Genomic DNA, 115343 nt, shown 5'->3' on the forward strand with positions numbered 1-115343 from the left:
AGGTGTTCGCCTCCCCGGTCACCCCCCCCCCCCCCCAACAACCCCAACCCCCCCCCCCCCCCCCCCCCCCCCCCCGGGCCCGTCCGTGCGTACCGGGTCCACGCGCACGCGTCCGTGCGCGTTGAAAGTCCACAAGCTCGCGGACATATCGCCCAGATCGGCCGAGTTCCTGGACACTCGACGCCTGCGGCCGGGCGCGAGCGGGCGCGTGGACGCAGGCGCGTGCGGGCTCCAAGCGAGCGGGCGGGAGCGGCCCGCGCGGCCGGGCTCAGCCCCAGCGGCCGAGCCGCTGCGCGAGCAGCGCCAGCGCGACCGGTCCCGCGGTCGACGTGCGGAGCACGTGCGGCCCGAGCCGCACGGTGACCGCGCCCGCCTCGACCAGCAGGTCCACCTCGCGCGCGGAGATGCCGCCCTCGGGCCCGACCACGACGAGCACGTCGGCCTCGACGCCGGCGGCGGGCAGCGCGGCCTCGGCCAGGGGCACGGTCGCCTCCTCGTGCAGCACCAGCACCGACCCGCCGGCGGCGACCACCTCGCGCGCCCGCCGGGCGAGCGCGCCGGAGTCGAGCGCGACGTCGACCGACGGCACGTGCGCGCGCCGGGCCTGCTTGGCCGCGGTGCGCACGGTGCCGAGCCAGCGCGCGCGGCTCTTGGCCGCCCGGTCGCCGCGCCACACCACGATGGACCGCTCGGCCTGCCACGGGACGACCGCGTCGGCGCCGACCTCGGTCGCGGCCTCGATGGCCATCTCGTCCCGGTCGCCCTTGGCCAGGGCCTGCACCAGCACCAGCCGCGGGGCCGGCACCGGCTCGACGACGACCTCGCGGACCCGCAGGTGCACGCCCTCGGGCCCGACGGACGCGATCTCCCCGACCAGCCGGGTGCCCGCGCAGTCGACCACGTCGACCCGCTCCCCCGGCGCGCGCCGCTGCACGACGCCGGCGTGCCGGCCCTCGGTGCCGTCCAGCACGTAGGACCCGCCGGCCGCGAGCGCGCCGAGGGAACCCGGCTCGGCCAGGAAGACCGGTGCGGTCACGTCAGCGCCCGGAGAGCTTGTCGCGCAGCTTGGCGAACACGCCGCCGCCCGACGCCGACAGCCGCGCGTCGGGACGCTCCTCGCCGCGCAGCACGGCGAGCCGGCGCAGCAGGTCCGTCTGCTCGTCGTCCAGCGAGGTGGGGACCTGGACGTCGACGTGCACGTGCAGGTCGCCGCGGCCGCCGGCGTGCAGGTGGCCGACGCCGAGCCCGCGCAGCGTGACGACCTGGGCCGGCTGCGTGCCGGGGCGCAGGTCGACCTCCTGCGGGCCGTCCAGGGTGTCGAGGGTCAGCACGGTGCCCAGCGCGGCGGCGGTCATCGGGACCGGCAGCGTGCAGTGCAGGTCGTCGCCCTCGCGGATGAACGTGTCGTGCCGGCGCTCGCGCACCTCGAGGTAGATGTCGCCCGCCGGGCCGCCGGCGGGGCCGACCTCGCCCTGCGCGGTGAGCTTGATCCGGGTGCCGGTGTCGACGCCCGCGGGGACGTCGACCTCGAGCGTGCGGCGCGAGCGGACGCGACCCTCGCCGGCGCACTCGGTGCAGGGCTCGGGGATGACGGTGCCGAAGCCGTGGCACGCGGCGCACGGCTGCGAGGTCATGACCTGGCCGAGGAACGACCGGGCCACGCGCTGGACCGTGCCGCGGCCGCCGCAGACGTCGCAGGTGCGCGGCGACGTGCCGGGGCGGCAGCAGGAGCCGTCGCAGGTCGGGCAGACGACGGCGGTCTCGACGGGCACCTCGCGGTGCGTGCCGAAGGTCGCCTCGGCCAGGTCGATGTCCAGGCGGACCAGGGCGTCCTGGCCGCGGCGTGCGCGCGGGATGGGGCCGCGCTGCGCGCCCGCGCCCCCGGCGGCGCCGAAGAACGTCTCGAAGATGTCCTGGAAGCCGAACGCGCCGGCGCCGCCGCCCATGCCGCCCCCGGGGGACGACGGGTCGGCGCCCATGTCGTACATGCGGCGCTTCTCGGGGTTGGACAGCACCTCGTACGCGCGGGAGACGTCCTTGAACCGGTCCTCCGACCCCGCCTCCGCCCCGGCGACGTCCGGGTGCAGCTCGCGCGCGAGCCGGCGGTACGCCTTCTTGATCTGCTCGGGCGTGGCGTCACGGTCGACGCCGAGGACCTCGTAGTAGTCGCTCACTCGTCACTTCCTGTGCGGGTCGGTCGCGCGCGCGTGCGCGGGTCGGTGGTGCCTGCTGAACGTGCACGGGCGCCGTTCGGTGCCCACGGGCCGTTCACCCGGCGAGGATGCGGGACAGGTAGCGGGCGACGGCGCGCACCGTCGCGATGGTCCCGGGGTAGTCCATGCGCAGGGGTCCGACGGAGCCGATCCGGGCGACCGCGGTGCCACCGCCGTCGTCGGGCCCGCCGTACCCGGTGGTCACGAAGCTGGTCTCGAGCAGCCCCTCGTGCTGGGTCTCGCGGCCGATCCGGACGGAGACCGCGGCCTCGTCCTCGGCCATCTCGCCGAGCAGGCGCAGCAGGACGACCTGCTCCTCGAGCGCCTCGAGCACCGGGCTGATGGTGTGCGCGAAGTCGGTCCCGCCGCCGCGCACGAGGTTCGCGGTGCCGGCCAGCACGACGCGCTCCTCGCTCTCGCGGGCCAGCGTGTCCTCCACGACCCCGACCACGGCCCGCACCAGCGGCGCGTCGGCGGGCAGGAAGTCGTCGGCGAGGTCGGCGAGCACGGTCTCGAGCTCGGCGAGGCGGCGGCCCGCGGCGGCGACGTTCAGCCGGGCGCGCAGGCGGTGCACGACGGTCACGTCGAGGGTGTCCGCGAGCTCGAGGGTGCGCTGCTCGACGCGGCCGTGGTCGGTGATGATGACGACCAGCAGGTGCCGCTCGCCGACCGGGACCAGCTCGACGTGCCGCAGCGCGGTGCGGCGCAGCGACGGGTACTGCACGACGGCGACCTGGTGCGTCAGCTGCGCGAGCAGCCGCACCGAGCGGTCGACGACGTCGTCCAGGTCGGCCGCGTCCTCCATGAAGGCCTCGATGGCGCGCCGCTCGGGCGCGGACAGCGGCTTGACGGTCGCGAGCCGGTCGACGAACAGCCGGTAGCCCTTGTCGGTCGGCACCCGGCCGGCGGAGGTGTGCGGCTGCACGATGTAGCCGGACTCCTCCAGCGCCGCCATGTCGTTGCGGATCGTCGCGGGCGACACCCCGAGGGAGTGCCGCTCCACCAGCGCGCGGGAGCCGACCGGCTCACGGGTCGCGACGTAGTCCTCCACGATCGCTCGCAGCACGTCCAGCCTGCGGTCCTCGCTCATCGCCACCTCCCCGACGCCAGCCGCTGCTGGCACTCGCTCCGACCGAGTGCCAATTCTACGCGTCCGCGGGAGCGTTCGCGGCGTCGCGGCGCCGGCCGACCAGGTCCACGACGCCGATCACCAGCGCGACGGACACCAGGACGACCGTGATGAGCAGGGCGCGGCCGGCCGCGGCACCGCCCTCCAGGCCGGACGTCAGCGCCGCGTAGTAGGTGGACAGCGCCACCGCGACGCCCAGCGCGGAGCCGACGCGCTGGCCGACCTGCAGCATGCTGCCGGCGACGCCCGCGCGGTCCAGGGGCACCTTGGCGAGGGTCAGCGTCTGGTTCGGCGCGATCACCAGGCCGCTGCCGGCGCCCGCGACCATCTGCGTCGCCGCCACCACGAACCCGACCGCCGGCGGGTCCACCAGGCGGATGGCGAGATCCGTGCCGATCAGGCCGACGACCACGAACGCCAGGCCCACCACGACGACGGCGCGGCCGTGGCTGCCGACCAGGCGCCCCGACTGCTGCGCGGCCACGGCCGACGCGATGGCGAACGGCATGCCGACCAGCCCGGCCTGCAGCGGGGTGAAGCCGGCGATCTGCTGCAGGTACAGCGTGGTGACCAGGAACACGGCGGTGAACCCCGCGAAGTACGCCATGCCGAGCAGCGCGCCGTTGCGGAAGGACGGCTCGCCGAGCACCCGCGGGTCCAGCACGGCGGCGCCCGTACGGCGCTGGTACCGGCGCTCCCACAGCACGGTCGCGACCGCGAGCACCGCGGCGACGGCCAGCCACCACCAGCGGGCCGGGTCGTCGCCGCCCTCCCCCGTCGTCGTGACGAACGGCACCATCACGGCGGCGGTCGCGAGCGCGATCAGCACCAGGCCCGGCACGTCGAGCCGCGGCCGGCCGCCCGGCCCGGCGATCCCGCGGGGCGCCCCGACCGCCCCGCGCGGCAGGAACCGCACGGCCAGCGGCAGCACCACGGCGATCACCGGGACGTTGACGAAGAACACCCACCGCCAGCCGTGCTCGGCACCGGCCAGCTGGATGATGATCCCGCCGAGCAGCGGGCCGATCGCCGTGGAGACCCCGATGGTCGCGCCGAAGTAGCCGAACGCCTTGCCGCGCTCGTACCCGGTGAACAGCTGCTGGATGGTGCCGACCACCTGCGGGTTCAGCAGCCCCGCGCTCACGCCCTGCAGCAGCCGCATCGCGGCCAGCACCTCGTCGGAGGGGGCCAGCCCGGCGCCCAGGCTGGTCAGCGCGAACCCGGACAGGCCGACCAGGAACAGGCCGCGCCGGCCGCGCGCGTCGCCGAGTCGGCCGGCGGGGACCAGCACCAGGCCGAACGCCAGCGTGTAGCCGGCGACGATCAGCTGCAGCTGGCTCGCTCCGGCGTCCAGGCTCCGCTCGATGGACGGCAGCGCGACGTTCACGATCGACACGTCGAGCATCGTGATGAACCCGATGGCGAGGCAGACGCCGAGCGCCCGCCAGCGGTGCGGGTCGGGCTCGGGGGCGGTGGACCGGTCGGTCGCCGGACGGGGTGCGGGGCTGGACGTCACCGTCGTGTCGTACCACGGCGGCGCGGGGTCGGCACCTAGGCTGCCGCGCGTGACCGACCGTTACGGACCCGACGTCCTCGCCGCCGCCTCCCCCCGCACGCACCGCCGCCCGACCTCGCAGCCGGTCGCGGCCGAGCGCGGCCTGGTGGTCGAGGAGGTCACCACCGGCTGGGTCGGCGCCGTGGTCCGCGTCGAGAAGTCCGGCGGCGAGCACGTCGTCGTCCTCGAGGACCGGCACGGCAAGACGCGCACGTTCCGGCTCGGCCCCGGGTTCTGGGTGGACGGCAAGCCGGTCGAGCTGACCGCCCCGAAGGCCGCCCCGGCGGCGACCGGCCCGAAGCGCACCGCGTCCGGCTCGCTCGCCGCGGCCGACCAGCGCGCCCGGGTCGCCATCGGCAGCCGGATCTGGGTCGAGGGCAAGCACGACGCCGAGCTGGTGGAGAAGGTCTGGGGCGACGACCTGCGCGCCGAGGGCGTCGTGGTGGAGCTGCTGGACGGCGTCGACAACCTGGTCGACGCGCTGCGCGACTTCCGGCCGGGCCCGGGCAAGCGGGTCGGCGTGCTGGTCGACCACCTGGTGCCCGGGTCCAAGGAGCAGCGCATCGCCGACGAGGCGGTGCGCGCCGTGCCCGCCGGCACGCTGCTGGTGCTCGGCCACCCCTACGTCGACGTATGGCAGGCCGTGCGGCCGGCGCGCGTGGGGCTGACCGCGTGGCCGACGATCGAGCGCGGCACCGAGTGGAAGCGCGGCATCCTGCGCGAGCTCGGCTGGCCCGCCGACGACCAGGCGGACGTCGCCCGCGCCTGGCAGCGGATCCTGCGCAGCGTGCGCAGCTACGCCGACCTGGAGCCGTCGCTGCTCGGCCGGGTCGAGGAGCTCATCGACTTCGTCACCGCGCCCTGAGGGGATGACGCCCGGCCTACGCCCGGCCGGGCGCCCGCCGTGACCCGACCGCCCGCCCCCGCCGCTGCCCGGCGGGCGTCGGGACCATCGGCCTATGGCGTTGTGGCCCCGGCAGCCGCCAGCCTGTTGCCCCGGGGGGCCAGATCACCGGCCTAGGGAGCCACATCCATGCGGGCACAGACTCGTCTTCTGGTCAGCGTCTCGGCGACGGTCGCCCTGTTCTTTCCTGCACAAGTGACAGCCGGCGCAGAAGAACCACCGCCCGTCGAGGCCGCAGCCGCCACCGTGACCTCCGAGACCGGCGAGGAAGGCGTACGCGTCGACACCCACGTCACCAGCGCGAACGTTTCGGTACTCCGCTCTGGGTCAGGCACCCAGTGCTCCGAAGCGGATGGCATCGGAACGCAGGTGTGCATGACGGTGGGCGCGGACGCACCCCCGGTGGGGCCGATCCCGTCCGGTCGTGCCATCCAGCAGTTCCCAGCGTGGTGCCTGGCCTCCGAGCGGAACGTCATGCACCAGACCCGAACCGAGGCATGCGGCATCTACGACGCCTACCTCAGCATCACCCGGACCTCCGGCAACGTCACCACCGAAGTCGGTGCTATGGCGCTCAGCGTCTACCGCTACACATACACCTCGACGAACATGACGGACTGGGCCACGCAGATCCAGCTCTCACCCAACACGATCCGGGGAGAGGCAGCGGGCACGAGATTCTCCGGTGTGGCGACGTGCACGGGAGGCTGCACCACGGAGACGTCCTCCTTCCCGATCCAGATCCCGCGACTGCACGAGAACGCCAACGGCGAGGCTCATTTCTCGTCGCCCGTGCTGCCTGGGGGTATCAGCCAAGCCGTTCCCTCGTGGAGCGTGGTCATCGACAGTCCGACCGCGCAGAACGTCGTGAACGGCTACTGGGGCGGTGCTCCGACGGTGCGGTGCGACCAAGCGCTGCGGGGCTCTATGACGTCCGGGTGCGTGATCCCAGAAACCGCAGTCGAGCTCGTCTACTCGTACGGCCAGTGGCCGACCTTCGGATACCACCTGCTCAACGCCGAGTTCAGCGGGCTGCCGGGGTCCTGGTACTCCGGTCGGCCGTTGCACCGTCTGACGGACGACGCGTTGATCCAGCGCAACCGCGACACCGCTTGTCCCCACAACGCCGCCTTCGAGCGGCCTGACGGTCTGACCTGCGACGAGTACCCGTTCGCCTCGTCCTGGGAGGGGGCATTCACCGGCATCCCACTACGTCGCGCGTGCCGACCTCCGAGGGATCGAGATCCGCCACGCACGGGCCCACCGGCACCGATCAGATGCCGTCGGCGGCCTCGTCAGCGGACTTCGCGTGGCTCCGGTGCGCGTGCTAACGGGCGTGGCGATGGGGCCGGTCCACGTCACCGTGGAACCGCTCCAGGTGCCCCGCGGCATCGAGCCGGGATGGCAGGACGTCGTCGAGGTGAGCCTCGAGGCCGGGCGCGAACCTGTCGTGGTGGCGGGGCCGTTCGAGGGCGACCCGCCGCCGGAACTGCGTCTCGACAGCGTCGGCCCCGGTTGGTACCGCTTCCGTGTCCACGCGTGTGACCGGGACGCGGAGTTCGACGGTGTCGCCACTCGGCCACGGGAGCGCTATCTGCTGCAGTCCTGGCCAGCCGGGCCTACGGAGCCCGTGGCTCTCGCCACCGGGTCGCGGTTCGCGACATCGTGGGCCCGCACCCAGCAGTGGGAGCCTCCCACGCCTCCCGCCGTCGTCCTCCAGCCGGTGGACGACGCGCATCGCCGGTGGCTTCTGGAGGAGAGCTCTCGCCGTCACCGCGAGCGTCACGGCCCGCCGGTCGGGCAGACGTGACAGCGGCGCACGCGCCTGCAGAGGGCCATCCGAGCAACAGCGAGGCAGGCTGCGCGAGGTGAGCGAGCGGACGCGGACGGCGCCGCACCCGAAGGATGCGGCGCCGTCGGTCTGCCCGTGCCGGTGCGTCACGGCGCGACGGGCTCGTCCTGCAGCCGGCGGTACAGGTACGTCGTCGCGAGCAGGCCGAGGGGGAACGACACCAGCTGGCCGACGCCGCACAACGCGCTGCCGATCAGGTTGGCGGCGTACACGGCGAGGAACAGCACCACGACCGTGCCGAGGTTCCGGTTCACCAGCGTGAAGCTGGCCTTGAGGGCGTCGACCGGCGACATCCGCTTGTCGATGACGTAGAAGAGCGTGAACTGGGCGTAGAACGCGAACACGATGCCCGGGATCACGAACAGCAGGTAGCCGACCGCCGTGCCGGCGCCGACCAGCAGCGCCGCGACGACGATCTTTCCGAAGTCGTCGAACTTGAAGAACGTGCTCACCTGCGCCAGCCGGCCGTTCGCGACCTCGAGCGTGGCGCGGATGACCCCCGCCTGCATGAACGCCGCCATCAGCATGATCACCGCGAGCACCAGCAGGTACCCGAAGAACAGGCCGACGCCGGCTCCGGTGCGCAGCTCGCCGGTGTCCGGGTCGACCCCGACGGCGACGCTCCCGACGGTGATCGAGAACAGCACGATCGACACGACCACGATCACGGCGCCGTACGCGAGCACCCCGAGCAGGAACGGGCCGACGTTCTGGGTGAACTTGGCCCAGCCCCAGGTGAACGCCTCGCCGACGCCGGCTGCGGGGGCACCGGCGTACCCGGCGGGCGGCTGACCGTAGGGCTGCTGGCCGTACGGCTGCTGGCTGTAGGGCTGCTGCGGCGCCCCGTACGGCTGCTGGGCGCCGTAGGGCGGCTGCGCGCCGTACGGCGGCTGCGCCCCGTAGGGCGGCTGCTGCGCGTACGGCTCCTGCTGACCGGAGAGCGGCTGGGGCCCGCCGGGGCCGTACCCGGGCGTCGTGGGCGGCGGGTACCCGCCCCCCGGCTGGTCGGGAGCCGCCGGCTGCGGGTCCGCGGGCCCGGGCGCACCGGGCTGGGACGGGGGCGGCGTCGACGGGTCGTCGTCGCGTGCCGGGTCGGGGCCGGGGTTCTCGGTCATGGCGTCCTCCTGGTGCGGACGACCGTCGCCCGTCGGGTCAGCGAACCCAAGGCGACGGCAGCGTGTCAAGAAGCGTTCGCCCTGGAAGACGGGACAAAACGGTCGACACGCCCGCTACGCTTCGCTCGCCGTAGCCGATCAGCATCCGACGAGGAGTCCCATGTCCTACGCCCCCCAGCCGCCCGCAGCCACCCAGCCGCCGCTGCGTCCCGACGAGGAGCGCACCTGGTCCCTGCTGAGCCACCTCGGCGGCATCATCTTCGGCTTCCTGCCGTCGCTGGTCGTCTGGCTGGTCTTCAAGGGCCGCGGCCCGTTCCTGGAGGACCAGGCCAAGGAGGCGCTGAACTTCCAGATCACCGTCACCATCGCGTACATCGCGTCGGCGATCCTGTTCTTCCTCGAATTCCTGCCGTTCCTGGTGTGGGGCGTCAACGCGGTGTTCTGCATCCTCGCCGCCGTGGCCGTCAGCAAGGGCCAGTGGCACCGCTACCCCGTCACCCTGCGCCTGGTGAAGTGACCGCGCAGCGCTGACCAGCACTGACCAGCACTGACCAGCACTGACGACGCGAGGGCGCCGATCCCCCACGGGGTCGGGGCCCTCCGTCGTCCCGCGCGGCGCCCTCCAGGTCGTCACACGTCGGCGAGGTCGTCATCCGTCCATGACGACCTCGCCCGTTCCTGACGACCTCGCGCCCGGGACGAGCCCGGCGTGACCCGGCGCGGCCGCGGTCAGTCCGCGAGCGTGCGGACCACGGCGTCGGCCAGCAGCCGGCCACGGCGCGTCAGGCGCACCCGCTGCCCCGGCACGTCCCCGCGGCCGAGCGCCGCGCGGCCGTCGACCAGCCCGTCCGCCACCAGTCCGGCGACCCGGGTGCGCGCGGGCAGGCTGAGCGCGTCGACCGGCAGCCCCTCGTCCAGGCGGACACCGAGCATCACGCGCTCGAGCCGGGCCGCCTCGTCCTCGACGGTCTCGCGGCCGGCCGCCGGGCTCTCCCCCGCCGCGAGCCTCGCCGCGTAGGTGCGCGGGTGCTTGACGTTCCACCACCGCACGCCGCCGACGTGGCTGTGCGCGCCGGGTCCGACGCCCCACCAGTCGTCGTTGCGCCAGTAGGCCAGGTTGTGCCGGCACGCGTCGGCGGGCGTGCGGGCCCAGTTGCTCACCTCGTACCAGTGCAGGCCGGCCGCGGTCAGCAGGTCGTCGGCGAGCTCGTACTTGGCGGCCTGGTCGTCCTCGTCGGGCAGCGCGAGCAGCCCGCGCTTCACCTGGACCGCCATCTTGGTGCCCTGCTCGACGACCAGCGCGTACGCGGACACGTGGTCGACCCCGGTCGCCAGCGCCGTCTCCAGCGAGAGCCGCCAGTCGTCCAGGGTCTCGCCCGGGGTGCCGTAGATCAGGTCGAGCGACACCGCGAGCCCGGCGTCCCGCGCCCACCGGACGACGTCGGGGATCCGGCGCGGGTCGTGGGTGCGCTCCAGCGTCGCGAGCACGTGCGGGACGGCGGACTGCATGCCGAACGACACCCGGGTGAACCCGCCGCGACGCAGCTCGGCCAGCGACTCGGGCGTGACGGAGTCCGGGTTGGCCTCGGTGGTCACCTCGGCGTCGTCCGCGAGGCCCCAGGCCGCGCGCACGCCGTCGAGCATCCGGACGAGGTCGGACGCCGGCAGCACCGTGGGCGTGCCGCCGCCGACGAAGACCGTCGACGCGGGTCGCGCCGGCAGCCCGGCCGCGCGCGTCACGCGCGCGCCGAGGGCGATCTCCGCCAGCGCCGTGTCCGCGTACGACGCCTGCGAGGCGCCGCCGCCGAGCTCGGTCGCGGTGTACGTGTTGAAGTCGCAGTACCCGCAGCGCACCGTGCAGAACGGCACGTGCAGGTACACGCCGAACCCGCGACCGTCGGCGCCGTCGAGCACCGAGGCCGGGAGGGCGCCGTCCGCCGGGGCGGCGTCGCCGTCCGGGAGGGCGGGGCTCACTTCTTCTTCGCGTCCTTGGCGTCCTTGGGCGCCGCGGCGTCGGAGGACAGCGCGGCGATGAAGGCCTCCTGCGGCACGTCGACCCGGCCGATGGTCTTCATGCGCTTCTTGCCCTCCTTCTGCTTCTCCAGCAGCTTCCGCTTGCGGGTGATGTCACCGCCGTAGCACTTGGCGAGGACGTCCTTGCGGATGGCGCGGATGGTCTCGCGGGCGATGACGCGCGAGCCGACGGCGGCCTGGATCGGCACCTCGAACTGCTGGCGCGGGATCAGGTCCTTGAGCTTGGACGCCATCATGACGCCGTACGCGTAGGCCTTGTCCTTGTGCACGATCGAGCTGAACGCGTCGACCTGCTCGCCCTGCAGCAGGATGTCGACCTTGACCAGGTCCGCGACCTGGTCGCCGACGGGCTCGTAGTCCAGGCTCGCGTAGCCGCGGGTGCGGGACTTCAGCTGGTCGAAGAAGTCGAACACGATCTCCGCGAGCGGCAGCGTGTAGCGCATCTCGACGCGGTCCTCGGACAGGTAGTCCATGCCGAGCAGGTCGCCGCGCTTGCCCTGGCAGAGCTCCATGATCGCGCCGATGAACTCGCTCGGCGCCAGGATCGTCGACTTCACGACCGGCTCGCGGACCTCGCGGATCTTGCCGCCCGGGAACTCGCTCGGGTTGGTGACGGTGACGACCTGGCGGTCCTCCAGCGTCACCTCGTACACCACGTTGGGCGCGGTCGAGATGAGGTCCAGGTTGAACTCGCGCTCCAGCCGCTCCCGGATGATCTCCAGGTGCAGCAGGCCGAGGAACCCGACGCGGAACCCGAAGCCCAGCGCGACCGAGGTCTCGGGCTCGTAGTTCAGCGCGGCGTCGTTGAGCTTGAGCTTGTCGAGCGCGTCGCGCAGCACCGGGTAGTCCGAGCCGTCGATCGGGTACAGACCCGAGAACACCATCGGCTTGGGGTCGGAGTACCCGCCGATCGCCTGGCTCGCCGGCTTGCTCGCGTTGGTGACGGTGTCGCCGACCTTGGACTGGCGCACGTCCTTCACGCCGGTGATCAGGTAGCCGACCTCGCCGACGCCGAGCCCCTTGGTGACGACGGGCTCCGGCGAGATGACGCCGATCTCCAGCAGCTCGTGCGTGGCCTTGGTCGACATCATCGCGATCCGCTCGCGCGGGTTGAGGTTGCCGTCCTTGACCCGGACGTACGTGACGACACCGCGGTAGGTGTCGTAGACCGAGTCGAAGATCATCGCGCGGGCGGGTGCGTCCGGGTCGCCGACCGGGGCCGGGACCAGCTGCACGATCCGGTCCAGCAGCGCCTCGACGCCCTCGCCGGTCTTGCCCGACACGCGCAGGCAGTCCTCGGGGTCGCCGCCGATCAGCCCGGCGAGCTCCTCGGCGTACTTCTCCGGCTGCGCCGCCGGCAGGTCGATCTTGTTCAGCACCGGGATGATCTGGAGGTCGTTCTCCATCGCCAGGTACAGGTTGGCCAGCGTCTGCGCCTCGATGCCCTGCGCCGCGTCGACCAGCAGCACCGCGCCCTCGCACGCCGCCAGCGACCGCGAGACCTCGTACGTGAAGTCGACGTGCCCCGGGGTGTCGATCATGTTGAGCGCGTAGGGCGTGTCACCCAGCGCCCACGGCATGCGCACGGCCTGCGACTTGATGGTGATCCCGCGCTCGCGCTCGATGTCCATCCGGTCGAGGTACTGCGCGCGCATGGCCCGCGAGTCGACCACGCCGGTGAGCTGGAGCATCCGGTCGGCGAGCGTCGACTTGCCGTGGTCGATGTGCGCGATGATGCAGAAGTTGCGGAGCAGCTCCGGCGCCGTCGCCGCGGGGGCGATGCGCTGGGACTGGGCGGCACTGGGGATCGGGGACACGAGCTCCCTCGGTTTCGCAGGGTCGGGACTGCCCCTATGGTCCCATGCCCGCGCGACGCCCGTCCCCCGCCGCTCCCGCGTGCGGGCGGCGCAGCCCGAGGTCGAGGGTTCGTCGCGCGACAGACCTCGGAAACCCTCGACCTCGTCGCAACCCCTCGACCTCGCGGCTGCGGGCAGGGACGCGACGAGGCCCGCCCCCGGGTGGGGACGGGCCTCGTGGCACTCGTGGTGGAGGTGGCGGGAATCGAACCCGCGTCCGATGACGTGGGACCAGGACTTCTCCGGGCGCAGTCTGCTGCGATTTTCTCGGCCCCCACCATCACGCAGACAAGTGGTGGACAGGCTCAGTCATCTCAAAGTCCCCGCAGCCCCGATGACGAAGGCTACGAGCAGTGGCTCCCTAGATGACGCCAGGAACTGAGTCGGAAGCTAGCTCAGGCTGACGGACTTCGAGGCTCGCTCAGGCGGCGAGGGCGAAGTCGGTGCGCTTGTTATCGGCACCTATGGGTTTACACGGATCGTTAGCGAGATAACCGTGTGTCCTCGGCCCGCTTCTCCTGGTTCGACAATCACCGTCGAAACCGATCACCCCCATGTGGAGTTGTCAATCGTCCCGCCCGCCGCCCGGTCTCCCGGCCGCCGCACGCGACGCGTCCAGCATACGGGTCCAACGCACCCCCGCGCACGATCATTCCCCTGGCCCGCCGCGGACCCGGGGGCCCAGACTGCCGGGATGCTCCTGCGCCCCGTGACCTCGGACGACGTCGCCCTGCTCACCGGCCTGGTCGCGGCGGCGGTGAACTGGACCGGTGAGCAGCGCGTGCGCCCGGAGGACGTCGCCGCCGACCCGCACCTGGCCCGCTACGTGCTCGACTGGGGCCGCCCCGGCGACCTCGGGGTGGTGGCGACGGACGACGACGGCGGCCCGCTCGGCGCGGCGTGGGTCCGGCTGCTGCCCGCCGACGCGCCGGGCTGGGGCTTCGTCGCCCCCGACGTCCCCGAGCTGTCGGTCGCGGTGCTGGAGCCGGCGCGCGGCCGGGGCGTCGGGTCCGCGGTGCTCGACGCGTGCCTCGCCGCCGTGCGCGCGGCCGGGCACCGCGCGGTCAGCCTGTCCGTCGAGGACGGCAACGACCGGGCGCGCGGCTCCTACGAGCGCCGCGGGTTCCGCGCGGTCGGGCGGGTCGGCGGGTCGGACACGCTGCTGCTCGACCTGCGGGCACGAGGAGGTCGCGGCACGATACCGGCCTGAGCCACCGCGGCGGGCCGGCACCGGCGCCCGCCGCGGCAGGGAGGACGGGGCACACCGATGGACGCGCACACGAGCAGCGACCTGGCGCGGGACCGGCACGAGACGGTCACCGAGCGGATGGACCGGAACTGGAACGAGCTGCTGCAGGAGCTGCGCGTCGCCCAGACGGGCGTGCAGATCCTGACCGGGTTCCTGCTGACCGTGCCGTTCCAGCAGCGGTTCGCCGACCTCGACGCCTACCAGCGGGGCGTCTACCTGGTGCTGGTGGTGCTGGCGGTGGCGGCCACCGGCTTCATCGTGGCGCCGGTGTCGCTGCACCGGATCCTGTTCCGCCGGGGGCTCAAGCGGGAGCTGGTCGACTCCGCCGACCGGCTCGCGCAGACGGGGCTCGCGATGCTGGCCCTGGTCCTCGCGGGCTCGGCGCTGCTGCTGTTCGACGTCGTCGTCGACCGGGCCGCCGGCGTCATCGCGGGCGTCAGCGTGCTGGTCGGGCTGACGGTGGTCTGGGTGCTCGTCCCGGTCCGCCTGTCCCGGCGGGCGGGCCGCGACACCGGCAGCGACTCCGACTGACCGCTCAGGGCGCGAGCAGCCGGGCGAGCACCCGCGCTGCGGCCTCGGGCGAGGTGTCGGGCGAGCCGGTGAGCATCCCCTCGAGGGTCGCGATGTTGAGCACGCTGATCACGACCAGCGCGTCGTCCCGGTCGTCCTGGGTCGGTCGCCCGTCGGGCCGGGGCCGGCCCTGGCCCGTGCGGATCCGGGCCACCTGCGCGGCCACGGCCTCGAACATGGCGCGGTGCAGCGCCGCCAGCTCGTCGCCGGCCTCGGGGTTGCGCAACCCGTAGGTCAGGAACTCCAGGGACAGCAGCACCCGGGGGTCCTCCAGGGTGCCGGCGAGCCACGCGGTGACCTCGTCGACGTCGACGCCGTCGTCCGAGATCCCGGGCAGCGCGATCTCGGGGTCCGCCAGCGCGATCCCGAGCCGCTCGCGGGCCAGCGCGAGCATGACCTCGCTCTTGGACCGGAAGTGCGCGTACAGCGCGCCCTTGGTGTAGCCGGCCTCGGCGGCGATGTCCCCCACCGACGCGCCCTCGTAGCCCTGCGCGGCGATGACCCGCGCGGCGGCGTCGAGCAGGTCGGACCGCGTGCGGTCCACGCGCTCCCGGCGGCGCTCCTCGGCGCGCGCGGAACCGGCCCGCCGGGCGACGTTCTCCGAGGCGTCGGTCAGGCCCCGGGCGGCCTCGCGGAGGCTGGTCGCGATCGCCTCGCCGACCTCCGGGACGACCTGGTTCCCGAGCATGCGGGTGAGCGCGGCCGTCGCGTCGGCGAGGGCGCGGGTGGCGGCGCCGATCGACTCGTGGTCCTGGGGCTCGGAACGCGACATGCCCCGATCGTAGCGGACGGCATACCGGTCGGTATCTGCGCGGCCGGGGGAGAGGGGGGGTGGGTACGGCGAGGGAGACGAGGGGGGTCGAGGGGGAGGGGGGGGGGGGGGGGGTGTGTTTTGCGCCCCCCCCCCCCCCCCCCCCCCCCCCCCCCCCCGGCAGCGCCAATGGAGGCGTCACCGCCCGACATACCCTCTGGTATCCGCTGACGTGCACTGCTACGTTCCAGCATGTACCGATCGGTATCTGAACGAGGAGGAACGCGATGGGCTCGGACGACGTGCTCACCGTCCGCGGGCTGCGCAAGCGCTACCGCGGGCGCACGGGCGTGCAGGCGAACGACGGCATCGACCTGGACGTGGCCGCCGGCCAGGTGGTCGGGCTGCTCGGCCACAACGGCGCCGGCAAGACCACGCTGGTCAACCAGGTGGTCGGCCTCGTGCTCCCCGACGCGGGCAGCATCCGGCTGGACGGGATCGACGCGATCGCCCAGCCGCACCTGGCTCGCGAGCGCACGTCGATCCAGGCGCAGGCGAACGTGCCGATCACGGGGCTCACCCCCCGCCGGGCGATCGAGCTGGTCGGCCGGATCCGCGGCGGCGACCGCCCGGCGGTGCAGGCGCGCACGGCCGAGCTGATCGCGGCGCTGGACCTGTCCCCCTGGGCGGACATCCCGGCGGAGAAGGTGTCCGGCGGGATCGCCCGGCTGACCGCGTTCGCGATGACCGTGGTCCGGCCGGGGCGGCTGGTCGTGCTGGACGAGCCGACCAACGACGTGGACCCGGTCCGGCGCCGGCTGCTCTGGGAGCAGATCCGCGCGCTCGCCGACCGGGGGCACGCGGTCCTGCTCGTCACGCACAACGTGCGCGAGGCGGAGCGGGTCGTCGACCGGCTCGCCATCCTGGACGGCGGCGTCGTGCTCGCGCACGGCACGCCCGCCGAGCTGACCGCGTCCCGGCGCGGCACCCTCACCGTGGAGGTCGACGTCGCACCGGGCGCGCCGGTCGACTGGCACCCGGCGGTGACGCCGACCACCGACGCGCGCGGGCGCCGCACCGGGAGCGTCCCGTCGGCCGACGCGGCCGAGGTCGTCCGGTGGGCGGAGGCCGAGGTGCGCGCGGGGGCGCTCGAGCGGTACGCGCTGACCCCCGCGTCCCTGGAGGACGCCTACGTGGAGCTGGTCGGCCACCCCCGCGCGGCCGACGACGACGCCGTCGGGGCGGGGGTGGCCGCGTGACCGCCGTCCAGCAGACCCTGCTGCTCACCCAGTGGCAGTTCCGCCGCCAGTCGACGATGCTCCCGCTGCTGGTCCTGGTGCAGGTGTTCATGTCGGTGGCCACGGTGATCGGCTACGGGCTCCTGGTCGGCGACACCGACCCGGCCACCGGCCTGTTCCTCGCCACCGGGGCGCCGACCATCACGCTGATCATCGTCGGCCTCGTGATGGCGCCGCAGATGGTGGCGCAGTCCCGCACGGAGGGCAGCATGGACTGGATGCGGACGCTGCCCGTGCCGCGGCCGCTGTTCCTGGTCAGCGACCTCCTGGTCTGGACGCTGATCGCCCTGCCGGGCATGGTGCTCGGCCTGGTCGCGGGCGCGCTGCGGTTCGACGTGCAGCTGTCGGTCACCCCGTGGTTCGTCCCGGCCGCGCTCCTGGTCTCGCTGACCTCGGCGGCCGTCGGGTACGGCATGGCCTCCGTGCTCAAGCCCACGCTCGCCATGCTGATGACCCAGGTGCTCGTCTTCGTCACCATGCTGTTCTCCCCCGTCAGCTACCCCGCTGACCGGATGCCGCAGTGGCTGCAGACCGCGCACGAGTGGCTGCCCATCGCCCCGATGGCCCAGCTGATCCGGTCCGGGCTCGCGAGCGACACGTTCACGATGCCGGGCCGGTCGCTCGTGGTGCTGCTGGTGTGGTGCGCCGTGGCGGTCGCCGGCGCCACGTGGGCGCTGCGCCGCCGGGTCTGAGCCGGCGACGCAGGCCGCGCCCCGGTGCCGGGGCCGTGCCTAGGATCGCGGGCATGCCCTTCCTCGCGACCACCGCCCGGCAGGCGGAGCACGGCCCCGGCGGCACGCTCGACGACGAGCCCGCCCCGGACGGCACCACCACGCTGTACCTGGTCCGGCACGGGCGCACCGAGTACAACACCGCGCACTTGCTGCAGGGCTGGTGCGACTCCCCGCTGACCGAGGAGGGCCTGGCCGGGGTCCGGGCCACCGCGCGGGTCCTCGCGGACCGCAGGTTCGACGCGGCGTACGCCAGCCCGTCGGGCCGCACCGTCGCCACCGCCCAGGAGCTGCTCGCGCCGCACGACGGGGTCGGGCTGACCACGGACGACGGGCTGCGCGAGATGCACTTCGGCGACCTGGAGGCCCGGCCCGAGGCGGAGCTGCTCGCGCTCGGCGACCCGGCGGACCTGTTCGGCGGCATCCTCACGGGTGAGTACGAGGGCTTCCCCGGTGCGGAGCGCACGCCCGACTACCTGGCGCGCGTCGCGGACGCCTTCGGCCGGATCGAGGCCGCGCACGCCGGCGGCGGGGACGTGCTGGTCGTCAGCCACGGCGTGACGCTGCTGGCGTACCTCTCGATGGCCGGCACCGTGCCGATGGAGCCGCTCGCGAACGCGAGCATCTCGACCGTGCGGATCGGGCCGGACGGCGACCGGACCGTGCGGACGTTCGGGTTCGACCCCGCCGCGCAGGGCGCGCCCGGGCTGCCGGTGCCGGACACGGCCGCGCCGGTGCGGTCGCCGCAGGAGCCGGACGCGGGCTGAGCCCGGCACTCCCCCTGGCCGCGCGCGCCCCCGACCAGCAGGATGGGCGGATGGACCTGCCCGTGATGCCGCCCGTGTCGCCCATGCTGGCCAAGGCCGTCCCCGAGATCCCCGACCTCGGGCACACCGAGCCGAAGTGGGACGGGTTCCGCACCATCGTGTTCCGCGACGGCGACGAGGTGGTGCTGGGCAGCCGGAACGAGAAGCCGATGACCCGGTACTTCCCCGAGCTGGTCGAGTCGATCAAGGCGCACACCCCGGAGCGGTGCGTGCTGGACGGCGAGATCGTCGTGGTCGCCGGCGACCGCCTGGACTTCGACGCGCTGCAGCAGCGGATCCACCCGGCCGAGAGCCGCGTCCGGCTGCTCGCCGGGCAGACGCCGGCGTCGTTCGTGGCGTTCGACGCGCTGGCGCTCGGGGACGACGACCTCATGCGCACGCCGCTGCGCGACCGGCGCGCGCGCCTGCTGGACGCGCTGGGCGACGCCGCGGGGCCGATCCACGTCACCCCGGCCACCGGCGACCTGGAGCTGGCGCGGCAGTGGTTCACGCAGTTCGAGGGCGCGGGGCTCGACGGGGTCGTCGCCAAGCCGCTGGACGGCGTCTACCAGCCGGACAAGCGCGCGATGTTCAAGGTCAAGCACACCCGCACCGCCGACTGCGTGGTCGCCGGGTTCCGCTGGCACAAGACCGGTGGCGTCGTCGGCTCCCTGCTGCTCGGCCTGTGGACCGACGACGGGCGGCTGCAGCACGTCGGCGTCGCGGCCTCGTTCCCGATGGCGCGCCGCAAGACCCTCGTCGACGAGCTGGCGCCGCTGCGGGCCGAGGACCTGTCGCAGCACCCGTGGGGCGACTGGGCGGACCAGTCGGCGCACGGCGACAAGCGGATGCCCGGCGCGGTCAGCCGGTGGAACGCGTCCAAGGACCTGTCGTTCGTCCCCCTGCGGCCGGAGCTGGTCGTCGAGGTCGGGTACGACCACATGGAGGGCGACCGGTTCCGGCACACCGCCCAGTTCAAGCGGTGGCGTCCGGACCGCGACCCGGCGACGTGCACCTACGCCCAGCTGGAGGAGCCGGTGGGCTTCCGGCTCTCGGAGATCCTGGCACCGCGGACCTGACCGCCCGCCCGCCGCGGGCGCCCCGCCCGCCGCGGGCGCCCCGCTCGCCGCGCGCTCGGCGGGACCCGCTCGTAGTGTCGATCGGGTACCTCGACCGTCCCGCGGAAGGACCCCCATGAGCGCCTCCGTCCCCTCGCGCACGCCCGGCAAGCCGCACGACGTGGTGGTGATCGGCTCCGGCTTCGGCGGGCTGTTCGCCACGAAGGCCCTCGCCGACGCGCCCGTCCGGGTCACCGTCATCGACGGCACCGCGACGCACCTGTTCCAGCCGCTGCTCTACCAGGTGGCGACGGGCGTGCTGTCCGTGGGCGAGATCTCCCCCGCCACGCGCGACGTGCTGCGGAGCCAGCGCAACGCCCGGGTGCTGCTGGGCGTCGTCACGTCGATCGACCTGGAGCGGCGCGAGGTCGTGTCGTCGTCTCCGATCGGCGAGACCCGCACGCCCTACGACAGCCTGATCGTCGCGGCCGGCTCCGGGCAGTCGTACTTCGGCAACGACCAGTTCGCCGACTTCGCCCCGGGCCTGAAGAGCATCGACGACGCCCTGGAGATCCGGGGCCGTGTGTTCGGGTCGTTCGAGGTCGCCGAGCTGACCACGGACCCCGAGGAGCGCGCGCGGCTCACGACGTTCGTCGTCGTCGGCGCCGGACCCACCGGGGTCGAGATGGCGGGCCAGCTCGCCGAGCTGGCGCACCGGTCGCTGCGCGGGTCGTTCCGCAGCCTCGACACGACGAAGGCCCGCATCCTGCTGGTCGACCCCGTCCCGACGGTGCTGCCGGGCAACCCCGAGAAGCTGCAGGCCGCGGCCGCCCGGACGCTCGAGGGCCTCGGCGTCGAGCTGCTGATGGGGCACAAGGTGGTCGACGTCGACGCGGAGTCCGTCACGGTGGAGGACGGGGACGGCCGCCGCACCACGATCCCGGCGCAGACCAAGGTCTGGGCCGCCGGCGTGCAGGCGTCGCCGCTCGGCCGGCAGCTCGGGGAGCAGACCGGCGCCGAGGTGGACCGCGCGGGCCGCGTCACGGTGGAGCCGAACGGCTCGCTGCCCGGGCACCCCGAGGTGTTCGTCGTCGGCGACATGGCGTCCCGCAAGGGCGTCCCCGGCGTCGCGCCCGCCGCGATGCAGACCGGGCGGTACGCCGCGCAGGAGATCGTCCGCCAGGTGCAGGGCGAGCCGAGCGCCGGACCGTTCCGGTACAAGGACAAGGGCAGCCTGGCGACCGTGTCCCGGTTCCAGGCGGTCGCCAAGATCGGCCCGGTGCAGACCGCGGGGTTCTTCGCCTGGCTGCTCTGGCTCGGGGTGCACCTGGTGTACCTGGTCGGGTTCAAGAACCGGATCACGACGCTGCTGCACTGGGCGGTGAGCTTCATCGGCCGCGGCCGCTCGGAGCGCACGGCGACCTGGCAGCAGGTGGTCGGCCGCGGCGCGCTGCGCAGCCGCGGTGTGGACAAGCCCACGGTGCCTACGCGCTCGGTGCTCGGCGACTGAGCCGCGCGCCCCGGACGGGTGCGCGCCCGCCGCCGGGTCAGCCGGCGGGCGGGGGCGCGGTCACCCGGAACCGGTCCAGCTCCGCCAGCAGCAGCGGCAGCAGCGCGGGGTCGGTGAGCGAGCGGAAGTGCCCGGGCGTCGCCAGGCGGACGAACCGCGCCCCGGGCAGCTCGCTGCCGTCCGGGATGTGCGGGTCGAAGCAGGTGGCCACGGACACGATCCGCCCGTGCTCGGCGCGCTGGGCCGCGAGCGCCGTGAGCACCTCGTCGTCGGGCAGGAACGCCCGCACCGAGCGCACCGGGAGCCACCGCGCGTACGGCGAGCCCGAGAAGGGCGTGTTCACCGCGACCATGCCCAGCACCCGGTCGCCCACGTCGGCCCGGCCCATGACGGACTTGCCGATCAGCCCGCCCTTGGAGTGCGCGACGATCACCGCGTCCCGCAGGCCAGCCTCGCGCAGGTAGGTGGCGGCGAGCTCGGCCATGTCCGGGACGCTGCCGCGGTTCAGGCCGAACGGCGCCACCACGTGCACCGGGTGCCCGTGGGCGTGCAGCGCGCGCGCCAGCGGCTCGAGGAACCGCCAGGTCTCCCAGACCCCGGGCAGCAGCAGGACCGGCGGGCGCCGTGCCGGGTCGGGTCGGGTGTAGCTGTCCGGCGTGGTCCGGGACAGCAGGCCCCGCACCTGGCGCTCCGCGGCGTAGAGGTAGTCGGCGGCCCACCAGACCGCGCGGCGCAGCCGCGTCCCGGCCGTCACGCGTGCTCCCCCACGCCGTCCCGCACCCAGCGGGCCACCAGCGGCGCGTGCGTGGCCATCGCCACGTGCCCGGCGCGCGGGACCTCGCGGACGGCACCGCGCGGGGCCAGCGCGGCCAGCCGACGGTTCCACGGGCGGGACGACACCGGGTCGCGCTCGCCGCGGACCAGGAGCGCCGGCCCGGGCAGGCGCGCCACGGCCGCCTCGGTGTCGTAGGCGAACATGTGCGGCAGGACCGCGGAGTACCAGACGGGGCCGGTGCGGACGTAGTCGCTGGCGACCACCGCGTTGACGCCGAGCGGCTCGTGCAGGCCGTCCTTCGCGAGCCGCAGGCCCTGGTGCAGCACGCCCGGCGCGTCGCGGTCGACGACGGTGCCGATCAGCAGCACCCGCTCCACGACGTCGGGCGCCCGCAGCATCGCCTCCGCCACGACCTGCGCGCCCATCGAGTGCCCCACCAGCACGGCACGGTCCAGGCCGCGGTGCCGCAGCACGGCGAGCACCACGTCGGCCAGGTCCTCGACGGCCGGCACCCGGCGCGGGCGGGCGCTGCGACCGAAGCCCGGCAGGTCCGGGACGAGCACCCGGTGGTCCCGGGCGAGCTCGCCGGTCAGCGCGCGGAAGTACCGCTCCGAGGTCCCGATGCCGTGCACCAGCACCACGACCGGGGCGTCGGCGGGCCCCACGTCCGTGACCACGACACCGGCGTCCGGGTCGAGCCCCCGCGGCCGGCCGCCGCCGATCGTGCGGGCGAGCCACCGCCCGGGCGCGGCGCGCCCGCCGCCGGACGCCGGACCGCCGCGGGCGGGGACCTGCTCGGGCGGCGTCACGGGCGTCAGGGTCATCGGCTCTCCTGGGGAGCGGGCGGGAGGTCGGGTGAAACCGGGACGAACCGGAAGCACGGTTCAAGATGCGAACCGTGCTCCACCCGAGCACAGTGGCGGTGGAGCAGCACGCGGGTCCGGACACGGGCTCGGCCCGTCCCTCGTCCGTCGAGCACCTCGACTCTGGACGACTCGGGGAAGGTCGGCCACTCATGCGCGTCCTCGGCGTGAACGCGATCTACCACGACCCCGCCGCCGCCCTCGTCGTCGACGGCCAGGTCGTCGCCGCCGCGGAGGAGGAGCGGTTCAGCCGCCGCAAGCACGGCAAGCGCCCCGTCCCGTTCGCGGCGTGGGAGCTGCCGGAGGCGGCGATGCGCTGGTGCCTCGACGCCGGCGGTCTGCGCCCGGCCGACCTGGACGCGGTGGCCTACTCGTTCGACCCGGCGCTGTCGAAGCCGGCCGAGGAGCTCGGCCTGGACGACCCGTGGGACCACCTGCGGCTGATGTACGCGGAGAAGGCGCCGGGCTTCCTGGCCACCGCCCTGCCGGGGCTCGACCGGTCCCGGGTCCGGTACGTGCCGCACCACGTCGCGCACGCCGCGTCCGCCGCGCTGGCCTCGCCGCACCGCGCCAGCAGCGTGCTGGTCCTGGACGGCCGCGGCGAGCGCGCCTCGCACCTGGCCGGCCGGTACACCGACGGGCGGCTGGAGGTGCTGGCCAGCCAGGAGCTGCCGCACTCGCTGGGCCTGGTCTACGAGTCGCTGACCGAGCACCTCGGGTTCCTGCGGTCGAGCGACGAGTTCAAGGTGATGGCGCTCGCGTCCTACGGCGAGCCGCGGTTCCTGGCGGACCTCCGCGAGGTCGTGCGCACCACGGGCGACGGCGGGTTCGTCGCGGAGGCCCCCGACTGGACCCGCTGGGCACCGCCGCGGGTGGACGACGGCACCTGGGGCGGCGACCACGCCGACCTCGCGTGCTCGCTGCAGGCCCGGCTGGAGGAGGTGCTCGTCGAGCTCGCGCGCTGGCTGCACGAGCGCACCGGCGACCGGGTGCTGACGATGGCCGGCGGCACCGCGCTGAACTGCGTCGCCAACTCCCGCGTCTGGCGCGAGGCGGGCTTCGAGGAGGTGTGGGTGCAGCCCGCGGCCGGCGACGCCGGCACGGCGCTCGGCGCGGCGCTGCAGGTCGCGGCCGACGAGGGCGACGCCGTCGTGCCGATGCCGTCCGCGGCGCTCGGCCGCTCGTGGACCGACGACGAGATCGCCGGCCGGCTGCGGCTCGCGCGGGTGCCGTTCCGCACGCCGCCGACCGCGGCGGCGTTCGCGGACGAGGTGGGCCGGGTGCTCGCGGACGACGGCGTGGTGGCGTGGTTCGACGGCCGCAGCGAGTACGGGCCGCGGGCGCTCGGTCAGCGCTCCCTGCTGGCGCACCCCGGGCACGCGGAGAACCTGGAGCGGCTGAACGACGTGAAGGGCCGCGAGCAGTTCCGGCCGGTCGCGCCGATGGTGCTGCTGGACCAGGCGGCGGAGATCTTCTCGGACGGGCCGGTCCCCAGCCCGTACATGCTGTTCACGCACACGGTCGCCGAGACCTGGCGCGACCGGATCCCGGCCGCCGTGCACGTCGACGGCACCGCGCGGATCCAGACGGTCGACCCGGCGACCCAGCCGCGGCTGGCGGCCGCGATCGCGGCGTTCCGGGACCGCACCGGGCTGCCGGTGGTGATCAACACGAGCCTCAACACCGCCGGCCGCCCGATGGTGGACGACCCGCGCGACGCCCTCGAGCTCTTCGGCTCCGCGCCGGTGGACCTGCTGGTGCTCGGCCCGCACCTGGTGCGGCGCGGGGACCTGTTCGCGGCCGGGGTGCCCGGGTGACGACGGCGCCGGCGCCGGGGTGGTCCGTCGTCGTCCCGACGATCGGCCGGCCGCAGCTGCGCGCCCTGCTCGTCTCCCTCGCGGCGCAGCGGTTCGACGCGCTGCCGGCGCCCGACGCCCTGGTGGTCGCGGACGACCGGCCGCTGACGACGACGGTCCCGCTGGACCTGGACGGGCTGCGTCTGCCCGCGCCCGTGACCGTGGTCCGCACCGGCGGGCGCGGCCCGGCGGCGGCGCGGAACGCCGGCTGGCGGAGCACCCCCGCGCGCTCCACGTGGGTCGCGTTCCTCGACGACGACGTCGTGCTGCCCGACGGCTGGGCCGACGCGCTGGCCGCCGATCTGGCCGCGTGCGCGCCCGACGTGGCGGCGACCCAGGCGCGGCTGCACGTGCCGCTGCCGTCGCACCGGCCGCCGCTCGACCGGGAGCGCAGCACCGCGGGCCTCGAGCACGCGCGCTGGGCCACGGCCGACATGGCGTTCCGCCGGGAGGCCCTGGAACAGCTGGCCGGCTTCGACGAGCGGTTCCCGCGGGCCTACCGGGAGGACGCCGACCTCGCGCTGCGGCTGCGGCTGGCGGGCTGGCGGCTGACCCGGGGCTCCCGCGGCACCACGCACCCCGTGCGGCCCGCCGACGACCGGGTGAGCGTCCGCGTGCAGGCCGGCGCGGCGGACGACGCGCTCATGCGGGCGCTGCACGGCCCGTCCTGGCGCGCGCTCGCCGAGACCGGGCGCGGGCGGTTCCGCTGGCACGTGGCCACCGTGGCCGCCGCCGCGGTCGCCGCCGGCGCGCTCGTGGCCCGGCGCCCGGGCGCGGCAGCGGTCGCCGGTGCCGCGTGGCTCGTGCTCACCGCCGACTTCGCGTGGCGGCGCCTCGCCCCGGGCCCGCGGCCGTGGCAGCCGGACGGGGCCGCCGAGTGGCGCCGGATGGCCTGGACCAGCGCCGTCATCCCGTTCGCGGCGGTGCGGCACCGGGTCCGCGGCGCCGTGGCGCACCGGCGGCCACCGGACCCGTGGCCGCTGCCCGTGCGGGCCGTGCTGTTCGACCGGGACGGCACGCTCGTGCACGACGTGCCGTACAACGGCGACGCCGACCGGGTGCGCCCCGTCGCCGGTGCCCGCGAGGTGCTCGACGCGCTCCGCGCGGCGGGGGTCGCCGTCGGGGTGGTGTCCAACCAGTCCGGGGTCGCGCGCGGGCTGCTGGACCGCACCCAGGTCGACGCGGTGGACGCGCGCGTCGCGGAGCTGCTCGGCCCGTTCGACTCCGTGCAGGTCTGCCCGCACGGTCCCGGCGACGGCTGCGGCTGCCGCAAGCCCGCGCCCGGCATGGTGCTGGCCGCCGCCCGGGCGATCGGCGTGCCACCGGCCGCCTGCGCGGTGGTGGGCGACATCGGCGCCGACGTCGGGGCCGCCGTGGCCGCGGGTGCGCGTGCCGTCCTGGTCCCCACCCCGGCGACCCGGCCCGAGGAGGTCGCCGCCGCGGCGGACGTCGCCCCGGACCTGCGGTCGGCCGTGGCGCGGCTGGTGCCGGGCGTCCTGGTGCCGCCATCGGCTCGGCGCGCGCCCGCCGCCCTCGGCACGGGGGCCGCCGGGCCGGCCCGGGCCGCCGGCACCACCGGGGCCGCCGCGTGAGCCGGGTCCTGGCCGTCCGGCTGGACAGCGACGGCGACGTCCTCCTGACGGGGCCGGCGATCCGGGCGCTCGGGGTGCTCGGCCCGGTCGACGTGCTCGCCTCCCCGCAGGGCGCGCACGCCGCGACGCTGCTGCCGGGCGTCGAGGAGGTGCGCACGTTCGCCGCCCCGTGGACGGGGTACCGCCCCGCCCCGTTCGACCCGGGCGAGGTCGCGCGGGTCGTGGGTGCGCTGTCCGGCCGGTACGCCCGCGCGGTCGTGTTCACCTCGGACCACCAGAGCCCGCTGCCCATGGCGGTGCTGCTGCGCCTGGGTGGCGTGGGGTTCGTCGCCGCGACCAGCGAGGACTACCCCGGGTCGCTGCTCGACGTCCGGCACCGCCGCGCGGACGGGCTGCACGAGGTGCGGGCGGCGCTGGACCTCGCGCACGCGGCGGGCGGCCACCTGGTGCCCGGGGACGACGGCGGGCTCGCGGTCCGCGAGCCGCTGCCCGACGTCGCGCACCTGGTCCCCGACCGGCCCTACGTCGTGCTGCACCCCGGCGCGTCCGTCCCGGCGCGCGCCCCGCGGCCCGACGACGCGGGCGCGTACGCCGCCGCGCTGGCCGCCGCGGGCTGGGCGGTGCTGGTCACCGGCGGCCCGTCCGAGCGCGCGCTCACCGCCCGGGTCGCCGCCGGACGGCGGGGCGTCACGGACCTCGGCGGCCGCACGGACCTGCCGGCGCTGGCGGCGGTGCTCGCCGGGGCCGCCGCGGTCGTGGTCGGCAACACCGGGCCCGCGCACCTCGCCGCGGCCGTCCGCACGCCCGTGGTCTCGCTGTTCGCGCCGGTGGTGCCGGCCGACCGGTGGGCACCGTACGGCGTGCCGGCCGTGCTGCTCGGCGACCAGCGGGTCGCGTGCGCCGGCACCCGGGCACGCGCGTGCCCCGTGCCCGGCCACCCGTGCCTGGCGTCCGTCGAGCCCGCCGCCGTGGTCGACGCCGTGGGCCTGCTCGCCGCCCGGGCGGGGGTGCCGGCGTGAAGGTGCTCGCCTGGCACGTGCACGGGTCCTGGATGACGTCGTTCGTCCAGGGCGACCACGACTGCGTCATCCCCGTCGATGCGACGCGCTCCCGGGACGGGCTGGGCCGCGCACGCACCTGGGACTGGCCCGCCCGGGCCCGCGAGGTCCCGGTCGAGGCGCTGCGGGACGAGCCGGTCGACGTCGTCGTGCTGCAGCGCCCGCACGAGCTGGACCTGCTGCGCGCGTGGACCGGGCTGCGCGCGGGCGTCGACGTGCCGGCGGTGTACGTCGAGCACAACACCCCGGCGGGACCGGCGGTCGCCACCCGGCACCCGCTGGCCGACCGCGACGACGTCCTGCTGGTGCACGTCACGGCGTTCAACGCCCTGGTGTGGGACAACGGGTCGGCGCCGACGGCGGTCGTTGAGCACGCGGTCCCGGACCCCGGGCACCTCTACACCGGCGAGCGCGCGCGGGTCGCGGCGGTGGTCAACGAGCCGGTGCGCCGGTGGCGGGTCGCCGGGACGGACGTGCTGCTCGACGTCGCCGCCCGGGTGCCCGTCGAGGTCTACGGCGCGGGCACGGCCGCCCTCGCCGAGCGGTCCGCCGACCGCTCGGACCTGGCCGCGCACCTGCACGAGGACGTCCGGCAGGCGGAGCTGCACCCGCGGCTCGGGCAGGCCCGCGCCTACCTGCACCCGTACCGGTGGACCAGCCTGGGGCTGGCGCTGGTCGAGGCGATGACGATCGGCATGCCCGTGCTGGCCCTGGCGACGACGGCCGCCCCGGAGGCCGTGCCGCCCGCGGCGGGCGTCGTGTCGTCCGACCCCGGGCGGCTCGTCGCGGCCGCGCGGCGCTGGCTCGCCGACCCGGACGAGGCCCGCGAGCGCGGCGCCGCCGCCCGGGAGCACGCCCTGCGACGGTTCGGCATGGACCGGTTCCGCGCCGACTGGACCCGCCTGCTGACGGAGGTGACCCGATGAGGATCGCGATGGTCTCGGAGCACGCCAGCCCGCTCGCCGTGCTCGGCGGCGTCGACGCCGGCGGGCAGAACGTGCACGTCGCCGCGCTGGCCACCGAGCTGGCACGGCTCGGCCACGCGGTGGAGGTGTACACCCGCCGCGACGACCCCGGCCTGCCGGAGGAGGTCCCCCTCGCACCCGGCGTGCAGGTGGTGCACGTGCCGGCCGGACCCGCCGCACCGGTCCCGAAGGACGACCTGCTCCCCTGGATGGGCGACCTGGGCCGCTGGCTGGCCGACCGCTGGGAGCGCACGACGCCGCCCGACGTGGTGCACGCGCACTTCTGGATGTCCGGGCTCGCGGCGCTGCAGGCGGCGGCGCCGCTGGACGTGCCGGTCGTGCAGACGTTCCACGCGCTGGGCTCCGTCAAGCGCCGGTACCAGGGCGCGGCCGACACCAGCCCGCCGGGCCGCGTGCGCGCCGAGACGGTCGTCGCGCGGCGCGCCGACCTGGTGATCGCGACCTGCTCGGACGAGGTCGCCGAGCTCGGCCGGCTGGGACTGCCGGCCGAGCGCACCCGGGTCGTGCCGTGCGGCGTGGACGTGGACCGCTTCACGCCCGCCCGCGGTTCCGGCGTGGGCCGTGCGGGCGGCGCGGGCCGGCGCCTCGTGGTCATCGGGCGGCTGGTCGAGCGCAAGGGCGTCGACACCGTCGTCCGGGCCCTGGCGGACGTGCCCGGTGCGGACCTGCGGGTGGCGGGCGGCCCGCCCCGCGACCGGCTCCGCGACGACCCCGAGGCCCGGCGGCTGCTCGACGTCGCGCGCGAGGCCGGCGTCGGCGACCGGGTGCGCCTGCTCGGCGGCGTCCGGCACGTGGACGTCCCGGCGCTGCTGCGTTCTGCCGACGTGGTCGTCGCGACCCCCTGGTACGAGCCGTTCGGCATCGTCCCGGTCGAGGCCGCGGCGTGCGGCGTGCCGGTCGTGGGCAGCGCGGTGGGCGGCCTGCTCGACACCGTGCAGGACGGGGTCACCGGCACCCTCGTGCCGCCCCGGGACCCGGCCGCGCTGGCGGCGGCCCTGCGCGCGCTGCTCGACGACGACGGGCGCAGGGCGGCCTACGGGCGGGCGGCGCGACGGGCCGCCGTGCACCGGTACGCCTGGGACCGCGTCGCCGTGCAGACCGCCGCGGTCTACGCCACGCTCCTGGACCCGGCAGCCGGCCGCGGGACCGCGGAGGCGGTGAGCGTCGGATGACGGCACCGGCCCGGCCGCCGGCCAGGAGCTGGCTCGGCGGCCACCTGCGGGAGGTGCGCGCCGCCCTCGACGCGCTCGGTGCGGACTCCGCCCGGGTGGACCGCTGGGGCGCCACGCTGGCCGGGGTGCTCGGCGGCGGCGGCCGGCTGCTCGCGGCGGGCAACGGCGGCAGCGCGGCCGAGGCGCAGCACCTCACCTCGGAGCTGGTCGGGCGGTTCACGCACGAGCGGCCGCCGTTCTCGGCGCTGGCGCTGACGGCCGAGACGTCGAGCGTCACCGCGCTGGTCAACGACTACGGCGCGGAGGAGATGTTCGCGCGGCAGGTGCAGGCGCACGGCCGGCCGGGCGACGTGCTGGTCCTGCTGTCCACCTCGGGGACGAGCCCCAACGTGCTGCGCGCCGCCGAGCGGGGGCGGGCGCTCGGGCTGACGGTGTGGGCCCTGACCGGCCCCGCGCCCAACCCCCTCGCCGCGCTGGCCGACGAGGCCCTGTGCGTGCCGGCGCCGTCGACGGCGGGCGTCCAGGCGGTGCACCTCGTGGCGGTGCACGCGCTGTGCGCGGCGTTCGACGCCCGGGTGGCGGCCGCTCCCCCGGCGGCCGGGACATCGGCGGTCGGGACAACGGCGGCCGGGACGGTCCCGGCGGCCGGGTCCCCGGCACCGGTGGTCGTCGTCCCCCCGGCCGCGCCCGCAGCGGCGGGCGTGCCGGGGCCCGACCGGACGCCGGCCCGGCGACCGCACGTCGTCGTGGTCGGCGACGTGCTGCTCGACCGGGACGTCGACGGCCGCACCGACCGGTTGTGCCCGGACGCCCCCGCCCCCGTGGTCGACGTCGCGACGGTCCGGGAGAGCCCGGGCGGCGCCGGCCTCGCGGCGCTGCTGTGCGCGGCGTCCGGCGCCGACGTCACGCTGGTCGCCCCCGTCGCCGACGACGACGGCGGCCGCCGGCTCCGGGCCCTGCTGGCCGGGGAGGTCGCGCTGGTCGCCCTGCCGCACGTGGGGGGCACCCGGACCAAGACCCGCGTGCGCAGCGGCGGCCAGTCCCTCGTGCGGCTGGACGAGGGCGGTCCCGGGCGCCCGGGCGTCGTCCCGGCGGACCTGCTCGCCGCCGTGCGCACGGCGCTGGCCGGCGCGGACGCGGTGCTGGTGTCGGACTACGGCGGCGGCACCACCACGGACCCCCGGCTGCGCGACCTGCTCGCCGGGGCGGCCGGTCGCACCCGCACGGTCTGGGACCCGCACCCGCGCGGCGGCCGGCCGCTGCCCGGCACCACGCTCGTCACGCCCAACCTCGCGGAGGCCGGCGGTGCGCTCGAGGTCCCGGCCGGCACGCCGCCCGAGACGCTGGCCCGCGACCTGCGGGACGCCTGGCGGGTCGGCGCGGCCGTGGTGACCGCGGGGGCGCGCGGTGCGTACCTGGCCGCGGGCGGCGACGCCGTGTTCGTCCCCGCGCCACCCGCGCCCCACGGCGACCCGTGCGGCGCTGGTGACCGGTTCGCCGCGTCCGCCGCCGTCGCCCTGGCCCGGGGAGCCGTCCCGTCGCGCGCCGTGACGGGCGCGGTCGCCGACGCCTCGGCGTGGGTCGCGGCGGGCGGGGCGGAGGGCTTCCGGGTCCGGCGCGACCCTCCCCCGGACCCCGTGGGCGCCCCCGCACCGGCCGGCCGCGACGACCCGCTGGCGGACCTCGCCGCCCGGCTGCGCACGCGGGGCGGGACGCTCGTCGCCACCGGCGGCTGCTTCGACCTGGTGCACGCCGGGCACGTGGCCACCCTGCAGTCCGCCCGCCGGCTCGGCGACGCGCTCGTCGTGCTGATGAACTCCGACGCGTCGGTCCGCCGGCTCAAGGGCCCGGACCGCCCGGTGGTCGGCGCCCCGGACCGCGCCCGGGTCCTCGAGGCCCTCGACTGCGTGGACGCGGTCGTCGTGTTCGACGAGGACGACCCCGCGGCGGCGCTCGACCGCCTGCGCCCCGACGTGTGGGCGAAGGGCGGCGACTACGGCGGCACCCGGCTGCCGGAGGCGGACGTCGTCGAGGGCCACGGCGGCCGGGTCGTCCTGCTGCCGTTCCTGGACGGCCGGTCCACCAGCGCCCTCCTCGACCGCTCGGGCGCCGCCCGGGCGCGGACCACGACGTGAAGGAGCACCCCGTGACCACTCTCCCGCCGCCCGCCCCGCGCGACCTCGGCACCGTCTTCGTCACCGGCGGGGCCTCCGGCCTGGGCGCCGCGGTCGTCGACGCCGTCGAGGCCGCCGGGGGCAAGCCCGCCGTGCTGGACCGCGCCACGCCGCGCCCCGGCGTCCCGTCCGTCCAGGTCGACCTGGGCGACTCCGCCGCCGCCGCGGCCGCCGTCGAGGAGCTGGCCCTGACCGTCGGCCCGCCCACCGCCGTCGTCACCGCCGCCGGCATCGACGCGTGCGGCGCGCTCACCGACATCGACCCCGCGGCGTGGGAGCAGGTCGTCCGGGTCAACCTGTTCGGCACGGTCGCGGTGGTCCGGGCCGCGCTGCCCCACCTGGAGCGGGTGCGCGGCACCGTCGTCACCGTCGGGTCGACGCTCTCGCTGCGCGGGATGGGGGACGCCACCGCGTACTCGGCGTCGAAGTTCGGCGTCCGCGGCTTCACCCACGCGCTCGCCGCCGAGTACGCCGGGCGCGTCGGCGTCACGCTGCTGATCCCGGGCGGCATGCGGACCCCGTTCTTCGACGGGCGGGCCGAGCAGTACCGGCCCGGGCCGGACGCGGACCTCAACGACCCGCGCGCGACCGCGGGCGTCGTCGTCACGGCCCTGACCCAGTCGGTCGGCAGCGAGATCCGCGAGCTGCTCGTCATGGCGTCGGGCGAGAGCTCGTGGCCCTGAGGCCGGACGACGTCCTGGTGCTGCGCGCGCTGGGCCTCGGCGACGCGCTGACCGGGGTCGCCGCGCTCCGGGGCGTCCGCCGGGCCTGGCCCGGCCGCCGGCTGGTGCTCGCCGCTCCCCCGGCGGTCGGCGGGTTCCTCGTCCGGCGGGGCGTCGTGGACGCGGTGCTGCCCGCCTGCGGCCTGGAGCCCCTGCGCGGCGCCGGCCGCGGCGGGCACGTCGCCGTCAACCTGCACGGGCGCGGGCCCGAGAGCCACCGGGTGCTGACGGCCACCCGGCCCGGGCGGCTGGTCGCCTTCGCCGGGCCCGGGGCGCGCGACGGCCCGGGCTTCCGGCCGGACGAGCACGAGGTCGACCGGTGGTGCCGACTCGTGTCCGGCGCCGGCGGCCCGTGCGGGCCGGACGACCTGCGCCTCGAGGTGCCTGATCTGCGACGGTCGCCGCGCGCCGGGGAGGTCGTGCTGCTGCACCCGGGCGCGGCGTCCGGCGCGCGCCGGTGGCCGGCGGACCGCTGGGGCGCCCTCGGTGCCCGGCTGACCACCACCGGCTGGGCCGTCGCCGTGACCGGCGGGCCCGACGAGCGCGCGCTGGCCGGCCGGGTCGCGCACCTGGCGGGCGCCGGTGCGCGCGACCTGTCCGGCGCGCTGGACCTGGACGCGCTGGCGGCGCTCGTCGCCGGGGCGCGGCTCCTGGTGTGCGGGGACACCGGCGTGGCGCACCTCGCGACCGCCGTCGGCACGCCCTCCGTGCTGCTGTTCGGCCCCACGCCGCCCGCCGGCTGGGGGCCGCGGATCGACCCGGATCGGCACCGGGTGCTGTGGCGCGGCGGCCCCGGCTACGCCGGCGACCCGCACGGCACCGAGGTCGACCCGGCGCTCGACCGGATCACCGTCGACCAGGCGTGGGACGCGGTGGGGCGGGCGCTGGTCGCCGTCGCTACGCCGGCGCCCGCAGCGCCCCGGCGAACCACGCGACCGTCCGCTCCAGACCCGTCGCCCAGGTGACCTCGGGCGCCCACCCCAGCACGCGCCCCGCCAGCGTGGTGTCCGGCCGGCGGACCTCCGGGTCGTCCACCGGCCGCTCGACCAGCTCGATGCGCGAGCGGGACCCGGTCGCGGCGACCACGTCCTCGGCGATCTGCCGGACGGACAGCTCGGTGGGGTTGCCGATGTTCACCGGGCCGGGGTGCCCGGAGGCCGCGAGCGCCAGGATCCCGCGCACCAGGTCGTCGACGTAGCAGACCGACCGCGTCTGGCTGCCGTCGCCCGCGACGGTGACCGGCTCCCCGGCCAGTGCCTGCCGGATGAACGTCGGGATAGCGCGGCCGTCGTGCGGTCGCATCCGCGGCCCGTAGGTGTTGAAGATCCGCACGATGGCGGTGTCCACGTCCTCGGCGCTGCGGTACGCGGTGGTCAGCGCCTCGGCGTACCGCTTCGACTCGTCGTAGACGCCGCGCGGCCCGATCGGGTTGACGTGCCCCCAGTAGGTCTCCGGCTGCGGGTGCACCTGCGGGTCGCCGTACACCTCGGAGGTCGAGGCCAGCACGAACCGCGCGTCCTTGTCCTTGGCCAGGCCCAGGGCGTGCCAGGTGCCGAGCGAGCCGACCTTGAGCGTCTGGATGGGCAGGTGCAGGTAGTCGACGGGCGAGGCCGGGGACGCGAAGTGCAGCACCAGGTCCACGTCGCCCGGCACGTGCACGTAGTCGGTCAGGTCGCACCGCAGCAGCCGGAACCCCGGGTCGTCCGCGAGGTGCGCGACGTTGGCGGGCTCGCCGGTGAGGAAGCTGTCCAGGCACACCACCTCCGTGCCGGCCGCGCGCAGGGCCGTGCACAGGTGGCTGCCGAGGAACCCGGCGCCGCCGGTCACGACGGCGCGGCGGAACGCGGGCGCGCTGCTCATCGGCGCTCCTCCCGGACGGTGGCGGCGCCGGGCCCGGCGGGCACCGCGGCGAGCAGCGCCCGCAGCCGCAGCACGTGCGGCGGCAGCACCCGCCGTCGCCGCAGCGCCCGGGGCAGGTCGGGCAGCGCGGTGCGGATCCCCCGGCGCCCGGCCCGTGTCCCGGCGGCGGTGCGCACGTCCCGGGCGACCTCGCCCCACGGCAGGCGCAGCACGCTGGTGAGCAGGTGGGCGCGGGTCACGGCGGCCACGCGCCGCTCCGGCGCGTGCCGGCGTGGCGAGGGGTGGTGGTGCACGACGGCCCGCGGCTCGTGCACGATCGCGTCGCCCCGGGCGGCGAGGTCCAGCGCCAGCCGCTCCTCCTCGCCGGGGAACCGCACGACGTCGTCGAACCCGCCCGCGGCGAGGAACGCGTCCCGGCGCACCATCGCGGCGCAGGCGATGAACCCGAGCGTCGTCGGCAGGTCCGTCCGGGCCGGCCGGGGCAGCGGCGACGCGGCGAGGACGGCGCAGAACGGGTCGGGGAGCTCCTGCGGGCCCACCAGCACGTGGGCCTGCACCGCCGCGACCTCGGGGTCTGCCGCGAGCACGTCGGCCGCCGTCGTCAGCGACCCCGGCGCCCACCAGGAGTCGTCGTCCGCGAACGCCACGTACGGCGTCCGGGCCAGCCGCACGCCCAGGGTGCGCGCCGCGGCGCCGAGGTTCCGTCCCGCCTCGACCACCGCGACGTGCGGGTGCGCGGCCCGCACGGCGGCCGCGGTGCCGTCGGTGGAGCCGTTGTCGACCAGCACCACCGGCGCCCGGTGCCGGCCCAGGGACCCGACCAGCTCGTCGCGCCGGTCGCGGCTCATGACGACCACCGTGACCCGGGCGTCCTCGACCGGGGGCCCGACCGGGGTGCCACCGGGAACCGTCACCGTGCCTGTCTACCGCGCCGGGGCACCGGTCGCGCGGTGAGCGCGTCCGGTGCGGCCCGCGGGTGCGCGCGCCCCGGCGCGGCGCGACAGTGGGAGCATGCCGAACCGCCTCGCCCGCAGCACCAGCCCGTACCTGCGCCAGCACGCCGAGAACCCGGTGGACTGGTACGAGTGGGGCGAGAAGGCGTTCGCGGAGGCCCGGCGCCGGGACGTGCCGCTGCTGGTCTCGATCGGCTACGCGGCCTGCCACTGGTGCCACGTGATGGCGCACGAGTCGTTCGAGGACCCGGAGACCGCAGCCGTGATGAACAGCCGGTTCGTCAGCATCAAGGTCGACCGCGAGGAGCGGCCGGACCTGGACGCGGCGTACATGGCGGCGACGCAGGCGATGACCGGCCAGGGCGGCTGGCCGATGACCGTGTTCGCCACCCCCGACGGCGACCCGTTCTTCTGCGGCACGTACTTCCCGCCGGTGCCGGTCGCGGGCCGGCCGTCGTTCGGCCAGGTGCTGGCCGCGCTGTCGGGCGCCTGGCGCGAGCGCCGCGCCGAGGTGCTGGCCGGGGCGGACGAGCTGCTGACGGCGCTCGGCGGCGGCACCGCGACGACCGACGCACCGGGCTCGACGGACGCTGTCCCTTCCCCGGAGGGCCCGGCGCTGGACCTCGGCGCCGTCGCCCAGGTGTCCGACCTGGCCGTGCAGGCGCTGGCCGGCAGCTACGACGCCGAGCGGGGCGGGTTCGGCGGCGCCCCGAAGTTCCCGCCGTCCACGACCCTGGAGTGGCTGCTGCGCCGGCACGCGCGCACCGGCGACTCCCAGGCGCTCGCCATGGCGGAGGGCACCCTGGAGGCGATGGCCCGGGGCGGGATGGCGGACCAGCTGGGCGGCGGGTTCGCCCGGTACGCGGTGGACGCCACCTGGACGGTGCCGCACTTCGAGAAGATGCTCGAGGACAACGCGATCCTGCTCCGCGTGTACGCACACTGGTGGCGGAGCACGGGCTCGGAGCTGGCCCGGCACGTCGTCGAGGGCACGGCCGACTGGCTGCTGCGCGAGCTGCGCACCCCCGAGGGCGCCTTCGCCTCGTCGCTGGACGCGGACACCGCCGGCGTCGAGGGCGCCACGTACGTGTGGACCCCGGCGACGCTGGTGGAGGTGCTCGGCGAGCAGGACGCCGCGTGGGCGGCGGAGCTGTTCGGCGTGACCGCGGCGGGCACGTTCGAGGCCGGCACGTCGGTGCTGCAGCTCCGCGACGACCCCGACGACGAGATGCGGTTCGAGCGCGTCCGCCGGGCGCTGCTGCGCGCGCGGGACCAGCGGCCGCAGCCCGCGCGGGACGACAAGGTCGTGGCCACCTGGAACGGGCTCGCGATCGCCGCGCTGGCCGAGGCCGGCGCGATGCTGGAGCGGCGGGAGTGGGTCGCGGCCGCGGTCGACGCCGCGCGCGTGCTGGACGAGGTGCACCTGCTCGCGGGCGGGGACGGCCTGCTCCGGCTCGCCCGGACCTCGCGGGACGGCGCGGTCGGCACGGCCCCGGGCGTGCTGACCGACTACGCCGCCGTGGCGGAGGGCCTGCTCGTGCTCGCCGGCGTCACCGGCGACCCGCACTGGTCGGCCCGGGCCTCGGCGCTGCTCGACACCGTGCTGGCGCGGTTCCGCGCGCCCGACCACGCGTTCCGGGACACCGCCGACGACCAGACGGACCCCGTGGTCGCGCGGCTGGCCACCCGGCCGGACGTCGCGGACGGCCCGTCGGCGGCCGGCCAGTCGGCCGCGGCGGGCGCCCTGCTGGCGCGCGCCGCGCTCACCGGGTCGGCCACCGACCGCCAGGTCGCGGAGCTGGCGCTCGCCGGGCCGCTGTCGATCGCGCACCGGCACCCGCGCGCCGTGGCCTGGGCGCTCGCGACGGCCGAGGCCGTGCTGGACGGTCCCCGGGAGGTCGCCGTGCTGGGCCGCGCCGACGACCCGGGGCGCGTCGCGCTGGTGCGGACCGCCGTCCGGTCCGCCGCCCCCGGGCTGGTGCTCGCGCAGGGCGAACCCGACGAGGTCGCGGCCCAGCCGGACGCGGTGGGCCTGCTCCGGGACCGCCCGCTGGTCGGCGACCGCGCGGCGGCCTACGTCTGCCGCGGGTTCGTCTGCGAGCGTCCGACGACCGACCCGGGGATCCTCCGCGCCGCGCTCGCCTGAGGGAGGGGCGCCGAGATGGCACCTGCGGCCTGTGCCGCCGGGGCCTCGCACAGGCGAGTGCTGTCATCTCGGCGGGAGCGACGCGCGGGCGCGCGGCGGACGGGCGTCGCGCCTCAGCGGTCGCGCTTCTCCCGCATCGCCCGCACGGCCTCGAGGTTGTCCTGCCGCTCGCGGAGCGCCTGGCGCTTGTCGTACTCGCGCTTGCCGCGGGCCAGGGCGATCTCGACCTTGGCGCGCCCGTCCAGGAAGTACAGGGACAGCGGGATGATCGTCTGCCCCTTCTCGCGCGTCTTCGCCTCGAGGCGGTCGATCTCCTCGCGGTGCAGCAGCAGCTTGCGCTTGCGCCGCGGCGCGTGGTTGGTCCACGTGCCCTGCGAGTACTCCGGGATGTGCACGCCCTCGAGCCACGCCTCGCCGCCGTCGACCGAGCACCAGCCGTCGACCAGCGACGCGCGGCCGGCGCGCAGCGCCTTGACCTCGGTGCCGCTCAGCACGACGCCGGCCTCGAACACGTCCTCGATGAGGTAGTCGTGGCGCGCCTTGCGGTTGGACGCGACGAGCGACCGTCCGCTCTGCTTGGCCATTGAGGCGTCCTCCTGAGGTGGTGCGGGAAGGGGTGACGCGGCAGCCTATCCGGCCGCGCCCCGGCCGCCCACCGGATTCCGCTACAGGCCGAGCAGCGGCCGCGGGTTCTGGGTGGCCCCGTTCACGTAGACCTCGAAGTGCAGGTGGCAGGCCGCCGAGGTGCCGGTGTTGCCCGAGTAGCCGAGCAGCTGGCCCTGCGACACCTGCTGGCCGCCGCCCACGACGAAGCTGGTCATGTGGTTGTACGACGTCATCAGGGAGCTGCCGTTGTACAGCCCGTGGTCGACCATCACCTGGTTGCCGAACCCGTTGCGCCACCGCGCCCACTGGACGGTGCCCGCGCGGGCCGCGTAGATCGGCGTGCCGCAGTAGGTCCGCAGGTCGATGCCGGCGTGTAGCCGGTAGTACCCGAGGATCGGGTGCAGCCGCATGCCGTACTCGCTGGTGACGTGGATCGGGTTGATCGAGGTGGGGTTGCCGAACACGGCGCCGCTGACCGGCCCCGCCGCCGGCGCGGGCTGACCCGCCGCCGCGGCCGCGGCCGCCGCCCGCTGGCGCTGCTCGGCGGCCACGCCCTCGAGCGCGGCGCGGACCTTCGCGGCCTCCGCGTCGATCTTGTCGACCTCGGCCTGCGCCGCGGCCTTCTGGCCCTCGAGCTGCCGCTTCTTGGCGGCCTGCTCGGCGATCAGCCGCTCGACCTCGGCCTTGCGGTCGGCCGCCTCCTGACGGGCCTGCTCGGCCTCGGCGACCTTCTGGTCGGCCTCGGCCTTGAGCTCGGTGATCCGCTCGCGCACGGCGGTGAGCCGGGCCTGGCTGTTCCGGTTCGCCGCCTCCAGGCCCGCGAGCTCGTCCAGCACCGCGCTCTGCGCCCGCTGCGCCGTGCTCGCCAGGCCGTACTGCTCGGTGAAGTCCTCGACGCTCTCCGCGTCGACCACGATGCTCAGCCCGGACAGTCCGGGCCCGCCCTGGTACGCCTCGCGCGCCATCTGGCCGATCTGGCCGCGGATCTCGTCGCCGCGCGCGTCGTCCGTCTCGATGGTCGCGGAGATCGTCGTCTCCTGGTCCTGCGCGTCCGCCAGCCGGTCCGCGATCAGCGCGGCCTCGCGCTCGAAGCCCGCCAGCGCGGCCTCGGCGGCGCTCAGCGCCTGCTGGGCGCCCGGGAGCTGCTGCTCCACGGCCAGCAGGTCGTTCGCCGTCTGCTGGAACTGCGCGCTCAGCCCCTCCAGCGCCGCCTCGGCGTCGGCCCGCTGCTGCTCCTGCTGCGACTGCTGGGCCTCCAGCGCGGCCCGGCGGTCGTCCAGGTCGTCACCGACGGCGGGACCCGCCGCGGTGAGCCCGACCAGGACGGCGAGCACGCCGGCGAGCGACCCGGCGAGGAGCCGGGTGCGGCGGGACGGCTGCGCGCTGCGGGGACGGGGCGTCGTCATGTCAGACCTTCGTGTAGCGGCTCAGGGTCACCAGCGAGGAGATCGCGGCGAGCAGGATGGCGGCGGCGACCAGGAACGGCGCCACCTGCCAGACCTCGTGCGTCGTCACGTACGGGATCCAGGCGATCTGGCCGCCGAGCCAGTCGGTGACCAGGTACTTCACGCCCGCCCACAGCCCGACGACCGACAGCACCGCGCCGATGGTGGCGGCGATCGCGCCCTCGAGCATGAACGGCAGCTGGATGAACAGGTTGGACGCGCCGACCATCCGCATGATCCCGGTCTCGCGCTTGCGGCTGAGCGCCGACAGCCGGATCGTCGTGGTGATCAGCAGCACGGCGGCCAGCAGCATCACGCCCGCCAGCCCCAGGGCCAGCACCGTCGCGCTGTTGAGCACCCGGAACAGGGAGTCGTACAGCTCGCGCTGGTCCTGGACCCGCTCGACGCCCTGCCGCCCCTGCAGCACGTCGGCGACGACCTCGTACTTCTCCGGGTCGGTCAGCTTGATCCGCAGCGACTCGTTCATGTCGTCGACCGTGGTGACCTGGGCCCAGAACTGGCCCTCGAACTGCCGCTGGAACGTCTCGAACGCCTGCTCCTTCGACTCCGAGAAGACGTCGGCGATGTACGGCGCGACGTCCGGGGCGTCCAGGGCGTCCTGGATGGCCTGCTTCTGCTCGGCGGTGACCTCGCCGCCCGCGCAGGTCGGCTCCGCCGAGATACCCGCCGGGCACAGGTAGACGCTGACCTCGACGCGGTCGTAGAAGTCGTCCTGCATCTTGCCGATCTGCATCTGCAGCAGGGCGGCCGCGCCGACGAACGTCAGGGACACGAAGGTCACCAGGATGACCGAGACCGTCATCGACAGGTTCCGGCGCAGGCCGATGCCGATCTCGGAGAGGATGAACTGCAGTCGCATCGCGCGGCCCCCTCAGCGGTCCGAGCCGTAGACGCCGCGCGACTGGTCGCGCACCATCTCGCCGCCGGACAGCTCGACCACGCGCTTGCGCATCTGGTCGACGATCTCGTCGTCATGCGTCGCCATCACGACCGTCGTCCCCGTGCGGTTGATCCGGTCGAGCAGGCGCATGATCCCCAGGGAGGTGGTCGGGTCGAGGTTGCCGGTGGGCTCGTCGGCCAGCAGGATCGACGGCCGGTTGACGAACGCGCGCGCGATCGCGACGCGCTGCTGCTCACCGCCGGACAGCTCGTGCGGGCGGCGCTTCTCCTTGCCGGCCAGGCCGACCATCTCGAGCACGTCCGGGACCGTCGTGAGGATGTGGTGCCGCGGCTTGCCGATCACCTGCAGCGCGAACGCGACGTTCTCGAACACCGACTTGTTCTGCAGCAGCCGGAAGTCCTGGAACACCGCGCCGATCTGGCGCCGCAGGTGCGGGACCTTCCACGACGACAGCGTGGTCAGGTCCTTGCCCGCGACGAACACGCGGCCGGCCGAGGGCCGCTCCTCGCGCAGCGCCAGGCGCAGGAAGGTCGACTTGCCCGACCCCGACGCGCCGACGAGGAACACGAACTCGCCGCGCTCGACGTCCAGGCTGATGTGGTCCAGCGCGGGGCGGGCGCCGCGCGCGTAGACCTTGGTGACGTTCTCGAATCTGATCACAGGCTGAGGGCGGCCAGCGGTCGGGGGACGGAGGGGTTGGTGCTCCTGGCCTCGTCGAGCGTAGGCAGCCGCCCGTCGTGACCCGCCCGTGACACGCCGCACCGGTACCTGTGAGTCGGCGCACCACCCGCCGTACCGGGCGGAATGCCCGGTATGGGTGGCTCCGGTGCGGCTCAGGCCCCGACGGTGGCCGAGCGCCGCCAGCGGATGCCGGCCTCGAGGAACCCGTCGATGTCGCCGTCGAACACCGCGGCGGTGTTGCCGACCTCGTACTCGGTCCGCAGGTCCTTGACCATCTGGTACGGGTGCAGCACGTACGAGCGCATCTGGTCGCCCCACGACGCCTTGATGTCGCCGGCGAGCTCCTTCTTCTTCGCGTCCTCCTCGGCCTTGCGGACCAGCAGGAGGCGGGACTGCAGGACGCGCAGCGCGGCGGCGCGGTTCTGGATCTGCGACTTCTCGTTCTGCATCGACACGACGATGCCGGTCGGGATGTGCGTCATGCGGACCGCGGAGTCGGTCGTGTTGACCGACTGCCCGCCCGGGCCGGACGAGCGGAACACGTCGACCTTGATCTCCGACTCGGGGATCTCGATGTTGTCGTCGCTCTGCTCGATCAGCGGGATCACCTCGACCGCCGCGAACGACGTCTGACGGCGGCCCTGGTTGTCGAACGGCGAGATGCGCACCAGGCGGTGCGTCCCGGCCTCGACGGACAGGTGGCCGAACGCGTACGGCGTCTTGACCTCGAACGTCGCCGACTTCAGGCCGGCCTCCTCCGCGTAGGAGGTGTCGAGCACCGTCGTCGGGTAGCCGTGCCGCTCGGCCCAGCGCAGGTACATCCGCATCAGCATCTCGGCGAAGTCCGCGGCGTCGACGCCGCCCGCCCCGGCGCGGATGGTCACGACCGCGTCGCGCTGGTCGTACTCCCCGTTCAGCAGGGTGCGGACCTCGAGCTCGCCCAGGTCCTTCTGGATCGTCAGCAGCTCGGCCTCGGCCTCGGCGAGGGTGTCGGCGTCGCCGCCGTCCTCCGTCGCCATCTCGACGAGCGTCTCCAGGTCGTCGATCCGGCCGCCCAGCTTCGACACGCGGTCCAGCTCGGACTGCGACGCCGACAGGGCGCTGGTGATCTTCTGCGCGGCGTCCGGGTCGTCCCAGAGGTCGGGCGCGGAGGCCTGCTCGGAGAGCTCGGCGATCCGCTTGCGGAGGACCTCGGGGTCGGAGACCGCCTGGATCGTCCCGAGCGTCGTGCGCAGGTTGCGGATCTCGGCGGGGAAGTCGGTGGCTGCCACGACGGTCCAGGCTACCCGCTGCCGGGCGGGGCCGGGTCCGCCCCACCGGCAGCCACTACGGTGTGAGCGTGAACACGCCTGCACCCTCCGGACGACAGCATCCCCTCGCGCACGGTGAGCACCGCGCCACGATCGCCGAGGTGGGCGCGAGCGTCCGCACCTACGCCGTCGGCGGCCGCGACGTCGTCCTGCCGTTCGACGAGGGCGACCTCGCCCCCGCCTACTCCGGCGCCGTCCTGGCCCCGTGGCCGAACCGCCTGCGCGACGGGCAGTACACCTGGGACGGCACCGACCACCAGGTCCCCGTCACCGAGCCCGACCGGATGACCGCCCTGCACGGCCTCGTGGCCCAGGTCCGGTTCGAGAAGGTCGCCTCGGAGCCCGGTCCCGACGGCGACACCTCGGTGACGCTGCGGCACGACGTGGTCCCGACGCCCGGCTACCCGTGGTCGCTGCGGATCGACGTGACGTACTCGCTGTCCGACGCCGGGCTCCGCGTGCACGTCGCCGCCACCAACCTCGAGGCGACCGACGCGCCGTACGGCATCGGCTTCCACCCCTGGCTCTCCCCCGGCCCCGCCGCCGTGGACGACTGCACGCTGCGCGTCGACGCCACCTCCCAGGTCACCGTGGACGACCGCCTGCTGCCGACCGGCACGCGGCCGCTGTCCGGCGCCGAGGACCGCACCACCCCGCAGCCCCTGGCCGGCGTGGCGCTGGACGACGCGTTCGTCGACGTCACCCGCGACGCGGACGGCCTGTCCTGGGTCGTGCTCGGGTCGACCGACGGCCACGGCGCGGCGATGTGGATGGACGGGTCGATGGACACCTGGCAGGTGTGCACCGGCGACGGCATCCCGCGGATCTCGCGCCGCGGCGTCGCGGCCGAGCCGATGAGCTGCATCGCCGACGCGTTCCGCACCGGCGAGCGCCTGGTCCGCCTGGCCCCGGGCGCCACCCACGCGGTCACGTGGGGCATGACCCTGATCTGACCGGCCGCCTCCCCCGGCCCGCGCACGGCCGCCGAGGTCGAGCGAGCTCGCCGAGGTCGAGCGTCACGGCGCTCGACCTCGTGCGGACCGTACTACCTCGGCGAGGGGGTGCAGGGGGCCGGAGACGCGGACGGCCCCGCCTCGGCAGGAGGCGGGGCCGTTCGTGCGTCGGGGGGGTCAGCCGTAGTACTCGCCGTCGGCCATGACGCCCTTGGTGTACTCCCAGTGCCAGCGCTCGTACGGGCCGCTGCCGCCGGGCTTCGCCCAGGCCGGGTTCTCCCAGCCGAACACCGGGGCGTTCTCGTTGAGCCACTCCCACTGCGCGCCGGTCGTCTGCGAGGTGCACAGGTCCACCGCGAGGCCCCAGCCGTGGTTGCTGCGGCCGGCCGGGGCGGCGAGCCCGCCCTTGGCCGCCTTGACGGCGCGCTGCTCGGCCAGGGTCCGGTAGCCCGAGGACAGGCACAGGTCGGTGCCGAACCGGGTGACCCACACGGCGTTGAGCTCGGCGAGCGCCTCGGCGGCGTCGGCGCGCAGCTGCGTGCCGCCGTCCCACAGAGAGCAGAGGTCGCCCTGCGGCAGCTGCCCGTTCGCGCTGTCGGTGCCGGCCTCGCCGTCGCAGCCGGGCAGGATCTCCCGCACCTCGCTGCGGCTGACGTCGACCTGCTGGCGCACCGCGGTGGCGTCGCCGGAGACCAGGGAGGCGGGCGGCAGCACCGCGGACGAGGAAGACGTCAGGGCCTCGACGGTGCTCGGCAGCGTCAGGTCGGCCGCGACGTCGGCGACCGCCTCGCTGCGCGCGGACTGCTGCGACAGCGGGATCGCGACGGTGACGGCGGCCAGGGTCACGAGCACGCCGGCGCGGGTGCCCCAGCGGGCCAGCGGGTTGCCGTGCCGGCCGCGTGCGGCGTCGGCGTCGAGGACGGGTGCGGCGGGGGCGGCGACCACCGGGGCCGGCGCGGCGCCGCCACGGGCGGCCTCGCGGAGCTGGCGACGAGTGGGGGCGCCGGCGGCAGCGGGCTGCGCGCGGTGCTGCACCACAGGACCTCCGGGGCTCGCTGACGGGACTGGCGGACGAGGGCGACCGGCCCCCGTCCGGCGAGCGCGCGACAGCGCGGCGGCCGAGACCGTCCGGGGGGAGACGATCACGAAACTGTAACGGGCGGAGCCCGCCGCCTCCAACCCCCTGGGGCGGGGTAGTTGACGGATCATCGGCGTGTCGCCGCAGATCACCCACCGGGACCACCCGTCCGTGTGACGCAGGTCCCACGGACGGGTGAACGACCGGGCGGCTAGCGCCGGAACGCGCCCCGCTGCATGGCGTCGCGGACCTCGCCGACCAGCTCCTCGAGGATGTCCTCCAGGAACACGACGCCGACGGACCGGCCGTCGTCCTCCACCCGCGCGAGGTGCACCCCGGACCGCTGCATGGCGGCGAGCGCCTCCTCGACCTCGTCGCCCGGCGCGACCACGGCGAGCGCACGGACCCGCCAGGACGGCACCGGCAGGCGCCGGGACTCGTCGTCGGCGTACAGGACGTCCTTCACGTGCAGGTAGCCGGTCGGGGTGCCGTCGCGGCCGAGGACGGGGAACCGGCTGTAGCCGGTGCGGGCCACGAGCCGCTCCACGTCGTCGGGGGTGACGTCGACGGGCACGGTCACCAGGTCGTCGGGACGCACCATCACCTCGGCCGCGGTGCGGTCCGAGAACTCGAGCGCCCCGGACAGCAGCCCCTGCTCGTCGTCCAGCAGCCCCTCGGCGCGCGACTGCTCGACGATCGACTGCACCTCCTGCGCCGTGAACGCCGAGGCGACCTCGTCCCGCGGGTCGACCCGGAACAGCCGCAGCACGTGGTTGGCCACCCAGTTCAGCGTGAAGATCACGGGACGGACCACGCGGGCGAGCCAGACCAGCGGCGGCCCGAACACCAGCACCGCCCGGTCGGGGCCGGACACGGCGAGGTTCTTGGGCACCATCTCGCCCAGCACGACGTGCAGGTAGACGACCACCAGCAGCGCGACCACGAACGCGATCGGGTGCGCCAGCGAGGTGCTGACCCCGAGCGCGTGCAGCGGGTCCTCGATCAGGTGCGCGATCGCGGGCTCGGCGACCAGGCCGAGGCTCGTGGAGCACACGGTGACGCCCAGCTGCGCGCACGCGAGCATGAGCGAGACGTGCTCCATCGCCCACAGCACGGTGGTGGCGCGCCGGTCCCCGGCCTGGGCCAGGGGCTCGATCGCCGAACGGCGCGCGGAGATGATCGCGAACTCCGCCGCGACGAAGAAGGCGTTGCCGGCCAGCAGGGCGACGGCGAGCACGAGGGCGACCTGGTTGCTCACGCGGCACCCCCCTCGGCGCCGGCCTCGGCGCGCTGCACCAGCACGCGCTCGACCCGGCGGCGGGTCATCGACTCGACGCGCAGCCGGACGTCGCCCGCCACCACCTCGTCCCCGGCCAGCGGCACCCGGCCGAGCGCGGCCATCACCAGGCCGCCGAGCGTCTCGTACGGGCCGTCCTCGGGGACCACCAGGCCGGTGGTCTCGGTGAGCTCGTCGGGACGCAGCAGCCCGGAGACCACCCACGCCCCGTCGGCCCGGCGGGAGGCGGCCGAGCGGCGGCGGTCGTGCTCGTCCGCGACGTCGCCGACCAGCTCCTCGACGACGTCCTCGAGCGTGACGACGCCGGAGGTGCCGCCGTACTCGTCGACGACGACCGCCATCTGCAGGCCGTGCTCGCGCAGGTCCACGAGGAGCGGCCCCAGGTGCACGGTCTCCGGGACGCGCGGGGCGTCGACCATGAGCGCCGCGGCGGGGACCTCGTCGCGCCGCTCGTACGGCACGGCGATGGCGCGGCGCAGGTGCACCAGCCCGACGATGTCGTCGGAGTCGTCGCCGATCACGGGGAACCGGGAGTGCCCGGTCTCGCGGGACAGCCGCACGACCTCGGTGGCGGTGTCCTCGCGCCGCAGCACGACGACGCGCTGCCGGTCGGTCATCACGTCGACGGCGGTCAGGTCGGTGAACTCGATCGAGTTGGTGAGCAGGGTGGCCGTCGACTCGTCGAGCGTGCCCTCCTGGGCGGAGCGCTTGACGAGCGCGGCGAGCTCCTGCGGCGAGCGCCCGCCGGACAGCTCCTCGCGCGGCTCGACGCCGAACCGCCGCAGCAGCGCGTTCGCGCTGGAGTTGAACAGCGAGATCAGCGGCCGCAGGGCGGACGTGAAGCCCGCCTGCAGCGGCGCCACCCACCGCGCGGTGGGCAGCGGGCGGCTGATCGCGAAGTTCTTGGGCACCAGCTCGCCGAACAGCATCGAGAACCCGTTGACGAGCACCAGGGTCAGCACCACGGCGACCGCGCCGCCGGCGGCGGCCCCGAGGAACGAGTCCGTCAGCGCCCCGCCGAGCAACGTGCTGACGGCGGGCTGCGTCGTGTAGCCGAGCAGCACCGTGGTGACGGTGATCCCGACCTGGGCGCCGGACAGCTCGGTCGACAGCCGGCGCAGCGACCGCAGCACGCTCTGCCCGCGGCGGTCGTCGGGGCGGGTCTGGCCCTCGACCACGCCGGGGTCCAGGGTGACCAGGGAGAACTCGCTCGCGACGAACACCGCGGTGCCCGCGGTGAGCACGACGCCGAGGGCGACGAGCAGGCACTCGGTCAGCACGGGTCACCGTCCGTGGCGAGCGGGAGGAGGCAGGAGGGGCCGGCGTGGTCGCTCCCGGGCCGGTCGGCACGGGGAGGACGCCGGCAGCGACTTGAGCTGCTCATGGTGGCTCGATCATACGAAACCTCCACACCCGCGCTCTACGCTGGCCCGATGACGTCGACATCCCGGCCCGGCGGCGCCGCCGGCTCCCCCGCGGGCGCCCCGGGCGCCGTGTCCACCTCGGTCCTGGTCGTCGAGGACGAGCCCGCGATCGCCACCGCGGTCGCCCGCCGGCTGTCGGCCGAGGGCTGGCAGGTCGACACCGTCGGCGACGGCCTGCAGGCGGTCGAGGCCGCGGCCCGGCTGCGGCCCGACGTCGTGGTGCTCGACGTGATGCTGCCCGGGATCGACGGCCTCGAGGTGTGCCGCCGGATCCAGGCGGACCGCCCGGTGCCCGTCCTGATGCTCACCGCGCGGGACGACGAGACCGACATGCTCATCGGGCTCGGCGTCGGGGCCGACGACTACATGACCAAGCCGTTCTCGATGCGGGAGCTCGTGGCCCGGGTGAAGGCCCTGCTGCGCCGGCAGCAGCGCGCCGCGCTGGCCGCCGAGCTGACCGCGGGCGCGGCCGACGCCGAGCCGCCGGTCGCCGTGGGCGACGTCGTGATCGACCGCGCCCAGCGCCGCGTGCACCGCGGCGGCGAGGAGGTGCACCTCACGCCGACCGAGTTCGACCTGCTGCTCGCCCTGGCCGCGAGCCCCCGCACGGTGCTGACCCGCGAGCGCCTGCTGGCCGAGGTCTGGGACTGGGTGGACGCCTCCGGCACCCGCACGGTGGACTCGCATGTGAAGGCCTTGCGCAGGAAGCTCGGCGCTGACCTGATCCGGACGGTGCACGGCGTGGGCTACGCGCTCGAGCCCGCCGGCGGGACCGCGGGAGCCGGTCCGGCGTGACGGTCCCCCGCCACCAGCGCCGGGTCGGGCGGCTGCCGGACGTGCGCCCGCTCGACCGGCTGCGGTCGATCAAGATCAAGCTCGGCGTCCTCGTCGCCGCCGCGGTGTTCGTCGCCGCGATGCTCACCTGGCTCGGCATGAGCAACGCGCTCGGCCCGACCCGCACGTTCCCGATCGTCATCGTCATCGCGCTGCTGATGACCCAGCTGCTGGCCCGCGGGATGACCTCGCCGCTGCGGGAGATGACCTCGGCGGCGCGGGCGATGGCCGCCGGCGACTACAGCCGCCGGGTCCGGGCGACCAGCCGCGACGAGGTCGGCGAGCTGGCGACGGCGTTCAACCGGATGGCCGACGACCTGGAGCAGGCCGACACCGTCCGCCGCGAGATGGTCGCCAACGTCTCCCACGAGCTGCGCACCCCCGTGACCGCGCTGCAGGCGCAGCTGGAGAACATCGTCGACGGCGTGGACGACCCGGACCCCGAGGCGATGCGCGCGGCCCTGGCGCAGACCCAGCGGCTCAGCCGCCTGGTCGCGACCCTGCTGGACCTGTCGCGCCTGGAGGCCGGCGCCGTCGACCTGCAGGTGACCGACGTGCCGATGGCGCAGTTCCTCGCGGAGGCCGCGCAGGAGGGCCGGCTGGTGGGGTCCTCCAAGGACCTGACGTTCCCGGTGGTCGTCGACCCGCCGGACCTGACGCTGCCCGCGGACCGCGAGCGGCTGCACCAGGTCGTCGCCAACCTGGTGCAGAACGCCGTGCGGCACTCCCCGCAGGGCGCCGAGGTCCGGCTCGAGGCGCGCCGCGCCGGCGGCTGGGTGCAGCTGGACGTCGTGGACGCCGGTCCCGGCATCGCGGCGGACCAGCGGCAGCGGGTGTTCGAGCGGTTCGCCCGCGGCAACACCCCGGCCATCACCGGCCAGATCTCGACCGGCGGCACGGGGCTCGGCCTGTCGATCGTCCGGTGGGCGGTCACTCTGCACGGCGGCACCGTCGAGGTCGCGGACAGCGACACGGGCTGCACGATGCGCGTGATGCTGCCGTCCCGGCGCACGTCGCGGCCGGCCACCGGCGCGTTCTGAGGCGGCCTGCTCCGCCTCGCGGCGGAGCGGACGGCACCGGTTCCACCTCGCGGCTGATCCGCCGGGCGACCCGAGTTCCCTAGGGTCGGGGCATGCCACCCGACGCGACGCACGCCATCGAGGTCAGTCACCTGACGAAGACGTTCGGCCAGGTCCGGGCCGTGGACGACCTGAGCTTCACCGTCCGGCCCGGCCGGGTCACCGGGTTCCTCGGACCCAACGGCGCCGGCAAGACCACCACCCTGCGGATGCTGCTGGGCCTGGTCTCCCCGACCGCCGGCACCGCCACGATCGGCGGCCGGCGGTACACCGACCTGGAGCGGCCGATGCGCACCGTCGGCGCCGCGCTCGAGGCCGCGGACTTCCACCCGGGCCGCACGGCCCTGGACCACCTGCGCGTGTACGCCCCGCAGGCCGGCGTCCCGGACGCCCGCGCCACCGAGGTGCTCGACCTGGTCGGGCTGGGCGACGCCGCGAAGCGCCGCGTCGGCGGGTTCTCACTCGGCATGCGGCAGCGGCTCGCGCTGGCCACGACGCTGCTCGGCGACCCGCCCGTGCTGCTGCTCGACGAGCCCGCCAACGGCCTGGACCCCGAGGGCATCCGCTGGCTGCGCGACCTGCTGCGCGCGCTCGCCGCCCAGGGCCGCACCGTGCTGGTGTCCTCGCACGTGCTGTCCGAGGTCCAGCAGACGGTCGACGACGTGGTCATCATCGCCGGCGGCCGCCTCGTGCACGCCTCCACCCTGGAAGAGCTCAGCGCGCTCGCCGAGCCGCGGGTGCGCGTCGCGTCGCCGGACGTGGCCGGGCTGGACGCCCTGGTCGCGGGCGGAGGCTGGCAGCGCGCCGGTGGTCCCCCGGTGCCGGGCGTCGCCGAGCTGGTCGGCACCGACGTGCGCACGGTCGGCCACGCCGCCTTCGCCGCCGGGCTCGAGCTGCACGAGCTCGCCGCCCACGGCGTCGGGCTGGAGGACGTGTTCCTGCGCCTGACCGCGCCGGCCGTGCCGCACGGCGCGCACGCCGCCCCCGCCCCGCAGGCGCCCACCGACACCACGACCGTCGCCGGAGGTGCGCGATGAAGGACACGCTGGTCTCCGAGTACCGCAAGATCGTCACGACCCGCACCTGGTGGGTGCTGCTGATCGTGATGGTCGGCTACATGGCGTTCCTCGGCGCCATGATGGCGTTCGCCCTCACGTTCGACGGCGCCGAGGTCACCGGGACGTCGGGCGGCCCGGTCCAGCTGGACGGCACGGCGCTGGCCACGGCCGTCTACACGCTGCCGGCCTCGTTCGGCTACGCGCTCCCGCTGCTCGTGGGGCTGCTGGCGGTGACGGCCGAGTTCCGGCACCGCACGCTCACCCCGACGCTGCTCGCCCAGCCGGACCGCAACGTCCTCGTGGGCGCCAAGCTGCTCGCCAGCATCCCGATGGGCCTGGTCTACGGCGTGCTCGGCACCCTGGCGACCGTCGGGGCCGGCGCGGCGGGCTTCGCGGTCACCGGCGCGGCGAACGGCCTGGACGACCCCGAGATCTGGGGCATCATCGCCCGCACCGCGCTGGCGCTGACCGTCTGGTGCGTCGTGGGCGTCGGCCTCGGGTTCGCCATGCCGAACCAGGTGGTCGCCATCGTCGTCGTGCTGGCCTTCACGCAGTTCGTCGAGCCGATCGCCCGCCTGGTGCTCGGCCTCAACGAGTCCCTCGCGGGCATCGGCAGGTTCCTGCCCGGGGCCGCCGGCGAGGCGATCAGCGGCGGCTCGTTCTACTCGACCACCGGCGCGGGCGACCTGCTCGGCCCGGCCGCCGGCGCGGCCGTGCTGATCGGGTACGCGGTGCTGCTGGCGCTGCTCGGCCGGCTGACCACCCTGAAGCGCGACATCACCTGACCGGTCGCTTCGCGCCCCCGTCCTCCGTGCCCCCGGGCGCGGACGGCGGGGGCGTGCGCGTGCGCGCGGCCAGCCGCGCCAGCGGGCCGGCGGCGGCGCGCACCGCCGCCGCGTCGGCGCGGGACAGCCCGGCCAGCGCGGCGGCGAGCGTCCGTCCCCAGCCCTCCTCCACCGGGTCCCGGTGCTGCTCGGCGAGCGCCGTCGGGCGCAGGCGGGTCACCCGGCCGTCGCCGGGGTCGGCGGCGCGCTCCACGAGCCCGCGGGCGACCAGCCCGCGCACCGCGGCGCTGACGTTGGACTGCCGCAGGTCCAGCGCGGCGGCCACCCCGCCCACGCTGGTCCCCGGTCGCGCGGCGACGTACCGCAGCACCTCGAACTCCGTGGGCGGCAGCCGCGGCGGACCGTCCTGCGTCCCCTGCGCCTGGCGCACCGCACGGGACAGGTCGTGCAGGGCGACGGCGAGCTCGCGCAGGTCGTCGGCGGTGGCGTCGGTCACCATCGGAGCCTAGCAGGGTGCATATGGCTAGACATATATGACTTCATAGATAGAGTGCTCCGGTCGGCCGCCGCCCCCGCGTCGTGCCCTTCTGCGCATCGGAGCACCCCATGACCACCACCCGAGGCACCGCCGTGCCCGCCGCCGGGACCAGCACCGGGTCCACCGCCTCGTCCGGGACCGCCGGCCCCACCCCGCCCCGGCACGCCCTGCCGCTGGCCACGACCACGGTCCTGGCCCTGCTGACCGCGATCGCCCCGCTGGCGACCGACATGTACCTGCCCGCGTTCCCGCAGCTCGCCGCGGACCTCGGGACCAGCGCGTCCGCGGTCCAGCTGTCGCTGACCACGTTCATGATCGGGCTGGCGCTCGGTCAGCTGGTGATCGGCCCGCTGTCCGACCAGCGCGGCCGGCGGGGCCTGCTGGTCGCGGGCGCCGCGGTCTGCGCGGCCGCCGCCCTGGCGTGCGCGCTGGCGCCGTCCATCGGGTTCCTGATCGCCGCCCGGTTCGTGCAGGGCTTCAGCGGCGCCGCGGGCATGGTGCTCAGCCGGGCGGTCATCAGCGACCGCGCCCGCGGCACCGCGGCCGCGCAGCTGTTCGGCCTCATGATGGCGATCCAGGGCGTCGCCCCGGTGCTCGCGCCGCTGCTCGGCGGCACGCTGGTCGGCGCGGTCGGCTGGCGGGGCGTGTTCGGCATCCTCGCCGGGATGAGCGCGCTCATGCTGGCCGGGGTCCTGGCCCTCGTCCCCGAGACGCTCCCCCGCGAGCACCGCACCGCCGGGGGGCTCGCCGCCACGCTCCGTGACGCCCGCAGCGTGCTGACCAACCGCCGCTACCTCGGCTGGACCGGCGCGCTCGTCTTCGCGTTCGCCGCGATGTTCGCCTACATCTCGGCGTCGCCGTTCGTGCTGCAGAACGTCCTCGGCCTGTCCGTGCTCGGCTACTCGCTGGCGTTCGCCGCCAACGCGCTCGGCCTGTCGGTCGTGGCCGGCCTGAGCACGCAGCTGGTCGGGCGGATCGCGCCGCGCCGGATGCTCGTCGCGGGCGTGACCGCCCTGACGGTGCTGAGCGTGCTGCTGCTCCTCGACGTCGTGCTCCTGGACCTGCCCCGCTGGCCGACGCTCGTGCTGCTGTTCCTCGCGGTCAGCTCGCTCGGGCTCGTGCTCGGCAACGCCACCACGCTGGCCACGGGCGAGGTCCCGCACGCCGCGGGGACGGGGTCGGCCGTGATGGGTGCGCTGCAGTTCGGGCTGGGCGCGGTGGTGTCGCCGCTGGTCGGGCTGGCCGGCGAGCACGACGCGCTCCCGATGGCGGTGACCATGGTGGCCGTCAGCGTCGTGGCCCTGCTCGCGACCCGGCTCGCGGTCACGGCGCCCGCCGGGGGCGCCGGTGCGCCGGTCCCGGCCGGGGCATGACCGAGTTGGTCTGATGCAGACCCGGGGCAGACGCGCAGATGGGGAGCCCGACACCCCGGGACGACCCGTCGTGTGACAAGCGTGTGAACCCTCGGCGAGCCGCCCGCCCCGAGGGGAGATGACGCCCGGTCAGGACGTAGGGTTGGGGACGAACTGATCCGGCGATGACGCGGTCTGGTGGCCGCGGAGGAAGTGGGCGATCCTCGCGTGTCCCAGCATGCGGAGCCTGACGTGAACCGTGCCGACTTCGGCGCGAACACCTGGCTCGTCGACGAGCTGTACGAGCAGTACCTCCAGGACAAGTCCGCGGTCGACCCCGCGTGGTGGGACTTCTTCGAGGGCTACAAGCCCTCGGCGCCCGCCGCGACGACGTCGGGCGCACCGGACGGGGTGAGCGGCGGAGCGGCGGGTCCGACGCCGTCGGCGCCACCGGCGGCCACGGCGACCCCGCCGGCGCCCGCGTCCGCGCCGCCGGCGACGCCCCCGGGTCCCGCCCCGGCGGGCGGCGACGGGCAGGCACCCGCCGGCGGCGACGGGCAGGCACCCGCGGGTGAGCGCCCGGGCACGGTCCAGGCGGCCGGCGCCGAGCGGCCCGCGCACACCGGCGACGGCCGGCCCGTCGGGCCGGCGCCGACCCCCGCGGCCACCCCGCCGCAGGACCAGCCGGCGTCCCGGGACCCCGAGGCCGCGCCGCCGACGTCGCCCGTGGCGACGGCCCAGCCCGCGACCGCCCCCTACGCCCCCGCTGCCAAGGCGGCGCGCGAGGCGGAGCAGGAGGCGCCCGAGGCCACCGACGAGGTGCAGCGGCTGCGCGGCCCCGCCGCGCGGGTCGTCACCAACATGGAGGCGAGCCTCGACGTGCCGACGGCGACGTCGGTCCGCGCGATCCCGGCGAAGCTCCTGGTCGACAACCGCATCGTCATCAACAACCACCTGGCGCGCGGGCGCGGCGGCAAGATCTCGTTCACCCACCTGATCGGCTTCGCGCTGGTCGAGGCGGTCGGCGAGATGCCGGCGATGAACAGCGCCTACACGCAGGTCGACGGCAAGCCCGGCGTCCTGACGCCGGCGCACGTGAACCTGGGCCTCGCGATCGACCTGGCCAAGCCGGACGGCACCCGCCAGCTGCTGGTCCCGAGCATCAAGAAGGCCGAGACGCTCGACTTCGCGCAGTTCTGGACCGCGTACGAGGACGTCGTGCGGCGAGCCCGCGGCGGCAAGCTCGGCGTGGACGACTTCGCGGGCACCACGCTGTCGCTGACCAACCCGGGCACCATCGGCACCGTGCACTCCGTGCCGCGCCTGATGCAGGGCCAGGGCACGATCATCGGCGTCGGCGCGATGGACTACCCCGCCGAGTTCCAGGGCACGTCCGACGAGCAGCTCAACAAGATGGGCGTGTCGAAGGTCCTGACGGTCACGTCGACCTACGACCACCGGATCATCCAGGGCGCCCAGTCCGGCGACTTCCTGCGCATCCTGGCCCGCAAGCTGCTGGGCGAGGACGGCTTCTACGACCGGGTGTTCGCGTCGCTGCGCGTGCCCTACGAGCCCATCCGCTGGGTCAAGGAGGCGGCCGACCCGGACGCCGAGGCGATCAAGCCGGCCCGGATCGCCGAGCTGATCCACTCCTACCGGTCGCGCGGCCACCTGATGGCCGACACCGACCCGCTGGCCTACCGGCTGCGCCGGCACCCGGACCTGGACGTGCAGACGCACGGCCTGTCCCTGTGGGACCTGGACCGGACGTTCCCGACCGGCGGCTTCACCGGCCGGCCGCGGGCGACGCTGCGCCAGGTGCTCGGCCTGCTGCGCGACTCCTACTGCCGCACCACCGGCTTCGAGTACATGCACCTGCAGGACCCGCGCCAGCGGCGCTGGCTGCAGGAGCGGCTCGAGGCCGGCTACGCGCCGACCCCGCGCGAGGACCAGCTGCGCATCCTGCGCCGCCTGAACGCCGCCGAGGCGTTCGAGACGTTCCTGCAGACCAAGTACGTCGGGCAGAAGCGGTTCTCCCTGGAGGGCGGCGAGTCGGTCATCCCGCTGCTCGACGCCATCCTGTCCCGCGCGGCCGACGGCGGCCTGGACGAGGTCGCGATCGGCATGGCGCACCGCGGCCGGCTCAACGTGCTGGCCAACATCGCCGGCAAGTCCTACGGGCAGATCTTCAGCGAGTTCGAGGGCAACCAGGACCCGAAGTCCGTGCAGGGCTCCGGCGACGTCAAGTACCACCTCGGCACCGAGGGCGTGTTCCAGGCCGAGTCCGGCGCCTCGACGCGCGTCTACCTCGCGGCCAACCCGTCGCACCTGGAGGCCGTCGACCCGGTGCTCGAGGGCATCGTCCGGGCCAAGCAGGACCGGATCGACCTGGGCGGCGACGGGTTCTCCGTGCTGCCGATCCTCATCCACGGCGACGCGGCGTTCGCGGGCCAGGGCGTCGTCTTCGAGACGCTCAACCTGGCGCAGCTGCGCGGCTACCGCACCGGCGGCACCATCCACGTCGTCATCAACAACCAGGTCGGCTTCACCACGGGCCCGTCGTCCTCGCGGTCCTCGCAGTACGCCACCGACGTCGCCAAGGGCCTGCAGGTCCCGGTGTTCCACGTCAACGGCGACGACCCCGAGGCCTGCGTCCGGGTCGCCGAGCTCGCGTTCGAGTACCGCGAGCAGTTCGACCGCGACGTCATCATCGACATGGTCTGCTACCGCCGCCGCGGCCACAACGAGGGCGACGACCCCTCGATGACCCAGCCGCTGATGTACAACCTCATCGAGGCCAAGCGGTCGGTGCGCAAGCTGTACACCGAGGCGCTCGTCTCCCGCGGGGACATCACGCTGGAGGAGGCCGAGCACGTCCTGCGCGACTACCAGGCGCAGCTCGAGCGCGTGTTCGCCGAGACCCGCGAGGAGGGCTGGACGCCGCCGTCGCCGGACGCCGAGCCCGTCGCCGGCCTGGAGCGCCCGGAGTCCCAGCGCGAGGACGCGGGCGTCATCATCGGCTGGCAGACCGCCGTGCCCGGCAAGGTGCTGGAGCGCATCGGGGCCGCGCACGTCCGCGCCCCCGAGGGCTTCACCATCCACCCGAAGCTCGCGCAGCTGCTGGCCAAGCGGGAGCAGATGTCCCGCGAGGGCGGCATCGACTGGGGCTTCGGCGAGATCCTCGCGTTCGGCTCCCTGCTGATCGAGGGCACGCCGGTGCGCCTGGCCGGGCAGGACTCGCGCCGCGGGACGTTCGTGCAGCGGCACGCCGTGCTGCACGACCGCGAGACCGGCGCCGAGTGGACCCCGCTGCTGTACCTGTCGGCGGACCAGGGCAAGTTCTGGATCTACGACTCGTCCCTGTCGGAGTACGCCGCCCTCGGCTTCGAGTACGGCTACTCCGTCGAGCGCCCCGACGCCCTGGTGCTGTGGGAGGCGCAGTTCGGCGACTTCGTCAACGGCGCGCAGACCGTCATCGACGAGTTCATCTCCTCCGCCGAGCAGAAGTGGGGCCAGCACTCGTCCGTCGTGCTGCTGCTGCCGCACGGCTACGAGGGCCAGGGGCCGGACCACTCGTCCGCCCGCATCGAGCGGTTCCTGCAGATGTGCGCCGAGGGCAACATGACGGTCGCGCAGCCGACCACGCCCGCGTCGTACTTCCACCTGCTGCGCCGCCAGGCCTACGCCCGGCCGCGGCGCCCGCTGGTGGTGTTCACGCCCAAGTCGATGCTGCGGCTCAAGGCCGGGGCCTCGGCGGTGGAGGACTTCACCTCCGGCACCTTCCGCCCGGTCGTCGGCGACGACCGCGCCGCGGCGGAGGCCGGGCGCGTGGACCGGGTGCTGCTCTGCTCCGGCAAGGTCTACTGGGACCTCGTCGCGCAGCGGGAGAAGCTCGGCGACGACCGCACCGCGATCGTCCGGTTCGAGCAGCTGTACCCGCTCGACCACGAGGGCCTGCGGTCGGCGCTCGCGCCGTTCGACGGCGCCGAGCTGGTCTGGGTCCAGGACGAGCCGCGCAACCAGGGCCCGTGGGCGTACGTCTCGCTCGCGCTGCCCCAGGTGGTCGGCGCGCCGGTGCGGGCCGTCTCCCGCCCGGCGTCCGCGTCCACCGCGGCCGGCTCGGCCAAGGCGCACCAGGCCGAGCAGGCGGAGCTCCTCCGCGAGGCCTTCGCCCGCTGACCCGCGGCCCAGGAGAGGCCGGGACCCCCGCGGGGGTCCCGGCCTCTCCCCCTGCGCGCCCGCGGCGTTGAAAGCGCACAAACCCGCCCGGTATGGACTGTTCTGTCCTGAGGTTTGTGCGCTTTCAACGCCGCGCGCGTGGGTGCGCGAGGTGGGTGCGCGGGTCAGGCGACGGCGACCGCGTTGCGGTCGGCGGCGGACTCGGCCTCGTCGGTGCACGCGAACTGGCGGCGGTAGGCCTGCGGGCTGGTGCCGAGCACGCGGGCGAAGTGGTGCCGCAGGATCGCGGCGCTGCCGAACCCGCTGGTGCGCGCGACCTCGTCGACGCCGGCCGACGTGCGCTCGAGCAGCTCCTGCGCCCGTACGAGCCGCTGCCGGGTCACCCACGCGGCGGGCGTCGTGCCCGTCTCGGCGCGGAACCGCCGGGCGAACGTGCGCTCGGACATCAGCGCGCGCGCCGCGAGGTCCGGCACGGTCAGCTCGGCGTCGAGGTGCTCCGTCATCCACGCGAGCAGCGGCGCCAGCGTGTCCGCGTCGCAGGGCAGCGGCGTGTCGACGTACTGCGCCTGGCCGCCGTCCCGGTGCGGCGGCACGACCATGCGCCGGGCGACCGCGGCGGCCTGCTCGGCCCCGAGCTCGCGGCGGACCAGGTGCAGGCACGCGTCGATGCCCGCGGCGGTGCCGGCGCTGCTGATCACGCCGCGGTCCTCCACGTAGAGCACGGCCGGGTCGACCTCAGCCGTCGGGTACCGGCGCTGCAGGTCGTCGGCGTACATCCAGTGCGTGGTGCAGCGCCGCCCGTCGAGCAGCCCGGCCTCGCCGAGCGCGAAGGTGCCCGAGCAGATGCTCATCACCCAGGCACCGCGGTCGTGGGCGGCGCGCAGCGCGTCCCGCGCGGCGTCGGGCAGCCCGTACGGCGCCTTGTAGGGCAGGAACACCACCAGGTCGGCGTCGGCGGCGGCCTCCAGGCCGGCCGTCACCTCGACCGCGAGCGCGGGCTCCATGGCGACGCGGCCGGGCTCGGGCGTGCACAGGGTGAAGTCGAACACCGGGCCGCCGGTGTCCGAGCGGTCGATGCCGAACACCTCGCAGACCAGCCCGAGCTCGAACGCCGACACCCCGGGGACCGCGATCGCGGCGACTCGCTGCAGCATGGTCGTAGCCTGCCACGCCAACTGGCGGGATGTCGATGGGATCGGGCAGTCCTGCCACTCGTGGCGGCACGTCGACGAGAACATGATTTCTGCCATGACCACGTTGCTGATCCTCCTGGCCCTGCTGACGCTGACCGCCTGGCTCGGTGCCCGGCTCTACGACTGGGTGCGCACCGACGGCCTGGGCCACCGCAGCCCGCCGCGCTCCCGCCACGACTGGACCGAGGACACCGGCCACCACCTGTCCTGACCGCGTCGGCGAGCGCGTCGGTCGAGGCCGCACCGCCGTCCGGCTGCGAGACTGGTCCGGCGCACGACCCGCCTCGCGGGCCGCGCGGGACCAGACGGGCGACAGGACGGGGACGGACGTGGGCGAGCTGCCGCTGCGCCTGGTGGTGATCGGGGACGAGCTGGCCGCGGGCGCCGGAGACCCGCGCGCGCTGGGCTGGGTCGGCCGGGTCGCCGCCCGCACCGCCGCGCCGGTACCGCCGACCGTGCTCACGCTCGCGGTCCCGGGCGAGAACACCTCCGGCCTGTCCGCGCGCTGGGAGGAGGAGGTCGCACGCCGGTCCTCCGCCGAGGCCGACACGCGGCTGGTCGTGGCGCTGGGCCGGGCCGACGCGCTGGTGAACCTCTCCCTCGCGCGCAGCCGGCTGAACCTCGCCAACATCCTGGACGCCGCCGAGCAGCGCCGGATGCCCGCGTTCGTGGTGGGCCCGCCCCCGGGCGCCGGGGTCGACCCGACGGCCCTCGCCGACCTGTCCGCGGCCTTCGCCGACGTCACCACCCGCCGCCGGGTGCCGTACGTCGACACGTTCTCCCCGCTGGCCGGCCACGAGCAGTGGCTCGCCGACCTCGCGGCCGGCGACGGCTCGCTGCCCGGCCAGGCCGGCTACGGGCTGATGGCCTGGCTGGTGCTCCACTCGCACTGGAACGCGTGGCTCGGCCTGCCGGAGGACGTGGTCTGACCCGCCGCCGTCGGCTCAGGGCGGCAGCGTCGACCTGATCGCCGCGCGGGCGCTCGCGAGCACCGCCCGCACCGTGTCGGCCGTCAGCGGGGACGGGCCGCCGTGCGCCTCGGCCGCGCGCAGCGCCGCCCGCACGTCCTGGCGGAACGCCGTCAGCTCCCCCTCGATCTCGGCCCGCAGCGCCCGCCTCGCCCCGGCGGCGTGCGCCTCGCGCCCCGAGTCACGGGCCTGGCCGCGCACTGGATCACGAGCCGGGTCGCGCCCCGGCTCACGCGCCGCCGCCCGGGCCTGCTGCGCCGCCGCCGCGAGGTCCGCACGCATCCCGGCCATCGACCCGGCGACCTCCCGCCGCACCTGCGCGGCGAGCCGCCGGACGGTGTCGGCCAACTCGCGCTCCAGCAGGGAGAGCTCCGCGCGGTGCGCCTCGAGCTCGGCGCGGCCGCGCTCGGTGAGCGTGTACGTCGTCTTGCGCCCGGACACCGTGCGCTCGACCAGGCCCTCCTCCTCGAGCCGGGACAGCCGGGGGTACACCGTGCCGGCGCTGGGCCGGTACGTGCCGCCGAACCGCTCGGACAGCGCGGTGATCAGCTCGTAGCCGTGCCGCGGTCCCGCCTCGAGCAGGTGCAGCAGGTAGAGCCGGAGCTGCCCGTGCGCGAACACGGGCATCAGGCGGTCCCCGCGCCGGCACCCTCCGCGGGCTCGGGGAGCGGCGCGCCGTGCAGCACCGTCAGGTGTCCGGAGACGGTCTGGGAGTACACGAAGCAGGTGGCGCGGTCGTCCCGCAGGTCGACGCTGGTGCGGCCGGGCCGGCGGTCACCGTGCTCGACGCCGTCCACGACCACCCGCCCGGACACGCTGCGCGCCTCGACGCCGACGCCGTGGCCGGTGGGCAGCCGCACCGCGACGTCGCCCGACACCGTCCGGACGTGGCAGACGGAGCTGGCCGACGCGCAGTCGAGCGTGACCTCGCCGGACACGGTGGTCACGGTCACCCGGGACAGCGCGCCGGAGGCGGTCGCGGCACCGGACACCGTGCCGACGGACAGGTCGCCGGCGTGGTCCCGGACCACGACCGCGGACGACACGCTCTTGACCGACAGCGCCCCGCGCGTGCCGTCCGTCAGGATGGCGCCCCCGACGGTGGAGACGCTCGCGTCCTGCTGCAGGCCCGCGAGCAGGAGGTCCGCGTTCACCGACGCGAGCGACGCGGCGACCGCCGCCGGCACCGCGATGTGCACGTCCACCCGGTCGCGCTGGTGCGGCCCGCGGAGCTTGTCCAGCAGGCCGTCCAGCCCGGTCACCGACCGGACGCCGGCCCACAGGGCGCCGTCCGCGTACGTGACCTCCAGCGGCAGGCCGTCGACGCGGTGCACCTCGACCCGGGTCCCGGTCAGCGTCGGGTCGTCGTGCGCCACGACGTCGACGCGACCGCCGTTGACCTGGACGCGCAGCGAGCGCACGTCCTCGAGCTCGATGATCTGCGGGCCGATGACGACCCAGGACTCCGTGGCCATGACGCTCTCCCTCGTCCTCGAGATATATCGCGTCCTGCCACGCTAGCCCGGGCCGCCCGGGCCCACAAGGTCAGACGATCACGCCGACCGACCGCAGCTCGACCGTCAGGTCCTGCGGGTTGGTCGCCACCCCGAGCGCCTCGTCGTACGTCACGGTGCCGTCGGAGACGAGGCGCACCAGGTGCTGGTCGAAGGTCTGCATCTGGTAGTAGTCGCCCTGCCGGATCAGGTCCAGCAGCGGCTCCGCGTTCGCGGGGTCGACGATCGCCTCGGCGGTACGACCCGTGTTGACCAGCACCTCCACCACGGCGATCCGGCCCTGGCCGTCCGCCCGGCGGGCCAGCCGCTGCGACACGATGCCGCGCAGCGCCTGCGCCAGCGCCACGCGGATCTGCTGCTGCTCGTGCGGGGGGAAGAAGTCGACGATCCGGTTGATGGACTCGGCCGCGTCGATGGTGTGCAGCGTCGACAGCACCAGGTGACCGGTCTCGGCGGCGGACAGCGCCGCGCGCACGGTCTCGACGTCACGCATCTCGCCGACGAAGATCACGTCCGGGTCCTGGCGCATCGCGGCGCGCAGCGCGACGGTGAAGTCCGCGGTGTCCTGCCGGATCTCGCGCTGGGAGACGATCCCGCGCTTGTCCGGGTGCAGCACCTCGATCGGGTCCTCGATCGTGACGATGTTGGCCTCGCGGGTCGTGTTGATCAGGTCGATCATCGACGCCAGCGTGGTGGTCTTGCCGGAGCCGGTCGGTCCGGTGACCAGCACCAGGCCGCGCGGCTCCAGCGCGAGCTCGCCGAGCACCGGCGGGAGCGTCAGCTCGGACAGCGACTGCGCGCCCGTCGAGACCAGGCGGAAGACCATGCCGTACGTGCCGCGGGCCTGGTACGCGTTCACGCGGAACCGGCCGACGCCGGACAGCGAGAACGCGAAGTCCGCCTCGTGCGTCTGGTGGAACGTCCCGGTCAGGTCGTCGGGCAGCACCTCCCCCAGCATGTGCTCCGTGTCGCGCGGCATCAGCGACGGCACCTGCAGCCGGCGCAGCCGCCCGTCCACGCGCACGCGCGGCTCGGACCCCACCTTGACGTGCAGGTCGGACCCGCCCGCCTGGGCCAGGGCGTGCAGGAGGGGGACGACGGACTGGGGCTGGTCGCTCACCCCCGTTCCATCGGCCGGAAGCGGCCGGTCCTTGAACCATCGGTGCCGACCAGCGCCGCGGATGTGGGACGATGGGGAGTCACTGGGCCGTCGGGGCAACCTCGTCCGGCCGGAATGCCTGACCAGGGAGAGATCGATGAGCAAGCGTGGTCGCAAGCGCCGTTCCCGTGCCGGGAGCTCCGCCAACCACGGCAAGCGCCCCAACGCCTGAGCGCGTCGGGCGGCGCAGCCGCACGGATGACGAAGGGCCCGGTGCAGCGCAACGGGCCCTTCGTCGTACCAGCAGTCCTTCGCCGAGCACGCGGCGGCGTCAGACGGGGCGGGTCACCCGCAGCGTCGTGAGCTGGGCGTGGATCTTCACCCGCAGGTCCGCCGGCGCCTGCTCCTGGCAGCACCGCTTCACGAGCTCCTTGAGCATCGTCTCCACGGCCATCTCGTCCAGGCACGGGCGGCAGTCCTCGATGTGCGCGCGCACCTGCGCGGCGTCACCGGACTCCAGCTCGCGGTCGACGTAGGCGAACAGCCGGCCCAGCGCCTGCTCGCAGTCGGGGCCGCAGCCCTCCGCGACCGACCCCGTCGCGGGCTGGTCCTCCGCGGCGTCAGTGCCCGTCATCGCGTCCTCCTCGACGATCCCGTCCCGGTCTTCTCCCCGCCGGCCGCAGCCGACGCCACCAGCCCGCGTCCGCGGGCGTAGTCGGCCAGCATGTCGCGCAGCTGGCCGCGGCCGCGGTGCAGCCGCGACATCACGGTCCCGATCGGGGTGCCCATGATCTCGGCGATCTCCTTGTAGGCGAAGCCCTCGACGTCCGCCAGGTACACCGCGATCCGGAACTCCTCGGGCAGCCGCGCGAGCGCGTCCTTCACGTCGGAGTCCGGCAGGTGGTCCAGCGCCTCGGCCTCGGCCGACCGCAGGCCGGTCGACGTGTGCGACTCGGCGCGCGCGATCTGCCAGTCCTCGATCTCGTCCGCCTGCGACTGCTGCGGCTCGCGCTGCTTCTTGCGGTACGAGTTGATGAACGTGTTGGTGAGGATGCGGTACAGCCACGCCTTGAGGTTGGTGCCCGGCCGGTACTGGTGGAACGCGGCGAACGCCTTGGCGAACGTCTCCTGCACCAGGTCCTCGGCGTCGGACGGGTTCCGGGTCATGCGCAGGGCGGCGCCGTACAGCTGGTCCAGGTAGACCAGCGCCTCGGCCTCGAACCGCTCGCTGCGCGCCGCGTCGTCCTCGGACTCGGGGGCGCGTGTGGTGTCCTCGCTCATCACCGCCGAGCCTAGTCCGAGCACGGGGGTCGTGCCGTCGGCCGGGGGTCGCGTCAGCACGGCGACGCCGCCCGGCGCGGCGCCGGCCGCAGGTCGTTCGAGGGTGGAACAGCTCATGGCCTGCACAACGTCGCCCCCCGCCCGGTGCATTCCCGGGCGGCGCACAGGTTCCCGGGCCGATAGTTTGGTCAGCAGGCGTCCGCGCGTCGCGGACGGCCCGACTGGAGGACGTCATGCTGCTGCGCCGCATCGCCCGACCGCTGTTCGCGTCGTGGTTCCTGAGCGAGGGGGTCGACGCGCTGCGCCGGCCCGCCGCGCACGTCGCCGTCGCGCGGGGGGCCGTGGACCGGCTCACCGCCACCGTGCCCGCCGGTGCCCTCGGCGGCGCCCTGGACGCGTACCGGCACCCGTCGGACGCACAGCTCGCCACCGTGGTGCGGGCGCACGGCGCGGCGACCGCGCTGTCCGCGCTGCTGCTCGCCACGGGCCGGGCGCCGCGGGCCGCCGCCCTGGCGCTCGCCGCGCTCACCCTGCCCCTGGCCGCGGCGGACGCGCCGGCGTCCCGCAAGGAGCGCACGCACCTCGGCGAGCAGGACAAGAAGGACCGCCGGGCCCGGTTCCTGCGCGGGCTGTCGATGACGGGCGGCGCGCTGATCGCCGCCGCGGACACGGCCGGCCGGCCGGGCGTGCGGTGGCGGGTCGAGCACGCCCGCGCCACCCGCGCGGCCACCGCGAAGGCGGCTGCCGCCGCGGCGACCGCGGCGGCGGCGAAGAAGGCGGCGTCGAAGAAGATCGCCGACGCGGTGCACTGACCGGCGTCCGGCGCGCGAGCAGCGCACCGACCGCACGAGCGCGCACCCGGAGCGGGTCCGCGCGCGTCGTGTCCGCGCGCTCCCGGCGTGGACGCCGCGACGGCAGGTCGCGGGCGGGTCGGTAGCCTGGGCGGCATGAGCACCAGCCCCGACGTGGACCTCGACTGGCCCGCCCCGACCGCGGACGGACCCCTCGACGCCACGGTCCCGGTCCCCGGGTCGAAGAGCCTGACCAACCGGTACCTGGTGCTGGCCGCGCTCGCCGACGGGCCCGGCCGGCTCCGCGGCCCGCTGCGCTCGCGCGACACCCTGCTGATGGCCCAGGCCCTGCGGGACCTCGGCACGGCCGTCGAGGACGACCCCGCCGCGCCGGGCGACTGGCTGGTCACGCCGGGGGCGCTCCGCGGCCCGCGCACCGTCGACTGCGGCCTGGCGGGCACCGTCATGCGGTTCCTGCCCGCCGTGGCTGCGCTCGCCGACGGCCCGGTGCGGTTCGACGGCGACGCCGGGGCCCGGGTGCGCCCGATGGGTCCCGTCCTGCGGGCCCTGCGCGCGCTCGGCGTCGGGGTCACCGAGCACGGCGAGCCGGGCCACCTGCCGTTCACGGTCACGGGGACCGGCGCCGTCCGCGGGGGCAGCGTGGACCTCGACGCGTCCGGCTCCTCGCAGTTCGTGTCGGGGCTGCTGCTGACGGCCGCCCGGTTCGGCCAGGGCCTGACCGTCCGGCACACCGGACCCACGCTGCCCAGCCTGCCGCACATCGAGATGACGGTCGCGGCGCTACGTGCCGCCGGGGTGCAGGTCGACGACTCCCGCCCCACCATCTGGCACGTCGAGCCGGGTCCCGTCGCGGCTCGTGACGTCCGCGTCGAGCCCGACCTGTCCAACGCCGCGCCGTTCCTGTGCGCCGCGCTGGTGGCGGGCGGCACGGTGCGCGTCGCCGCCTGGCCGGCCGCGACCACCCAGCCCGGCGGCCTGCTGCCGGGGATCCTCGAGCAGATGGGCGCGAGCACCCGGCTGGACGGCGACGTCCTCGCGGTCACCGGCACGGGCACGGTGCACGGCGTCGACCTGGACCTGCACGCCGCCGGCGAGATCGCCCCGACCATCGCCGCGCTCGCCGCGCTCGCCGACTCCCCCACCCGGCTGCGCGGCATCGCGCACCTGCGCGGGCACGAGACCGACCGGTTGGCGGCGCTGTCCGCCGAGATCACCCGGCTGGGCGGCCAGGCCGAGCAGACCGCCGACGGCCTCGTCATCACGCCGCGACCGCTGCACGCCGGCACCGTCCGCACCTACGCGGACCACCGGATGGCGACCTTCGGTGCGCTGCTCGGCCTCGCCGTCCCCGGCGTGCTCGTGGAGGACGTCGCCACCACCGCCAAGACCATCCCCGACTTCGTCGGGCTGTGGGACGGCATGCTCGCGTGAGCGGGGGTCGCTGATCGTGGCGCGCCGGGCGCTCGACGAGTCGGACGTGCGGGTCCGGCCCTCCCGACGCGGCTCGCGGCCGCGCACCAAGACCCGCCCCGAGCACGCGGACGCCGACAGCGCCCTGGTCACGGGCGTGGACCGCGGCCGGTACACCGTGCTCGTGGACCCCGACGGGCCCGGCGAACGCGTGGCCATCGCGATGAAGGCCCGCGAGCTCGGGCGCGAGCGCGTCGTCCCCGGCGACCACGTCGACCTGGTCGGCGACACCACGGGCGAGACCGGCTCGCTGTCCCGGATCGTCCGGATCGGCGACCGCTCGACGGTCCTGCGCCGCACCGCCGACGACACCGACCCGGTCGAGCGCGTCATCGTCGCCAACGCCGACCAGCTGGTCGTCGTCACCGCGCTGGCCGACCCCGAGCCGCGCACCCGGATGATCGACCGGTGCGTCGTCGCCGCCTACGACGCCGGCATGGACGTCCTGCTGGCGCTCACCAAGGCCGACCTCGCGGACCCGGCCGTGCTGCGCGCGCTCTACGAGCCCATCGGGGTGCGGGTGGTCGTGACCCGGTGGGCCGGCGCGGCCACCGCGGCCACGGACGGCAGCGGCTCGGGCTCCGAGGGCATCGACGGGATCGAGGAGCTGCGCGAGGCGCTCGCCGGGCGCACCTCCGTCCTCGTCGGCCACTCCGGCGTCGGCAAGTCCACGCTGGTCAACGCCCTGGTGCCGGACGCGCTGCGCGTCACCGGCGTGGTCAACGACGTCACCGGGCGCGGCCGGCACACCTCGACCTCGGCCGTCGCCCTGCGCGTCCCGGGCCCCCGCGGCACCTGGGTGATCGACACCCCCGGCGTCCGGTCGTTCGGCCTCGCGCACGTCGGCCCGGACCACCTGCTCGGCGCGTTCGCCGACCTCGCGGCGGTCGCCGAGGAGTGCCCACGAGGGTGCACGCACGCCGCCGACGCGCCGGACTGCGCGCTCGACGAGTGGGTCGGCGCCGCGGCGGACGACGAGACCCGTGCGGCCCGCACCGCCCGCGTCGACTCGTTCCGGCGCCTGCTGGTCAGCCGCACCGGCGCGGCGGACGGCGCGGGCTGAGGCACGGGCCCGGTCCGCGCCCGGATAGGGTCGGTGCCATGACCCGGTACGACGACGACCTGCGCCTCGCCCACGTGATCGCCGACCAGGTCGACGGGGTCACCATGGCGCGGTTCAAGGCGCAGGACCTCCGCGTCGAGACCAAGCCGGACCTGACGCCCGTCTCGGACGCCGACCGCACCGCCGAGGAGCTGATCCGCGGCCAGCTGGCCCGGGCGCGCCCGCGGGACGCCGTGCACGGCGAGGAGATGGCCGACACCGGCCACGGCCCGCGCCGCTGGGTGGTCGACCCCATCGACGGCACCAAGAACTTCGTCCGCGGGGTCCCCGTGTGGGCCACGCTGATCGCCCTGCTCGACGGGGACGAGGTCGTCGTCGGCCTGGTCAGCGCCCCCGCGCTCGGCCGCCGGTGGTGGGCCGCCGCGGGCTCCGGCGCCTGGACCGGCCGGTCGCTCGCCTCGGCCACCCGGATGCGGGTCTCCGAGGTCGGCCGGCTGCAGGACGCCTCGCTGGCCTACTCCAGCCTGAGCGGCTGGGAGGAGCAGGGCCGGCTCGACCACTTCCTGGCCCTGACCCGGCGGGTCTGGCGCACGCGCGGCTACGGCGACTTCTGGTCGCACGTGCTGGTCGCCGAGGGCGCCGTCGACCTGTCCGCCGAGCCCGAGCTGGCACTGCACGACATGGCCGCGCTGGTGCCGATCGTCACCGAGGCCGGCGGGCGGTTCACGTCCGTGCAGGGCGTCGACGGGCCGTTCGGCGGCTCGGCGCTGGTCTCGAACGGGCGGCTGCACCACGCCGCGCTGCAGGTGCTGGACCCGCTGATCGAGGACTGACGCGCCGGCGCGGGGTCGCCGCGCCGGCGTCGCCGCGCTCAGCGCGGGATGCGGTCCAGCTCGGACGCGTCGTACCAGAGCAGGTCCCGCTCGGCGAGGGCGTCCAGGGCCGCGTCGTCCCCGTCCAGCGCGCGGGCGACCTCCGCGCGGGCGGCCGGCTCGTCCACGTGCGCGCAGACGACCTCGTCCAGCGTGACCGGCTCCGTGAGCGTCACGAGGCTGGCCGCCTCGTCGTCGACGCCCGCGCCGTCCTCGGGCGCCGCGTCGCGGACCGCGCCGTCGGCGACCTCGACCGTCACGACCAGCCGCAGGCCGGCGGCCTCGGGGCGGGAGGCCAGCAGCACGAGGGCGTCGTCCGCGGCCATCAGCTGCGCGGCGAACTCGACACCCTCCTCGTCCTCCTCCGGCAGCAGCGCGGACAGCGCGGGGGTCACCGCGTGGGCCCGGCGGGGGGCGGCGAGCGGGGCACGCCCGCTCAGCAGGTCGTCGAGCTCGTCCAGGGTGGCAGGCAGGTAGAGGCGCACGGGTCCAGTGTGCCCGTCCGGCGGCCCACCACGGTGCACATCGGGGACGAAGCGGGGCGAGCCGGGACAGGCCGGGCACGACGCGCCGGGTCGTTGTCCCCAGACCGCGCGCTGCCCTGGACCGGGCCCGTGCCGCGCCGGTAGATGTGGGCGTCGAACGTGCGGACCATCCAACGACGGAGGACGACCCCATGAGCACCGACACCGCCGGCACGGCGACCCGCGGGAGCACCTCGACCAGCAGCACGACCGTGCCCGTCGAGGTCCGCCTGGTGCCGGGGCTGCTACCGGCGCCGGCCTCGCCACCCGAGCAGGATCGCCCGGCCCCTCCTCCAGGCCCTGGCGGGCCGGATGGGCCGGGCGGAGCGGACGGGGCGGACGGGCTCGGCGCACCGGGTGCACCGGCGGCGGACGCGCCCGTGGTGGAGCGGCTCGGCACCCCGCGGCTCAGCACGCCACCGGTCGGCACCCCACGGGTCGGTGGCTACCGGCGGCCCACGCCCGGGGGCGCCCCGGCGCGACCGCGGGCCGCTCCCCCGGGCCCGCCCGGCGCGGCGCCCGGGGCCGCGCCGGACCTCGACCCGCGGCAGGCGTGCTGCATGGTCGCCCTCGGCGCGGTCGAGGTGCTGGCGGGCCGCCGGCCGCTCGCCCAGCTGGCGCGCTGGCTCACGCCGGACGTGTACGACGCGCTCTCGCGGCGGGCGGCGCTCACCGCCCCGGGCACCCGGGTGCTCGACACCGCGGCGGGCCGGCGCGACGTGCGCCGCGACGACGACGGGCGGTCGGCGGCCCGGCGGGCGTCGGTGCGCCGCGTGCGGGTGTGCCGGGTCGACGAGCACGTCGTGGAGTCGTCCGTGGTCGTCGCCCACGGCGACCGGGTCCGGGCGGTGGCGGTGCGCCTGACCCGCGCGTCCGGCTGGTGGCGGGCCAGCGCGCTGGTGGTCGGCTGACGCACCGGCCCGTGCCCGACGCACGACGCCGCCCGCCCCGTGCGGGGCGGGCGGCGTCGTGGTGCGGTGACCGGGCTCGGCGTCAGCCCTGGCGGCGCTGCTGCTTGGCGGCCCGCCGGCGGGCCTCGCGGTTGCCCGCGTCCTCGCCCGCCGTGTCGCCGCCCGCGGCGCCGGTGGCGCCCGTCGCCGGACCGGCGGGGGTGCCGGCAGCGGGTCCGCCGGCGGCACGGCGGCCGCTGCGGGTGACGGTCGTGCCGCTGTCGCCGTCGACGCTGGGGGCGGAGTACTGCAGCGGCACCCGGCGCTCGGGGCCGTCGATGCCCTTGGCGATCAGCACGGGCTCGGCCGTGCCGTCGGCCCCCTCGGCGGCCGGGGCCACCTGCCCGTCGCCCGCGGCGGTCGCGGCGGCCGGCTCGGCGACCTTGACCTCGATGTTGAACAGGTAGCCGACGGCCTCCTCCTTGATGGAGTCGGTCATCGCCTGGAAGAGCTGGTAGCCCTCGCGCTGGTACTCGATCAGCGGGTCGCGCTGGGCCATCGCGCGCAGGCCGATGCCCTCCTTGAGGTAGTCCATCTCGTAGAGGTGCTCGCGCCACTTGCGGTCCAGCACGGACAGCACGACGCGGCGCTCCAGCTGCCGCATGTTCGCCTCGCCCAGCGAGGTCTCCCGCTCGCCGTAGGCGATCCGCGCGTCCGACAGCAGCTCGGTCTTGAGCAGCTCCGGGGTGAGCCGGCCGAGGCCACCGGCCTGCTCGACGACCTCGTCGACCTCGATCGAGACCGGGTACACGGTCTTCAGCGTGGTCCACAGCTGCTCGAGGTCCCAGTCCTCCGGGTGCCCCTCGGCCGTGGCCGCGGTGACGTACTCGTCCAGCACGTCCTCGAGGAAGTGCTCGACCTGCTCCTGCATGTTCTCGCCCTCGAGCACGCGGCGGCGCTGCTCGTAGATGACCTCGCGCTGCCGGGACAGCACGTCGTCGTACTTGAGGACGTTCTTGCGGATCTCGAAGTTGCGCGCCTCGACCTGCGACTGGGCGGAGCGGATGCCGCGGGTGACGATCTTGGACTCGAGCGGCATGTCGTCCGGGAAGCCCGCGCGGGTCATCATCGACTCGGCCATGCCGGAGTTGAACAGGCGCATCAGGTCGTCCTGCAGCGACAGGTAGAACCGGGACTCGCCCGGGTCGCCCTGGCGGCCGGAGCGGCCGCGCAGCTGGTTGTCGATGCGCCGGGACTCGTGCCGCTCGGTGCCCAGCACGTACAGGCCGCCGAGCTCGGTGACCTCGTCGTGCTCGGCCGCGACGGCGTCCCGGGCCTTCTCGAGGGCGGCGGGCCAGGCGGCCTCGTACTCCTCGGGGTTCTCCTTGGCGTCCAGCCCGCGAGCGGCGAGGTCGGCGACCGCCATGAACTCGGCGTTGCCGCCGAGCATGATGTCGGTGCCGCGGCCGGCCATGTTGGTGGCGACCGTGACGGCGCCCTTGCGGCCCGCCTGCGCGACGATCGACGCCTCACGGGCGTGCTGCTTGGCGTTCAGCACCTCGTGCGGGACGCCGGCCTTGCGCAGCTTGCGGGACAGGATCTCGGACTTCTCGACGCTCGTGGTGCCGACCAGGACGGGCTGGCCCTTCGCGTGCCGCTCGACGATGTCGGCCACGACGGCGTCGTACTTGCCCTCCTCGCTCTTGTAGACGAGGTCGGGCTGGTCGATGCGCTGCATGCCGCGGTTGGTCGGGATCGGGACGACGCCGAGCTTGTAGGTGCCCTGGAACTCGGCCGCCTCGGTCTCGGCGGTACCGGTCATGCCCGCCAGCTTCTCGTAGAGCCGGAAGTAGTTCTGCAGGGTGATCGTGGCGAGCGTCTGGTTCTCCGCCTTGATCGCCACGCCCTCCTTGGCCTCGATGGCCTGGTGCATGCCCTCGTTGTACCGGCGGCCCGGCAGGACGCGGCCGGTGTGCTCGTCGACGATGAGCACCTCGCCCTTGTCGACGATGTAGTCCTTGTCGCGCTTGAACAGCTCCTTGGCCTTGATGGCGTTGTTGAGGAAGCCGATCAGCGGGGTGTTGAGGGACTCGTAGAGGTTGTCGATGCCGAGGTAGTCCTCGACGCGCTCGATGCCGGGCTCCAGGACGCCGACGGTGCGCTTCTTCTCGTCGACCTCGTAGTCGCGCTCGGGCTGCAGGCGGCGGACCACCTTGGCGAACTCGGCGTACCAGCGGTTCACGTCGCCGGACGCGGGGCCCGAGATGATGAGCGGCGTGCGGGCCTCGTCGATGAGGATCGAGTCGACCTCGTCCACGATCGCGTAGTTGTGGCCGCGCTGGACGAGCTCCTCGGAGCTCCACGCCATGTTGTCGCGCAGGAAGTCGAAGCCGAACTCGTTGTTCGTGCCGTACGTGATGTCGGCGGCGTACTGGACCCGGCGCTCGGCCGGGGTCTGGCCCGAGACGATCACGCCGGTGGTCAGGCCGAGGAACCGGTAGACGCGGCCCATCAGCTCGGCCTGGTAGCTGGCCAGGTAGTCGTTGACCGTGACGACGTGCACGCCCTTGCCGGTCAGGGCGTTGAGGTAGGCCGGCGCGGTGGCGACCAGCGTCTTGCCCTCACCGGTCTTCATCTCGGCGATGTTGCCGAGGTGCAGCGCCGCGCCGCCCTGGAGCTGGACGTCGAAGTGCCGCTGGCCGAGGGTGCGCCGGGCGGCCTCGCGGACCGCGGCGAACGCCTCGGCCTGGATGTCGTCCAGGGTCTCGCCGTCGGCGAGCCGCGCCTTGAACCGGTCGGTCTCCTCGCGCAGCTCGGCGTCCGACAGCGACGTGAAGCTGTCCTCCAGCGCGTTCACCTGCTGGGCGACGCCCGACAGCTTCTTGAGGACGCGTCCCTCACCCAGGCGGAGGACCTTCTCGAAGATCGCAGGCACGTGCACTCCCGACTCGCTGCGCCGCACGTGGCCACGTGCGACGTCCTGGCGTCCCGACCGCACAGCCGGGCCCGGTCCATCGTAGGTGAGGCGACGCGACCGGCAGCAACCCCGAGGTCCGCGCGCCGCCCCACGGGGGTCATCCCGCCGCGAGCACCGGCGCGAGCACCGGGGCGAGGGCACCCCGCGGGGCGCCGTCCTTGTCCCCCACGACGACGTCGTCCAGCCCCAGCCACGCCGCGAGCAGGCGCAGCTCGGCGGCCAGGTCCTCGGCGACCCCCACCGGGTCCGCGTCCGCCGCGCCGCCGCCGGGGGCCTGCGGCGCACCAGGCGCGGTCGGGTGCGCCGCGTGCACCCGGAGGACCCCGGCGCGGCGGTCGGCCTTGAGGTCCACCAGCGCCGCCAGCTGCTCGTCCCGGAGGAACGGGAGCACGTAGTAGCCGTGCACCCGCTGCGCCTCGGGGACGTAGATCTCGATCCGGTACCGCAGCCCGAACAGCTCCTCGAGGCGGCGGCGCTCGAACACCAGCGGGTCGAACGGGCTGAGCAGCGCCCGGCCGGTCGCGCGCCGCGGCAGGTCCGCCTCGGCGTGCAGGTACGTCGGCCGCGTCCAGCCCTCCACCCGCACGGGCAGGAGCGTGCCGTCCTCGACCAGCTCGCGCACCGCCGTGCGGGCGCGCGGGCCCCGGATCCGGAAGTAGTCCAGCAGGCAGCGCTCGGACGCGACGCCGTGCGCCCGCGCGGCGATCGCCAGCAGCTCCCGCACGGCGTCCGCGTCGTCCGGCTCCGGCGCGGCCAGCACGTGCGCCGGCAGGACCCGCTCGGGCAGGTCGTAGCAGCGCTCGAACTGCGCGTTCCGGCGGGCCGACATCAGCTGGCCGGTGAAGAACAGGTACTCGAGCACGCGCTTGGCCGCCGTCCAGTTCCAGCCCCACTCCGGGCGGCTGCGGGGCAGGTCCCCCTCGACCCGCGCGTGCACCTGGCTGGCGGTCAGCGGACCGTCGGCGGCGACCATCCCGAGCACCTCCTCGACCAGCGGGGACAGGCTCAGCGGCACCTCGCGGATGACCCCCCAGGCGTGCTTCTCGTACGCGCGCCGCCGCCAGCCCAGCAGCGCGTAGGTCTCCGGCGGCACGTAGGACGCCTCGTGCGCCCAGGTCTCCACCAGGCGCCGCGGTGCCGTGCCCGCCGCGCGGTCGAGCAGGGCGGTGTCGTACGCGCCGGCCCGGGAGAACGTCGGCATCAGGTGCGCGCGGGCCACGACGTTGACCGAGTCGATCTGCAGCAGCCCGAGCCGGTCGACGACCTGCTGCAGCTGCCGCATCGTGGCCGGGCCGGGGCGGGCCGCCCGCGGCCGGTCCAGCCCCTGCGCGCGCAGTGCGACGCGGCGCGCCTGCGAGAGCGACAGCGTCCCCGAGGCCCGGACCGCGGTGCCCGTGCGCCGGCCGCTCCGGGCCCCGGCGGGCGCGACCCCCGCGAGACTGCCGTTCCCCGCGAGGCGGCCGTCACCCGCGAGGCGGCCGTCACCCGCGAGGCGGCCGTCACCCGTGTCGAACGCGCCCCCGACCGGGTACGTGCTCCCGACCGGCCGCGCGTCCTCCACCACGTGCGCGTCGTCACCCTGCTGCGCGCCCTCACCCGGACCCGCGCCAGGCGGCGGCCCGGCGTGGGACGGGCTCTCGGACTGCGGGGAGGGCACGACGACGGGGCTGCTGGCCATCGCCCCATCGTGCCGCGCACCTCCGACACGCGCCCGGGCCCCGCGCGGGCGGACCCGCTCGTCGAATGTCCAGAAGCCCGCTCGGTTCGTCCGGTATGTCCGTGAGTTTCTGGACACTCGACGAGATCCCGGGAGAGGGCCCGGGCACGCAGGCCCCGGGCGCGACCGCGCCCGCCGACCGGAGGGTCGTCGGCGGGCGCGGTGCCGTTGCGGCGTCAGGCCCGGGCGGCGGCCCCTGCGGGCGCGGCGACCCCGCCGGACCCGGAGACCGCGGTGGTCCCGTCGGCGGTCGCCATGCTGGTGACGGCGGCGTCGAGCTTGATCACGCCGTAGCTCCAGCCCCGGCGGCGGTAGGCCACCGACGGCTGCGCGGTCTCGGCGTCGACGAACAGGAAGAAGTCGTGGCCGACCAGCTCCATCTCGTAGAGCGCGTCGTCGATGGTCATCGGCTGCGCCAGGTGCACCTTCTCGCGGATGACCACGGGCGAGTCGCCCAGCGTGGTCTCGACGGCGCCGTCCTCGGTGCGCGTGACCGTCGTGGGCTCCGGCTCGGGCTCCGGCGCGGGCGGCGGCGTGTCGGCCGCGGGCGTCGGGATCCTGCCACGGTGGTTCTTGCGGCGGTCCCGCGCGCGGCGGAGCCGCTCGGCCAGCTTGTCGATCGCCAGGTCGAACGCCCCGTAGCGGTCGTCCGCAGATGCCTCGGCCCGGATCACCGGCCCCTTGCCGACCACGGTGAGCTCGACCCGCTCGGCGGCCGCGGCCTGCCGGGGGTTGGGCTCGTGGGTCACCTCGACGTCGATGCGCTGCGCGCGGGGCGCGAGCTGCTCGAGCCTGGCGAGCTTGTCCGCGACGTGTTGGCGGAACCGCTCGGGGACGTCGGTGTGACGGCCTGCGACGACGATCTCCATGGGATACCTCCTGGAGGTCCAGGGGCGGGCGTGGCCCACCCGGCAGCATGCTCTGAAACGCCCCGGTGGGGCGGGTCGACGGCATCACCTCCCTCGTGCGGGCAGGCCGCACAAGATCTCGGTAGCCGGACGACGACAGTGCCGTCCGACCGCTGTGGGGGTCCACGCTAGCCCGGGTTCGCCACCGCTTCCAACCAACCGGTCGGGGATCCGGGCGGACGGGTGACGGCGAGCACCAGCGCGCCCGCCACCTGCGCACCCGCGTCCTCGAGCACGGTCCGGCAGGCGGCCAGCGTCGCGCCGGTCGTGAGCACGTCGTCCACCAGCAGCACGCGCGCGCCGCCCAGCGCGGGTCGCCAGCGCGGGCGCATGCGGACCCGCCCCGCGAGGTTCGCGGCGCGGCCGTGCACGCCGAGGCCGACCTGGTCCCGGCCGCCCGCGGCGAGCCGCAGCGCGGGGGCCGCCGTGGCACCCGCGCCGGGCAGCGCGCGGCTCAGCGCGGTGGCGTGCGCCTGCGCGAGCGCCCCCACCAGGTCCTCGCCGCGCCGGGCCCGGCCGCGCGGCGACGCGGGCGCCGGCACGACCCGCAGCGGACCGTCGCCGACCGCGGCGCCCACCACCGGCGCCGCCCGGGCGACGACCGCGGCGAACCACGGCGTCACGTCGGCGCGCCCGCGGTCCTTCCAGGCGACGACGGCGCGCCGGACGGGGCCGTCGTTCTCCGCGAGCGCCCAGACGGGCAGCGTGCTGCCGTCCATCCGGTCCAGCCGGCCGGCGGCCCGCTCGCAGCGGCGGGGCGGTCCCGCCCACCGGTGCAGGCACGCCGGGCAGAGCGCGCGGCCGGGCGCCGAGCAGCCGGCGCAGGTCGCGGGCAGCACGAGGTCGAGCAGGTCGTGGGCGAGGTCGGTGACGAGCACGTCCCCACGCTGCCCGGCGTCCGGCGTGCCGAGCCCCGCGGGACGGCCGGCCGTCCCCCACCCGCCCGTGCGGTGCGCCTGGGGACCGGCCGGTGGCGCGTCATCCCGCGAACGACGGGTCCCGCACGTCCTCCCCGACCTGCTCCCACGCCGCGCCGGACCGGGCGAACAGCCCGCCCTCCGACGTCGCGACGTACAGCGCGCTCTCCCCCTTGCCGCCGGCGATGTCGACCGAGTCGACGATGGCCCGGCGCGCCTGCACCTGACCCGACAGCGGCACCAGGTGGTAGACGGGCGTGGTCAGCGTCCCCGAGCGCGCCAGCACCCCGAGCGTCGACTCGTCGACCCACACGACCCGGGTCGCGTCGACCAGCGTGACACCGGTGCGCCAGGCCTCGCCGACCACCTGGGGGGTGCCGGAGTCGTCGCGCACGACGGCGGCGACGTCGACCCGGACGCCGTCGAAGCCGGTGGAGACCACGGCGACGCGGGTCGCGTCCCGCGCCGTGCGCAGCGACAGCACCGACCGCCCCTGGAGCCACTCCGCCTCGACGTCGACGGCGGTGCCGTCGGCGTCCACGGCGAGCAGCCGCCCGGGCTCCTGGGTCGACGCCGTCCACACCCAGCCCAGGCGGTCGACCGACGGCGCCACGAGGTCGGGCGCCCGCAGCAGCGTGCTGGACGGGACGGTGGTCGTGGGCACGGTGACCAGCGCGTCGGAACCGGAGAGCATCACCCGCAGGTCGCCCGTGCCGTCGCGCGCGGGGTCGTGCGCGTCGAGCCCCGCGAGCGACGCGATGCCGTCGACCGGCTCGAGCTCGCCGGCGGCCATCTGCACCAGGGCGTCGTCCTGCACCGCCTCGAGCGAGCCGCCCCAGTCCTGCCCGCGCTCCAGCTGGGCCGCCTGCGCGTCCATCGGCACGCCGCCCGCCGACACCTCGACGGTGCGGACGCGGGCCAGGCGCAGCGACGCCTCCAGCTGCGCCTGCATGAGGGCGCGGTCGTCGGGCTCCGCGGGCAGCCCGCCGGCGGCGAGGCTGACGGTCGCGACGCCCGCGTCGTCGACGGACACCGCGTCCGGCTGCAGCACCGCGCCCTCGGGCACCGCGCTGCGCGCCGCGTCCCGCAGCCACTCCGACGGGCCCGCGATCAGCGCCCGGACGATCGAGGTCGCCAGGTTCCGCAGCGGGAACCACCGGGTCTCCGGCACCAGGAAGGTCTCGTCCTGGGAGAGGAAGTACAGCGTCGCCGACCGGTACACCGCCTCGAAGTTCGGCTCGGACAGCACGACGCCGTCCTCCAGCCCGGAGATCCGCCACTGCCCCTCGCTGTCCTGCACGAGGTCGAAGACCAGCGACTCCTGGGCGTCCGCGCCGCTCTGGGCGTACTGGCCCTCCCCGTCGATGCGCGCCGCGACCCGGACGTCGACCTGCACCTGCGACTCCCCCACGAGCCGGATGTCCGGGCTGGAGGCGGTCGCGTACACGACCACGCGGTCGCGCGGGCTCCAGGTGCGCCGGGCCTCGCCGGACAGGTACTCCCGCGCGTTGCGGAAGTCGTCGGCGGCGTCGGCGGACGTGGTGTCCCGGGTGAACCCGGCGGCGCTCGCCCCGAGGAAGCCCCGGACGATGTCCTCAGGCGCGCCGTCCTGCGGCGGCGGGTCGCCGAGCGGCTCGACGGCTCCCTGGTCGCTGACGCCCTCGACGCCGACGCCCACCGGGCCCGAGGTCGGGATCCCGACGCACGCCGTGAGGGCGGCGAGCACGAGGGCCAGCAGCGCCGCGAGCCGCGCGCGCCGGTGTCCGCCCGTCATCGGTCCTCCTCCGTGCTGCCGCCGCCGTGCCGGGCCGGCTGCGGACGGTCGTCGCGGACGGCCTCCTGCTCCTGCTGCTGCTCCCGCAGGCGGGCGCGGGCGACCGCCTGCTGGGCCTCCCGGACGCGCTCGACGACGTCGAACGACCCGGTGGTCGGCGGCAGGTCGGGCAGCGAGGCCGGGTCCGCCCGGTCGTCGTCGCGCCGCGGCGTGCCCGCGGCCGGCTCGGTCGCGGCGGGCGGCTCCAGGGGCAGCGGCGAGGAGTCCAGCACGATGCCGGCCCGCCGCGGCAGCGTCAGCCGGAAGCAGGCGCCCTGCCGGGGCCGCCCCCACGCCTCGAGCCAGCCGCCGTGCAGGTGCGCGTCCTCCAGGGAGATGGCGAGGCCGAGCCCGGTCCCGCCGGTGGTGCGCGCCCGGGCCGGGTCGGCCCGCCAGAACCGGTCGAACACGTGCGCCGCCTCGTCCCGGGACATCCCGACGCCGTGGTCCCGCACCGTGATCGCGACCGCGCGCTCGTCGGCACCGACCGTGACCTCGACGTCCGTGCCGTCCGCGTGCTCGATCGCGTTGACCAGCAGGTTGCGCAGCACCCGCTCCACCCGGCGCGGGTCGACGTCGGCGACGCAGCGCTGGGCCGGCTGGGCCACGGAGAGCCAGCTGCCCTTGGCTGCCGCGAGCGGCACCGCCTGGTCGACCGCCGCCGAGACGACGTCGCGCAGGTCGCGCGCCTCGGCGTCCAGCACGGCGGCACCGGCGTCGAACCGGCTGATCTCCAGCAGGTCGGCCAGCAGGTCCTCGAACCGGTCCAGCTGCTGCTGCAGCAGCTCGGCGGACCGGCGCACCGCGGGCGGGAAGTCGTCCCGGGCCTCGTACAGCATCTCGCCGGCCATCCGCACCGTGGTCAGGGGGGTGCGCAGCTCGTGCGAGACGTCCGACACGAACCGGCGCTGCAGCGCGGACAGCTCCTCCATGCGGACGATCTGGTCCTGCAGGCTCTCGGTCATCTCGTTGAACGACCGCCCGAGCCGCGCCATCTCGTCCTCGCCGCGCACGGTCATCCGCTCGGTGAGCCGGCCGTCCGCGATCCGCTCCGCGACGTGGGCGGCGAGCCGCACCGGGCGCACCACCTGCCGGGTCACGAGCCAGGTCATCGAGACGAGCAGCGCCACCAGCGCCAGCGCCCCGATCGCCAGCACGCCCTGCAGGAACTCGAGCCGCTCCTGCTCGGCCTGCAGCGAGTAGAGGAAGTAGAGCTCGTACGACCCGGCGGCCGGCACGGTCACGGCCTGGCCGACCATCACGCCCGGCTCCTCGCGCCCGGTCGCCGACGAGGACGCCGGCAACGCGACCGACTCCCAGCGCTGGCCCTCGTTCTGCGCGGTGGCGGCGCGCAGGTCGTCGGACACCACCGCGACCATGGCGGGGTCGGTGGCGGCGCTGGTGACGAGGATCGGCTGCTGCTGGCCGCGCGTGCGCAGCATCGACACCTCACGGCCACCGGCCCCGGCGGAGCGCAGCGCGCCCACCGTGTCGTTGAGCAGCTGCTGCACCTCGGGCGCCGTGGTCGCGGTGCCGGCGTCGAACGTCTCCTGCGCCTGCGCGGCGCTGCGGGCCGACTCGGCCAGCACCTGGTCGACCCGCTGGGTGAACAGGCCGTCGCGCACGCTGACCGACAGGTAGCCGCCCAGCACGACCAGGCCGCCCAGACCCGCCACCAGGGTCCAGGTGATGACGCGCGCCTGCAGCGACCCGCGCCAGGCGCGGGCGAGCCGCCTCCCCCGCGCGGCCGCCCGCACCCGGGCCAGCCGCCACGCGCGGCCGAGCCTGCCCGCGACGCCGGCCGCGGACGAGGTGCCGGCCCGGGCCGCGCTCACGACGGCGTCGCGCCCGCCTTGTAGCCGACGCCGCGCACGGTCACCACGATCTCGGGGCGCTCGGGGTCGGCCTCGATCTTCGAGCGCAGCCGCTGCACGTGCACGTTGACCAGGCGGGTGTCGGCGGCGTGCCGGTAGCCCCAGACCCGCTCGAGCAGCACCTCGCGGGTGAACACCTGCCACGGCTTGCGCGCCAGGGCGACCAGCAGGTCGAACTCCAGCGGCGTCAGCGAGATGGGGGCGCCGTCGCGCGTCACCCGGTGCCCGGTGACGTCGATGGACAGGTCGCCGATGCGCAGGTGCTCGGGCGCCGGCTCGTCGCTGCGGCGCAGGCGGGCCCGCACCCGCGCGATCAGCTCCTTGGGCTTGAACGGCTTGGCGATGTAGTCGTCCGCACCGGACTCCAGGCCGAGCACGACGTCCACGGTGTCGGCCTTGGCGGTGAGCATGACGATGGGCACGCCCGACTCCGCGCGGATGAGCCGGCACACCTCGGTGCCGTCCTTGCCCGGGAGCATCAGGTCGAGCAGCACCAGGTCCGGCTGGGAGGCCCGGAAGATGTCCAGTGCCTCGTCCCCGTCCGCGCAGAAGACCGGCTCGAACCCCTCGGAACGCAGGACGATGCCGATCATCTCGGACAGGGCGGTGTCGTCGTCGACCACGAGAACGCGTCCCTTCATCGCACCATGATCGCATCCGGCGGTCCCGACCAGGTCGCCGACGTCCCGCAGCCCCCCGGACGGACCAGCCGCCCGCCGTCGACCTGACGTGGCACGATGGCGGTCAGCCGTCCGGAGCCGCCCGCGCGCGGGCGCCGCGACGACGTCCCCCGAGCACCAGGGAGCACCCGATGAGCACGCCGCACGACGAGGGTCGCCCCGAGGACGCACCACGTCCCGGCGAGGAGCAGCGCCCCGCACCGCGGTACGGGCAGTACGCCCCCGCCGGCTGGCAGGCGCCCGGCGCGCCGCAGCCCGGCCAGCCGGCGCAGCCCGGCCAGCCGGTGAACCCCTGGGGTGACGCCGGCACCCACCCGGGCGGCGGCCGTCCGGGTGACGTCCCGCCGGCCCCCGGGTACGGGCAGGCCCCCGGGTACGGGCAGGCCCCCGGGTACGGGCAGGCGCCCGGCTACGGGCAGGCCCCGCCCCCGGGCCAGGCCCCCGGCTACCCTCCGGCGCCCGGCTTCCCCCCGGCTCCCGGGCAGCAGTACGGCCAGCGGCAGTACGGCCGGCCCGGTGCCGCCGGCTGGGGCCCGACGCCGTACCAGCCGCCCGTGGCGCAGCCCGGCATCATCCCGCTGCGCCCGCTGAGCATCTGGGAGATCTTCGACGGCGCCTTCCGGGCCATCCGGCACAACCCGAAGACCATGTTCGGGCTCACCGCCGTGGTCGTGGCCGTCGCCACCGCGATCGGCGCGCTGGTGCAGTGGTACCTGGCCGGCCTGCTCGCGGACTCGGTCAACTCGTTCTTCACCGGCAGCGCGGGGCTGACGACGGCCGAGACGGAGCTGTTCGGCAGCTCGTTCGGCACCTCGCTCGCCTCCGTCGCGACCGTCCCGCTCACCGCGCTCGCCACGACGATCCTCACCGGCCTGCTCATCCTGTCGGTCAGCCGGTCGGTGATCGGCCAGCGGGTGAGCGTGGGCGAGGTCGTCCGCGGCTCGGGCAAGCGGATCGCCTGGGTGATCGGCTTCACGCTGCTGCTCGGGCTGGCGATCAGCGTGGTCGCCGCGCTGCTGATCGGCCTGGTCGTGCTGGTGGGCAGCGGCACCGAGAGCGTCGGCCTGACGATCCTCACCGTCTTCGTGGTCGGTGCGGCGCTCGTGGTCGGCGGCTGCTGGATCGCGGTGCGCACGCTGCTGGCGCCCGCCGCGCTGATGCTCGAGGGCGGCGGCTTCTGGGCGTCGATCGCCCGCGCGTGGCGGCTGACCCGGGGCAGCTTCTGGCGCCTGCTCGGGCTGTACGTGCTGGTCAACATCCTGGTCGGCATCGTCGCGCAGATCGTGGTCTTCCCGATCACGATCATCGCGAGCTTCGTGCTGAACGACCCCTTCCTCACCAGCGGCGCGGCCATCGCGTTCACCGCGCTCGGCACCGCGGTCGCGACCACCATCACCACCGTGTTCATGGCCGGCGTGGTCGCGCTCGCCTACATCGACGTCCGGATGCGCCGCGAGGGCCTCGACGTCGAGCTCGCGCGGGCGGCGGACGCCGAGCGGTGACCGGCGGCTCCCTGGCGCTCGGCGCGCTCGTCGCCGTGCCCGCGGCCGGGGTGCCGGTCGTCCCCGACGCGGACGAGGCGCGCCGCTGGCTCGAGCGCGAGCTCGCCGACCCGGTGTACCACGAGCGCCCGAGCCTGCTGGAGCGGCTGCTCGAGTGGCTGCGCGACCTGTTCGACGGCCTCGGCGGCGTCGGGATCGGCAACACGGGCACCCTGCTGGCGGTCCTGGCGGGCCTGCTCGTCATCGTGCTGATCGCGTTCCTGGTCACCGGGCCCGTCCGGCGCAGCCGCCGGGTCGCCGGGCCGGGCTCGGTGCTGGACGCGGACGACCGCCGCACCGCGGCCGACCTGCGTGCCGCGGCCGACGCCGCCGCCGCGCGCGGGGACTGGGCGACCGCGGTGGCCGACCGGTTCCGGGCCGTCGTCCGGTCGCTCGAGGAGCGCACGGTGCTCGAGGAGCGCCCCGGGCGCACCGCGCACGAGGCCGTCGAGGCCGCCGGCCTGCGGCTGCCCGCGCACGCCGTCGACCTGCGGTCCGCCGGCCGGCTGTTCGACGACGTGGTCTACGGCGAGCGCACCCCCGGCGCGGCCGACGACGCCGCGCTGCGCGAGCTGGACGCGCGCGTGGCCGCCACCCGCCCGACCCTGCTCGCCGGACTGCGCGCGGGGGTGGACGCGTGAGCGCCCCCGCCACGACCCGCCCCGCGGAGCAGGCCGTCGTCCTGGGCGACGGGACCACCGCCCGCAGCCGCGCCGCGTCCCGGTGGCGGCGGCTGCGCTGGGTGCTCGCCGTGCTGGGGGTGCTGCTGGTCGGCGTCCTCGCGACCGTGCTGCCCGCCCCCGCCCGGTCCAGCACGCCGCTCGCGCCGGACAACCCCCGTGACGACGGCGCCCGCGCGCTGGCCGAGGTGCTGCGCGACCAGGGCGTCACCGTGGACTACGTGCGCACCTCGGCCGAGGCGGTGGACGCCGCCGGGCCCGGCCGCACGCTGCTGGTGACCTCGGACTGGCTGCTGTCCGAGACCCAGGTCTCCGCGCTCGCCGGCACCGCCGCCGACCTGGTGCTGCTGGAGCCGACCACGTTGCTCTGGGAGGCCGTCGAGGACCTCGACACCGGCTGGTCCGGCGGCGGCACCCCCACGTCGCTCCCGGCGGCCTGCTCGGACCCCGACGCCACGGCGGCCGGCACGATCACCGGCTCCGGCGCCGGCGTCCTGCCACGCACGGCGGACGCCGAGGCGCCGACCGGGACGACGCTGTGCTTCCCGCTGCCCGGCACGGAGCCGCAGACCTACCTCTACTCGGTCACCGAGGCGCAGGACCGGCGCGTGACCGTGCTGGGCGACGCCGACCTGGTCACCAACGCGCAGGTCGCGCAGGAGGGCAACGCGGCCCTGGCGCTGCGGGCCCTCGGCCGGCACGAGCACCTGGTCTGGTACGTCCCGTCGGCCGCGGACCTGGGCGGGGACGCGCAGGCCGCGCCCGGCCTCGGGGACCTGCTGCCGCCGGCCGCGCGCCTGGCGCTGGTGCAGGCGCTGGTCGTCGTCGGGGCCCTCGCCCTGTGGCGCGGCCGCCGGCTCGGGCGGGTCGTCACCGAGTCGCTGCCCGTCGTGGTGCGCGCCGCGGAGACCACCCGCGGCCGCGCCCGGCTCTACCGCACCTCCCGGTCGTACGGGCACGCCGCCGCGTCCCTGCGGGCCGGGACCGCCGACCGCTGCGCCCGCCGGCTGGGGCTGCCCCGCTCCGCGGCCGCGCCCGAGGTCGTCGCCGCGACCGCCCGCGCCGCCCGGCGCGACGAGGCCGACGTCGCCGACCTGCTGTACGGACCACCCCCCACGTCGGACGCGGGCCTGGAGCACCTGGCCCGCCGGCTCGACCAGCTCGAGAGCGAGGTTCACCCCACGTGACCCAGGACCACCCCGCCCCGGACCCGTGGCAGCAGCACGCGCCGGCGGCGCCCCCGGTGCCGCCCGCCCCCGCCGCGCCGCCGTCCCCGCACGTGCCGGCGCCCGCCGCCGCCCCGGCGGCCCAGCACGCCGTCCCGGCAGCGCCCCAGGGCGCCCCGGCAGCACCGCAGGGTGCCCCGCGGCACGCGCCGGCGCAGCACGTCCCGCAGCCCTCCCCGGAGCTCCGCGAGGCGCTCGGCGCCGTGCGCAGCGAGGTCGGCCGGGCGGTCGTCGGCCAGGACGCGGCCGTCACGGGCCTCGTGATCGCGCTGCTCTGCCGCGGCCACGTGCTGCTCGAGGGCGTGCCCGGCGTCGCCAAGACCCTCATGGTCCGCGCGCTGTCCGCGGCGTTGGACCTGGACACCAAGCGCGTCCAGTTCACCCCGGACCTGATGCCCGGTGACGTCACGGGGTCGCTGGTCTACGACGCGCGCTCGGCGGAGTTCTCGTTCCGCGAGGGCCCGGTCTTCACCAACCTGATGCTCGCGGACGAGATCAACCGCACGCCCCCGAAGACGCAGGCCTCCCTGCTCGAGGCCATGGAGGAGCGGCAGGTGTCGGTCGACGGCACGCCGCGGGCCCTGCCGGACCCGTTCATCGTCATCGCGACGCAGAACCCCGTCGAGTACGAGGGCACCTACCCGCTGCCGGAGGCGCAGCTGGACCGGTTCCTGCTCAAGCTGACGCTCCCCCTGCCGGAGCGGCACGAGGAGATCGAGGTGCTGGCCCGGCACGCCGCCGGGTTCGACCCCCGGGACCTGGTCAAGGCCGGCGTGCGCGCCGTGGCCGGCAAGGAGGTGCTGGCCCGCGCCCGCACCGAGGTCGCGCAGGTGCAGATCGCGCCCGAGGTGCTCGGCTACGTCGTCGACCTGGTCCGCGCGACCCGGCAGTCGCCGTCGCTGTCCCTCGGCGTCTCCCCGCGCGGCGCGACCGCGCTGCTCGCGACGTCCCGGGCCTGGGCCTGGCTGTCGGGCCGGCCGTACGTGACGCCGGACGACGTCAAGGCGCTCGCGCACCCCACGCTGCGGCACCGCATCCAGCTGCGCGCCGAGGCCGAGCTCGAGGGCGTCACGGCGGAGACCGTGCTGGACACCGTGCTGGCGTCCGTGCCGGTCCCCCGCTGAGGGCCGGGCGTGGCGATCACCTGGCGCGCGGTCGTCCTGACCGCGCTCGGCGTCCCGGTCGTGCTGCTCCTGCCGGTGCCCGGCACGGTGCTGGTGTGGACCCTGCTGTGCGTCCTGCTGTGCGGGGTCGACGCCGCCCTGGCGGCGTCCCCGCGCGCGGTGGCGATCCGGCGGGACGTCTCCGGGGCGGTCCGCCTGCACGAGGCCGGGCGCTCGCGCCTGACGCTGACCCACACCGGGGCGCGGCGCCTGCGCGCCCTGGTGCGGGACGCGTGGCAGCCGTCGGCGGGCGCCACGGCGAACCGGCACCGGGTCGACCTCCCGCCCGGCGAGTCCCGCCGCGTGGAGACGGCGCTGCGCCCGTCGCGGCGCGGCGACCTGCACGCCGACCGGGTGACCGTCCGCACGCTGGGGCCGCTCGGGCTCGCTGCGCGGCAGGCCTCGATGACCGTGCCGGGGACGCAGCGCGTCCTGCCGGCGTTCTCCTCGCGCCGGCACCTGCCGAGCCGGCTGGCCCGGCTGCGGGAGATGGACGGCCGCGCCGCCGTCCAGGTCCGCGGCCAGGGCACCGAGTTCGACTCCCTGCGCGAGTACGTCATCGGCGACGACGTCCGGTCGATCGACTGGCGGGCCAGCGCCCGGCGCGCCGACGTGGTGGTCCGCACCTGGCGCCCCGAGCGCGACCGTCGCGTGCTGATCGTGCTCGACACCTCGCGGACCAGCGCGGCCCGCACCGGCGAGGAGCCGCGGCTGGACGCCTCCGTCGAGGCCGCCCTGCTGCTGGCGGCGCTCGCGTCCCGCGCCGGCGACCGGGTCGAGCTGCTGGCGTACGACCGCACCGTCCGGGCCCGCGTCGCCGGCGTCTCCGGTCCGCGGCTGATGCCGGCCGTCGCCGACGCGCTGGCCGGCGTGGAGCCGTCGCTCGTGGAGGCCGACTGGCCCGGCGTCGTCGCCCAGGTCCAGGAGCGGCTGTCCCAGCGCGCGCTCGTCGTGCTGCTGTCCGCGCTCGAGCCGGCGGCCGTCGAGCACGGGCTGCTCGGCGTGGTCGACCGGCTCGCGTCCCGGCACCAGGTGGTGCTCGCGTCCGTGCGCGACCCGGAGGTCGAGCGCCTGCGCACCGGTCGCGAGGACGTCGCCGCGCTGTTCGACGCCGCCGCGGCCGAGCGCACCGAGCTGGAGCGGTCCGCCGTGGCGCAGCGGCTGCGCAGCCACGGCGTCGAGGTGGTCGACGCGCTGCCCGAGGACCTGGCGCCGCGCCTGGCCGACACGTACCTGGCACTGAAGGCCGCCGGCCGCCTGTAGCCCTGCCCTACGGTGGGCCCGTGAGCGGCGACGAGGTCATCACCACCCGCGGGCTGAACCGCGCGCTGCTCGCGCGGCAGCACCTGCTGGAGCGGGTCCCGTCCGACGTGGTCGGCGAGGTGGCGCACCTGGTGGCGCTGCAGTCGCAGAACCCGTCCTCGGCCTACCTCGCGCTGCACGCCCGCGTCGCCGGCTTCCGGCACGCCGACCTCGCCGACGCGATGACCGACCGGCGGGTGGCCCGGATCGCGCTGCTGCGGGACACGGTGCACCTGGTCACGGCGGACGACGCCCTGCGGCTGTGGCCGCTGCTGGAGCCGATGCTGCGCCGCCGGACGATCTCCGCGACGTCGGCCGGGCCGACCCTGCGGCACGTCGACCTGGACGACCTGGCCCGGGCGGCCCTGGAGGCGCTGGCGGAGGGGCCGCTGGCCGCCGGCCCGCTGGGCGACCGCCTGGCCGCCACCTGGCCGGACCTGGACCCGCGGGCGCTCGCGCTCGGCGCCCGCGGGCTGCTGCCGCTGGTCCAGGTGACCCCGCGCGGCGTCTGGGGCCGCAGCATGGCGACGACGTGGACGCCGGCGCCCGCCTGGTTCGGCCGGCCGACCGCCGACCTGTCGGACCCGGCCGACCGCGACGCCGTCCTCGCCGACCTGGTCCGGCGCTACCTGGCCGCGTACGGGCCCGCGACCGTGGCCGACGTGCAGCAGTGGTGCGGGCTCACCCGGCTGGGGACGGTCGTCGACCGGCTCCGGCCCGCGCTGGTGGAGCTGACGCACGCCGACCCGCCGGGCGGGCGGCCGCGGGTGCTGCTGGACCTGCCCGGCGCCCCGCGCCCGGGACCGGACGCACCCGCACCGGTCCGGCTGCTGCCCGACTTCGAGAACATGCTGCTGGCGCACGACGACCGCACCCGGGTGGTCCCGCCCGAGGTGCGGCCGGCGTTGGCCAGCCGCAACGGGATGCCGCCGGGGACGGTGCTGGTGGACGGCGTGGTCGCGGGTTCGTGGGTGATCCGCCGCGAGCGCCTCCCCCGGCCCGCGGGCGAGCAGGGCAGGCGCGAGCTCGCCCGGCTGACCGTCACCCCGCTGCGGCCGTGGCCGCGGGCGGCCCGTGCCGAGGTGCTGGCCGAGGCGGAGCGCCTCGTGCGGTTCGCGGCCGACGACGCGCACGCGCACGCGGTGGAGGTCGCCGAGGGGCCCTGAGGCGCCGCTACCCCGCCGCTGCGTACTGGGTCTCGTAGAGGTCGGCGTACAGGCCGCCGGCGGCGAGCAGGTCCTCGTGCGTCCCCTGCTCCACCACCCGGCCCCGCTCCAGGACCACGATCGAGTCGGCCTCGCGGATGGTGGACAGCCGGTGCGCGATGACGATCGCCGTCCGGCCCTCCAGCGCCTCGGCCAGCGCGCGCTGCACGGCGGCCTCGGACTCGGAGTCCAGGTGCGCGGTGGCCTCGTCGAGGATGACGACCGGCGGCGCCTTGAGCAGCAGCCGCGCGATGGCCAGCCGCTGCCGCTCGCCGCCGCTCAGCCGGTAGCCGCGGTCGCCCACCACGGTGTCGACGCCGTCGGGCAGCCGGGTGACCAGGTCCCAGATCTGCGCCCGGCGCAGCGCCTGCTCCAGCGCGGCGTCGTCCGCGTCGGGGCGGGCGTACAGCAGGTTGGCGCGGATGGTGTCGTGGAACAGGTGCGCGTCCTGGGTGACGATGCCGATCGCGGCCCGCAGGCTGTCCTGGGTCAGCTCCCGGACGTCCTGGCCGGCGACCCGGATCGTGCCGCCGGTGACGTCGTACAGCCGGGCGACGACCTGCGCGATGGTCGTCTTGCCGGCGCCGGACGGCCCGACCAGGGCCACCAGGTGCCCGTGCGGCACCGTGAACGAGACGTGCTCCAGCGTCGTGCCGGGCACCTCCGTCTGCAGCCGCGCGACCGACTCCAGCGACGCGAGCGACACCTCGGACGCGGCGGGGTACCGGAAGCTCACGTCGTCCAGCTCCACGCTGGCGGTCCGCGCGACGTCGTCCGGCAGCGGGCGGGCGCCGGGGGCGTCGGCCACGGTCGGCTTCAGGTCGAGCACCTCGAGCACGCGCTCGAACGACACCAGCGTGGTCATCACGTCCACCTGGACGTTGGACAGCGCCGTGATCGGCCCGTACAGCCGGGTCAGGTACGACGTCAGCGCCACGACGACGCCGACGGTCAGCGAGCCCTGGATGGCGAGCACGCCGCCCAGCCCGTAGACGATGGCGACGGCCACCGCGGCGACGAGCGTGAGCCCGACGCGGAACACGGCGGAGTACATCGCGCTGGTGATGCCGATGTCCCGCACCCGGGCGGCGCGCCCCGCGAACACGGAGGTCTCGTCGTCCGCCCGGCCGTACAGCTTCACCAGCTGCGCGCCGGCGACGTTGAACCGCTCGGTCATCGTCTGGCCCATCTCCGCGTTCAGCGCGTACGACTCGGCGGTCACGGCCGCCAGCCGCCGGCCCATCGCCCGCACCGGCAGCACGAACACCGGCAGCAGCACCAGCGAGATCAGCGTGATCTGCCAGGACAGGGACAGCATCGCCGCGATGACCAGCACCACGGTGAGCACGTTGGACACGACGTTGGACAGCGTCGAGGTGAAGGCCTGCTGCGCGCCGAGCACGTCGCCGTTCAGCCGCTGCACCAGCGCACCGGTCTGCGTGCGGGAGAAGAACGCCAGCGGCATCCGCTGGACGTGGTCGAACACCTGCGTGCGCAGGTCGAGGATCAGGCCCTCGCCGATCCGCGAGGACAGCCAGCGCGAGGCCAGCGTCAGGCCCGCGGTCGCGAGGGCGAGCAGGGCGACGACGCCGGCCAGACCCAGCACCAGGCCGGTCCGGCCCTGCGCGATGCCGTTGTCGATGATCTGCCGGTAGAGCAGCGGGGTCGCGGCGCCGATGGCGGCGTCGACCGCGACCAGGATCAGGAAGATCGTGATGAGCCCGCGGTAGGGGCGGGCGAAGGTGAGGATCCGGCGCAGGACGGCGCGGCTGATGCGGCGCTGCGTCACGGAGGGGTCGGAGCGGAACGACCGGTACATGGCCCGGCCGCCGCCTCCGCCCTGGGGTCCGTGCATGGACATGGGGCCTCCCGGGGGTGGGAACTGTTAGTGAGGCTACCTCTCTATGTGCCATGTTCGCTATGTTGGGTGCCATGATCCCGGTCACCCCGCACGCGCACCCGCCGGCCCACCCGGGCGACGAGCTGTTCTGGCTGCTGCGCCGGGCGCTGCAAGCCATGCGCCGCGACGTGCGCGAGCAGGTGGACCTGACCCCCTCACGGCACCGGCTGCTGCGCGTCGTCGCCCGGGAGCCCGAGCCGCAGCGGCAGACGGCGCTCGCCGCGGCGCTCGACGTCGTGCCCCGCTCGGTCACGTCGCTGGTCGACGACCTGGAGCGTGCCGGGCTGGTCGAGCGGCGCCCGGACCCGACCGACCGGCGGGCGACCCTCGTGGCCGTGACGGACCAGGGGCGCGCCGTGCTCGCCGAGGCGGACCAGCGGCGGCGGCAGCACGCGGAGGAGCTGCTCGCGCGGCTGCAGCCGGCCGAGCAGGACGAGCTGCTGCGCCTGCTGCACCGCCTGGTCGACGAGCCCGGCACCGACGGCGGGTGCGTCTGACCACCGGGCCGGGCGGCGCCGGGAGGCCGACCGCGGCGGGTCAGCGGGCGGGGTCGGGCACCCCGTGCGGCAGGCGGTGCAGGGTGACGGCCTCGGCGGCGGCACGCTGCGCGGCTCGCGTCGTGGCGGCGTACTCCCGGTCCCGCCGGGTGGCCAGCACGGCGGCGAGGAACGCCTCCGGGTGCGTGCCCGCGGGCGGGCCGGGGGCGACGTACCGCGAGACGTCGGCCGCGAGCTGCTGGCCCAGCGCGTAGCGGGACCCGGGGTGCAGACCCGCGGCGCGGACCAGGAACTGCCGGGTCTGCAGCGCCAGCCCGTCGGGCAGCCGCGCCACGTCCGCACCGGCGGCCCAGCCCGCGAGGAACGGCGGCATCGGCACCACCGCCTGCGGCTGGGTGCGGCCGCGCACCCGGACGGCGTACGTACCGGCCAGCAGGTCGCCGAGCCGCTTGCCCTGGGGGTTGACCAGCGAGGTGATCAGGGCGACCGACCCGAGGGTGAGCCACAGCTCCATGACGCCGACCAGCGCGCGCACCAGCGCCTGCCGGAACCGGAGCGGGCCGCCGTCGTCCCGCACCACCCGGATGCCGACCGCGAGCTTGCCCAGGGACCGGCCGCGGGTGAGCGTGTCGACGGTCGTCGGGACGACGACCAGCACCGTCACCATGAGGACGACCGTGAGGACCTGCGCGACGTCGCCCTCGGCCGACAGGCCCACGACGCCCGCGAGCCAGAGCAGCACGAGCAGCGTCACCCCGAGCGCGACCACGTCGATCAGCGCCCCCGCGACCCGGCTGGCGAACGACGTCGGGCGCGCGTCGAGCAGCACGCCCTCGCCGATGACGATGCCCTCGTCCTGCACGTCCACCTCCACGCGGTCCGGCCCCAGGTCACCCGGTGCGCGCCGGGTCCCGTGTGGCAGGGTATCGGGCGTGGACCTCGACGCCTTCTCCGCCGTGCGGCAGTCCTCGTGGGCGCGCCTCGACGAGCTCGCCGGGCAGCGCCGGCTGGACGGGGCCGAGGCGGACGAGATGGTGCGCCTCTACCAGTCCGTGGCCACCGACCTGTCCACCGTCCGGTCCTCCGCGCCCGACCCCGACACGGTCCAGCGGCTGTCCCAGCTGCTGGCCCGGGCCCGCGCGCGGATCGCCGGCACGCACGAGCCCGCCTGGCGCGACGTGCGGCGGTTCGTCGTCGTGTCGCTGCCGGCCGCGCTGTACCGGATCCGGTGGTGGACCGTGGGCGTCATGGTCGCGTTCCTGGCCGTCGGCACCGTCGCCGGCTGGTACGTGGCGACGGACCCGGACGCGCTCGCCGCGATGGGCACCCCGACCGAGCGCCAGGCCTACGTCGACGAGGCGTTCGCCTCCTACTACGACCCGGGTGCCGGGTTCGCGGCGGTCGTCTGGACCAACAACGCCTGGGTGACCGCGCTGTGCATCGGCCTGGGCATCTCGGGCATCGGCCCGGCGTACGTCCTGGCGCAGAACGCCGTGAACGTCGGCGCCACCGGCGGCATGATGGCCGCGCACGGCAGCCTCGACGTGTTCTTCCAGCTCATCGCGCCGCACGGCCTGCTCGAGCTGACGGCGATCTTCGTCGGCGGTGCCGCCGGGCTGCGGCTGTTCTGGACGTGGGTCGACCCGCAGGGCCGGCCACGGGCCCGGGCGCTCGCCGAGGAGGGCCGCGCGCTCATCACGGTCGCGATCGGCCTGGTCGGGGTGCTGCTGCTCTCCGGGATCATCGAGGGCTTCGTGACCGGGTCGGACCTGGCCTGGTGGCTGAAGATCGTGATCGGCGCGATCGCGCTCGCCGCCTTCTGGGCGTACACGATCGTCCTCGGCCGCCGCGCCGTGGCCGACGGCGAGACCGGCGACCTCGACGAGGACGCCGCGGGCTACGCGGTCGCGATCGCCGCCTGAGCCGCCTGAGCAGCACGACGGGGCACGTCGCCGCGCAGCACGCCGAGCCACAGCGACGCGGCCCCGAGCGGCGTCCGGTCCAGCTCGGCGAACCCGAGCGCCGTCAGGTCGGCGACCTGCGCCGGGTCGACCGTGACGGCCAGCACCGGCCGCCCCGCCACCGCCTGCTCCGCGACCACCGGCGCCAGCACGTCCGCCAGCAGCGCCCGCCGGCGCTCCCCCGTCGCCGTGCCGTCGTCGGACAGCAGCACCAGCACGCGCTCGGCGTCGGCGGTCTGCATCAGGGCCAGCGTCTGCGACGTCGCCGTCACGATCGACCGCAGCGGGGCGTGCGCGGGCTCCGGGTCGCGCACCGGGACGACGTCCAGCTCGCGGCTGATCACCCGGTGCAGGTCCTGCGCCAGGTGCTCGGCGTCCGGCGGCAGCCAGAACGCCACCGCCGTCACGGCGTCGTCCTGCTCGGCGAACCACAGCTCGCCGTGCTCCAGGCCGCCCAGGCTCAGCATCAGGCGGGTCGCGGTCCCGGCGTGCTCGGGGTGCGGGACCTCGTCGGGCTCGCCGTCGCCGTCCAGGTCGATGAACGGGCGGTGCTCGCCGATCATCCGGGCGATGCGGTTGACGTCGAGCAGGCCGGCGCGGCGGACCGCCCAGGGCTCGTCGGGGTGGCGGGCGTCGTCGGGCAGCACCCGGTCAGCACAGCACGGGCACCTGGGAGCCGGCTGGGACCCGGCCGCAGACGGGTGGCCGGTGCGGCGGGTCACGGCGACGGGACGACCGCTGCGGCCGGCACGCCGGCCGCGCGCGGGAGCGTCACCCGTTCGGCACGTGCAGCCAGTGCCACCAGACCCGCCAGCACGACGCCTGCCGCCCCGAGGTAGGCCGCCCGGGTGGTCCACCAGTCCCACGTCCACGGCTCCGGCAGCACCTCCTCCACGCCGAGCAGCACGACCCCGGCCACGAGGAACATCGCCGTCAGGTGCCACAGGTACAGCCCCATGGACCGTGCGCCGACCCAGGCGACGACCCGCGAGCCCTGGGCCCACCGCGCGACGGCGTCGCGCACGAGCATCGCCCCGGCCACCTGTGCCACCGCGAAGCCCACGACGGGCGCTGTCGGCGGCGCGAGGTTCGACATCGCGTCGCCCGGCATGCCGATCAGCGACACGGGGTACGGCCCCGCCGCCAGCAGCAGCACCGTGGCGCCGAGCCCGAGGACGGTCAGCAGCCCCAGCGCGGTGCGCTCCGGCACCGCGTCCCGGCGCGGCTCCGGCCGGGTCCGCCGCTCGGTGTAGACCAGGCCGCCCAGGTAGGGCACCGCCCAGACCAGCAGGACGTTCGGCACCCCGGGCAGCGGCACCTCGTCGGAGAACCGCAGCAGGTCGACCACGACCGGCAGCGCCGCGGCGACGACCAGCACCCGCGCGGCGCCCCACCGGCGCAGGGCCGCGAGCAGCAGCGGCGTCAGCGCGAGCAGGCCGAGCTGGACGCCGAGGAACCACAGCGGCTGCGGCACGATCCGCGCGACGCGGTCGACGGCGCCCTGCGGCACGCCGGCGACGGGCAGCGCCACGACCAGCACCGCCCACACCCCCGCGAACACCGCGACGGGCCGCGCCATCCGCAGCAGCCGCACCCCGGCGAACCGCCACCCGGGCTGGCCGGGGTGCCGGACCAGGTCGTACCGGGCGGCGGCACCGGCGGCGAAGAACAGCAGCGGCAGCGGCTGCAGCCAGGTGAGCAACCACGCCCAGCCGTGCGACAGCGCGTTGCCGACGACGAGCTCGCGGCCGTCCCAGGTCGCCTCGACCATGAGCCAGTGCAGGGCGACGACCAGGACGGTGCCTAGCGCGCGCACGCCCTCGACGAACGGGTCGCGGCGCGAGACCCGGGCGGGTGCGGGCACCGCGGGCGCGGGTGCGCGGACGGGGTCCGGGACCGCGAGGACGTTCAGGTCGTCCGGGGCCGGGGACGGGCGGTGCGAGGTGGGCAGGACGGTCGACATGGCGGCGCTCCCGGGGGGACCGCACGGGAGTCCGCGCGGGTGCCCGGCCATCGGGCACGGCACCAGCCTGGCGAGCATCGCCGCAGGTCAGAACGGGGTCAGCCGCCGACCTGAGCCGCGGTCATCCCGACGGCGGGCGGGGGTCGTCCCCCGCGGGAGACGTCGGGCCTGCCGCCGCTCAGCGGTCGCCGGCCGGCGCACCGTCCGGGTCCCCGCTCCCGGTGCCGGGTGCGGGCGGGACGGGGCCCGGGACCGGCGCGTACGGCGAACGCGGGGCAGGCGGGGCAGGCGGGGCCGGCTCGGGAGCCGGGGAGCCGAAAGCACCGGGAGCCGGGTAGCCACCGGGCGTCGGGTACACCCCGGACGGAGGCTGCGGGACCGGCCCGGCGGCGGGGTGAGCACCCGGGCCCAGGCCAGCCGGTGCCGCACCGCGCTGCAGCGCCGCGACGACGAACGCGCCGGCGACCAGCGCGGCCCCGACCGCGGTGAGCGCCGAGCCGACGGTGGACGCCAGGCCGAACAGCCACGCGGCACGGTAGAGGTACCCGAGCAGGAAGGACTGCCCGACCCAGCTGCCGACGATCCCGACGACGACGAGGGCGACGCCCGTCCAGAGCAGCTGCGGCGCGGTGAGCTTCGGCATGGCCCGACCGTAACGGCCGGCCCGTGCCCGCGGGGCGGGTTCCGGCGACCGGGGGCGGCGGCCCGCGCGGATCAGGTCGCGTCGAGCTGGAGGTAGCGCAGCACCGCGAGCACGCGGCGGTGGTCACCGGCGTCGGGCGCGAGGTCGAGCTTGCCGAAGATCGAGGTGACGTGCTTCTCCACGGCGCCGTACGACAGGAACAGCGCCTCGGCGATCGCGCCGTTGGACCGTCCCTGCGCCATGAGGCCGAGCACCTCGGACTCGCGCGGCGTCAGCCGGGACACCCCGGGCTCGACGCGGGCGGCGCCCATCAACTGGGACACGACCTCGGGGTCGAGGACGGTCCGGCCGTCGGCGATCCGCTCCAGGGCGTCCAGGAAGTCGGACACGTCCGCGACCCGGTCCTTGAGCAGGTACCCGACGCCGCGGGCGTCGCCGCCGAACAGCTGGGCGGCGTACCGGGTCTCGACGTACTGGGAGAACAGCAGCACGCCGAGCGCGGGGTGCGTGGCCCGCAGGGTCAGCGCGGCGCGCAGGCCCTCGTCGGTGAACCCCGGCGGCATCCGCACGTCGACGACCGCGATGTCGGGCAGCGCGTCGTCCGCGGCCAGAGCGGCGACGGACTCCACGAGGGCGTCGCCGTCGCCGACGGCCGCCACCACCTCGTGCCCGCGGCGGGACAGCAGGGCCACGAGCCCGTCCCGCAGGATGACCGAGTCCTCGGCGATGACGATCCTCATCGGGTGGTGCTCAGCGGCAGGTGCACGGTGACCACCGTAGGGCCTCCGACGGGGCTGTCGACGTCGATCGCCCCGTCGACGGCGGCGACGCGGTCCGCCAGCCCGGACAGGCCCGTGCCGCCGGACGCGCCCGGCAGGCCCGGGCGCGCCCCGCCGTGCCCGTCGTCCCGGACCCGCACCCGGAGCACGTCGTCCAGGACCTCGGCGCGGACGTACGCGCCCGTGGCGCCGGAGTGCCGCACCACGTTGGCGAGCAGCTCGGCGACAGCGAAGTAGGCGATCGTCTCGATCCCCGGGGGCTGCCGGCCCGGCAGGTCGACGTCGACCGTCACCGGCACGGGGCACCGCGCGCCCAGCGTCTCGAGCGCGACCGCGAGGCCGCCGTCCAGGGCCGGCGGGTGGATGCCGCGCGCGATCTCCCGCAGCTCGGCGAGGGTCTCCTTGAGATTCCCGTGCGCGTCGTCGAGCAGGGTGACCGTCTCGGCGTGCGCGGGGTCGGCGCTGGCCTCCAGCGCGAGGCGGTCCCGGGCGTCGCCGATCTGCATGGCGACCGCGACCAGCCGGGCCTGCGTCCCGTCGTGCAGGTCGCGCTCGATCTGCCGCAGGCGCGCGGCGGCGTCGGTGACCACGGCGCCGCGGCTCTGCTCCAGGTGCGCCACGCGCAGGCTGGCCGCCGTCGGGCCGAGCAGGCTGACGCTCAGCATCCGGAACAGGTGCCCGAACCCGAGCACCAGCCGGTGCCACACGAGGAACGCGAGCAGGCCGACCCCGATCAGGATCCACTGCCGCGCCGGGGTGTCGATGAAGTAGTCGGTGCCGAACGACGCCCCGCGGTGCAGCGTGCCGTCCGACGCCTCCTGCTCCGGCAGGAACCGGTACCAGTACCAGTGCGTGACGCCGCCGAGCGCGACGGCGAGGAACGTCGTGCTGGTCACGAACGACACGATGGACAGCGGGAACGCCAGCGCGCCGAACGCGATCCCCCGCCACCCCGACGCGTCGCCGAGCAGCCCGCCCATCCGGCGCCAGAAGCCGCGTCGCCGCCGGCGGGGCACCGGGGACGCGATCGCCGTGCCGAGCATGCCGCGGGCCATCCCGCGGTACAGCGCGCCCCAGATCCGGCCGCCGACGATCACCCAGCCGGCCACGAACAGCCCGACCACGGTGATCCCGATCGCCGGCGGCAGCACCACCGCGATCACGGCGTAGACGAAGCCGAACGGCGCGACCAGCAGGGCCAGGAAGAGGTAGCCGTACTCCCGCCAGGTCCGGGTCATCACGCCGGGCGCCCAGATGGCGCCGCGGGGCAGCTCCGCCGTGGTGTGCACCGGCCCCTGGCCGGGCACCGTCCCGGCGACCGGGCCGGGCGCGCCGGCGTACGCCGGGGACGCGGCTGTGGTCGGGTGGGTGGCGGACATGAGGTGCTCCTCGCGAGGCGCCGGACGGGCTGACCGCACCATCGTCCCGCGCGGGACCGCCTCAGTGGCACCCGGTCGTCCCGCCGGTCGCACCGGGGGCTGTCCCCCTCCCCGCGCCGGGGGAAACCCGACCGTGAGGTCACAAAGAGGTAACGATCCAAGGAATGGTAAAACCGCAGGTCAGCGCGTCGATCGTCCGGCCGAGTCGTCCCATCATCCACCGAAAACACACGGCCCGGCTTCGCCATCCGCGCCGGGATGGGGCACGGTAGACCACGACCAGATCGACGAACGGTCGGCGTGTGACGCCTGTCTCCGGCCCTCGCAGCGCCCCCTCCCCGGGGCCGCACGAGCGAGGGCCGCGGCGCGTCCGCCGCCGCGCAGCTGGCCCCCTCCGGGTGGGCCGCGCGGGCGCGCCGACCTCGATGCGCCGCCCCCGGCACGTCCCGCCCCCGGGACGCACCCGACCTCGCTCCGGCGGGGGGACGGGGCCGCGCGTCATGACGTGACGAGGGTGGAGAAGTGACAGGACTGCGCGTCGAAGGCGTGTACAAGGTGTTCGGCCGACGGCCGGGCGAGGCCGTCAAGCGGCTCCGGGACGGGGCGACCCGCGACGACGTCCGCCAGTGGGGCACCGCGGCGGTGATCGACGTCGACCTCGAGATCGCGAGCGGCGAGACCTTCGTGGTCATGGGTCTGTCGGGTTCCGGCAAGTCGACCCTGATCCGGATGCTGAACGGGCTGTGGCGGCCCACCGCCGGGCGCGTGCTGCTCGGCGACGACGACCTCGGTGCGGTGAGCGCGGGCCAGCTGCGCACCATCCGCCAGCAGAAGGTCTCGATGGTGTTCCAGCACTTCGCGCTGCTGCCGCACCGCACCGTGCTGGACAACGCCGCCTACCCGCTGGCGCTGCAGGGCGTCGACAAGGAGACCCGCCGCGCGAAGGCGCACGAGGCGCTCGAGATGGTCGGCCTCGGCCAGTGGGCGGACTCGCTCCCCCACGAGCTGTCCGGCGGCATGCGCCAGCGCGTGGGCCTGGCACGCGCCCTGGCCGCGGACACCGACATCCTGCTGATGGACGAGGCGTTCTCCGCGCTCGACCCCCTGATCCGCCGCGAGATGCAGGACCAGCTGCTCGAGCTCCAGCAGACGCTCGGCAAGACGATCGTGTTCATCACGCACGACCTGAACGAGGCCATGTACCTCGGCGACCGGATCGCCGTCATGCGGGACGGCCGCGTGGTCCAGGTCGGCACCAGCGAGCAGATCCTGTCGAACCCGGCCGACGACTACGTCGCGCAGTTCATCGCCGACGTCGACCGCACCCGCGTGCTGACCGCCTCCTCGGTGATGCGCCGCCCCGCGGCGACCGCCTTCCTCGCCGGCGGACCGCGCCAGGCGCTGCGCACCATGCGGGACGCGCAGGTGGCCGCCGCGTACGTCGTCGACCGCTCCCGCGTGCTCAAGGGCATCATCCGGGACGCCGACGCCGTCGACGCCACCCGCGCCGGCAAGGAGACCCTGGACGGCCTGGTCGACGACAGCCTCACCTCGGTCTCCGTGGACACGCCGCTCGCCGAGGTGTTCGCGCCCGCCGCCGAGTCCCCGCTGCCCGTGCCCGTCACGGACGACAAGGGCCGCCTGGCCGGCGTGATCCCCCGGGCCATCCTGCTGGAGGCGATGGTCCCGCCGGAGACGAGCACGCCGCCGCGCGGCACCCCGGTCACGGGGTCCGCCGGCGCTCCCGCTCCCGGCGAGCCCGAGCCCGGCGACCCCACCGACACCCCGAGCACGAGCGCCGACGCCGCCACCGCGGCCCCGACCGCCGGCCGGGCCACCGACACGACGGAGGTGCGCGCGTGAGCGTCTCGATCCTCGCCCTGGAGACCACCGACACCGGTGTCCCCCGCCTGCCGCTCGGCACGTGGGTCGACACCGGCATCGACTGGGTCACCTCGACCTTCCGCGGCGTCTTCTCCGCGATCAAGAGCGTCCTCGAGGGCGCCTACGACGGCCTGGACGTGGTGCTCAGCGGCCCGCCGTTCTGGCTGGTCGCCGTCGCGCTGGCGCTGATCGCCCTGTTCGCGAAGGGCTGGAAGCTCGCCGTCGGCACCCTCGTCGGGCTCGTCGTCATCGCGGGCGTGAACCAGTGGGGCAACGCGATGGACAGCCTGGCCCTGGTCATCCTGGCCAGCGCGGTGGCCCTGCTGCTCGCCGTCCCGCTCGGCATCTGGGCCGCCCGCAACGACCACGTGTCGCGCGCGATCCGGCCGGTGCTGGACTTCATGCAGACCATGCCGGCGTTCGTGTACCTGATCCCCACCGTGGTGATCTTCCGCGTCGGTGTCGTCCCCGGCATCGTCGCGACCGTCATCTTCGCCATGGCCCCGGGCGTCCGGTTCACCGAGCTCGGCCTGCGCCAGGTCGACCGCGAGGTCGTCGAGGCGGGGCACGCCTTCGGGTCCTCCGAGGGCCGCATCCTCCGCCAGATCCAGCTGCCGCTCGCGATGCCGACCATCATGGCCGGCGTCAACCAGGTGATCATGCTGGCCCTGTCGATGGTCGTCATCTCCGGCATGGTCGGCGCCGGCGGCCTCGGCGGCGACGTCGTCCAGGCCCTGCAGCGCGTCAACGTCTCCCTCGGGTTCGAGGCCGGCCTCGCGGTGGTCATCCTCGCGATGTTCCTCGACCGCGTGACGTCCGCGCTCGGCACCCGCTCGAGGACGGCCCGGGCCGTGGCAGCCGCCACGAAGTCCTGACGCCGCACCCCCCCCGCTTCCCGGGTCCTCCCGGACCCACCGCACGCCCACCGGACCGGCGCCGGCACGATGCCGCGCGCCCCTCAGGAAGGACACCATGCACAACCGCACCCGCCGTACCGCCCTGGCCGCCTCGGCCCTCGCCGCCGGCCTGGCCCTCACGGCCTGCGCCTCCGACTCGGGCTCCGACGGCGCCTCGGACGGCGACCGACTGGACAACGGCGACCTGTCGACCGTCTCCATCGGCGTGCACTCCGGCTGGGACGAGGGCATCGCCGTGTCGGCGCTGTTCGCCGAGATGCTGGAGGCCGACGGCTACACCGTCGAGTCCCAGGAGGCCGACGCGGGCGTCGTCTACACCGGCCTGACCGGTGGTGACTTCGACGTGAACTTCGACATGTGGCTGCCGACCACGCACGCCGACTACCTCGAGCAGTACGGCGACGAGATGGAGCAGCTGGGCGTCTGGTACGACGACGCGAAGCTCACCATCGCGGTGAACGAGGACGCGCCGATCACCTCGCTGGACGAGCTCGCCGCGAACGCCGACGAGTTCGGCAACCGGATCGTCGGCATCGAGTCCGGCGCCGGCCTCACCCGGATCACCCAGGACGAGGCGATCCCGGCCTACGGGCTGGACGACATGGAGTTCGTCGTGTCCTCGACGCCGGCGATGCTGGCCGAGCTGCAGGGCGCGACCGACGCCGGCGAGAACATCGCCGTCACGCTGTGGCGCCCGCACTGGGCGTACGACGCCTACCCCGTCCGCGACCTGGAGGACCCCGAGGGCGCCATGGGCGAGGCCGAGGAGATCCACACGGTCGGCCGCACCGGTTTCAGCGAGGACTACCCGACGCTGACCAAGCTGATCGAGGCCTTCACGCTGACCGACGAGCAGCTGTTCTCGCTCGAGAACATCATGTTCAACGAGAACGGCGGCTCGGACCCCGAGGGCTCCGTGCAGCAGTGGCTGGACGAGAACCCGGACTTCGTCACGGACCTCAAGGAGCAGGCGGGCGTCTGACGGCCTCTGCTCGCTCACGACCACGCCCCGGGACCGCAAGGGTCCCGGGGCGCAGTCGTCTCCGCCGAGCGGGCAGCACATGTCCCCTCGGGCGCTGCCGAGGGGACACGTACTGCCCGCTCGGCGCGGGGGTCAGGCAGGGACGTCCGCGTGGCGGATGTCCGGCTCGAGGTAGATGACGCGGGCGATCGGGACCGCGGCGCGGACCCGCTGCTCGGCGGCGTCGATCGCCGTCGCCACGTCCGCCGCGCTCGCCGTCGCCGTCACCTCGATCTTGGCGGCGACCAGGAGCTCCTCCGGGCCCAGGTGCAGGGTGCGCAGGTGGATGACCGACGGGACGCCCGCGCCGACCAGCGCGGCGCGGATCGCGTCGACGTCCTTGCGGGTCGCGGACTCGCCCAGCAGCAGGCTCTTGGTCTCCATCGCCAGCACGATCGCGATCAGCACCAGCAGCACGCCGATCGCGGCCGACCCGACCGCGTCCCAGCGGCCGTCGTGCGTCACCAGCGTCATCGAGACGCCGAACAGCGCCAGCACCAGGCCGACCAGCGCGCCGAGGTCCTCGAGCAGGACGACGGGCAGCTCGGGCGCCTTCGCCGTGCGGATGTAGGACACCCAACCCTGCTTGCCGCGGACGTGGTTCGCCTCGACGATCGCGGTGCGGAACGAGAACGACTCCATGACGATCGCCGCCACGAGCACGACGATCGGCACCCACTGCCAGGACTCGATCGGGTGCGGGTCCGAGAACTTGTGCCACGCCTCGTAGAGCGCGAACAGGCCACCGAGGCTGAACAGCACGATCGAGACGATGAACGCGTACATGTAGCGCTCGCGCCCGTACCCGAACGGGTGCTCCTCGTCGGCCGCCCGCCGCGCCCGCTTCCCGCCGAGCAGGAGCAGCACCTGGTTGCCCGAGTCGGCCAAGGAGTGCACCGACTCCGCCAGCATCGAGCTGGAGAACGTGAGCAGGTAGGCGATGAACTTCGTCACCGCGATGCCCAGGTTCGCGGACAGCGCGGCGATGATCGCCTTGTTCCCGCCTCCGTGTGCCATGCCCGTCCTTCCGCCGTGCCACCGCGCACCGGTGCCGGGCGCGGGGGCCGCTGCAGGCCCGAGCGGTGATGCTAGACCGCGCGGGCCTCGTCGGCGAGGAGGACGGGGATGCCGTCGCGCACGGGGTACGCGAGGGGGCGGTCCGGGTCGGTCGAGACGAGCTCCGGCTGCCCGCCGGGCCCCACCCCGTCGACCAGCGTCGCGCCCGTCACCGGGCAGCGCAGCAGCTCGCGGACCCAGGGCGCCAGCCCCGTGGTCCCCGCCGGCCCGGGCACGGTGCTCACGCCTGACCGCCGGAGCGGACGAGCGCGAGGACGTCGTCGCGCACCTTCTCCATGATGTCCTCGTCGGCGGCCTCGACGTTGAGCCGCAGCAGCGGCTCCGTGTTGGACGCCCGCAGGTTGAACCACCACTGCGGGTGGCCGTCCCAGTGCGACACGGTCAGGCCGTCGAGCTCGTCGACGACGACGGGGCCCGCGCCCTGCTGCTCGACGTAGGCGTGCACCACGCGCTCGCGCGCCGCGGCGACGTCGGCCACCCGGGAGTTGATCTCCCCGCTGGCGACGTAGGGCTGGTACTGCTCGGCGAGCGCCGACAGGGGGTGCGGCTGGCCGCCGAGCGCCGCGAGCACGTGCAGCGCCGCCAGCATGCCGGTGTCCGCGAAGAAGAAGTCGCGGAAGTAGTAGTGCGCCGAGTGCTCGCCGCCGAACACGGCGTCGGACTCGGCCATCTGCGCCTTGATGAACGAGTGGCCGACGCGGGTGCGGACGGCCTTCGCGCCGGCGGCCGTCACCAGGTCCGGCACCACCATCGAGGTGATGAGGTTGTGGATCACCGTCGGGGTGCGGCCCGCGGCCTTCTCCCGCTCGATCTCGCGCAGGCCGACCAGGGCCGTGATGGCGGACGGGCTGACCGGGTCGCCGTTCTCGTCGATGACGAAGCAGCGGTCGGCGTCGCCGTCGAACGCCAGGCCGATGTCGGCGCCGTGCTCCACGACGGCCTTCTGCAGGTCGCGCAGGTTCTCCGGCTCCAGCGGGTTCGCCTCGTGGTTGGGGAACGTGCCGTCGAGCTCGAAGTACAGCGGCACGACGTCCAGCGGCAGCTCCGGGAGCCCGGCACCGGTGCCGAGGACCGCGGGGGCCGTGAAGCCACCCATGCCGTTGCCGGCGTCGACCACGACCTTGAGCGGGCGGATGCCCGACAGGTCCACCAGGCCGCGCAGGAACGCGGCGTAGTCGGCCAGCAGGTCCTGCTCGGTGATCTCGCCGGTGCGCGCACCCGCGGCGGCGGCGGGCAGCCCGGTGCCGAGGTACTGCGACGCCAGGTCGCGCACCTGCGACAGCCCGGAGTCCTGCCCGACCGGGCGGGCCCCGGCGCGGCAGAGCTTGATGCCGTTGTACTCGGCCGGGTTGTGGCTCGCGGTGAACATCGCGCCGGGGATGTCGAGCTCGCCGGACGCGAAGTACAGGCCGTCGGTCGAGCACAGGCCGATCGTGATCACGTCGACGCCGCGCGCCGCGAGCCCCTCGGCGAACGCGCCGACCAGCTCGGGGCCGGAGGGGCGCATGTCGTTGCCGATCACGACGCGGGGCGTGGCGCCCTCGCGGACCTCCGGCAGCACGACGACGTCGGCGAACGCGGCACCGATGGCCCGCGCCACGTCGGCGTTCAGCTGGTCCGGGACGGTGCCCCGGACGTCGTACGCCTTGATCAGGCCGGTCAGGTCGGGGAGCGCGGGGGTCTCAGGCACGCCCGTCACGGTATCCCATGCGGGGCCCCGCCGACCTGCGGCGATCAGGCCTTGCTGGACCGCCGGACGACCTCGTCCCGGCTGAGCGACGTGCCGTCGCCCGCGAACGGGAACCACGCCCGATGCTCGCACTCGTGGCACGACACGAAGGTCACGTCGGTGCCGTCCGCGAGCGCGAGGTGCAGGCGGGTCAGGCGGGTGGACCCGCACACCTCGCACTCCCCCGTGCCCGGCGCGTGGACACCGCTCGCGGGGGCGCTCAGCGAGCCCAGCGGCGTCGCCTCGGGCTCGCCCCGGCGGCCCTTCCGGCGCCCGGCACCGCCCCCCGCGGTCGCCACGACGGTCAGCCGTCCTCGCCGCGCAGCACCCGCAGGTGCCCGCGGCGGCGGGTCTCGGTGTCGGCCAGCGCGCTGGCCGGCGCCAGCCCGTCCGGCACGGCGGCCGCGTGCCGGCCCGGCGCGAGGGCGGGACGACCCGCCTCGCGCACGGCGTCGGCGAGCGCGACCAGGTCGTCGTGGCTCGGGCCGGCCTCGACGAACTCCGGGGTCAGCCGGACGACCTCCCAGCCCCGGGGGGCCGTCAGGCGCGAGGCGTGCTCGGCGCAGAGGTCGTAGGAGTGCGGCTCGGCGAGGGTCGCGAGCGGGCCGAGGACGGCGGTCGAGTCCGCGTACACGTACGTGAGGGTGGCGACCGCCGGACGACCGCACGCGGTGCGGGAGCACTGGCGGACGGGTCTCACGGTGTAGACGGTACCGCCGCCCGGGCCCGGGAGGCGCGCACGACCCGCGCACCTCACCCGGTTACAGTGCCCGGGTGGCACACCGTCGGTACGTCTCCGCGCTCCCCGGCGACCGTGGCCCCGGCTCGCCCGGGGCCGGCGGGCCGGTCCGCCGCCGCGACCGGCGGGGCCGCGGGATCCGCGGGCCCCTGCTGCCGGCGACGCTGCCCGCGCACCGCACCCGGGCCGAGCGCTTCGACGACCTGGTGCTGGACTCGGTGGAGCGGCTGGAGGCCCGCTGGGGCGCGTTCCTGGACGGCGTCGAGTTCGCCGTCGAGGACGTGCCGCCGTCGAACCCCGCGCCCTGGGAGTCCGGCGGCGTGCCGCTGGGCCGCTCGTTCCCCGCCCAGCCGGGCCTGCCGCCGCGGATCGTGGTCTACCGCCGGCCGGTCGAGTCCCGCGCCGGGGACGCCGACGAGCTCGCGGACCTGGTGCACGAGGTGGTCGTCGAGCAGGTCGCGCACCACCTGGGCCGGTCCCCCGACGAGGTGGACCCCGAGCTGGGCGACGGGCGGTAGCCTGACCCGGCCATGACGACGCCCACCCCCGACCCGCGCCCCGCTCCGACCGCCGACCCCGAGGCGCCGGCCGCACGCCGCGCGGTCCGCGTGGTGAGCATCGTGTTCCACCCCGGCGACGAGCTGGCCGACTTCACCCGCTCCCTCGCCACCGCGACGACGGCGGACGTCGAGCTGGTGCTGGTCGACAACGGCACGGCCCCCGAGGTCGCCGACCGGGTCGCGGCCGAGGCGGGCGGCCGGGTGCTGCGCACCGGCGCGAACCTCGGCTACGGCGGGGGCGCGAACGCCGGCGCGCGGGGCGCCGCGCAGCCGTGGATCGTCGTCGCCAACCCCGACGTGGTGTGGGAGCCGGGCTCGCTGGACACGCTGCTCGACGCGGCCGACCGGCACCCCGCCGTGGGGGCGTTCGGGCCCGCGCTGCTCAACGAGGACGGCACGGTCTACCCGTCGGCCCGCGAGCTGCCCTCGCTCACCCAGGGGGTCGGGCACGCGCTGCTCGGCAAGGTCTGGCCGCACAACCCGTGGACCCGGCGCTACCAGGCTCGCCAGGAGACCGCCGGTCAGGAGCGGGTGGCCGGCTGGCTGTCCGGCGCGTGCCTGCTGCTGCGCCGGGACGCGTTCGAGGCGGTCGGCGGGTTCGACGAGGACTACTTCATGTTCTTCGAGGACGTCGACCTGGGCGAGCGCCTCGCGCTGGCGGGCTGGCCCAACCTGTACGTGCCGGCCGCGCGGGTCACGCACGTGGGCGGGGTGTCCTGGAAGGCGCGGCCGGCCGCGATGATCTCCGCGCACCACGCCTCGGCCGAGCGCTACCTGCACCGGCGCTACGGCCGCTGGTACCAGTGGCCGGTCCGCCTGGCGATCTCCGCCGGGCTGCGGGCCCGCGAGGTCGTGGAGCTGCGCGCGGCGCGCTGAGCCGCTCCGGTCCGGTCCGTCTGGGTCGGCGCGGGCGCTCAGTCCAGCCCGAGGCGCGTCCCCGCGCGCACCTGGGCCCGGTCGACGGCCGTCGCGTCCGTGAGCGGCGCGACCACCGAGAACAGCGTCCCGTCCGGCCGCGAGACGGAGGCCACGAGCGCCCAGGCGAGGTCGGCCGCGGGATCCGCCGGGGCCACGACCTCGAGCCCGACGACGTCGTCGCCCAGCTGCCGTCGGACGTCGAACGGCACGGTCGCGCCGACCGGGACCTCGACGTCCACCTCGTCCAGCAGGCCCGTCGCGCCGAACGCCCGCACGGTGACGGCGACGGTGGGACCGGTCGGCTGCTCGTCCGCCTCCGGGTCGGGTCGCTGACCCTGGGTCGGCTCCGGGGTCGGCGTCGCCGAGGGCGACGGCTCCGCGCCGGCCGGCGCGTCGCCGGTGGGGACCGCCGTGAGCGCCAGCGTGCCGCGCGTGCCCGGCGGCACGGCGACCAGACCGGTCCCCGTCGTCCCGGACGCCGCCCACGCACGCTCCAGCCGCGGACCCACGTCCAGCTCCCCGGCCCGGCCCTCGCGGGCCAGCACGGCACCGGCGACCACCGGCGCGGTCGACTCGACGACCGCGGTGTAGGCGCCGGTCGCGAGCCCGCCGAGCGACAGGTCGGTGACCTCGCCGGGCGCCAGCTCGACGGCCTCCGCACCGGGCAGGGCGACGTCGCCGTCGGGCCCGAGCAACCGGACCGACGCGGTCGCGCCCTCCTCCCCCGGGGCGAGCAGCCGCAGCGCGCCCGCGTCGGGCGCGTCGACCTCCGTCGCGACCACGGTCACGCCCGGCACGACCTGCGTCGTCGCCGGGCCGACGCCGGCCGTCACCAGGTCGGTGCCGCGCGGGGTGAAGCCGTCCAGCAGCGAGTCCTGCAGGTACGCCGACACCTGACCGCCGGCGGCGGACACGCGCACCGCGATCCGGCGCTGCTCCGCGGCCACCCCGGGCAGCGCGAGGACGCGCTGCTCGCCGGGCGCCACCAGGAAGCTCGCGCCGTTCGCCAGGTCGACCGCTCCGGACGGACCCCAGGCCTCGACCGTGACGTCGGCCGCCGTCGCGCCCGGGTTCACCACCACGAGGTCCGCGGTGCTCTCCAGCTCGGTGCTGCCGCCCACCAGCCACACGTCGGCGGACGGCCGGGCGCAGGACGCCGCCGTCAGGCCGCGCAGGTCGCCGTCGGTCACGACGGACGACGTGGCACCGGCGACGCGGGCGGGCTCGCCGTCGACCGGGTCGGCGCGCAGGATCGTCGCGGCGGACGGCGACCGGACCTGCCCCGAGCCGTCGTCGAGCGCGGTGGGCGCGTCGCCGAGCACGGTCAGCGAGGCCGCACCGGACAGCACGGTGTCGAACGCCGACACGCGCTCCACCGGGGCGACGGGCACCCGGTCGAAGGCCGAGTCGCCCGACAGCGTGTCGTCCGGCAGCTGCAGCGGGCCCGGGCAGACCAGCGTCGTCGCCACCGGGGCGACCTCCACCGTCGCGGCGGGCAGCGGGTCGGCCGCGCTACGCGGCGCCAGCACGCCCAGGGCGACCGCACCGCCGGTCAGCGCCAGGACGAGCACGCCGGACAGCACGCGAGCGGCGCGCCCGCGGGACCGGGCACCGGCCGGGGCCGTCGGGCCCGCGGCAGCGGTCGGGTCCACGGGGTCCATCGGTTCCGTCACGGTCATCGTCTCCCTGCCCGTCGGCGCCGCACCGGCAGCGCGAGCAGCACGGCGAGCAGCCCCACGACGCCCTGCACCACCGTCCAGATCGTCTGGTCCGGCGCGGTGTGCACCACGACGAGCCGGCCGCCCTCCGCCCCGACCTCGAACGTCTGCCGCCACCCGTCCGTCACCGCGCGCAGCGGACGGCCGTCGAGGGTGGCCCGCCAGCCGGCGTCCGCCCGCTCGGCCAGCACCAGCAGCCGGCCGGGCTCACCCGGCTGGATCGCGGTGTCCACCCGTCCCACGACCCCCGGCTGCGCCGGCACCGCGACGGAGCCGCCGGCCAGCCCGGCGGCGTCCTCGGCCGCGGTGGCGTCGGGCACGAGGCGCGCCCAGGCGGTCACGACGGACGGGGTCGCCGGTGCGTCGGCGCTCTCCGTGCCGTCGGCGCCGTCGGTGGCGGCGTCCTCGCCCACGGCGCCCGCCGAGGGCTGCACGCGCCAGATGACGCCCGCGTCGCCCTCGTTGATCCGCTCGAGGCCCGGGGTCGAGTCCAGCCTGCCGACGAGCGCCGTGCGCGCCTGGGCGGCCTGCGGGTCGTCGGCCTGCGCGGCCGGCAGCGGCGGCACCAGCACGTCGGCGACCGCCAGCGCCGCCAGGTCCGCGGACACGTCCGCGCTCGACCCGACGGCGAGCGTCCCGACGACGGACTCGAGCTCGGTCGCCGCCTCGTCCGCCGGTGCGGGCCGGGGCTCGGGCAGATCACCGGCGAGCTCGGCCGTGCGGGACGCCGCGGCCCCCTCGACCACCTGCGGGCCGTCCCCGCGGAACAGCTGCCAGTCCACCACGGCGTCGGGCTGCGCCGCCGAGGGCGCCAGCGCCAGGACGCGCGGGGCGTCCGCGGACTGCTGGGTCTGCCGCCCGATCGCCGGGACCACCGCGCGGTCCATCGTCGTGAGGTCGGCGGCCGCCCCGGCGCGCGCCTGCCACGCCCAGCCTCCCCAGGCGGCGAGCGGCAGCAGCACCACGACCGCGGTGACCACCGCGGCCGTCACCTGCCGCCAGCCGAAGGACGCGCCGTCGAGCCGGGCCCGTACCCCGCGGGTACCGAGCACCGCGGCCGTCAGGAGGCCGGCCACGGCCAGGGAGACGCCGGAACCGGCCCAGCCGACGACCAGCGTGCCGTCGTCGGCACCGACGCCCACGCGGCCGGCGACCAGCGCGACGGCGAGGCCCAGCGCGGCGACGAACCAGCCGATCCGGACCGCCCGCGCCTGCGGTGCACCGCGGAGCAGGGCCAGCAGCGCCAGCAGCAGCACCGCGGCACCGGTGACGGCGGGCCACCACGTCGCGACGCCGTCGGGCACCCAGCCGGGCAGCCACGACGGCACGAGCGCGCTCGCGTCGACGGGGACGCCCAGCAGCGCCGCCACGGGCGACGCCGGGTCCGACGCGACCGGGACACCCGGGTCCGCGAGCAGCAGCCGCAGGCCCTCGGTGCCGCGCCCGGCCGCCTCGGCCAGGGTCGGGCCCAGCAGCACCAGGGCGGGGACGACGGCCAGGACCACGCGCAGCCGCCGGCCGGCCGGGGCGCACGCGGCGACGACCAGCAGCGCGAGGACTCCGGGGAGCAGCAGCGCGGGCGCACCGGCCGCGACCACGGCGAAGGCCAGCGAGGCGGCCGCGGCGGCGGCGATCGAGCCGGAGGGACGCCGCGGCGCGAGGGCCTCGGGTGCGTCGACGGCACCGGGCGCGTCAGGGGTGTCGGGGGCGTCGGTGGCGTCGGTGGCGTCGCGTGCGGAGGTGCGGTCAGTGGCCGGCGTCCCCGGACCGGAACCGGGGCCCGCGTCCACCGCCGGCTCGTCGGAGACCCGTGCGGTCACCGCGGGCGTGCTGCCGCTCGTCGCGGCGACCACCCGCGTCCCCCGCACGGGTGTCGCGTGGTCGGCCTCGTCCCGGCCCCCGTCGTCCGCGCCCCGGACGTCGGCGGCGGTCGCGGGGTCGTCGCCGGTCGCGGGGTCGTCGGCGGGCGCGGCGTCCGCCGGGGCCACGGCGTCGTGCGGCTGCGACCCGTCGGCCTCGGACGTGCCGAGCGCGTCCGCCGCGTCGCCGTGCCCGTCGGCGGCCGGTACGCCGTCCGCCGGAGCCGCGTCCGCCCCGGTCCCGTCCAGGTCACCCGGCGTCTCGGCCCGTCCGGCGGCACGCCGCCCGCGCCGGCGCCCGGCCTTCTCGCCCGCGCGTGCCCACGCCTCCGGGTCCGGCCACTCCTCCGCGCCGACCTCGCGACCCGTCCCGCCGTCGCGCTCGTCGGCGCGGGCGGCGGTCGCGACGCCGGACAGCACCACGTCCACCTGCTGCGCACCGACGGCCCGCGCCAGGGCCAGCACCAGCCACGGCAGGGCGACGTGCACCAGCACGGCCCCGACCCGGCCCTCGCCGGCCGCGAGCAGCAGGCTCGGCAGCGCCGCCCAGACGACCGCGGCCCACGCCCGCACCCCGACGGACCGCGTGGCGGCGCCGGCGGCGAACCACGCCCCCAGACCGGACAGCAGCACGGACCCGAGCACCAGCACGGCCAGCGCGACGGCGAGGCTGCCGCCGGCGGCCGCCGTCCCCGGGAGCAGCACGGTCAGGAGGGCGTCGGCCGGTCCGGGGGTGCCGAGCCCGCCGGCCACCCAGCCGGCGGTCGACGCGTCCCACAGGTCGCCCAGCCGCGACGACGCCGCGACCAGCGCGCCCCCGACCAGGCGCTCGCCGCTCAGCGTGCCGAGCACGAGCGGGCCGAACGCCGCCCCGGTGACCACCACCAGGACGACCACCAGCGCCGCGAGCGCGGACCGGCGCCGCAGCGCCAGCGCGGCGAGCTCGCGCAGCTCGAGCTCGGACGGCGCGCGGACGACGCGGCGGGCCTCGACCCGGGTCAGGCGCCGGTCGCGCCACTGCTGCCAGACGGTCCGCCAGTCGGCCTGCAGCGGGTGCAGCGTGCGGCGCGGCACCGTCCGCGTGCGCCGGGCGGCCGCCCGGGCCCGGACGACGGCGGCGGGCCGCCCGAGCGCGCGCAGCGGCGCGGCGACCTCCGCGGCGGCGAGGCCGGGCTCCTTGGCGGCGATCCGCACGAGCACCCGCACGACGCCGGCGGCCAGCGCCATCAGCACGACGAGCGGCACCAGGGGCAGCGGCGCCCAGACCAGGCGCTGGTGCAGCAGGGCGGCACGGCGCGCGGCGAAGGACCGGCGCGGGTCGGCGCCGTCCGGCTCGCCGTCGGCGTCCAGGTCCACGATCGAGGCGGGGTCGGTGCCGGGGTCGCGCAGCCCGTGGTACCCGGCCTGGGCGTGCCGGACGACGGCCGCGGGCACCACGACCACGCGGTGGCCCGCCAGGCGCGCCCGGCGGGACAGGTCGAGCCCGTCGCCGAACGGCCCGAGCGCCGGGTCGGTGCCGCCGAGGTCGGACCAGACGTCGCGCCGGACGAGCGCACCGGCCAGCCCGACGCCGAGCACGTCCTCGCGGCCGTCGTGCTGGCCCTGGTCGACCTCGCCCGGCTCCATGTCGGTCATCCGGCGGCCGGAGCGGGTGGTGCGGGACCCGACCTCCAGCAGGCGGGCGGGCGCCGTCCACGTGCGCTGCTTCACGCCGGCCAGGGCGACCGACGGCGCGGCCTGCACGGCGCGCACCAGCTCGGCGAGCGCCGTCGGGTCCGGCGCCGAGTCGTCGTGCAGCAGCCACAGCCAGCGCGAGCCGCCGCCGGGCAGCGCGGCCTCGGCGGCCTCGGCGGTGCGGACGGCGTCGCCGAACGTGCGGGCGCCGGGAGCGGTCAGCAGCGTGGTGGACCCCGCGGGCAGCCCGGCGTCCCGGAGCAGCGCCGCCAGGCCGGGGTCGGGACGGTCGCCCACGTCCACGAGCAGGACCCGGGCGGGGGTACGCGTCTGGGCGGCCAGCGCGCGCAGCGTGGTCGCCAGGAAGGGGGTGCCGCCGCGGGCCACGACCACCGCCGTGACGGGGGCGGGGGCCGCGAGGGACCCCGTGGCGGGCGCGCCGGAGTGCGTGGTGTCGGACATGCTCACGACATCATGCGCCCCGGCGGGGACGCGACTCAGACCACACGCCGCTTGAGCTTGCGGCGCTCCCGCTCCGACAGACCGCCCCAGATGCCGAACCGCTCGTCGTTGGCCAGCGCGTACTCGAGGCACTCCGCGCGGACCTCGCAGCCGGTGCAGACCTTCTTCGCCTCGCGGGTCGAGCCACCCTTCTCCGGGAAGAAGGCCTCGGGGTCGGTCTGGGCGCACAGCGCGCGCTCCTGCCAGCCCATGATGCCGTCGTCCTCGGGCGTGCCGAACATGGGCAGCACGCTGGCCATGGTCGTGTCACCCTGAGGACTGGTCGCCTCCGTCGGGAAGGGTCCCTCGTCGTCGAGCAGACTCCACATGTGTGCCTCCCCCGTCGTGCGTCGCTACCGGTCACCTGATCGGCCGGTCGCGGTCGGCGCTGAGCCGTCCGCTGAGGGAATTACACGCGTGTCGTTCCGCGTAGTCAAGCGGGAGACTGGTAATGAAGCGCTTGCCGGGTGATATGTCCGATTGCTGATGGTCACGCCGGACCTAGGCTGCCGGGGTGCCCTCTTCCTCGCCCCGCCCCGCCGCCTCCGTGGCGGACGTCCTCCCCTCCCTGCTCAGCGAGCCGGGCCGTCCGCGGCTGACCTGGTACGGCCCCGCCGGCGAGCGGATCGAGCTGTCCGGCTCGGTGCTCGACAACTGGGTGAGCAAGACCACCAACCTGCTCGTCGAGGAGCTCGACGCCGGGCCCGGGACGCGGGTGCTGCTGGACCTGCCACCGCACTGGCGGACCGTGGTGTGGGCGCTCGCCACCTGGCGCGTCGGTGCGACCGTGGCCGTCGGCGCGCCGTCCGGCGCCGACGTGGTGGTCTCCGACCGGCCCGGCGCGCTGGATCTGCCCCGGCACGCCGGGGTCGTCGCCGTGGCCCTGCCCGCGCTGGCGCGCCGGTTCGACGGCGACCTGCCGGCCGGGGCGCTGGACGCCGCGCAGTCGGTGATGACCTACGGCGACGTGATCGGGTGGGTGCCCGCGGTGGAGCCGGCCCGCGACGCCCTCGACCTGGGCGCGACCCCCGTCCCGCACGACCGGCTGGTGGCGGACGCGCTCGGCGCCGCACCGGTGCCGGCCGGCACCCGGACGCTGCTGACCGTCGGCGACGAGCGGTCGGCCACCCCGGCGGTGCTGCTCACCGTGCTCGGGGTCCTCGCCGGTGGCGGCTCCGTCGTGCTGCTGCACCCCGAGCCGGGCGAGGGCCCCGACCGCGCCGACCGGATCGCGACGACCGAGCGCGTCACCGCCCGGCTCTGACCAGCGCCCTCAGCCGGCCGGTTGCACAAGTGCGGGGCTGACGGAGCCGTCGGGCTGCACCAGACCGACCCAGACCTCGCTCCAGGACGTGTCCACGGTGCGGGGCACCCCGACCAGGGTCCGGCCCAGGGTCGTGGAGGCCGTCCCGCCGACCGACGAGGCGGGCTGCTCGGTCCACGGGTAGTCGGTCACGTCGAACGACAGCGCCGCGACCGGCTCGTCGCCCCACGCGCGCCGGATCGCGGCCAGGTCGGCGGCGCTCGGCGGCTCGAGGACCTCGACCACCTCGACGTCGCACAGCACCCGCAGCGTCGCGAGGTAGCGGAACGGGCTCGAGTGCGTCCAGACGACGCGCTCGACGCCGAGGTCGGCCAGCGCGTCGCAGACGGCGTGCGCCTGGGTCGCGCGGCCGGAGAGCTCGACGACCGACGCGCCGGGGCGCCACGTGGTCAGCGGGAAGGCGACGACGGCGGCGGCGAGCGCGGCGGCGACGGCGCGGCGGAGGGTGGTGCTCCCGGCACCGAGCCACCCGCGCCGGCGGTCGCGGCCGACGGCGGGTGCGCCCCGCAGCGCGTCCAGCGCGCACGTCCCCGCGATCAGCAGGCCGGGGATCGTCGCGGGGAGCAGGCGCCGCACCGCCCAGATCTGGTCGGGCGTGATGCTCGGCCGCACCAGCGGGAAGACCGCTGCCACCGCGACCACGGCGACCAGGACGACCACCGCCGGGTCCCTGCGGGCGACGCCGCGTCGCGCGAGCAGGGCGAGACCCACGAACCCGAGCACCACCGCGGGGAGACCGAGGTACCAGACGACCCACGCCAGCGTCTGCTCGTCGTAGGAGCGCGCGCCGTCGAGCGGCTGCCCGGCAGCCGACTGCAGCACCTGGACCGCGTAGCCGAGGCCCGAGGCGGGGTCGAACGCCCTCCCCTGCCACCACAGCGGACGAGTGGCGAGCACCAGGACGAGCGCGACCACGGCACCGGCCGCGACGTCGCCCAGGCCGTGGCGCCGGCGCAGCGCGAGCAGGCGGGGTCCCCGCAGCACGCGGGACGGCACCAGCAGCAGGACGACCACGACGACCACGACGAGACCCGCAGCAGCCAGGAGCGCGGTGAGCTGGTCCGCGTGCTCGCGCACGTACTCGGGGCTGAGCCGGAGCACGTCGAGCACCCCGAGCGCCGTCATGGCGACCGCGGCAGCCAGTGCCGCGAGCGCCGACCGGACGGCGGCGCGCCGGTCGTGCGACCCGAGCGGCGACGCCCCGACCACCAGGTAGCCCAGTGCGAGGCCGACGACGACCACCGCCCCGTCGATCCGCGCGGCCGCGACCGCGCCGACCAGGACGCCCACGAGCCCGTGGGAGCCGGCGGCGCCGCGGCCGGCGCGGAACGCCCCGTGCGCCACCGCGAGGCCTGCGCAGAGCAGCGCGACCGTCAGCGGCTCGGTGTACGCGGCCCGGGTGAAGGTGAGGAACGGCAGGCTCAGCGCCATCGCGGCCGTGGGCAGCAGCGCCCAGAGCGGCCCCGCGAACCGGCGCGCCGCGGCGAACACGGCGAGCAGCGCGACGGCGCCGATCGTCAGGTTGCCCGCCAGCACCGCGCGCTCCCCACCGAGCCAGCCCTGCATCCCGAGGAGCGCGGGGAGCATCGTGTTGCCCTGCGCGTGCAGCAGCCCGTCCTGCAGCCAGAACGCCTCCGTGCCGGCGCTCGCGCCCGCGACGGCCGTGGCAGCCTGCTCGGCGGACCCGACCGGGACGAGGGCGGACGGGTGGTCCGCGAGCCAGAGGGCACGCAGGGTCAGGAACCCCGGGTCCCGGTTGACGACGACGTACTGCGCCGCGAACCGCGCGCCGACGGCCAGCCAGGCCGCCACCACGAGCAGCAGGGCGACCACCGCCGCGACCGCACGGGGGCCCCGGTCACGGGGGGTGTCGGCGAGGCCGGGGACCAGCCGCCACGTCGTCGCGACCAGCAGGCCGGCCGCGGGCAGGACGACCAGCGGCCGGAGCTGGCCGACCTGGGCCGCCAGCACCGCGACGACGCCGAGCAGCCCCAGCGCGACCGCGACCCGGTCGGGCAGCGCGAGCACCGCGGAACGCCACCGCTCCGCGGCGGGGCCTCCCCGCACGGAGGCCCTGGTCCGTCGCGGGCCGGTCACGTCACGGGACGTCGGCCTGGACCACCGTGCCGTCGCCCTGCACCGTCAGCGTCCCGTCCGACGCCGGGACGAACGCCGCCTGGCCCCGGGTCAGCTCGAGCTCGCCGTCGTGCTGCGACGACACGACCAGCCGGCCCTCGAGGCAGAGCAGCACGCGCGGTCCGCGCCCGGGCAGCGGGTGCACCAGCTCGTCCGACACCCCTGTCACCGACAGCTCGAAGTCGTCGACGGGTGCGTAGTAGACGCGGGTCGCGCCGTGGAACCGCTCGGGGGCGATCCGGATCGGCGGCGCCGCGACGTAGTCGACGTTGCGCAGCAGCTCGTCGACGTCCACGTGCTTGGGCGTCAGGCCCGCGCGCAGCACGTTGTCCGAGCTCGCCATGATCTCGACCCCGGTGCCGCTGAGGTAGGCGTGCACGCCGCCGGCCGGCACGAACAGCGCCTCCCCCGGGTGCAGCGTGACCGGGTTCAGCAGCAGCGAGGTGACGACGCCGGGGTCGCCCGGGTAGGCCTCCTGCAGCCGGACGACGGTGCGGTCGGCGCGCGGCGACGGCGAGCCGTCGGCGAGACGCGCGGCGCACGCCGCCGCCACCGCGCCGACGTCCTCGGCCGAGGGCCGCGTCTCCGGACGCAGCAGCCAGGTGAACACGGCCTCGATCCCGGCGGCGCCGGAACGGTCCGCCAGCATCGCGTGCAGCTCGTCCGTGAGCGGCGCACCGAGGTCCTTCAGGAGCTCCGCGGCACGCCGCGGCGCTCGGAACCCGCACAGCGCCTCGAACCGGGTGAGCGCGTACACGAGCTCGGGCTTGTGGTTGCGGTCGCGGAAGTTGCGGTGCGGGGCGTCGACCGGGACACCGGCCGCCTCCTCCTCCGCGTAGCCCTCGCGTGCGCGTTCGACGTGCGGGTGCACCTGCAGCGACAGCGGGGTCTCGGCGGCGATGATCTTGAGCAGGTACGGCAGGGCGGCACCGAACCGGGCCTGCACGTCCTCGCCCAGCACGCCCGCGGCGTCCGCGGCGATGACGTCCGTCATCGGGGCGCCGGGCCGGCCGTCGTCGCGGACGCAGTGCGACGGCGCGCTGGAGTGCGCGCCGAACCACGCCTCGGCGACCGGCGACCCGGTGACCTCGGTCCCGAGCAGGGTCGGGATCGCGGTGCGCGAGCCCCAGGCGTAGTTCTGGATGGCGTTCGTCAGGCGGTACACGTGGTTCCTCGTCGGAGATCGGCCGGCGGCGGCTCGGATGCTAGCGCGAGCCGCCCGCGGCCGGGGACAGGCTGAGCACGGCCGTCTCCCGCGGGTACGGCAGGGACGGCACCCAGCCGCGGTGGCGGACGACCCGGAGCCCGCTGCCGTCGATCGCGGCGCGGTACCGCGGCCGCTGGCTGTCGTCGAACAGCACGATCCCCCCGGGCGCGAGCCGGCGCACGGACTGCTCCAGGCACGCTCCGCGGGCGCGGCCGTCGACGACCACCAGGTCGAACTCGCCGGGCACGTCGTCGATCGACCGGACGTAGTCGGCGTAGTCCCGGCCCTGCTCGCCGCGGCGGGTGGAGGGGATCCGGGGCGTGGCGGACGTCGTCGGCGGGACCGTGATGAGGTCGACGGTCCCGTCCAGCCCGGCCTCCGCGAGGACCGTCGTCATCACCTCGGCGAACCCGACGTGGTGCTCGACGCTGTGCACCTCCGCGGCACGCCGGCCGAGCCAGACCGACGAGGCCCCGGAGCCGTACTCGAACACCCGGGCCCGGCCGCCGAGCGAGGTCAGGTGCTCCTCGACCGCGGCGATCGCCGGGTACGTCCACCACGGCACGTCCAGCGCGACGAGGTCCTCGACGTCGTGGATCGCGGCGAGCGTCCGGAGGTGGCCGCGGACGCTCACCGGGTCCTCCCGGTACGCCTTGTCGAGCCGCCCGAGCACCCCGGTGCGCTGGGCCACGCCGCGCGCCCCGCGGGACACCGCCACGTACGCCGACCGTGCGATCTCGCCGATTCCTGCCGCCGTCGGGCGGTCCTCCTCCATGGCCATGGTCGGAGATGCTACGTGCCGCGCCTATCCTCGTGCGATGCGCTCGTGGCGGAAGATCCTCGGAGCAGCGTTCTTCGCCCTCGCGATCGCGCTGCTCGTCGTGTCCGTCGTCCGGAACTGGGACGACCTCGCCGAGGCGATGACGCGTCTGCGCCTGT

Annotated in this window: 102 protein-coding genes and 1 other RNA gene (1 of these 103 only partly in view); 49 read left to right on the top strand and 54 right to left on the bottom strand. The window is 75.8% G+C overall.

The window, feature by feature from the left end:
- Window positions 1-268: 268 nt before the first annotated feature.
- From AC1050_RS05320 to AC1050_RS05335, 4 genes are all read right to left on the bottom strand, one after another.
- Window positions 269-1036: a 16S rRNA (uracil(1498)-N(3))-methyltransferase gene (locus AC1050_RS05320; RefSeq protein ID WP_482386320.1), complete on the bottom strand. Its 768-nt coding sequence runs from the start codon at window positions 1034-1036 to the stop codon at window positions 269-271.
- 1 nt (window position 1037) lies between these two features.
- A complete protein-coding gene (gene dnaJ / locus AC1050_RS05325) occupies window positions 1038-2174 on the bottom strand; it encodes a molecular chaperone DnaJ (RefSeq protein WP_482386321.1) in 1137 nt (378 codons plus the stop codon).
- A 94-nt stretch (window positions 2175-2268) separates the two neighbouring features.
- The gene (hrcA, locus tag AC1050_RS05330) at window positions 2269-3303 is read right to left on the bottom strand and encodes a heat-inducible transcriptional repressor HrcA (protein ID WP_482386322.1); all 1035 of its coding nucleotides are present in this window, start codon (window positions 3301-3303) and stop codon (window positions 2269-2271) included.
- A 55-nt stretch (window positions 3304-3358) separates the two neighbouring features.
- A complete protein-coding gene (locus tag AC1050_RS05335) occupies window positions 3359-4858 on the bottom strand; it encodes an MFS transporter (RefSeq protein ID WP_482386323.1) in 1500 nt (499 codons plus the stop codon).
- 49 nt (window positions 4859-4907) lie between these two features.
- Between AC1050_RS05335 and AC1050_RS05340 the strand changes: the two genes are divergently transcribed.
- Both AC1050_RS05340 and AC1050_RS05345 read left to right on the top strand, forming a co-directional pair.
- Window positions 4908-5762, top strand: a complete 855-nt coding sequence (locus AC1050_RS05340) for a DUF3097 domain-containing protein (RefSeq protein WP_482386324.1) — start codon at window positions 4908-4910, stop codon at window positions 5760-5762.
- A gap of 1348 nt (window positions 5763-7110) precedes the next feature.
- Window positions 7111-7611 carry a hypothetical protein gene (locus AC1050_RS05345; RefSeq protein ID WP_482386325.1) on the top strand — a complete coding sequence of 167 codons (501 nt, stop codon included), beginning with the start codon at window positions 7111-7113 and terminating at the stop codon, window positions 7609-7611.
- Window positions 7612-7739: 128 nt separating this feature from the next.
- Here AC1050_RS05345 and AC1050_RS05350 read toward each other — a convergent pair whose 3' ends face one another.
- Entirely contained in the window at window positions 7740-8768 is a 1029-nt protein-coding gene (locus AC1050_RS05350) for a DUF2189 domain-containing protein (protein ID WP_482386326.1), read from the bottom strand.
- Between the two features lie 160 nt (window positions 8769-8928).
- On the opposite strand from AC1050_RS05350, the gene AC1050_RS05355 reads away from it, so the two are divergent.
- Window positions 8929-9285 carry a DUF4870 domain-containing protein gene (locus tag AC1050_RS05355; RefSeq protein ID WP_482386327.1) on the top strand — a complete coding sequence of 119 codons (357 nt, stop codon included), beginning with the start codon at window positions 8929-8931 and terminating at the stop codon, window positions 9283-9285.
- A gap of 212 nt (window positions 9286-9497) precedes the next feature.
- Here the strand turns inward: AC1050_RS05355 and hemW are convergent, their stop codons facing one another.
- The 3 genes from hemW to ssrA all read right to left on the bottom strand — a co-directional run bounded on the left by hemW (window position 9498) and on the right by ssrA (window position 13212).
- Window positions 9498-10742 (bottom strand): radical SAM family heme chaperone HemW, encoded by a 1245-nt coding sequence (hemW, locus tag AC1050_RS05360; RefSeq protein ID WP_482386328.1) that lies wholly within the window; start codon window positions 10740-10742, stop codon window positions 9498-9500.
- Window positions 10739-12619 (bottom strand): translation elongation factor 4, encoded by a 1881-nt coding sequence (gene lepA / locus AC1050_RS05365; protein ID WP_482386329.1) that lies wholly within the window; start codon window positions 12617-12619, stop codon window positions 10739-10741. The genes hemW and lepA overlap by 4 nt, the downstream gene beginning before the upstream one ends.
- Before the next feature lie 226 nt (window positions 12620-12845).
- Window positions 12846-13212: a transfer-messenger RNA gene (ssrA, locus tag AC1050_RS05370) on the bottom strand.
- 140 nt (window positions 13213-13352) lie between these two features.
- Between ssrA and AC1050_RS05375 the strand changes: the two genes are divergently transcribed.
- Together AC1050_RS05375 and AC1050_RS05380 are read left to right on the top strand one after the other, a co-directional pair.
- Entirely contained in the window at window positions 13353-13868 is a 516-nt protein-coding gene (locus AC1050_RS05375) for a GNAT family N-acetyltransferase (RefSeq protein WP_482386330.1), read from the top strand.
- A 57-nt stretch (window positions 13869-13925) separates the two neighbouring features.
- Window positions 13926-14438 carry a DUF6328 family protein gene (locus AC1050_RS05380; RefSeq protein WP_482386331.1) on the top strand — a complete coding sequence of 171 codons (513 nt, stop codon included), beginning with the start codon at window positions 13926-13928 and terminating at the stop codon, window positions 14436-14438.
- A 4-nt stretch (window positions 14439-14442) separates the two neighbouring features.
- Here AC1050_RS05380 and AC1050_RS05385 read toward each other — a convergent pair whose 3' ends face one another.
- Window positions 14443-15249: a TetR/AcrR family transcriptional regulator gene (locus AC1050_RS05385; RefSeq protein ID WP_482386332.1), complete on the bottom strand. Its 807-nt coding sequence runs from the start codon at window positions 15247-15249 to the stop codon at window positions 14443-14445.
- 266 nt (window positions 15250-15515) lie between these two features.
- On the opposite strand from AC1050_RS05385, the gene AC1050_RS05390 reads away from it, so the two are divergent.
- The 5 genes from AC1050_RS05390 to AC1050_RS05410 all read left to right on the top strand — a co-directional run bounded on the left by AC1050_RS05390 (window position 15516) and on the right by AC1050_RS05410 (window position 20631).
- Window positions 15516-16487, top strand: coding sequence for an ABC transporter ATP-binding protein (locus AC1050_RS05390; RefSeq protein ID WP_482386333.1), 972 nt, complete (start codon window positions 15516-15518; stop codon window positions 16485-16487).
- Window positions 16484-17218 carry an ABC transporter permease gene (locus AC1050_RS05395; protein WP_482386334.1) on the top strand — a complete coding sequence of 245 codons (735 nt, stop codon included), beginning with the start codon at window positions 16484-16486 and terminating at the stop codon, window positions 17216-17218. The genes AC1050_RS05390 and AC1050_RS05395 overlap by 4 nt, the downstream gene beginning before the upstream one ends.
- A gap of 53 nt (window positions 17219-17271) precedes the next feature.
- Window positions 17272-18024 (top strand): histidine phosphatase family protein, encoded by a 753-nt coding sequence (locus AC1050_RS05400; RefSeq protein ID WP_482386335.1) that lies wholly within the window; start codon window positions 17272-17274, stop codon window positions 18022-18024.
- 50 nt (window positions 18025-18074) lie between these two features.
- Window positions 18075-19142 (top strand): ATP-dependent DNA ligase, encoded by a 1068-nt coding sequence (locus tag AC1050_RS05405; protein ID WP_482386336.1) that lies wholly within the window; start codon window positions 18075-18077, stop codon window positions 19140-19142.
- A gap of 115 nt (window positions 19143-19257) precedes the next feature.
- A complete protein-coding gene (locus AC1050_RS05410; protein WP_482386337.1) occupies window positions 19258-20631 on the top strand; it encodes an NAD(P)/FAD-dependent oxidoreductase in 1374 nt (457 codons plus the stop codon).
- 37 nt (window positions 20632-20668) lie between these two features.
- Here AC1050_RS05410 and AC1050_RS05415 read toward each other — a convergent pair whose 3' ends face one another.
- A complete protein-coding gene (locus tag AC1050_RS05415) occupies window positions 20669-21385 on the bottom strand; it encodes an esterase/lipase family protein (protein ID WP_482386338.1) in 717 nt (238 codons plus the stop codon).
- Entirely contained in the window at window positions 21382-22230 is an 849-nt protein-coding gene (locus AC1050_RS05420) for an alpha/beta fold hydrolase (protein WP_482386339.1), read from the bottom strand. The genes AC1050_RS05415 and AC1050_RS05420 overlap by 4 nt, the downstream gene beginning before the upstream one ends.
- 191 nt (window positions 22231-22421) lie before the next feature.
- On the opposite strand from AC1050_RS05420, the gene AC1050_RS05425 reads away from it, so the two are divergent.
- The 8 genes from AC1050_RS05425 to AC1050_RS05460 are packed head-to-tail and all read left to right on the top strand — an operon-like array spanning window position 22422 to window position 32794.
- A complete protein-coding gene (locus AC1050_RS05425) occupies window positions 22422-24086 on the top strand; it encodes a carbamoyltransferase family protein (RefSeq protein ID WP_482386340.1) in 1665 nt (554 codons plus the stop codon).
- The gene (locus tag AC1050_RS05430) at window positions 24083-25717 is read left to right on the top strand and encodes an HAD-IIIA family hydrolase (protein WP_482386341.1); all 1635 of its coding nucleotides are present in this window, start codon (window positions 24083-24085) and stop codon (window positions 25715-25717) included. The genes AC1050_RS05425 and AC1050_RS05430 overlap by 4 nt, the downstream gene beginning before the upstream one ends.
- Complete coding sequence (locus AC1050_RS05435) at window positions 25714-26736, top strand: glycosyltransferase family 9 protein (protein WP_482386342.1); 1023 nt, start codon at window positions 25714-25716, stop codon at window positions 26734-26736. The genes AC1050_RS05430 and AC1050_RS05435 overlap by 4 nt, the downstream gene beginning before the upstream one ends.
- Window positions 26733-27701, top strand: coding sequence for a glycosyltransferase (locus AC1050_RS05440; protein WP_482386343.1), 969 nt, complete (start codon window positions 26733-26735; stop codon window positions 27699-27701). Before AC1050_RS05435 ends, AC1050_RS05440 begins: the two co-directional genes overlap by 4 nt.
- Window positions 27698-28933, top strand: a complete 1236-nt coding sequence (locus tag AC1050_RS05445; protein ID WP_482386344.1) for a glycosyltransferase — start codon at window positions 27698-27700, stop codon at window positions 28931-28933. The genes AC1050_RS05440 and AC1050_RS05445 overlap by 4 nt, the downstream gene beginning before the upstream one ends.
- Window positions 28930-31068 (top strand): PfkB family carbohydrate kinase, encoded by a 2139-nt coding sequence (locus AC1050_RS05450; protein WP_482386345.1) that lies wholly within the window; start codon window positions 28930-28932, stop codon window positions 31066-31068. Before AC1050_RS05445 ends, AC1050_RS05450 begins: the two co-directional genes overlap by 4 nt.
- An 11-nt stretch (window positions 31069-31079) precedes the next feature.
- Entirely contained in the window at window positions 31080-31790 is a 711-nt protein-coding gene (locus tag AC1050_RS05455) for an SDR family oxidoreductase (protein ID WP_482386346.1), read from the top strand.
- Window positions 31781-32794 carry a glycosyltransferase family 9 protein gene (locus AC1050_RS05460; RefSeq protein WP_482386347.1) on the top strand — a complete coding sequence of 338 codons (1014 nt, stop codon included), beginning with the start codon at window positions 31781-31783 and terminating at the stop codon, window positions 32792-32794. Before AC1050_RS05455 ends, AC1050_RS05460 begins: the two co-directional genes overlap by 10 nt.
- Here the strand turns inward: AC1050_RS05460 and AC1050_RS05465 are convergent.
- Both AC1050_RS05465 and AC1050_RS05470 read right to left on the bottom strand, forming a co-directional pair.
- A complete protein-coding gene (locus AC1050_RS05465) occupies window positions 32727-33689 on the bottom strand; it encodes a UDP-glucuronic acid decarboxylase family protein (RefSeq protein ID WP_482386348.1) in 963 nt (320 codons plus the stop codon). The genes AC1050_RS05460 and AC1050_RS05465 overlap by 68 nt on opposite strands.
- Window positions 33686-34603: a glycosyltransferase family 2 protein gene (locus AC1050_RS05470; protein ID WP_482386349.1), complete on the bottom strand. Its 918-nt coding sequence runs from the start codon at window positions 34601-34603 to the stop codon at window positions 33686-33688. Before AC1050_RS05470 ends, AC1050_RS05465 begins: the two co-directional genes overlap by 4 nt.
- Before the next feature lie 97 nt (window positions 34604-34700).
- Here AC1050_RS05470 and AC1050_RS05475 point away from each other — a divergent pair, with 97 nt between their 5' ends.
- Window positions 34701-36788, top strand: coding sequence for a thioredoxin domain-containing protein (locus AC1050_RS05475; protein ID WP_482386350.1), 2088 nt, complete (start codon window positions 34701-34703; stop codon window positions 36786-36788).
- Window positions 36789-36901: 113 nt separating this feature from the next.
- On the opposite strand, the gene smpB is transcribed toward AC1050_RS05475, so the two are convergent.
- The 5 genes from smpB to prfB form a co-directional block, all read right to left on the bottom strand.
- A complete protein-coding gene (gene smpB, locus AC1050_RS05480) occupies window positions 36902-37372 on the bottom strand; it encodes an SsrA-binding protein SmpB (protein ID WP_147794009.1) in 471 nt (156 codons plus the stop codon).
- A gap of 81 nt (window positions 37373-37453) precedes the next feature.
- Window positions 37454-38800, bottom strand: coding sequence for a peptidoglycan DD-metalloendopeptidase family protein (locus tag AC1050_RS05485; RefSeq protein WP_482386351.1), 1347 nt, complete (start codon window positions 38798-38800; stop codon window positions 37454-37456).
- A 1-nt stretch (window position 38801) separates the two neighbouring features.
- Complete coding sequence (gene ftsX / locus AC1050_RS05490) at window positions 38802-39719, bottom strand: permease-like cell division protein FtsX (protein WP_482386352.1); 918 nt, start codon at window positions 39717-39719, stop codon at window positions 38802-38804.
- Between the two features lie 12 nt (window positions 39720-39731).
- Window positions 39732-40421, bottom strand: a complete 690-nt coding sequence (gene ftsE / locus AC1050_RS05495; RefSeq protein ID WP_454049333.1) for a cell division ATP-binding protein FtsE — start codon at window positions 40419-40421, stop codon at window positions 39732-39734.
- Window positions 40422-40594: 173 nt separating this feature from the next.
- Window positions 40595-41713 carry a peptide chain release factor 2 gene (gene prfB, locus AC1050_RS05500; RefSeq protein WP_482386353.1) on the bottom strand — a complete coding sequence of 373 codons (1119 nt, stop codon included), beginning with the start codon at window positions 41711-41713 and terminating at the stop codon, window positions 40595-40597.
- 68 nt (window positions 41714-41781) lie between these two features.
- Here prfB and AC1050_RS05505 point away from each other — a divergent pair, with 68 nt between their 5' ends.
- Window positions 41782-42705, top strand: coding sequence for an aldose 1-epimerase family protein (locus tag AC1050_RS05505; RefSeq protein ID WP_482386354.1), 924 nt, complete (start codon window positions 41782-41784; stop codon window positions 42703-42705).
- Between the two features lie 177 nt (window positions 42706-42882).
- Here the strand turns inward: AC1050_RS05505 and AC1050_RS05510 are convergent, their stop codons facing one another.
- The 3 genes from AC1050_RS05510 to AC1050_RS05520 form a co-directional block, all read right to left on the bottom strand.
- Window positions 42883-43743 (bottom strand): M15 family metallopeptidase, encoded by an 861-nt coding sequence (locus tag AC1050_RS05510; protein ID WP_482386355.1) that lies wholly within the window; start codon window positions 43741-43743, stop codon window positions 42883-42885.
- A gap of 251 nt (window positions 43744-43994) precedes the next feature.
- Entirely contained in the window at window positions 43995-45041 is a 1047-nt protein-coding gene (locus AC1050_RS05515; protein ID WP_482386356.1) for a hemolysin family protein, read from the bottom strand.
- Window positions 45038-46360 carry a hemolysin family protein gene (locus AC1050_RS05520; RefSeq protein WP_482386357.1) on the bottom strand — a complete coding sequence of 441 codons (1323 nt, stop codon included), beginning with the start codon at window positions 46358-46360 and terminating at the stop codon, window positions 45038-45040. Before AC1050_RS05520 ends, AC1050_RS05515 begins: the two co-directional genes overlap by 4 nt.
- A 153-nt stretch (window positions 46361-46513) precedes the next feature.
- Between AC1050_RS05520 and AC1050_RS05525 the strand changes: the two genes are divergently transcribed.
- From AC1050_RS05525 to AC1050_RS05540, 4 genes are all read left to right on the top strand, one after another.
- The gene (locus AC1050_RS05525) at window positions 46514-47299 is read left to right on the top strand and encodes a response regulator transcription factor (RefSeq protein ID WP_482386358.1); all 786 of its coding nucleotides are present in this window, start codon (window positions 46514-46516) and stop codon (window positions 47297-47299) included.
- Window positions 47296-48378, top strand: a complete 1083-nt coding sequence (locus AC1050_RS05530; RefSeq protein ID WP_482386359.1) for a sensor histidine kinase — start codon at window positions 47296-47298, stop codon at window positions 48376-48378. The genes AC1050_RS05525 and AC1050_RS05530 overlap by 4 nt, the downstream gene beginning before the upstream one ends.
- A gap of 92 nt (window positions 48379-48470) precedes the next feature.
- Window positions 48471-49454: an ABC transporter ATP-binding protein gene (locus tag AC1050_RS05535; protein ID WP_482386360.1), complete on the top strand. Its 984-nt coding sequence runs from the start codon at window positions 48471-48473 to the stop codon at window positions 49452-49454.
- The gene (locus AC1050_RS05540; RefSeq protein ID WP_482386361.1) at window positions 49451-50260 is read left to right on the top strand and encodes an ABC transporter permease; all 810 of its coding nucleotides are present in this window, start codon (window positions 49451-49453) and stop codon (window positions 50258-50260) included. The genes AC1050_RS05535 and AC1050_RS05540 overlap by 4 nt, the downstream gene beginning before the upstream one ends.
- Here the strand turns inward: AC1050_RS05540 and AC1050_RS05545 are convergent.
- On the bottom strand, window positions 50253-50756 hold the full coding sequence (locus AC1050_RS05545) for a MarR family winged helix-turn-helix transcriptional regulator (RefSeq protein ID WP_482386362.1): 504 nt from the start codon (window positions 50754-50756) through the stop codon (window positions 50253-50255). The two genes, AC1050_RS05540 and AC1050_RS05545, sit on opposite strands and share 8 nt — an antisense overlap.
- Before the next feature lie 110 nt (window positions 50757-50866).
- Here AC1050_RS05545 and AC1050_RS05550 point away from each other — a divergent pair, with 110 nt between their 5' ends.
- Window positions 50867-52171 (top strand): multidrug effflux MFS transporter, encoded by a 1305-nt coding sequence (locus tag AC1050_RS05550; protein ID WP_482386363.1) that lies wholly within the window; start codon window positions 50867-50869, stop codon window positions 52169-52171.
- Window positions 52172-52378: 207 nt separating this feature from the next.
- The gene (locus tag AC1050_RS05555; RefSeq protein ID WP_482386364.1) at window positions 52379-56329 is read left to right on the top strand and encodes a multifunctional oxoglutarate decarboxylase/oxoglutarate dehydrogenase thiamine pyrophosphate-binding subunit/dihydrolipoyllysine-residue succinyltransferase subunit; all 3951 of its coding nucleotides are present in this window, start codon (window positions 52379-52381) and stop codon (window positions 56327-56329) included.
- A gap of 164 nt (window positions 56330-56493) precedes the next feature.
- Here the strand turns inward: AC1050_RS05555 and AC1050_RS05560 are convergent, their stop codons facing one another.
- Complete coding sequence (locus AC1050_RS05560) at window positions 56494-57483, bottom strand: GlxA family transcriptional regulator (protein ID WP_482386365.1); 990 nt, start codon at window positions 57481-57483, stop codon at window positions 56494-56496.
- A 94-nt stretch (window positions 57484-57577) separates the two neighbouring features.
- Here AC1050_RS05560 and AC1050_RS05565 point away from each other — a divergent pair, with 94 nt between their 5' ends.
- Together AC1050_RS05565 and AC1050_RS05570 are read left to right on the top strand one after the other, a co-directional pair.
- The gene (locus tag AC1050_RS05565; RefSeq protein WP_482386366.1) at window positions 57578-57733 is read left to right on the top strand and encodes a hypothetical protein; all 156 of its coding nucleotides are present in this window, start codon (window positions 57578-57580) and stop codon (window positions 57731-57733) included.
- A 118-nt stretch (window positions 57734-57851) separates the two neighbouring features.
- Window positions 57852-58451 carry a GDSL-type esterase/lipase family protein gene (locus AC1050_RS05570; RefSeq protein ID WP_482386367.1) on the top strand — a complete coding sequence of 200 codons (600 nt, stop codon included), beginning with the start codon at window positions 57852-57854 and terminating at the stop codon, window positions 58449-58451.
- 15 nt (window positions 58452-58466) lie between these two features.
- On the opposite strand, the gene AC1050_RS05575 is transcribed toward AC1050_RS05570, so the two are convergent.
- The 3 genes from AC1050_RS05575 to AC1050_RS05585 form a co-directional block, all read right to left on the bottom strand.
- Window positions 58467-59117: a PadR family transcriptional regulator gene (locus AC1050_RS05575; protein ID WP_482386368.1), complete on the bottom strand. Its 651-nt coding sequence runs from the start codon at window positions 59115-59117 to the stop codon at window positions 58467-58469.
- The gene (locus AC1050_RS05580; RefSeq protein ID WP_482386369.1) at window positions 59117-59965 is read right to left on the bottom strand and encodes a DUF4097 family beta strand repeat-containing protein; all 849 of its coding nucleotides are present in this window, start codon (window positions 59963-59965) and stop codon (window positions 59117-59119) included. The genes AC1050_RS05575 and AC1050_RS05580 overlap by 1 nt, the downstream gene beginning before the upstream one ends.
- A gap of 70 nt (window positions 59966-60035) precedes the next feature.
- Complete coding sequence (locus AC1050_RS05585) at window positions 60036-61124, bottom strand: type IV pilus twitching motility protein PilT (protein WP_482386370.1); 1089 nt, start codon at window positions 61122-61124, stop codon at window positions 60036-60038.
- Between the two features lie 136 nt (window positions 61125-61260).
- Between AC1050_RS05585 and AC1050_RS05590 the strand changes: the two genes are divergently transcribed.
- Window positions 61261-61335 (top strand): 50S ribosomal protein bL37, encoded by a 75-nt coding sequence (locus tag AC1050_RS05590; RefSeq protein WP_123371254.1) that lies wholly within the window; start codon window positions 61261-61263, stop codon window positions 61333-61335.
- A gap of 99 nt (window positions 61336-61434) precedes the next feature.
- Here AC1050_RS05590 and rsrA read toward each other — a convergent pair whose 3' ends face one another.
- Entirely contained in the window at window positions 61435-61737 is a 303-nt protein-coding gene (gene rsrA, locus AC1050_RS05595; protein WP_482386371.1) for a mycothiol system anti-sigma-R factor, read from the bottom strand.
- Window positions 61734-62501, bottom strand: a complete 768-nt coding sequence (locus tag AC1050_RS05600; RefSeq protein WP_482386372.1) for a sigma-70 family RNA polymerase sigma factor — start codon at window positions 62499-62501, stop codon at window positions 61734-61736. The genes rsrA and AC1050_RS05600 overlap by 4 nt, the downstream gene beginning before the upstream one ends.
- Before the next feature lie 116 nt (window positions 62502-62617).
- On the opposite strand from AC1050_RS05600, the gene AC1050_RS05605 reads away from it, so the two are divergent.
- The 4 genes from AC1050_RS05605 to hisN all read left to right on the top strand — a co-directional run bounded on the left by AC1050_RS05605 (window position 62618) and on the right by hisN (window position 66562).
- Window positions 62618-63196, top strand: a complete 579-nt coding sequence (locus tag AC1050_RS05605; RefSeq protein WP_482386373.1) for a DoxX family protein — start codon at window positions 62618-62620, stop codon at window positions 63194-63196.
- Window positions 63197-63331: 135 nt separating this feature from the next.
- The gene (gene aroA, locus AC1050_RS05610) at window positions 63332-64627 is read left to right on the top strand and encodes a 3-phosphoshikimate 1-carboxyvinyltransferase (protein ID WP_482386374.1); all 1296 of its coding nucleotides are present in this window, start codon (window positions 63332-63334) and stop codon (window positions 64625-64627) included.
- A 16-nt stretch (window positions 64628-64643) separates the two neighbouring features.
- Window positions 64644-65729: a ribosome small subunit-dependent GTPase A gene (gene rsgA / locus AC1050_RS05615; protein ID WP_482386375.1), complete on the top strand. Its 1086-nt coding sequence runs from the start codon at window positions 64644-64646 to the stop codon at window positions 65727-65729.
- A 38-nt stretch (window positions 65730-65767) separates the two neighbouring features.
- On the top strand, window positions 65768-66562 hold the full coding sequence (hisN, locus tag AC1050_RS05620) for a histidinol-phosphatase (protein ID WP_482386376.1): 795 nt from the start codon (window positions 65768-65770) through the stop codon (window positions 66560-66562).
- 38 nt (window positions 66563-66600) lie between these two features.
- Here the strand turns inward: hisN and AC1050_RS05625 are convergent, their stop codons facing one another.
- The gene (locus AC1050_RS05625) at window positions 66601-67086 is read right to left on the bottom strand and encodes a DUF6912 family protein (RefSeq protein ID WP_482386377.1); all 486 of its coding nucleotides are present in this window, start codon (window positions 67084-67086) and stop codon (window positions 66601-66603) included.
- Window positions 67087-67277: 191 nt separating this feature from the next.
- Here AC1050_RS05625 and AC1050_RS05630 point away from each other — a divergent pair, with 191 nt between their 5' ends.
- Window positions 67278-68036 (top strand): Rv3235 family protein, encoded by a 759-nt coding sequence (locus tag AC1050_RS05630; RefSeq protein ID WP_482386378.1) that lies wholly within the window; start codon window positions 67278-67280, stop codon window positions 68034-68036.
- An 82-nt stretch (window positions 68037-68118) separates the two neighbouring features.
- Here the strand turns inward: AC1050_RS05630 and secA are convergent, their stop codons facing one another.
- The 7 genes from secA to mtrA all read right to left on the bottom strand — a co-directional run bounded on the left by secA (window position 68119) and on the right by mtrA (window position 78862).
- Entirely contained in the window at window positions 68119-70950 is a 2832-nt protein-coding gene (gene secA, locus AC1050_RS05635) for a preprotein translocase subunit SecA (RefSeq protein ID WP_482386379.1), read from the bottom strand.
- Between the two features lie 139 nt (window positions 70951-71089).
- Window positions 71090-72670 (bottom strand): winged helix-turn-helix domain-containing protein, encoded by a 1581-nt coding sequence (locus AC1050_RS05640; RefSeq protein ID WP_482386380.1) that lies wholly within the window; start codon window positions 72668-72670, stop codon window positions 71090-71092.
- Between the two features lie 215 nt (window positions 72671-72885).
- On the bottom strand, window positions 72886-73578 hold the full coding sequence (hpf, locus tag AC1050_RS05645; RefSeq protein ID WP_482386381.1) for a ribosome hibernation-promoting factor, HPF/YfiA family: 693 nt from the start codon (window positions 73576-73578) through the stop codon (window positions 72886-72888).
- A gap of 167 nt (window positions 73579-73745) precedes the next feature.
- Window positions 73746-74495, bottom strand: coding sequence for a ComF family protein (locus AC1050_RS05650; RefSeq protein WP_482386382.1), 750 nt, complete (start codon window positions 74493-74495; stop codon window positions 73746-73748).
- Between the two features lie 100 nt (window positions 74496-74595).
- A complete protein-coding gene (locus AC1050_RS05655) occupies window positions 74596-76308 on the bottom strand; it encodes an LpqB family beta-propeller domain-containing protein (RefSeq protein ID WP_482386383.1) in 1713 nt (570 codons plus the stop codon).
- Window positions 76305-78182, bottom strand: coding sequence for an MtrAB system histidine kinase MtrB (mtrB, locus tag AC1050_RS05660; protein ID WP_482386384.1), 1878 nt, complete (start codon window positions 78180-78182; stop codon window positions 76305-76307). Before mtrB ends, AC1050_RS05655 begins: the two co-directional genes overlap by 4 nt.
- Entirely contained in the window at window positions 78179-78862 is a 684-nt protein-coding gene (mtrA, locus tag AC1050_RS05665) for an MtrAB system response regulator MtrA (RefSeq protein WP_454049366.1), read from the bottom strand. The genes mtrB and mtrA overlap by 4 nt, the downstream gene beginning before the upstream one ends.
- 170 nt (window positions 78863-79032) lie before the next feature.
- Here mtrA and AC1050_RS05670 point away from each other — a divergent pair, with 170 nt between their 5' ends.
- The 6 genes from AC1050_RS05670 to AC1050_RS05695 all read left to right on the top strand — a co-directional run bounded on the left by AC1050_RS05670 (window position 79033) and on the right by AC1050_RS05695 (window position 85979).
- Window positions 79033-80403, top strand: a complete 1371-nt coding sequence (locus AC1050_RS05670; RefSeq protein ID WP_482386385.1) for a DUF7847 domain-containing protein — start codon at window positions 79033-79035, stop codon at window positions 80401-80403.
- A complete protein-coding gene (locus tag AC1050_RS05675) occupies window positions 80400-81083 on the top strand; it encodes a DUF4129 domain-containing protein (RefSeq protein WP_482386386.1) in 684 nt (227 codons plus the stop codon). Before AC1050_RS05670 ends, AC1050_RS05675 begins: the two co-directional genes overlap by 4 nt.
- Complete coding sequence (locus AC1050_RS05680) at window positions 81080-82309, top strand: DUF4350 domain-containing protein (protein WP_482386387.1); 1230 nt, start codon at window positions 81080-81082, stop codon at window positions 82307-82309. Before AC1050_RS05675 ends, AC1050_RS05680 begins: the two co-directional genes overlap by 4 nt.
- A 92-nt stretch (window positions 82310-82401) precedes the next feature.
- Window positions 82402-83472 (top strand): AAA family ATPase, encoded by a 1071-nt coding sequence (locus AC1050_RS05685; protein ID WP_482387246.1) that lies wholly within the window; start codon window positions 82402-82404, stop codon window positions 83470-83472.
- A 9-nt stretch (window positions 83473-83481) separates the two neighbouring features.
- Entirely contained in the window at window positions 83482-84774 is a 1293-nt protein-coding gene (locus tag AC1050_RS05690) for a DUF58 domain-containing protein (RefSeq protein WP_482386388.1), read from the top strand.
- Between the two features lie 20 nt (window positions 84775-84794).
- Entirely contained in the window at window positions 84795-85979 is a 1185-nt protein-coding gene (locus AC1050_RS05695; protein WP_482386389.1) for a winged helix DNA-binding domain-containing protein, read from the top strand.
- A gap of 7 nt (window positions 85980-85986) precedes the next feature.
- On the opposite strand, the gene AC1050_RS05700 is transcribed toward AC1050_RS05695, so the two are convergent.
- On the bottom strand, window positions 85987-87879 hold the full coding sequence (locus AC1050_RS05700; protein ID WP_482386390.1) for an ABC transporter ATP-binding protein: 1893 nt from the start codon (window positions 87877-87879) through the stop codon (window positions 85987-85989).
- A 71-nt stretch (window positions 87880-87950) separates the two neighbouring features.
- Between AC1050_RS05700 and AC1050_RS05705 the strand changes: the two genes are divergently transcribed.
- A complete protein-coding gene (locus AC1050_RS05705) occupies window positions 87951-88415 on the top strand; it encodes a MarR family winged helix-turn-helix transcriptional regulator (protein WP_482386391.1) in 465 nt (154 codons plus the stop codon).
- 40 nt (window positions 88416-88455) lie between these two features.
- On the opposite strand, the gene AC1050_RS05710 is transcribed toward AC1050_RS05705, so the two are convergent.
- Window positions 88456-89283, bottom strand: coding sequence for an RDD family protein (locus AC1050_RS05710; RefSeq protein ID WP_482386392.1), 828 nt, complete (start codon window positions 89281-89283; stop codon window positions 88456-88458).
- A gap of 64 nt (window positions 89284-89347) precedes the next feature.
- On the opposite strand from AC1050_RS05710, the gene AC1050_RS05715 reads away from it, so the two are divergent.
- The gene (locus tag AC1050_RS05715; RefSeq protein ID WP_482386393.1) at window positions 89348-90337 is read left to right on the top strand and encodes a stage II sporulation protein M; all 990 of its coding nucleotides are present in this window, start codon (window positions 89348-89350) and stop codon (window positions 90335-90337) included.
- On the opposite strand, the gene AC1050_RS05720 is transcribed toward AC1050_RS05715, so the two are convergent.
- The 5 genes from AC1050_RS05720 to AC1050_RS05740 all read right to left on the bottom strand — a co-directional run bounded on the left by AC1050_RS05720 (window position 90313) and on the right by AC1050_RS05740 (window position 95140).
- Window positions 90313-91023 (bottom strand): hypothetical protein, encoded by a 711-nt coding sequence (locus AC1050_RS05720; protein WP_482386394.1) that lies wholly within the window; start codon window positions 91021-91023, stop codon window positions 90313-90315. The two genes, AC1050_RS05715 and AC1050_RS05720, sit on opposite strands and share 25 nt — an antisense overlap.
- A 71-nt stretch (window positions 91024-91094) precedes the next feature.
- Window positions 91095-92339 carry an acyltransferase family protein gene (locus AC1050_RS05725; protein WP_482386395.1) on the bottom strand — a complete coding sequence of 415 codons (1245 nt, stop codon included), beginning with the start codon at window positions 92337-92339 and terminating at the stop codon, window positions 91095-91097.
- 178 nt (window positions 92340-92517) lie between these two features.
- Complete coding sequence (locus AC1050_RS05730; protein WP_482386396.1) at window positions 92518-92982, bottom strand: hypothetical protein; 465 nt, start codon at window positions 92980-92982, stop codon at window positions 92518-92520.
- A gap of 71 nt (window positions 92983-93053) precedes the next feature.
- Entirely contained in the window at window positions 93054-93722 is a 669-nt protein-coding gene (locus tag AC1050_RS05735) for a response regulator transcription factor (RefSeq protein ID WP_482386397.1), read from the bottom strand.
- The gene (locus tag AC1050_RS05740; protein ID WP_482386398.1) at window positions 93719-95140 is read right to left on the bottom strand and encodes a sensor histidine kinase; all 1422 of its coding nucleotides are present in this window, start codon (window positions 95138-95140) and stop codon (window positions 93719-93721) included. Before AC1050_RS05740 ends, AC1050_RS05735 begins: the two co-directional genes overlap by 4 nt.
- A gap of 522 nt (window positions 95141-95662) precedes the next feature.
- Between AC1050_RS05740 and AC1050_RS05745 the strand changes: the two genes are divergently transcribed.
- The 3 genes from AC1050_RS05745 (at window position 95663) to AC1050_RS05755 (ending at window position 98923) form a co-directional block, all read left to right on the top strand.
- Complete coding sequence (locus AC1050_RS05745) at window positions 95663-97003, top strand: quaternary amine ABC transporter ATP-binding protein (protein WP_482386399.1); 1341 nt, start codon at window positions 95663-95665, stop codon at window positions 97001-97003.
- Window positions 97000-97899 carry an ABC transporter permease gene (locus AC1050_RS05750; RefSeq protein WP_482386400.1) on the top strand — a complete coding sequence of 300 codons (900 nt, stop codon included), beginning with the start codon at window positions 97000-97002 and terminating at the stop codon, window positions 97897-97899. The genes AC1050_RS05745 and AC1050_RS05750 overlap by 4 nt, the downstream gene beginning before the upstream one ends.
- A 97-nt stretch (window positions 97900-97996) precedes the next feature.
- Window positions 97997-98923, top strand: coding sequence for a glycine betaine ABC transporter substrate-binding protein (locus AC1050_RS05755; protein WP_482386401.1), 927 nt, complete (start codon window positions 97997-97999; stop codon window positions 98921-98923).
- Window positions 98924-99055: 132 nt separating this feature from the next.
- Here the strand turns inward: AC1050_RS05755 and AC1050_RS05760 are convergent, their stop codons facing one another.
- The 5 genes from AC1050_RS05760 to AC1050_RS05780 all read right to left on the bottom strand — a co-directional run bounded on the left by AC1050_RS05760 (window position 99056) and on the right by AC1050_RS05780 (window position 102468).
- The gene (locus AC1050_RS05760) at window positions 99056-99979 is read right to left on the bottom strand and encodes a cation diffusion facilitator family transporter (protein ID WP_482386402.1); all 924 of its coding nucleotides are present in this window, start codon (window positions 99977-99979) and stop codon (window positions 99056-99058) included.
- Between the two features lie 71 nt (window positions 99980-100050).
- Window positions 100051-100263, bottom strand: a complete 213-nt coding sequence (locus AC1050_RS05765) for a Trm112 family protein (protein ID WP_482386403.1) — start codon at window positions 100261-100263, stop codon at window positions 100051-100053.
- Complete coding sequence (locus AC1050_RS05770) at window positions 100260-101729, bottom strand: phosphomannomutase/phosphoglucomutase (RefSeq protein ID WP_482386404.1); 1470 nt, start codon at window positions 101727-101729, stop codon at window positions 100260-100262. The genes AC1050_RS05765 and AC1050_RS05770 overlap by 4 nt, the downstream gene beginning before the upstream one ends.
- Window positions 101730-101773: 44 nt before the next feature.
- Window positions 101774-102067, bottom strand: coding sequence for a hypothetical protein (locus AC1050_RS05775; RefSeq protein ID WP_482386405.1), 294 nt, complete (start codon window positions 102065-102067; stop codon window positions 101774-101776).
- A 5-nt stretch (window positions 102068-102072) separates the two neighbouring features.
- Window positions 102073-102468 carry a DUF3499 domain-containing protein gene (locus AC1050_RS05780; RefSeq protein ID WP_482386406.1) on the bottom strand — a complete coding sequence of 132 codons (396 nt, stop codon included), beginning with the start codon at window positions 102466-102468 and terminating at the stop codon, window positions 102073-102075.
- Window positions 102469-102542: 74 nt separating this feature from the next.
- Here AC1050_RS05780 and AC1050_RS05785 point away from each other — a divergent pair, with 74 nt between their 5' ends.
- Entirely contained in the window at window positions 102543-103025 is a 483-nt protein-coding gene (locus tag AC1050_RS05785) for a metallopeptidase family protein (protein WP_482386407.1), read from the top strand.
- Window positions 103026-103037: 12 nt separating this feature from the next.
- On the top strand, window positions 103038-103943 hold the full coding sequence (locus AC1050_RS05790) for a glycosyltransferase (RefSeq protein ID WP_482386408.1): 906 nt from the start codon (window positions 103038-103040) through the stop codon (window positions 103941-103943).
- 38 nt (window positions 103944-103981) lie between these two features.
- On the opposite strand, the gene AC1050_RS05795 is transcribed toward AC1050_RS05790, so the two are convergent.
- The 3 genes from AC1050_RS05795 to AC1050_RS05805 are packed head-to-tail and all read right to left on the bottom strand — an operon-like array spanning window position 103982 to window position 109997.
- Window positions 103982-105658: a DUF5719 family protein gene (locus AC1050_RS05795; RefSeq protein ID WP_482386409.1), complete on the bottom strand. Its 1677-nt coding sequence runs from the start codon at window positions 105656-105658 to the stop codon at window positions 103982-103984.
- 2 nt (window positions 105659-105660) lie between these two features.
- On the bottom strand, window positions 105661-109698 hold the full coding sequence (locus AC1050_RS05800; protein WP_482386410.1) for a glycosyltransferase: 4038 nt from the start codon (window positions 109696-109698) through the stop codon (window positions 105661-105663).
- Window positions 109699-109733: 35 nt separating this feature from the next.
- The gene (locus AC1050_RS05805) at window positions 109734-109997 is read right to left on the bottom strand and encodes a WhiB family transcriptional regulator (protein ID WP_454050407.1); all 264 of its coding nucleotides are present in this window, start codon (window positions 109995-109997) and stop codon (window positions 109734-109736) included.
- Window positions 109998-110251: 254 nt separating this feature from the next.
- On the opposite strand from AC1050_RS05805, the gene AC1050_RS05810 reads away from it, so the two are divergent.
- On the top strand, window positions 110252-111001 hold the full coding sequence (locus tag AC1050_RS05810) for a TIGR03089 family protein (RefSeq protein ID WP_482386411.1): 750 nt from the start codon (window positions 110252-110254) through the stop codon (window positions 110999-111001).
- Window positions 111002-111010: 9 nt separating this feature from the next.
- Here the strand turns inward: AC1050_RS05810 and AC1050_RS05815 are convergent, their stop codons facing one another.
- The 3 genes from AC1050_RS05815 to AC1050_RS05825 form a co-directional block, all read right to left on the bottom strand.
- Window positions 111011-113089, bottom strand: a complete 2079-nt coding sequence (locus AC1050_RS05815) for a hypothetical protein (protein WP_482386412.1) — start codon at window positions 113087-113089, stop codon at window positions 111011-111013.
- 70 nt (window positions 113090-113159) lie between these two features.
- Window positions 113160-114362: a mannose-6-phosphate isomerase, class I gene (gene manA, locus AC1050_RS05820; RefSeq protein WP_482386413.1), complete on the bottom strand. Its 1203-nt coding sequence runs from the start codon at window positions 114360-114362 to the stop codon at window positions 113160-113162.
- Between the two features lie 40 nt (window positions 114363-114402).
- Complete coding sequence (locus tag AC1050_RS05825; RefSeq protein WP_482386414.1) at window positions 114403-115185, bottom strand: class I SAM-dependent methyltransferase; 783 nt, start codon at window positions 115183-115185, stop codon at window positions 114403-114405.
- Between the two features lie 37 nt (window positions 115186-115222).
- Here AC1050_RS05825 and AC1050_RS05830 point away from each other — a divergent pair, with 37 nt between their 5' ends.
- A protein-coding gene (locus AC1050_RS05830; RefSeq protein ID WP_482386415.1) for a lysylphosphatidylglycerol synthase domain-containing protein crosses the window boundary here: on the top strand, window positions 115223-115343 show its 5' portion. 815 nt of this gene lie beyond the right edge of the window; 121 of the gene's 936 nt are visible here — the first part of the coding sequence; its start codon is at window positions 115223-115225; its stop codon lies off the right edge, out of view.

Source organism: Cellulomonas sp. NEAU-ZC6, from assembly GCF_056844425.1.

Coding starts and splice junctions, on each gene's coding strand:
- AC1050_RS05800 (WP_482386410.1), bottom strand. CDS start 109,698: ATGTCCGACACCACGCACTCCGGCGCGCCCGCCACGGGGTCCCTCGCG.
- AC1050_RS05600 (WP_482386372.1), bottom strand. CDS start 62,501: ATGAGCTGTTCCACCCTCGAACGACCTGCGGCCGGCGCCGCGCCGGGC.
- hisN (WP_482386376.1), top strand. CDS start 65,768: ATGACCCGGTACGACGACGACCTGCGCCTCGCCCACGTGATCGCCGAC.
- AC1050_RS05465 (WP_482386348.1), bottom strand. CDS start 33,689: ATGAGCAGCGCGCCCGCGTTCCGCCGCGCCGTCGTGACCGGCGGCGCC.
- AC1050_RS05700 (WP_482386390.1), bottom strand. CDS start 87,879: ATGTCCATGCACGGACCCCAGGGCGGAGGCGGCGGCCGGGCCATGTAC.
- AC1050_RS05400 (WP_482386335.1), top strand. CDS start 17,272: ATGCCCTTCCTCGCGACCACCGCCCGGCAGGCGGAGCACGGCCCCGGC.
- AC1050_RS05445 (WP_482386344.1), top strand. CDS start 27,698: ATGAGGATCGCGATGGTCTCGGAGCACGCCAGCCCGCTCGCCGTGCTC.
- AC1050_RS05475 (WP_482386350.1), top strand. CDS start 34,701: ATGCCGAACCGCCTCGCCCGCAGCACCAGCCCGTACCTGCGCCAGCAC.
- AC1050_RS05540 (WP_482386361.1), top strand. CDS start 49,451: ATGAAGGACACGCTGGTCTCCGAGTACCGCAAGATCGTCACGACCCGC.
- AC1050_RS05580 (WP_482386369.1), bottom strand. CDS start 59,965: ATGGCCACGGAGTCCTGGGTCGTCATCGGCCCGCAGATCATCGAGCTC.
- AC1050_RS05450 (WP_482386345.1), top strand. CDS start 28,930: ATGACGGCACCGGCCCGGCCGCCGGCCAGGAGCTGGCTCGGCGGCCAC.
- AC1050_RS05630 (WP_482386378.1), top strand. CDS start 67,278: ATGAGCACCGACACCGCCGGCACGGCGACCCGCGGGAGCACCTCGACC.
- AC1050_RS05355 (WP_482386327.1), top strand. CDS start 8,929: ATGTCCTACGCCCCCCAGCCGCCCGCAGCCACCCAGCCGCCGCTGCGT.
- AC1050_RS05755 (WP_482386401.1), top strand. CDS start 97,997: ATGCACAACCGCACCCGCCGTACCGCCCTGGCCGCCTCGGCCCTCGCC.
- smpB (WP_147794009.1), bottom strand. CDS start 37,372: ATGGCCAAGCAGAGCGGACGGTCGCTCGTCGCGTCCAACCGCAAGGCG.
- AC1050_RS05640 (WP_482386380.1), bottom strand. CDS start 72,670: ATGGCCAGCAGCCCCGTCGTCGTGCCCTCCCCGCAGTCCGAGAGCCCG.
- AC1050_RS05740 (WP_482386398.1), bottom strand. CDS start 95,140: ATGTCCGCCACCCACCCGACCACAGCCGCGTCCCCGGCGTACGCCGGC.
- AC1050_RS05605 (WP_482386373.1), top strand. CDS start 62,618: ATGCTGCTGCGCCGCATCGCCCGACCGCTGTTCGCGTCGTGGTTCCTG.
- AC1050_RS05385 (WP_482386332.1), bottom strand. CDS start 15,249: ATGTCGCGTTCCGAGCCCCAGGACCACGAGTCGATCGGCGCCGCCACC.
- AC1050_RS05735 (WP_482386397.1), bottom strand. CDS start 93,722: ATGAGGATCGTCATCGCCGAGGACTCGGTCATCCTGCGGGACGGGCTC.
- AC1050_RS05705 (WP_482386391.1), top strand. CDS start 87,951: ATGATCCCGGTCACCCCGCACGCGCACCCGCCGGCCCACCCGGGCGAC.
- AC1050_RS05760 (WP_482386402.1), bottom strand. CDS start 99,979: ATGGCACACGGAGGCGGGAACAAGGCGATCATCGCCGCGCTGTCCGCG.
- AC1050_RS05485 (WP_482386351.1), bottom strand. CDS start 38,800: ATGACGACGCCCCGTCCCCGCAGCGCGCAGCCGTCCCGCCGCACCCGG.
- AC1050_RS05375 (WP_482386330.1), top strand. CDS start 13,353: ATGCTCCTGCGCCCCGTGACCTCGGACGACGTCGCCCTGCTCACCGGC.
- AC1050_RS05670 (WP_482386385.1), top strand. CDS start 79,033: ATGAGCACGCCGCACGACGAGGGTCGCCCCGAGGACGCACCACGTCCC.
- AC1050_RS05525 (WP_482386358.1), top strand. CDS start 46,514: ATGACGTCGACATCCCGGCCCGGCGGCGCCGCCGGCTCCCCCGCGGGC.
- AC1050_RS05730 (WP_482386396.1), bottom strand. CDS start 92,982: ATGCCGAAGCTCACCGCGCCGCAGCTGCTCTGGACGGGCGTCGCCCTC.
- hrcA (WP_482386322.1), bottom strand. CDS start 3,303: ATGAGCGAGGACCGCAGGCTGGACGTGCTGCGAGCGATCGTGGAGGAC.
- AC1050_RS05410 (WP_482386337.1), top strand. CDS start 19,258: ATGAGCGCCTCCGTCCCCTCGCGCACGCCCGGCAAGCCGCACGACGTG.
- hpf (WP_482386381.1), bottom strand. CDS start 73,578: ATGGAGATCGTCGTCGCAGGCCGTCACACCGACGTCCCCGAGCGGTTC.
- AC1050_RS05350 (WP_482386326.1), bottom strand. CDS start 8,768: ATGACCGAGAACCCCGGCCCCGACCCGGCACGCGACGACGACCCGTCG.
- AC1050_RS05725 (WP_482386395.1), bottom strand. CDS start 92,339: ATGTCGACCGTCCTGCCCACCTCGCACCGCCCGTCCCCGGCCCCGGAC.
- AC1050_RS05535 (WP_482386360.1), top strand. CDS start 48,471: ATGCCACCCGACGCGACGCACGCCATCGAGGTCAGTCACCTGACGAAG.
- AC1050_RS05565 (WP_482386366.1), top strand. CDS start 57,578: ATGACCACGTTGCTGATCCTCCTGGCCCTGCTGACGCTGACCGCCTGG.
- AC1050_RS05655 (WP_482386383.1), bottom strand. CDS start 76,308: ATGACGGGCGGACACCGGCGCGCGCGGCTCGCGGCGCTGCTGGCCCTC.
- ftsX (WP_482386352.1), bottom strand. CDS start 39,719: ATGCGACTGCAGTTCATCCTCTCCGAGATCGGCATCGGCCTGCGCCGG.
- AC1050_RS05380 (WP_482386331.1), top strand. CDS start 13,926: ATGGACGCGCACACGAGCAGCGACCTGGCGCGGGACCGGCACGAGACG.
- AC1050_RS05575 (WP_482386368.1), bottom strand. CDS start 59,117: ATGCCCGTGTTCGCGCACGGGCAGCTCCGGCTCTACCTGCTGCACCTG.
- aroA (WP_482386374.1), top strand. CDS start 63,332: ATGAGCACCAGCCCCGACGTGGACCTCGACTGGCCCGCCCCGACCGCG.
- AC1050_RS05790 (WP_482386408.1), top strand. CDS start 103,038: ATGACGACGCCCACCCCCGACCCGCGCCCCGCTCCGACCGCCGACCCC.
- AC1050_RS05560 (WP_482386365.1), bottom strand. CDS start 57,483: ATGCTGCAGCGAGTCGCCGCGATCGCGGTCCCCGGGGTGTCGGCGTTC.
- rsrA (WP_482386371.1), bottom strand. CDS start 61,737: ATGACGGGCACTGACGCCGCGGAGGACCAGCCCGCGACGGGGTCGGTC.
- AC1050_RS05390 (WP_482386333.1), top strand. CDS start 15,516: ATGGGCTCGGACGACGTGCTCACCGTCCGCGGGCTGCGCAAGCGCTAC.
- AC1050_RS05825 (WP_482386414.1), bottom strand. CDS start 115,185: ATGGCCATGGAGGAGGACCGCCCGACGGCGGCAGGAATCGGCGAGATC.
- AC1050_RS05420 (WP_482386339.1), bottom strand. CDS start 22,230: ATGACCCTGACGCCCGTGACGCCGCCCGAGCAGGTCCCCGCCCGCGGC.
- AC1050_RS05405 (WP_482386336.1), top strand. CDS start 18,075: ATGGACCTGCCCGTGATGCCGCCCGTGTCGCCCATGCTGGCCAAGGCC.
- AC1050_RS05425 (WP_482386340.1), top strand. CDS start 22,422: ATGCGCGTCCTCGGCGTGAACGCGATCTACCACGACCCCGCCGCCGCC.
- AC1050_RS05550 (WP_482386363.1), top strand. CDS start 50,867: ATGACCACCACCCGAGGCACCGCCGTGCCCGCCGCCGGGACCAGCACC.
- mtrA (WP_454049366.1), bottom strand. CDS start 78,862: ATGAAGGGACGCGTTCTCGTGGTCGACGACGACACCGCCCTGTCCGAG.
- AC1050_RS05805 (WP_454050407.1), bottom strand. CDS start 109,997: ATGGCCAGCGTGCTGCCCATGTTCGGCACGCCCGAGGACGACGGCATC.